We start from the raw sequence: 115,343 nt of genomic DNA, 5'->3' as shown, positions 1-115,343 counted from the left end.
TTAAAATATACAACTCCCTTACCGGTACCAAAGAAATTTTCAAGCCTATCAACGAAGGGCATATCGGAATGTACGTTTGCGGACCAACCGTTTACAGTAATGTTCATTTGGGCAACTGTCGCACGTTCATGTCTTTTGATATGATTTTCCGGTACTTAAAGCACTTAGGTTACAAGGTCAGGTATGTCAGAAATATTACCGATGCCGGACACTTGGTAGACGATGCCGAAGACGGCGAGGATAAGATTGCAAAAAAGGCACGTCTTGAGAAATTGGAACCTATGGAAGTCGTGCAGCGTTACACATTAGACTTTCACAATATTTTAGAAAAATTCAATTTTCTACCTCCCAGTATAGAGCCTACCGCAACAGGCCATATTATCGAACAAATTGAGATCATCAAAGATATTCTGTCAAAAGGGTATGCCTATGAAGCGAATGGATCTGTTTATTTTGATGTAGCCGCATTCAACGAAACGAATGACTACGGTAAATTAAGCGGTAGAAAACTCGAGGATATGATTGCGAATACCCGTGAGTTAACGGCCCAAGACGAAAAGAAAAATCCTCAAGATTTTGCTCTTTGGAAAAAAGCGGAACCCCAGCACATTATGAGATGGCCATCGCCTTGGGGCGATGGTTTCCCAGGCTGGCATCTTGAATGCACGGCAATGAGCACCAAATATTTGGGCGAAACATTCGATATACACGGTGGTGGAATGGACCTAAAATTCCCTCATCACGAATGTGAAATTGCGCAGGCCGAAGCCAGTTACGGACAATCACCCGTTAATTACTGGATGCATGCCAACATGCTGACGATGAACGGAAAGAAGATGGCCAAATCTACTGGAAACAACATCCTTCCCGGAGAAATATTTACGGGTGAGAATAAAATTTTAAGCAAGGCATTTGCTCCATCCGTCGTTCGCTTTTTTATGATGCAAGCGCATTACACCAGCATTCTAGACTTAAGCGACGACGCTTTATTAGCCTCTGAGAAAGGTTTCAACAGGCTCATGGAGGCTTTTGCAACGTTACAGAGCTTAACCCCTGCAGGCAGCAATAGCGATTTTGATGTTACTAACTGGAAAGCTTCTTGCTATGAGGCGATGAACGACGATTTCAACACTCCGATTTTAATAGCCCATATTTTTGAAGCTGTCAAGCACATCAACCTTATCAAAGAAGGCAAGGAGCAAATTTCAGAAGTTGACAAAACCCAATTAGAAGAAACTTTACATGCCTTTATCTTTGATATTTTAGGCTTACAACAAAATACAGGTAACAGTAAGGATACCGAAAAACTTTCCGGAGTTGTTGAACTTTTGATTGAATTAAGAAAAGATGCGAGGGTCAATAAAGATTTTGCCACCTCAGATAGAATTCGTGACCAGCTTGCCGAATTAGGCATTCAACTGAAGGACGGTAAAGAAGGAACGACTTTTAGCATTCAATAAAAAAACTGAAAGACAAGACGAAGACATTTTAGTCACTGCTCAACCAAAGCATAACCGCAATGAAGAAAGTATTGATAGCTCCGTTTGTGTTTTTGGTCCGTTTTTATCAATTGGCAATATCTCCTTATACGCCGGCAACTTGTAGGTACTCCCCCACTTGCTCGCAATACACATTAGAGGCTTTAAAGAAACATGGGCTTTTTAAAGGCGGATGGCTCTCCGTTAAGAGAATTGCCAGTTGCAACCCTTGGGGAGGCAAAGGCTACGACCCCGTACCTTGAACAAAAGTCTTGCTTTCTTTCGAAACAATCTCCATCAATAGAAACCACAAAACTTTACCGAAGGCCAAAACCGAAATGCTTATCTTAGCCATCCTAAACCCAAATACATGCACTTTTTAGGTATTATCTGGAATCCGAACGAAACCCTCTTTACCCTAGGCCCCTTACAGATCAAATATTACAACCTTCTCTGGATAGTTGCTTTTGCAGCTGGTTGGTTCATTATGAAGCGTATTTTTTTAAGGGAGAACAAAACGGTAGAGCAACTAGACTCCCTTTTCATTCATACCGTTTTGGCCACCATGTTGGGTGCTCGACTTGGTCATGTCTTTTTTTACGATTGGCCTTACTACAAAAATCATTTGCTTGAAATTCTGCTTCCCATTAGAGAAAGTGCCAACGGCTCTCTTTTTGGTTTTATAAATGGTTATGAATTTACAGGCTTTACCGGACTTGCCAGTCACGGAGCTATTATAGGCGTACTTATTGGCACGTACCTTTATGCCAGAAAATATCCTGACATGAAACCGCTGTGGTTGTTAGACCGAATGGTAGTGCCGTTTGCGCTAGGTGCATTCTGTGTTCGTCTAGGAAATTTTTTCAACTCTGAAATCAACGGAAAGGTCACAGATGAATCTTTTGTTTTTGCCACTAAATTTATTCGTGATTCCGATGACATGCATCCTTCGCAGGCGATGAGCATCACAAAAGAAAAGACAGTAAGTGCTGCTTACGATGCTATTGAAAACAACCCTCAGTTTTCAGAATATTTGGCTCAAATACCTTACAGACATCCTGCTCAATTATATGAGGGAATCGCCTATATTTTCGTATTCGCCTTGCTGTACTTTTTATACTGGAAAACAGACAAAAGAAATAGCACGGGCTATCTCTTTGGCGTGTTCTTAGTGTTGTTATGGACCATCAGATTCTTTGTTGAATTTGTCAAGAAGAGTCAAGGTGGTTTTGAAGAATCTCTGGGCTTGCTTTCTACAGGTCAATGGCTCAGCATACCTTTTATATTAATCGGTCTTTATTTCATGTTCAAACCGAATATTTCAAAAGCTTAAACCAAGCGCCATGAACATTAAAAGTGCTTTCACCATTTTACTCTTGTCAACCCTCATCTTTTTCTCTTGTAAGGATAAGGCGAATAGAGAGGTAAAAATAGAAGAAGTATCTTTTAAAAAAGAAGGTGAACTTCAAATAATCAAGTCAGAATCAGATTCCGTTTTATTGGAACTGAACATTGAAATTGCAGACAACGAATACGAAACCCAGACCGGCTTGATGTATCGGTCAGGTATGGAAGCCAATCAAGCTATGCTATTTGTTTTTCCGAATGTCGCACCGCATTCATTTTATATGAAAAATACTGAATTTGCCCTTGACCTGTTATTCGTAAAAGAAGATATGACCATTGGCAGTATTACAGAAAACGCCAAACCTTTTGACCAGAGCAGCATACCCTCTCGCCTACCTGTACAATACGTTTTGGAAGTGAATGCAGGATTGGTTTCCGAAAACGGAATTGAAATCGGCAATCGTATTCAGTATACAAAAACACCATAGTTGAACAACTTACTTCTCGAAGGGCAAGAAACATCAAGGCTTTTATTTAGAAAAGTAAAAGAGAGCGATTTTGATGAATGGCTTCCTTTTCACCAAGACGAAAGAAGCTCTGAATTCTGGAACGGAATTCCTTCCGACCCACTTGAGGCCTGCAAACAGCAATTTGACCGAATCTTTGAAAGGTATGAAAAGGAATTAGGAGGTATGAATGCCTTGATTCTAAAAGAAAACAATCTCCTGATCGGTTTGAGCGGCTTGTTGATCCAAGAGGTTGACGGCGAACGTGAACTTGAAGTAGCTTATTCTATACTACCCCGGTTTTGGCGTCAAGGCTTTGCTACAGAGGCCGCATTAAAATGCAAAGCCTACGCTGGGCAACAACAACTCGCTCCATCTTTGATTTCAATAATTCAAGTGAACAACCTACCCTCTCAAAAAGTGGCATATAATATGCAAATGACCATCTCTAAAACGACCGTATACAAAAACAATCCGGTTCACATATATCGAATCAATTTATGACAAAATCACATTGGGCCATATTTACTGACAATAATTCATTGAAGGGCGACTTTATTCACTCCCTACAAAAAGGCGCTAATAATGACTTAAAAGAACTTAAAGACTTGAACGGCGCACTATTTTCTAAAAAGGTATTGGAGCGGTTCATAGATGAGGAAGATCGGCACGATACAAAAGTCATTAATGTCGGGAAAAATCAGTCGGTAAAATCGATGTCAAGTGGCGAACAAAAAAAGGCTTTGCTCAATTACTTATTATCGCTCAATCCAGACTTTTTGATTCTCGACAATCCCTTCGATAATCTTGATGTAGAAAGTCAAGCCGATCTTAAAGTGCGACTCAACCAAGTCAGAATGGATGTAATTATTGTTCAACTCATCAGCAGAAAAGAAGATGTGCTGCCATTTACTGACCGTTTTGCCAAACTAACCGGAAAAGAACTATATTTTTATGATAACTCGGAACAACTGACCCCTATTGAGCTACCTAAATCATTTGATAAAAGCATACCTGAACCACCTTTTCACTATGACTATGACAAAGACATACTCATAGAACTTAAAGGGGTGTCAGTGAAGTATTTGGACAAAGCAATTCTTCAAAACATTCACTGGAGCATAAAAAAAGGAGAGTTTTGGGAACTAAGAGGACGAAACGGTAGCGGAAAGACCACAATTTTATCGATGATTACAGGTGAAAACCCTAAAGGTTATGGTCAAGAGCTTTATATTTTCGATAATAAAAAAGGAAGTGGTGAAAGTGTTTGGGAAATAAAGAAGCGCATAGGCTATTTCACACCATCCATTACCGATAAATTTACAGGTTATCACTCCGTAGAACATATGATAATTTCTGGCCTGACAGATTCCATCGGGCTCTATACAAAACCTTCCGAAATTCAAAAAAGACTTGCGAAACAATGGTTGCAGTTAATTGATATGTGGAGTATAAAAGACCATCTATTTCATGATTTGACCATGGGACAAAGAAGGCTCATTATGTGCGCCAGAGCAATGGTAAAACACCCCCCCCTACTAATACTCGATGAACCAACTGCCGGCTTAGATGACCAAAGCGCCGCCCTCTTTGCTGCTTTAGTGAACAAATTTGCAAAAGCAAGCAACACCACCACTATTTTCGTTTCGCATAGAAAAGAACCTGGCCTTAACCCTGATTTGATTTATCAACTAGAAGTTGATGACCAGGGATCAAAAGGTTATGTTATCAAAAACTGATTATTAAAATTGGAAACTAAAAAAGGGCGCTAAAGGCGCCCTTTTTTAATTATATCGATTTGATTCTTATTCTTTCTCAGTGCTTTCTGCTTTCTTGTTTCCAGAACGCAAAGTCTTACTTAACGTATCGTACATCACAGGTGTAGCAATAAACAACGAAGAGTAGGTACCTACAATAATACCAACAATCATAGCAAACATGAAACCTCTTAACGACTCACCGCCGAATATGAAAATTGCCAACAATACTACCAAAGTGGTCATAGAGGTGTTCAACGTACGGCTCAAAGTACTATTAAGAGCTAGATTGATATTGTCACCACCGCGCCATCCTTTCTCGCCGATAATCTCCCTAATACGGTCGAACACGACCACAGTATCGTTCAAAGAATAACCAATCACCGTTAGAATAGCCGCTATAAAAGCTTGATCAATTTCCATATTGAAAGGCATAACAGTACCGAACAAAGAGAAGATACCTAAAACTATCATCACATCATGGAATACAGCAACAACCGCCCCCAAGGAGAATTGCCATTTACGGAAACGTAAAAGTATGTATAAGAACACTACTGCCAATGAACCTAATATAGCCAAGAAGGCGTTCTTCTTGATATCATCAGCAATCGTCGGACCTACTTTAACAGATTGTAATATTCCTATAGAGTCATCACCACTACCTGCAATAAAATCTTCTTTACTAGTCTCCGATGGAAGGTACTTTTGAAGCGCAGTATACAGCTTATCCTGTATTTCATTATCCACTTCCAAGCCTTCAACATCTACTTTATAAGGCGTAGTAATCTTAATCTGATTTTCTTCACCAAAGGTCTTTACATTGGTTCCGCTACCAAAAACGCCATTAAGTTCAGATGCGATTTCAGATGAGTTAACAGGCTCTTCAAAACGAACCTGGTAAGATCGACCTCCAACAAAATCGACCCCTTCCTGAAGCCCGTTAGTCAATAAGCTAAATACGCCAACACCTACCAAAACTGCCGAAAGTATATAGGCAATTTTACGTTTTGATAAGAAATCAATATTGATATTCTTAAATAGGTTCTTGGTAGCACCCGTGGCAAAATCCAATCTTCTGGTTTTACCTTGTAAATACCAATCAACCAACAAACGGGTAATGAATATGGCCGTAAATAAAGATGTCACAATACCTATAAGTAAGGTGGTTGCAAAACCTTTAATTGGGCCTGATCCAAATATGAAAAGGATTATAGCCGTTAGACCCGTGGTTATGTTCGCATCTAAAATAGATGAAAGTGCATTACTGAAACCATCTGAGACCGCTTGCGCCTTTCCTTTGCCCTTTGCTATCTCTTCTTTGATACGTTCAAAGATAAGTACGTTCGCATCTACCGACATACCAATGGTAAGAACGATACCCGCGATACCAGGCAAGGTAAGAACCGCGCCCAAACTTGTAAGAACACCAAAAATCAAAAGAATGTTCAACAATAAAGCAATATCAGCAAATACACCGGCACGACCGTAATAGATGATCATCCAAACTAAAACGAACACCATGGCAATGAGAAACGACATAAAACCGCTATCGATAGCTTCTTGACCTAATGAAGGACCAACGATGGTAGCTTGAATAATTTCAGCGGAAGCAGGAAGCTTACCAGCCCTCAAAACGTTCGCAATATCCTTAGTTTCGTTTACCGTGAAATCACCGGTAATTTCAGAGCGCCCACCTGAAATAGGTCCGCTAGAAACACCTGGGGCGGTGTACACTTTGTTATCAAGAACAATAGCTATACCTGTTCTGTTATTATAAGCATCACCGGTCAGGGTTTCCCACTCTTTGGCTCCCTTTGTATTCATGGTCATTGAAACGGCAGGCTTTCCACCAAGGTCAAAATCGTCCCTTGCATCGCTCACAACATCGCCACTAATTCTTGGCACACCGTCACGGTTCGATTTTAAGGCAAAAAGTTGAACTACCTCAGCATCCTCAGACGGTCTTTCCCACAAGAACTTTACAAATTGCATGTTAGCAGGCAACAACCTTCTAATTTCCTTCATGCGTAAGTAAGAGCCTATCTCAGCCGTATCTTTAACCGCCGCAACACCTACTGCATAACTAGGAGCACCCAACTGAAACTTTTCAAAAAGAGGGTTTCTTTGATTGGCAAGATCCAACGAATCTTGCGACACATCCGATAAAAGGGAATCTAACTCCGACTCCTCCTTAACAGGTTGTTCTACCTCATCGGTATCAATCAATGACTTTAATTGCTCATTGGCCTGAAAAAAGAAACCTTGAAGTTCTGAATTATTAGGTTGATAAGTTTCCCAAAATTCGAGTTGAGCGGTACTGGACAATAAGTCTTGTGCCCTAGCAATATCACGCGCACCTGGCAATTCGACCAAAATACGACCAGAATTACCTTCTCTCTGAATGTTTGGCTGGGTAACCCCAAAACCATCGATACGCTCACGAAGCACCTCAAAGGCTGATACAATCGACTCATCAATCTTTCTTCTGATGATAGGTTTTACCTCTTCATCACCCATTTGAAAATTGATCTCATCGCTCAAACCTTTATTAGCGAATATATCAGGTGAGGCCAATTTGGTTTCACCACTTATATCGTCCCATGCTTCGAAAAATAATTCTACATAGGTATTATCGCTATTTTTTGATGCCGCATCTGCATCGGCCAACGCTTTATTGAAAATAGGATTTTTACTGTCATTGGCGAGACCTTTAAGAATGTCTTTAACCGAAATTTGAAGGGTTACGTTAATACCTCCTTTAAGGTCAAGACCCTTGTTCAATTCTTTTTTCTTGGCCTCATTATAATTAGTATAGCCTAAAATTGTATTGTCTCCAATAGAATCTAGGTACTGAGCTTCTAAAGCCTCTCTTTTGGCAATATAACCTTCTTCAGACTCCGAAATACGGCTTACAGCAAAGGCTTCAGCATCATCTTCGGCCTTATTGGTGATAAATGTGTAGGATAATTGATAGATACTCACCAGCCCAAACAATAGGGCGAAAAGCTTTATAAGTCCTTTATTTTGCATCGATTACAAGAATTTAATGGGTGCTTTTTCTAATAGCGTGCAAATATATGATTTTCCATTAGGAATTGGCAATATATTTGATAGTTATTCTATGAGATAAAACTCGTCAAAGTTAGGCTTTAAAGCAGAAAACAACGATTATAAACTCGTTTTATTACCAAATCAATAATTTACAACCTGTTTATATGGAAGTTTTTAAGCCACTAAATTGATCAAATTCAATTGATACAAAACAAAAAAATCCGTCCAGTGTTCTGGACGGATTTTTATTTAATAGTCTGGAAGACTTATACTTCTAGAAGACCGTTTGTTTTTCTAACACCTTCTGCACTTTCTTTCATCTTAGCTTTCTCGGCATCACTTAAAGGTACATCTACTATTTTCTCGATACCGTCTTTACCTAATATAACCGGTACCCCGATACAGATATCATCTAAACCGTATTCACCCTCCAAGAAGGTAGAACAAGGAAAGATTTTTTTCTGGTCACAGGCAATGGCTTGTACCAAACCTGATACTGCCGCTCCAGGGGCATACCAAGCACTGGTTCCTAAAAGCTTGGTCAAAGTGGCCCCGCCTACTTTGGTATCTTCAGCAACCTGTTGAAGCCTATCTTCTGAAAGAAATTCAGATACCTTAATACTGTTTCTTGTAGCATGCGACGTTAAAGGCACCATACCCACATCGCTATGACCACCGATTACCATACCATCAACATCAGAAATTGGCGCTTCTAAAGCCTCGGCCAAACGGTATTTGAACCTTGCGCTATCTAGAGCACCACCCATACCTATAATCTTGTTTTTGGGCAGATTGGTAGTTTTATGAACGAGATAAGTCATCGTATCCATTGGGTTACTAACCACAATCATGGTAACGTTGGGTGAGTGTTCAATCAAACTAGAAGCTACCGATTTAACGATACCAGCGTTGATGCCGATTAATTCTTCGCGGGTCATACCTGGTTTTCTTGGTATTCCTGAAGTAATAACCGCTATGTCACTATTGGCGGTTTGAGAATAGTCGTTGGTAACACCGGTTATCTTGGTATCAAATCCGTTCAATGACGCGGTCTGCATCAAATCCATCGCCTTACCTTCGGCATATCCTTCTTTAATATCCAGCAATACAACTTCTGAAGCGAAATTTTTAATGGCAATATATTCGGCACAGCTTGCACCAACTGCCCCAGCCCCTACTACGGTAACTTTCATGTTTACTTTTTTATAGTTTAACAGTATTTATTTGTTCAATTTTCTTTCGAGTAACACAGATGTGATATCAGACAAAATCACCTCGTTTCAAAGTGAAAATTTCATTTCAACAGCCCGTAAATCGAAAGATTTCAAAAATAATGAATCTTAAAGGAATACCGATTTAAAAACATAGCTAATTCTCATATTTCCGATCCGAGGAAAAGCATCGATGAAATGCATTCTTGTTAAAAATTAACACCGTTCAACGAAGATAAAAGCAAAAAGGTACCGTACATCGAATTTTAATAATAGCCGTCGAGAAAGTACCGTTCTAGAATGTATAAACCCCGAATCAAAAAAACCTACATGATGAAAAAGCTTTTTTCATTGCTCGGCATCGTTGCCATCGTTTTGGCAAGTAACTGCTCCCGAATTCCCGAAAACAATGATGAAGTTATTGGCATTTGGACGGATGTGGAAGTAAAAGCAGCCAGTACTACTGCCAAACAACAAACCATTAGACAAGAATGGATCTTCAACGACGCTTATTTAGGTAGGTATCACGAAAAAACAAATGGTTCCATCACGTTCAAAACCGACTTTAAATGGAGTATGGAGGACAATGTGTACACTATAACATACCCTGGTACTGACATGCCCGAAGAACATGTATCAATGCAATCGGTCAGCGGAAGCTCAGTTTTGGCCGACGCCCAAGGAAACACATTTGCCACCAAAGAATAATTTTATACTAGGTTCAAATACGCGAAAAAGCCGCAATCAATTTTCGATGGCGGCTTTTTATTTTAAATAATTTCAGTCAAGTTTACGCGTCTATATTCGCATAAACTGCATTTCGTTCAATAAAGTCTCTACGTGGTGGCACCTCATCGCCCATTAACATAGAGAAAACACGATCGGTTTCCGTCGCATTATCGATGGTAATTTGCCTTAAAGTTCTAAACTCAGGATTCATTGTAGTATCCCACAACTGCTCAGCGTTCATCTCACCCAGACCCTTATAGCGCTGAATGTTCACACCTCCACTATAGCTCTTTGCAATCTCATCACGTTCCTTATCTGACCAAGCATAACGTTTCTTATTGCCCTTTTTCACCAAATACAATGGCGGTGTAGCAATATAGACGTGCCCCCCTTCAATCAATTCTCTCATATAGCGGAAGAAAAAGGTCAAAATAAGGGTTTCGATATGGCTACCATCGACATCGGCATCACACATGATGACTACTTTATGATAGCGTAATTTTTCGAGGTTCAATGCCTTACTATCCTCTTCAGTACCTATGGTAACACCTAAGGCCGTATAGATATTCTTGATTTCCTCATTTTCGAAAACCTTGTGCTGCATGGCCTTCTCAACGTTCAAAATCTTACCTCGTAACGGCAAAATTGCCTGAAAACGACGGTCACGTCCCATTTTGGCCGTACCACCTGCAGAATCACCCTCAACAAGAAAAACTTCACATTGCGCAGGGTCTTGTTCTGAGCAGTCAGATAATTTACCTGGCAAACCACCAATGCTCATGACCGTTTTTCGCTGTACCATTTCCCTAGCCTTGGTAGCGGCATGTCTGGCTTGCGCGGCCAAAATAACCTTCTGAACGATTACCTTGGCATCATCAGGATGCTCCTCTAAATAGTCGGTCAACATTTCAGAAACCGCCTGACTTACTGCGGCAGAAACCTCTCTGTTACCCAATTTAGTCTTCGTCTGGCCCTCAAATTGAGGTTCAGCTACCTTCACCGATACAATTGCGGTAAGACCCTCTCTAAAGTCGTCTCCTTGTACTTCGAACTTTAGTTTATCCAACATACCCGATGAATCGGCATATTTCTTCAGGGTCGTTGTAAGACCCCTTCTAAAGCCTGAAAGGTGTGTACCTCCTTCATGGGTATTGATATTGTTCACGTAGCTATGCAGGTTTTCGGTATAGCTAGTGTTATAAATCATCGCTACTTCAACGGGAATATCGTTTTTCTCCCCTTCCATAGAAATAACGCTTTGAATCAATGGTTCTCTTGTACCATCCAAAAACTTAACGAACTCGCTAAGACCGGCATCCGAATAAAACGTTTCGGAAACAAACTCACCGTTCTCATCTTTGTGGCGCCTATCGGTAATACTAATGGTTACCCCTTTATTCAAAAAGGATAGCTCGCGCATTCTATTTGAAAGCGTTTCATAGCTATATTCGGTTGTTTGCGTAAAGATGGTATCATCAGGTATGAAGGTTACTATCGTACCCGTTTCATTGGTTTCTCCGACACTTTTTACAGGATAAAGTGACTTCCCCCTTTCATATTCCTGCTCCCAAACCTTACCGTCTCTATGGACGGTAGCTTTCAAATGGTTCGAAAGGGCATTAACACAGGAAACCCCCACACCGTGAAGACCACCCGAAACCTTATAGGAATCTTTATCGAACTTACCACCGGCACCAATTTTAGTCATTACGACCTCAAGTGCAGAAATACCTTCTTTCTTATGTAAATCAACAGGAATACCCCTACCGTTATCTTGACAGGTAATGGAGTTGTCTTCGTTGATGATAACGCTTATTTTATCACAATACCCACCCATGGCCTCATCGATAGAGTTATCGACCACTTCATAGACCAAATGGTGAAGACCCCTGACACCAACATCACCAATATACATCGAGGGGCGCATGCGCACGTGCTCCATACCTTCAAGGGCCTGGATACTGTCCGCCGAATATTTTTTCTTGTTTTCGTCTTTGCTATTCGCTTCTTCGCTCATAAAATTAACAGGTTGTTAGACTTAATTTTTGGCAATCTCGCAAATATACGGAATACCCTATAGAATATAGGGTTTTAGCACTTTATTAACCTCTAAGTTATCAACAAATATTGTGGAAAATTACCCTTTTGCAAGTACAAAAAATAAAACCCCGTCAGCAATCGACTGACGGGGCCATATTATAACAAACACATAACTTTTTTATTTGACGTAGGCATCTGTGTGCACTTTGGCCACAGCTCTACCAGACGGGTCGTTCATATTCTTGAACGCTTCATCCCACTCCAGTGCAATTTGTGTGCTACAGGCTACCGACGCTTCTTGCGGAACGCTCAATGCCGCTGCATCTGAAGGAAAGTGAGATTCGAATATCGATCGATAGTAAAACTCTTCTTTTGATGTTGGAGTTTGAATAGGGAAACGATATTTAGCGTTGGACAATTGCTCGTCGCTTACTTCGGCATTTACGATTTCTTTCAAAGTATCGATCCAACTGTAACCAACTCCATCAGAGAATTGCTCTTTCTGTCTCCATGCAACGCTTGCCGGAAGGTAATCTTCGAAAGCTTTACGCACAACCCACTTCTCCATACGCTCTCCGTTGATCATTTTATCTTGAGGATTGATGCTCATCGCTACATCAATAAACTCTTTATCTAAAAACGGAACCCTACCTTCAATACCCCAAGCAGCCAAAGATTTATTGGCTCTCAAGCAGTCGTACATATGCAACTTGCTTAACTTTCTAACCGTTTCCTCATGAAACTCTTGGGCGTTAGGCGCCTTATGAAAGTATAGATAACCACCGAAAAGCTCATCTGCACCTTCACCCGAAAGTACCATTTTGATACCCATCGATTTAATGACACGTGCCATTAGGTACATAGGTGTAGACGCACGAATGGTAGTGATATCATAGGTCTCTAGGTTGTAGATAACATCTTTAATGGCATCTAAACCTTCTTGAATGGTAAATTTAATCTCGTGATGCACCGTACCGATATGGTCGGCCACTTTTTGTGCCGCAGCCAAATCAGGAGAACCTTCTAGACCTACGGAAAATGAATGTAGTTGAGGCCACCAAGCATCGGCCGTGTCCCCTGACTCGATTCTCTTTTGCGCATATTTTTTGGCAATGGCAGAAGTAACCGAAGAATCAAGCCCTCCTGACAATAAAACCCCATAGGGTACATCAGACATTAATTGACGGTGCACTGCCGCCTCTAGGGCTTCCTTTATTTTTTGAATACTGGTCTCATTTTCCTTTACTGCATCATATTCCATCCAGTCACGTGAATACCATCTTTTAAACTCGCCATCATCGCTATGAAGGTAATGACCGGGAGGAAATAGTTCAATCTTTGAACAAGTACCTTCCAGTGCTTTTAACTCAGAAGCAACATAAAAAGTACCGTTCTGATCCCACCCGATATACAGGGGAATAATTCCCATATGGTCACGAGCTATAAAATAAGAATCGTTCTCGGCATCATAAATTGCAAAACCGAAAATACCGTTCATCTCATCTATAAACGAAGCTCCCTTTTCTTGATACAATGCCAAGATAACCTCACAATCAGATTCGGTCTTGAAATTGTATTTACCCTCAAATTGCTTTCGCAACTCTCTATGGTTATATATCTCACCATTGGCCGCTAAAACAAGTTTACCATCTTCACTGAACAAAGGCTGTTTACCCGATGCCGGGTCTACAATGGCCAAACGCTCATGAGCCAAGATAGCTTTCTCATCTGCATAAATACCACTCCAATCCGGTCCACGATGTCTAACTTTTTTAGACATCTCAAGCAACTGTGGCCTTAAGGCTTCTGAACTTTCCTTTAAATCAAAGGCACATACAATTCCGCACATATCATTGTAATTATTAGTAATTTGAAAGCAAAGATGGACTTATAATTTCAATTATAAAACACATTTCTATTTTAGATTACACATAAAAACTTTTTAAGCAATTATATCAACATATTGAAATGGTAAATTAATTATTCTAGTAATAATCGAACTTTTTGTAAGATGAATTAATTTTAACGACTCTTTAGTAAAGTATATATTGTTAACTAACTAGTTTTATTCAAAACATTCTCACGATTATGAAAAACCTATCATTTATTGCAATTCTGGCCTTTGCCATGATTTTTACGGTCGAAGCTACTGCCCAAAAATTTAGTGGTCTTGACAAGAGCCCTATGGACATGGCCTCTTACCCCAACGATTACAAAATATCGAATAAAACGGTCAGGGTCATTTACAGCAGACCCCAACTAAAAGGAAGGTCATTGGCCGAGCTGGCACCAGCAGGTAAAGTATGGCGAACCGGTGCCAATGAAGCTGCCGAAATTCAGTTTTACACCGATGCCACATTTGGAGGGAAAGATATCAAGGCCGGTATTTATTCTTTGTTCACTGTACCAGGAAATGGTGAGTGGACAGTGATTCTAAACAAAAATCTTAACCAATGGGGGGCTTATTCCTATGAGGAAGGAGCTGACGTAGCAAGGGTAAAAGTACCTAGCAAAGCCGATGGTAGTTCTTTAGAAGAATTTTCAATCGCATTTGAAGATGCCGAAGACGGTGCTAACTTAGTAATGGGTTGGGACAAAACAAGAGTTGCCGTACCTATCAGTTTTACCAAAATGTAAATAACAGAATTGGATAATTTTAAAAAACCGAGGCTTCATACCTCGGTTTTTTATTTATTGAAGTTTTCCGCCTATATAGGTTTGCTGGGCTTTTACCGAAGGTATTTCACTTAACGTAATGGTCATCATATCTTTATCATAAATGACAAAATCGGCAAACTTCCCATTCTCTATACTACCCTTTTCATTCTCCTCAAAATTAGAATAGGCCGCCCAGATAGTCATGCCCCTTAGGGCTTCCTCACGGGTCAAGGCATCCTGTTTTTGAAAACCGCCTTCTGGATAGTCTTCTAAGTCTTTTCTCGCAACAGCCGCATAAAAGGTCAGAAACGGACTTACCTGTTCCACGGGAAAATCAGTACCCAATGCGATTATGCCCGCCTTATCCAAGAGTGTTTTATATGCATAAGCACCCTCTATCCGCTGATGCCCCAATCGGTCTTCTGCCCAATACATATCACTTGTAGCATGTGTAGGCTGAACCGAAGGAATTATGCCTTCCTCAAAAAAATTGAAATCAATTTCGTCTATCACCTGTGCATGCTCAATTTTCCATCGCCTGTCCTTTTGATTACCCAGAGCATCTTTGTAAGCCCTCAACACGACAGCGTTGGCCGAATCACCGATGGCATGGGTATTCATTTGAAATTCCGATTTCGCCATCTTTTGGGCCAATTCACCAATCGCATCGACAGGGGTTACCATAGCGCCAAAATGACCTTGCTTATCAGAATATTCTTTTTTTAGGGCTGCTCCTCTTGAGCCTAATGCCCCATCTCCGTATACTTTGACAGATCGAACATTCAACCTTTCTGTTTTTAATGGGCCCTGAGAAATAAAATAATCAACATCATCTTCATTATTGCTGATCATCGCATAAACCCTAATGGAAAGTTCCCCGGCCTGTTGCAAGCTATCGATAAGCTCTATAGTAGAGCGGTCAATACCGGCGTCATTAACGGTTGTCAACCCATAGCCGACACAAATACTTTCTGCATCTTTCAAAGCTTTTATTCTTGTACTAAGGGAATTTTCAGGAATGACCTTTTCGATTAGATTCATAGGGTTATCGATAAGAACGCCCGAAAGACCATTCTTCCCTCTTACAATTTCGCCACCGGTTACTCTTGTGCTCTCATCAATTTTAGCAAGATCCAAAGCTGCTGAATTGACCAAAAGGGCGTGACCGTCTATTCGTCCCAATACCACCGGAGTATCAGGAAAGAGTTCATCAAGCTCCTTCTTGTCAGGAAACTCCTTAACCGGCCAATCATTTTGGTCCCATCCTCTACCAACTATAAATTGTTTCTGGTTCTTAGCTTGAAAATCCTTTACTCTTTGAAGAACCTCCACATAGCTTTTAGTACCGGTCAAATCAACCGTTTGCTGATTAAGGCCCAAAGCATAAAAATGGCAATGGGCATCAATGAGGCCCGGAGTGATTGCTTTGCCTTCGGCATCTACTCTTTTCTCAGACCGGTATTTTTCCTCAATTTCCTCAGAAGTACCTATTTCTATAAATTTTCCATCCTTAACAGCAAATGCCTCTGCAACTGAAAAATCATTATCAACAGTATAGATTTTGGCATTGACGATGATTAAATCGACCACTTCCTTTTCTTGGTTACAAGAAAGAAATAACACAAAAAGAATCAGTACAAATCTATGCATCAAAAAAAGTCGATTATTGTGGTTTAACTCGGGTTCCTGAAATGCCGTACGACCCATCATACGAAAAACTCTCCCCAGAAATAGTATCGCCATCGGCAATCAGTTTTACTGTAAAAACAGTTCCTTCGATATTTAGTTCGAAACTGATTTGGGAACCATCAACATTAACGTTGGAGCCTTGCAAAGTGCCGGCGGGTATTTGAACCTCAACAGCATATGAATCTGTCTCATTCTTGATAACAATTACACCTTTACTGTATTCTGGCGGGGCATTATCGACAGTGTACTGCCAAATACCTACCAGGTCATTGACTATTGTTTGAATATCAGCATAGCCATAAAACATGGTTTTAGAATTATCATTGGCCACAGAAGTAGAGGAACCAAAACCGATACAGCACAAGCCGAAAAGAAGAATTTTAAGCGTTTTACTTTTCATAGGAAAATGTTTTAATATAACTAAAGATAAGAGTTTTATGATATCAATGGTCGCCGAGTAGCCGACAATAGGTTTTATGAGTGATCTTCATTAAGTTTGGATACTCTTCAAACCAAAACTACTATATGAAAACTTCAATTATCATTAAATCGTTTACCCTTTTATTTGCTGTATTATTTTATTCCAACAGCTTAACGGCCCAACAGGCAAAAAGACAGTACTACCAACTCAAGACCTACACCCTTAAAGATGAAGCCCAAGAATCTAGAATGGATGCGTACCTCAAAGATGCCTTTCTACCCGCCCTTAAAAAGGCAGGAATCAAAGATGTAGGGGTCTTTAAATTTAGGCCTAACAACTATCTAATCGCCGATAAAATTTTTGTTTTGATTCCGTTTAATGATTTAGGCGAATTCGAAGGTCTTGATAGTAAATTGGCCAATGATCCAACCTACCAAAAGGCTGGTACCGATTACATCAATGCTGCATTTGACAACCCGCCCTACCAACGAATCAACTCGGTTTTAATGCGTGCTTTTGCCGAAATGCCCAAAATGGAAGCCTCGAAACTGACTGGCCCCAGAAAAGACAGGGTTTACGAACTAAGAAGTTATGAATCGCCAACGGAAGCAACCTATCTGAATAAAGTAGATATGTTCAATGCTGGTGGGGAAGTCGAGTTATTTGAATCATTGGATTTCAACGCCGTTTTTTATGCAGAAGTTATTTCAGGGGATAGTATGCCTAACCTTATGTACATGACTACATTTCCTGATATGAAAACAAGAGATGCCAAATGGGAAGCTTTTTTCGGTTCTGATAAGTGGGGCGTATTGAAAAACGAACCTAAGTATCAGAATAACATGAATAAGGCCGATAAGTTATTATTGTACCCAACTGAATATTCCGATTACTAAAAATCAATTATTTTAATCAGTATCAAAGGGTGGGGCTTCAATTAAGAACTCCACCCTTCTATTTAGCGCCCTACCCTCTTCAGTAAGATTGTCGGCTATCGGATTTTCCGCCCCGTAACCGTACCATTTGATTCGTTTTTTAGAAAGGCCCATATCCGTAAGAAATCGAGCGACGGTTTTGGCCCTTCGAGTCGAAAGGTTTTGATTATGCTTCTTTGAACCTTGGTTATCGGTAAAGCCCCTAATAGTAATAATATATTCTCTATTCTCACGCAAATAATCCGATACAGATTGCAGCTCACCTCTTGCTTCTTTCGATAAGTACGATTCATTAAAAAGAAAAAGAACATTCTGAAAAACTTGGGCTTTACCCAACTGAATGGTTTGATGGGGATTTATATCATTCTTCACGACCAAGTCTCCGTTTCCATTTACATTCGAAGGTGTTACCGAAATCATATCAACATAATAATAAGCTCCCTGCTTGGCATTTTTCTTGGTCTTAAACAGTCTAGTTCTACTATTGCTCTTGAAATTACCTAGTATGAGATAACGCTCAGAACCCTTTGCCTCGAATTGAGTGTGAACCAAGATCCAGTCTTGGGTATCGGAATAAAAATTGCTATAACCTATCTCTAAAGCATTGTACTTATTGTTCGCTTGCTGGTACAATTTTCTTTTTGAAAGTTCTTTGGTAATTTTTGCCCATAACGAGTCTTTAGCAAAAAGAACCCCGAACTCTTTAATAGCAAAATCAGAACGTTCGGCAAGACTCACATAAAAAGACACTTCGTACTTTTTTCCTTTTACGAGAGGGTGCGTCAATTTCACTTGTAAGTACTCTCGATAATCTTCCGGAGCATAAAAATACATACCCGCATACCCTACCCCAAAGTTGGCCGCTTGAGCTCCATTAAAGTTCTCTGGCGTACCCATAGCAGTGCTACACCCATTAAAATAATCAGTCGAACCGCTTGTAGGGGCCGACCAATGGGCCACATCAGAATGAAGATTGCCCAATCGCTCAGGACAACTTTTATATATCTCAAAACTAGGATTGGGTACTAAATTTTGTGAATACACAAACAGTGCTTTCAAACAGAGAAAGCTAAAACTAACAACTAACTTAGGGTGCATGGCTGGCATTTCCGAAAAAAGTACGTGCCCTAAAAATAGAAAATATTGGAATGCTGGCCCTATGGCATGGATTACAGACTATCCATATACTCATGAATAAGGTCTATTCCTTCCGTGTGAATTTCGGTAATACCTATTAGTGGCATCGATGGTCCGTAGGCCGGCAATGTTGACGTTCTGCTCTTGATATCCTCTTCAAAACCACCAAAGGTTGCTCCCCCTGCAGATATTTCGAATCGAAAATCAGGCCGGCCGGTCGTATTCGAATTATGGAGCCCGCCCGGTTGATGACAGTGGGCGCAATTCACATCAATGTAAGCTCTGGCCCGTTCTTCAAGAGAGAAAGAAAGGTCATCCCAAGCAGGTAAAGCATCAATTTCCGATAGCTGTGGGGCACCGGCAAGCAACCCTTTATCAATAAAATATTGCAGTTGGTTTTCTCCCTTGAATACAAAATTCAAGTTTCTAGCTTTCGGTCCGATGGGTATAGATGTATTGCCCACCTCATGACATTGGGTACAGTTAATTGAAAACGGCACCTGATAGTATACCGACTGCGACTGCCCATTGTTATCGATCCAGTTAACTGAAACTACAGGCGCACTATTGGAGAAAGTAGCATCTGTCTGTTCTTCGTTCCAGAGATAGTTACCCATGCTCCATACTCCATTATTTTTTATAAGCAATCGTGTTTCAATCAACTTTCTACCGGCAGACGGATTTCGCTCATCATTTAAATAATAAAAAGTTTTTGTGATTACAGAACCATCGGGAAATTGCAATAATCCATCTCCATTGTAGGTCATCTGACCACCTTCTGGCAAGGAAATAGTTCGGAATTTAAGGGCATAATCAGAATACAGAGGGGTACTCAAACTATATTCATGGGTAGTACTGTGTGGAATTAAATCAGATACGTTACCCCTAAAAATTTGCAGTTCTGACAACTTCGGTAAAAATTCGGCTATCGCAAAAACCGTATCGTCAAGATAGGGATTAGTGCTTGCAGATACTTCATCTCCATTATTTACTCCATCACCATCACAATCTGAATTGGCCCAAGTACTATTACCCGAATTGTAGCCCTCATAATTCTCATTTTGAACCGGGTCGCATGGGTCATTCTTATCGGTACCATCAGCATCTTCTTGAAAGTCGGCAACCCCATCACCATCTGAATCCCTTTGCTCGTTGACAAAAGGATCAGTACCATCGGTAAGCTCTTGTGCATTGGTGACACCATCGGTATCGCAATCGGCCGCCAACCAAACTGTATTGTTCGCATCATAACCCGTATATCCAGAACTTGGTTTGGGGTCACAAGGGTTGTTCTTATTGGTACCGTTCAAAGTCTCCTGCTCATCGCTTATTCCATCACCATCCGAGTCCAAATCACTTGGGGCATCGCTGCCATTATCCGATTTACATGCCGCAACAATGACGAGCAGCATTAGCACCAAAAATTTAAACTTTGAAAAAAATAAGTGAGATGAGAATTTAAGACCAATCATAGCAATAACGGTTACCTAAAGCATAAAAGACGAAAATAGCCAATAACCAAGAATACATAGATTAGAATAGACCACCTTCTGAAATAATCGGTTAAGACCTAAAAATTAAAAATCGAACTTGTAGGTGGCTCCTGCCAAAATTTGCAACCCTTGCACCGGATAGTTGGCCCATCTCAAATAGTTATTGTTCGCAATATTCGCTGCCTTAAGAAAAAACGAAAGCTGATCGTTCCATCGGTAACCTATATGAGCATTAGCATCGAAATAAGAGTCAAGCTCTACAATTTCAAAGTCAAAAGTAGATGGCAGACCTGAAGCATTCGCTATCGATGCTAAATCTTCTCGACTACCCACATAGAATAGGTTCGCACCGGCATACCATTTTTCGCCTATCTGATAGTCCATAAACAAAGACCCTGTCAATTCTGGCAGGTTCCAGGCGGGGTTATCGGTTTCTGTACTGTAATTGAAATATTGAGCGTTTACCCCTAAAGTGAAATTACGATTGACATCAACATTCAATTCTCCGAATACCCCAATAGTTTTTAAATCGTCATAAAAAACTTCAAAAGAATTTCCGTAGAAATAACCTTTCTCGTCATCTCTTGTAGTGTTCTGCGGATTCAGCTTGAACAACGGTTTTCTATTTTCAGCCGTGTACGACGCCTTTACGTTGTAACTCAGATTAGGAAGCAATTGCCCCTTCAGACCCACATAACCATCATATTGTTTATCGGTAGGTTGTATACTCAAAGTTGGTGACACATATGGGTTTTCCTCTACATAGCCGTAATAAGAATTTTGAACAAGCCCACCTTGTACACCACCGTAAACGATGGCTAGCTCATCCATTAAGTTATAGGAAGCAGTCACTGCTGGATAAATGTAAAAATTACTATCGCTATTTTCCAAATCTAGGCCGTATACCAAGTTCACCCCTAAATTGAGAGCAAAATCATCCCCGAGCATTCTCAAGTTCGGACTAATACCTACCTGAAGATTACTATAATCGATACCAGGCTGGCTATCTGCATTGTTCAGGCTTGAGTTTTCAAATTTACCGTTTACAAAATCGACATTGGCTTTTATGGCCAACACCTCATCGGCAACTGGAAAAGCAAAACCTGTGTTGAAGACAGCTCGGTTCTCACCTGATTTAACGGCATCCCAAAAACGGCGGTACTGTAATTTCGCATTTTCAAAATAAGAGTCTTCAGCGCTAATTTGCCCTGACACCCCGGCCATATAATAGTTTTGCCTCTCATCTATCGAATTGACTATAGCTTCTGTAAAAGCTCCGTTTTCGATTCCGTACCAATTGTATAGTTGATGCTGCGCATCAACGTCGACACCCCAATCATAATCTCTGTCTCTTTTTACGTAGGAAGCATCTAGTTTGGTGTTGGAAAAAACATTATCCAAAGCCACACCATCAATATCACCTCTAGAAGAGTTATGGTCCAACCCGATAGTGTATCCGGATTCGCGATCAATAGTGCGACTGGTATAAAACTTTGCCATTACGTTTGCAGGATTACCTCCTCCAGCTGAAGCATACGAATTATACAATACGGGAGGGGGTGTTTTCTGTACTGCCGATGCTTTTCCTTTAGCAGGCGTAAAAGTCGAAGCTACCGGTACCGAAAATATATTGTATTCTATTTTCTTTTTCTGAAGAACAATCGAATCGTTCAAATTAGGTGTCGATTTGATTTTGAAGGCGTCGTTAATCGTTGGGGTATACGCTTTAGTAACAGTAACTGTTTCCGTTCCGATATCATCATCTTCATTTTCATCTTCCTGCGCGAAGGCGAATTGGCCGCAGCCGAAAACCATTGCCCCCAAAAGGCAAATCTTTTTATACATTCTAAATTCTTTCATTAATGTTCTTTTCTCAGTTTTCATGTTCCCGAAAATTCTTTCGATCAAACAATTCATTTTATTGGCCATCGGTTCTAACCGAAGAATTACTTTGCGCTTCTTTGGCTTTGATTATCGACAGTTCGCCCTTGGCCTCTGCAACCACTTCCGGAAACTGACTGAAATTCGATATTACACTGTCTAAAATATAGGTAGCTTGATAGGCATCGCCCAGAGCGTAGAAGTTCTTCGCCATAATCACTAGGCCTTTACCGCCCCACTCTTTATAGCTTGAGTAGTCTTTGGCCAACTTCTGAACAGAGATGTTCGATGACTCAAAGTCTTGCTCTTGGTTCTTAAAGTAAGCATCGTAAAAAAGAGCTTCAGCTGCGGTCGCCCCAGTAGCAATTTTTAATACAGTAGCATAGGCCGACTTGGCTTTGGCCTCATTTCCTGTGGCGATTGCCGATCTGGCAATCATGATATGGGCATCACTCTTAATACGATTGTCAATGTTTGAAGTGGCGAGCACCTTCTCGGCATAGGCCAAGGTGCGGTCATAATTCTTTTGACCATAATACCCCTTCATCAGGTTCGATTGGGCAAAAGTTCTATTCTGTTGAATATCTGCTTGAGCCTCTAATCTTTCAAGATATGGCAGGGCCGAAGTATAGTCATCTTTGCCAATATATATTTCGCAAACCCTTGTCAATGATTGCTCGGCATACTCACTACCCGCTTTATCGGCTACGAACTTGTAATATGGCAGGGCCTTTTCTTTATCTCCTTTAGCAAAATACAACTGCGCTAAGTTAAAATTGGCCTTTACCGAATTTAGACCATTAGGAAATTGTTGAATATACTTTTCGTAACCTCTCATGGCGGCATCCTTCTTGCCTTCCATGTTTTGTTTGTCGGCAGACTCAAAAGTAGCATTGTCAAGTTCGGTATCGGTCACCTCAACAAAATCTACCCCTTTGACCCACTCAGCATATTCATCGACACGGCCCATATCAACGTAAATCAATTTTGCGGTAGATACGGCCTGAATAGCCTCTTGGGTATTGGGGAAGTTATGTACGACCGTTTTGAATTTGCTAAGTGCCTGTTCATTTCTACTGGCGTTGTAATGAACCAACCCTTGTCTCATCATCGCCTGGGGCACCAAAGAACTGCCTTTAAATTCATTGATCATTCTATCATAGGTCTGTAACCCCTGCTGCTCTTGCCCGGCAGACACTAAAGTGTTGGCCAACTCAAAAAGAGCATCATCTTTAAGAGTAGAACGGGAATATTTAGAAACAAAAGACCTTAATTCTTCAATTTTTGAATCTCTTCTATCGACAAAACCATAGCTGATAGCCTTTTGGTAAGCGGCATAGTCTTTTTCAGGACCGGTCAAAGCCAGTGCCTTGTTATATGTTTCAATGGCCGGCCAATACTTACTGGTTACAAAATAGCTATCTCCTAAGCGTAAATAACCATCATAAAGTTTCTGAGTGTCATTGGTTCCAGAACTCGTAAAATCACTAAAGTTGCTGATAGCATTGGTATAGTCTTTCAACTTAAAGTAGGTGTAAGCCAAGTTATAGCTAAGGTCTTTTGACATTTCGGTTGAACTCGAAGAAGGATTTTGTTTAAAACTCAAATAATCTGTCAGAGCGGCATCAAAATTATTCATCAAATACTCAGATTCGGCCTTCCAATAACTGGCACGGGCTTTAAATAAAGAGTTTTCAGCATTATCCAACGACTTCTTAAAATTATCGGCGGCAGCCGCGTACTCGTCATTCATGAAAAGTTCTATCCCTCTATAATATGCCACCTTTTGATAGGTTTCTTTACTGGCATAGTTTCTGTTTTTTTCCAACAATTCCATCGCCCCTTCAAAGTTTTTTGAAGTAATGTAAGAGTCTACCAGAAGATTTTGCATCTCTTCGGTATGGCTGTCATTGGTGTATTTAGACAAATAGTCCGTAATCACCTTGGGCACTGGTTCGTAAGCATTGCCTATTTCATAGCTCAAACGCGCGTAGTTAAGGTTGGCGTCTTTTTGAATTTCTTGCGAAAAATTCATCTGAGAGGCATTTCTAAAGGCGTTTAACGCTTCCTGTTTTTTATCAAGTTTTAAATAGCATTCCGCTAGGTGGTAGTATGCATTTTGCGATACGCTATTGGTGCCATCGATTATCTTGTTGAACTGTTGAACGGCATTGGCATAATCACCTTGCTTGTAATAAGAATATCCTAATAGGTAGTAGTCCGTATTGCTCCATTTACCTCCCTTGCCTTGGTAATCTTCTAGATATGGAATGGCATTGGCATATTGACCCAAGTTAAAGTAACTCTCACCGATGATTTTGCTCAGTTCCGATTTCTCCCTACGGTCTCCTTTGGCCATTTGTCGTTTGGCCAATGCGATGGCATCTTCGAACTTGCCCAGCTTGAAATTCATATCTGCTTGATAGTAATCCATCTTTTCTTCTAGAATTTCAGGATCCTTAATTTCATCAAAACGCTGATTGGCCGTTTCATAATCATCTTGCTGATAGGCGATATAGCCCTGATAATACTTAGCCTGAGAACCATAAACTTGCGAATTCTCTACCTTTTGCAGATAACGCTGGGCTTCTTTTTGCTTGCCCGAAGAGAATAAAGAATACCCATAATTAAAATTGAACTTGTCCATTTCCTTTCTGGATAGAGCCCCTTGATCTACCTTGTTGTACCATTTAAGGGCATAGGGGTACTTACCAGTCTCAAAATAGTATTCGGCCACATCGGCAAAAGCAGAATTTCGTTTGGTCGAAGTGGGGTAGTTCTCTACAAAATCTTCCATTAAACGGTCGGCACCCAACTGATTCAAACGCACAGCTGCATTTGCCTCATAATAGGCACTATTGGCCTTCGTCTCTAAATCTTTGGTGTTATCCTTGACCTTTGAAAAAATAGATTGAGCAGCTTGATACTGCTCATTGTGGTAAAGCGCTAAGGCGTCTTGATATTCTTTTTGATCGTGTGTATAGATTTTAGTCTCTTGGGATAACCCCATAGCGACCGTTCCCATAAGTATGGGAACCATAGCGGTGATTTTTTTCAGCATAGTGTTCTACTAACCTTATTATTAATTTTAATAACGTCGAATATTGTACCAAAGTATATTTCGACTATTAAATAATACCTAACAAAAGAAAAAGTTTTTTGCTAGACTGCCTATCGGTTTCGCCTTGAACTTATTACTTTTATATCAACAAAATTAGCGCTTAAATTACTTGCCCCTGTTATGTCAGAAACCATTTTAGAGCTTAAAGAGGCTTCCATTTTTCAGAAAGACAGCCTAGTACTCAGCGAAGTAAACCTTGATGTTCAAAAAGGCGAATTCGTTTATTTGATAGGTAAGACAGGTAGCGGCAAAAGCAGCTTTATGAAAACCTTGTACGGCGACCTGCCCTTACAAAAGGGCACTGGAAGCATTGTTGGCTTCAACTTGAAGAAATTGAGGGAAAAAGACATTCCGTACCTAAGAAGAAAAATTGGTATCGTGTTTCAAGACTTCAAGCTGTTGCCCGACCGAAACATCAACAACAATCTTTATTTTGTATTAAAGGCTACTGGGTGGAAGGACAAACCCCAAATACAGCAAAAAATTGAACAGGTGTTGGATAAAGTAGGGATGAAAACCAAAGGGTTTAAATTTCCACATGAACTATCAGGGGGCGAGCAGCAACGGGTAGCCATTGCAAGAGCCCTTCTAAATGACCCAGAACTTATTTTAGCCGATGAGCCCACCGGCAACCTAGACCCACAAACCAGTGTCGAGGTTATGAAAGTGCTTCAAGAAATTCACAAATCGGGCCGTTCGATATTGATGGCCACCCATGATTACGCTCTAATTTTAAAGTACCCCTCAAAGACCTTAAAATGTGACGGCAACAAAATTTTTGAAGTAGTTCAGCGAGCCGTCTAGTTCTAACCATGATTTTAAAAAAACGAACCTATACCACCGACAAAAAGGTCAACCCGTTTATCGGGGCACTGCTCTTTTTGATTGCTATTGTTTTGATAGTCATCACCGGGCCACTAGGGTTTGTTTACGGCATCCTCCATTCACTTTTTAAAAAAGGATTTAAAGGTGTTGGCGAATTTCTCCTTAAAATTGCCATCTCGGTCGACCAGCTTGGCAATGTTCTCATGCAGTATCTTTTAAATACTTTATGGATGCAGCCCGGAGGGTATAAATTTGGAAATCGCGATGAAACCATTTCGAGTGCCTTGGGAAGAAACAAAAAACTGGGCACCTTGACCTGGCAAGGCAAGCTTATCGATAAAATCTTAGATATAATAGACCCCAACCACTCATTGAATTCCATTGACTATTATATCGAACCTACGGCCAATATCATCGACAAATTGGCATGGATACACATCGTTGACGGAAAAATTCTGGTCACTAGAACCAAAGGCCGCAAAAAGTTTTACCTCCCAGGCGGCAAGCGCCAAAAAGGTGAGTCGGATGCCCAAACCCTATTCCGAGAAATAGAGGAAGAACTTAGCGTACAGATTGAACTACCTAGTATGCAATTCGTTGGCATTTTTGAAGCTCAGGCCGACGGACAAAAACCAGGTATTTTGGTCAGAATGACTTGCTATTCGGCAACTTACTTGGGCGTTTTGGCGCCAGCATCAGAGATTGAAGAAATGCAGTGGTTTACCTATGAAGACCGCGAAAAAGTATCTGAAGTGGACACACTAATTTTTGATATTCTTAAAGAAAACGGAGACCTAGTGTAGGTAAGAGCATTTTTAACTACCTTTTGTAATTTGAAACAAAAGCGAGTTGCATGCAAGAAAAGCCCCTATTCCTGTTCTGTTTGATATTTCTTTTTGCCATCAATAGTTATGGCCAAAAAGAACCACGTAGACCCAACATTCTTTTTATAGCCGTTGATGATCTACGAAATGAACTCGGGGCCTATGAGGGTTCGCAGGCTATCACTCCGCACCTCGATTCATTAGCTGGCGCTGGTTCTCTTTTCACCCATCATTTTGTTCAAGTGCCCACATGCGGAGCATCGCGACATGCCATACTAACAGGAAGAAGGCCGTACAAACCCATTCACCTAAGCAATAGAGCTATAGAAGTTGAACTATCGAATAAGCCGAAAGGTACTACACCGGAGAGTTTTATCCATCAATTTAAGATGTCTGGGTATCACACCGTCGGAATTGGAAAAATCGCCCACTCTGCCGATGGATTGGTATATGGTTACGAAGAAGAACCTTCTGCAAAAAAAGAGCTTCCGCACAGTTGGAGCGAACTGATATTCGATGCCGGCAAGTGGAAAACGGGTTGGAATGCCTTTTTCGCCTATGCGAACGGAGAAAATCGACAGAGTCTTAACAAGCAGGTGAAGCCCTATGAAGCAGGGAATACCGATGATAATGGATATCCCGACGGCCTCACTACGCAACTGGCAATTTCAAAACTGAAAGAACTTAAAGAATCAAACAAACCTTTCTTGATGGGGGTCGGTTTTTTTAAACCGCACCTACCTTTTAATTCCCCAAAAAAGTATTGGGATTTGTATGACAGGGATAGCATTAAAATTTCCGACAACCCTAATTTGCCAGAAAACGTTAGCAAAGAAAGTCTTAACTCGAATGGAGAGTTCAACCAATATGCCTTGGGCGATGAAAAAGCCACTGTTGAAAAATCCGTTTCAGACAACTATGCCAAAAAACTGAGGCATGCATACCTAGCTGCCGTTAGCTATATAGATGCACAGGTTGGCAAACTCTTGCAGCACCTCAAAGAAACCGGCCTTGATAAAAATACCATCATTGTCGTTTGGGGCGACCACGGCTGGCACTTGGGAGACCAACGCATGTGGGGTAAACACACCCTTTTTGATAATGCGCTTAAAAGCACCTTAATCATAAAATCGCCACTGATTGACCACCAGCAAAGAGAAATTAGCACCCTAGTTGAAAGTGTCGATATTTACCCGACATTGTTAGAAATGGCCAATATCGAAACCTCATCTAAACTAGACGGAAAAAGTCTTGTTCCATTATTGAATTCCCAGCCTATGTCAAAACCTGAGGTGGCTTACAGCTATTTCAAAGGAGGCATAAGCATGCGAACACCTCATTATCGACTCACCAAATTTTTCAGCGACGAGCAACCTGTAATAGAACTGTACGACCATACCGAAAGTTCTGAGGAAAGAAGAAACGTCGCAGCTCAAAATCCCAAGCTTGTGCAACGCCTGATGCCCCTTTGGGAAAAAGGAAACACAGGGCTCTACTCTCAACCTGAATAGCTTGGCTTTACTCGAAATGGAATACATTCTATCAAAAGATTTCGTTACTTTGCCAACCAAAACCAGAAAACTAAATAATGGAAGTACTTGGCATTGATGTAGGCGGTTCAGGAATCAAAGGCGGAATCGTAAATATAGAATCCGGTGAACTTGTAACCGAGCGTTTCAGAATCCCTACACCTCCTTCACGTACTCCAGAAGACATGGCCGATGTAATCGCCCAAATTGTGGCACACTTCGATTACAAAGGAAAAGTCGGTTGCGGATTTCCTACCGTTATTAAAAAGGGGGTTTGTAAATCACCCGGAAACCTTGACCCTAGTTGGCTTGGGGTAAACATAGAAAGCTTGTTCGAACAAAAAACAGGTCTTGATTTTACCGTGGTCAACGATGCCGATATTGCCGGTTATGCGTGCATGACCTATGGTATCGGTAAAGGCGCGGAAGGTTTGGTGATCATGATTACCATAGGCACAGGCCTTGGTAGTGGCGCATTTTTAGATGGTAGGCTGATACCCAATTTTGAATTGGGCCAAATACCTTATAAAAAATACAAGAAAATTGAAACTTGGGCCGCTGGTTCGGCGAAAGACAGAGAAGGACTTTCGTATAAAAAGTGGGGTAAGCGTTTCAATAAATTTTTGAAATATGTGGAGTTGATTGTTGCACCAGACCTTATTCTATTAGGAGGTGGAGCATCAAAAGATTTTGACGAGTTTAAAAAGTACATCAAAATAGAAACTCCCGTAATACCTGCCGAGCTACAGAACCATGCAGGCATCATAGGTGCAGCCGCTGCCGCAATGCATTAAATACCGGTAGACTAGGCTATCAAAGTACTTTTGCCTCCCTGGGCATTTCAAAATAATTTTCTGGCAGGTTCTTTTCGAAACTGATTTCAGTGATATCAATTTTGGTAATGTATTCACCCGGTTGGCCATCTTTGGTCCAATAGGTCTTTAAACTGGTAGGAAGCAGAACTCCTCCCACCTTTGTCAATTGGCCTACCTCCATGAACTTTTCAGGATTATGCCCTCCATCTTTGAAATACTCCGGATAGGAAACAATATATCGTGTGGCCGTTATCAAGTGCGATTGAGCATCAAACTGAAGAATATAGTAGTCGTCGGGCGCATCGCCTGTACCGGCCTTAAAAGTAACTTTGACCACATCATTGGTCTTGCCCTGATATTCTACCTGAGGAAGCAATTCTAACTGAACACCTTCGCCATCGATTACAAAAGGATGCCCCATTAAATACAAAGGGGTCAGGGCCCAAAACTTGGTATCAAAAGTGAATGAGGTGCTATCTTTTGCCTTTAGCCACGCTTTCTCGCCCGTCCAACCAAATTGGTCGGTGCTATCCACGACACTTATGTGCCGGGCACGATTACGCCAAACATCAATAGTTTGATAACTATCCCTACCCGCCTTTCCGTCTAAAGGTTGGTAATTAAATCGAAAGGATAATGCACCACTACCGAACCAGTTCTGTAATCCCCCGTGAGCTTCCATGGCTTGCCAGATTACAGCGCCTGCTTTAGTTGCCGATAATCTTTCTTTGGCATTATTAACCCTTCGCTCTATCCAATCATGAGGAATTTCAAGCGAGCTGGAAGGTACGTGTTCTTGCTTCTCTACTACTTTTGGGGTCTTGCTTTTTTGATCTTGGTTGCAACCGATAAATATGAATGAACCGATTAAAAAGAGTAGCTGTATCTGTCTTTGCATTAAAATATTGTTTGCGTCAAGACCCCATTAGAAGTTGTGAATATTACATCGCCTTATGATAAAGACTAGCTTCTTTTCGTTCTTCGTAGCTTTTGGCAATTTTGGCATCGAACTTCTCGGGGGACTCAAAATTCAGTTTACTGTCGTTAAGTCGTTCCTCTCCTCCAAAAATTACATGCAATTTTTTCTGCACCATAGCTTGAATAGACCTTTCGGCCACAAATTCGGGAGAATCCATATCAGTTGCCTTTGAAGTCGTCATCATGTCGGTATTTGTTGCGGTAGGATATACACAGGTAACCGATATAGAATCAGGTTCAAGTTCTCTTCTTATCGCATCGGAAAATTGACGAATTGCAGCTTTTGTACTGGCATAAACTGAGTAGAACGGCATACCTATCAAACCCAATCCGGAAGAAACATTTAAGATGGCTCCTTCCTGGGAATGTCTTAAAAGAGGAATGCAATATTTGGTAAGGACCATAACGGCCGTTAAGTTGACCGAAACTTGATCATAAATATCCTCATCGGAAAGATCTTCTAAAGGGCCAGCAGAAACGATACCGGCATTGTTGATGAGAATATCTAAAGAACCCCATTCATCTTCAATTTTTGAAGTAACATCGCGAAGCACGTTCAAATCACCGACATCTCCCCTGACCAATATAAAATTTACCGATTCAAATGTAGTGCGCAATGCCTTTAGGTTTTCTTTATCTCTACCGATAACCGCAATATCTTGAACCCCCTGTTTGACCAGTTCGTCGATCATGCATTTTCCGATACCTCTTGAACCTCCGGTAATGAGTACTTTCTTGTCTTTAAGCTGCATAGAATTAATAATTTGAGTTTAGAGTTGACAGCTTTAAGATATAGATATTCCTACGCAAGTGGAACTAAAAAAAAGGGGCAGATTTAAGAATTATCAAAGCATCAAATATTGAACTTTGATTTTGAGAATTTACTAAGTATTTAACGGTTTTATAAAAAGAAAAAGCCCTGATAAAATCAGGGCTTTCGCTACTTTAAGATATTTTGTTTCGCTTTCGGTCAACCTCTTTTAAATATATCTTCCTTAAACGAAGGTGGTTAGGGGTCACCTCAACGTACTCATCTTTCTGAATATATTCTAAAGCTTCTTCTAGAGAGAACTTGATGGCCGGTACTATTTTGGCCTTATCATCGGCACCTGCCGAACGCACGTTAGACAACTTTTTGGTCTTTGTTACGTTTACTGTCATATCATCTTGACGAGAGTTTTCACCAATTACCTGACCTTCATAGATATCCTCTCCTGGATCGATAAAAAACTTTCCGCGCTCTTGCAGCTTATCGATAGAGTAAGGTATTGCCGTACCCGTTTCCATAGAAACTAAAGAACCATTGATCCTGCCAGAAATATCCCCTTTTAAGGGTTGATATTCAATAAATCGGTGAGACATGATGGCTTCACCAGCGGTTGCAGTCAGCAACTGGTTTCTCAGACCGATAATACCTCTTGAAGGTATGATGAACTCACAGATCATTCGGGTACCTTTAGTCTCCATACTAACCATTTCACCCTTTCTGATAGAAACCATTTCTACGGCCCTACCCGAAACTTCTTCAGGTAAGTCAATAGTCAATTGCTCAACAGGCTCACATTTGACACCATCAATTTCTTTGATGATTACCTGTGGTTGCCCAATTTGAAGCTCGTAACCCTCTCTTCTCATGGTCTCGATCAGGACAGATAAATGCAAAACGCCACGGCCGAAGACCAAGAACTTATCGGCACTGTCAGTCTCCTGTACACGTAGCGCCAAGTTCTTTTCCAATTCTTTCTCTAAACGTTCTTTGATATGCCTTGAAGTAACAAACTTACCGTCTTTACCAAAGAAAGGACTATCATTGATGGTAAACAGCATACTCATAGTAGGCTCATCGATAGCAATGGTCTGTAATTGCTCCGGAGTCTCGATATCGGCAACGGTATCACCAATCTCAAAACCGTCCATACCAACAATAGCACAAATATCACCTACCTCAACAGAATCTACTTTCTTTCGCCCAAGGCCTTCAAAAACAAAAAGCTCTTTTATTTTTGATTTAACGACTTTTCCGTTTCGCTTCACCAATGAAACTTGCTGACCTTCTTTTAAATGACCTCTTTGAAGTCTACCGATAGCAATTCTACCTGTAAACGAAGAAAAATCCAATGAAGTAATCAACATTTGAGTCGTACCTTCTTTTGGTTGAAAAGTAGGTATGTGCTCTATAACCATGTCTAACAAAGGCTCAATATTCTCGGTTTGCTTTTGCCAGTCTTCACTCATCCAGTTATTCTTTGCAGAACCGTAAACTACCGGAAAATCAAGTTGCCATTCTTCAGCACCCAGTTCGAACATTAAGTCGAACACTTTTTCATGCACCTCTTCAGGGGTACAGTTTTCCTTATCCACTTTATTAATGACCACACAGGGCTTTAAACCCATATCGATGGCCTTTTGTAGCACGAAACGTGTTTGTGGCATAGGCCCTTCAAAAGCATCTACCAACAATAAAACACCATCGGCCATATTAAGCACACGCTCAACCTCACCACCGAAATCGGCGTGACCAGGAGTATCGATAATGTTGATTTTAGTGTCTTTGTACACTACGGAAACGTTCTTAGAAGTAATGGTAATACCTCTTTCCCTTTCCAAATCATTATTATCCAAGATAAGATCGCCCGTATTTTCGTTTTCACGAAACAATTGGCAGTGGTACATGATTTTGTCTACCAAGGTAGTCTTACCGTGGTCAACGTGCGCGATAATCGCAATATTCTTTGTTGTAGACATAATATAATATTAAAAGGGTACAGCCCTCTTTTGAGCGCGCAAAGATACTGCTAATTTTCTAGTCTTCAACGAAGTTGATGTTATTTTTATGTGATTGATTTTGAGGGAATTATTTTACCGAATTTTTTTCACCACCCAACCCAATTTGACGTCTATCATAATGGCACCTCCGGCATCAGATTCTGAAATAGCTACACCGGGACCAAAAGATACGTTCCAATAAAAGCCTTTAGGCCTAGTACGCTGGATTCCATAGGTGATGGCCACAATATGATTATAGGTGTTATCTAAATAGTAAGTACCTACCAAAGGGTTTCCTATGAGGATTTGATTGTTCAAGGCCCAATAGTTACCTGAATTGCCCTCAATATTTTTTCCTTTGGACAATCGCCTATTAAAATTGGCAAAATATCTAAACTCAGCTTGCGCACCTATAAAAAGGCCAAACCTTGAGTTACCGTAATAATCAGTTCCGCCACCCGGTACAAGGGCAACATCAAAATTAAATGTAGTATTTCTGCCCGCCCCCAACTCATAAGAAGCTCCTGGCAGTAGAGCATTAACCTTTAACAGCCCTTTTTCTACCTGCTTATCAGATTGCGCAAGGGAATTAAAAAAGGCTGCTATAAAAAGTAACAGTAGTAAGGTTTTCTTCATAAAAAATCAATATTTAAAATCGTAAATCGCACAATCAAAAATTGAGCCATCGAACATTTTAGAGTGAATAAAATTTACAATCTGCAAAGGGATATTAATTAGTAAGCATAAGTACTATCTTTGTAAAAATTTTTACGCTATGCGCCTTCAGAACATTCCCCAAATAAGCCATGCCGACAGCAATAATTTCTTTCTACTTTCCGGGCCTTGTGCCATTGAGGGAGAAGATATGGCCATGAGGATTGCCGAAGTAATCGTAAAGGTTACCGACGAGCTTAAAATACCTTATGTTTTCAAAGGAAGTTTCAAAAAGGCGAATAGAAGTCGGGCCGATTCGTTTACGGGTATCGGCGATGAAAAAGCGTTGAAAATTCTAAGAAAGGTTTCGGAAACCTTTAAAGTTCCTACCATTACAGATATTCACGAAGTTTCTGACGCTGACATGGCCGCTGAATATGTTGATGTGCTTCAAATACCTGCTTTTTTGGTAAGACAGACCGATTTGGTCGTCGCCGCGGCCGAGACCGGAAAAACCGTTAATCTCAAAAAAGGACAGTTCATGTCTCCCGAGAGCATGAAACACGCCGTTAACAAAGTGAAGGAATCTGACAATGAAAATGTTTGGATAACCGACAGGGGTACTATGTTCGGCTACCAAGATATGATTGTCGATTTTAGAGGCGTGCCGACCATGAAACAATACGCACCTGTAGTTTTAGATGTGACCCACTCATTACAACAGCCCAACCAAGCTTCAGGGGTTACCGGGGGAAGACCGGAACTTATCAATACCATGGCCCGGGCCGGAATCGCTGCAGGGGTTGACGGTATTTTTATGGAAACACATTTTGATCCTGCCAATGCCAAAAGTGATGGTGCGAACATGTTAGACCTTAAAATGCTGCCTCAGCTTTTAAAAAATTTGACTGCCCTTAGACAGACCATCAATAGCTTACCCTCTTTAGTAAACAATTGATACAGAAGCGCTTCTTAACTTTTATTTATAATTATTCTAAATAAATTTTATTATTTGCCTTTAAACTCTACATTTGCACCGTTTTTATTTAGACTTAAACCAAATAAACTTAGTGCAATATATGAGAAAGCTTATTTTCATACCCTTATTTTTATTGATGTTCGGTCTTGCGAATGCTCAAGACGGTACGATCAAAGGTAAAGTAGTAGATAGTGAAAATGCCCCACTGCCCTACGTAACCGTTTTAATACAGAACACCACTTTTGGAACCACATCCGACGAAGAAGGTAACTATACTTTCTCTGGAGTTAACAAAAAGTCGGTTACCCTAATCTTCTCATCGGTAGGTATGTCTAGCGAGAATAGAACCATTAATCTCACCTCAGGCGCAACGACCAACGTACCCGTGGTTGTTTTGACCGAAAAACAAGAACAGTTGAATGAGGTGGTTGTTGAAGGACACCAAAACAAGTACTTGCAAAGAGAGCCCTCGCAATCATTGAGATTAAAGACCGAATTAGTCAAATTACCGCAGAACATTCAGGTAATCGGTGAAAATCTACTTCAAGACCAACAAGTAACCACGATTATGGACGGTCTTACCAGAAACGTTAGTGGTGTGACCATGCTGGAACATTGGGGCAATTTTGCCAGAATCAATATGAGAGGTTTTAGGTTACCCGCTTTTAGAAATGGCGTTAATGTTCAAGATACCTGGGGTCCGTTGGCGGAAGATATGAATACGGTCGAACGTATCGAATTCGTTAAAGGTCCTGCAGGTTTTATGATGGCAGCTGGTGAGCCAGGTGGCTTCTACAATGTGGTGACCAAAAAACCTACTGAAGAATTTATAGCGAATGCTTCCTTTTCGGCCGGTAGTTTCGATTTTTACAGAGGTACAGTAGATGTAGGCGGAAAATTAACCGAGAACGGTAAATTACTAGGCCGTTTTAATGCTATGTTGCAAACTTCCGATTCACATCGTGGCAACGAAGATGCAACAAGATATGGCGTGGCCCCGTCATTGACCTACAAATTCTCTGACAGAACATCCATCACTACAGAAATGAACCTTCAACAAGCGGAGTCATATCTCGGTTCTGCCTATGTGTTTGCCCCTGCGAGTGCCGGCTATGCTAGTCTACCAAGAGATTTCAAATTCACCAATAACGATTACCCTGTTACCGATATTCAAGAGGTCACTTTCTTCATGAATTTTGATCATGAATTTTCAGATAATTGGAGCATTCACGCGCAATTGGCCTCCTTACGTTACGATCAAGAAGGTAATTCGACTTGGTTGATATCAATGGCCGATAACGGTGATGCCATCAGGTACGTATCTGAATGGGATGCCCTTTCAAGAGGTAAATATGCCCAACTTTATGTAAACGGCCAGTTCAACACCTTGGGTGTTACTCACAAGATTATGGGTGGTTTCGATTACAGTGATAAGAGCTATTGGGCCGATTGGACCGATTTATCGATAGTGGATACCACTGCACCTTTCAACGTATTTAATCCGGTATACGGAGATAGCCCAGCGACCAATTTCGATAGAAGCGTTCCCGTACAATACCGCAACGGAGGAACACCTTATGGCGCCAGTATTCTACGCTCGTATTATGCACAAGATGAACTCGGCTTCTTAAACGAAAAAATTAGGGTTACCGTAGCCGGTAGGTATTCAAACCTATACACACTAGGGCAGACAGAAACTGACGATGTGGTAACTCCAAGGGTCGGTATAAGTGCCGATATCATTCCGTCATTGACTTTCTACGCCCTTTACGATGAGTCATTTTTACCTCAAAGCGGTGTCAGCGCCTCAGGAGACATTTTAAATGACCCTGTGAACGGTAAAGATATTGAAGGGGGTCTAAAAGGTAACTTCTTCGATGGTAGGCTAAGAACTTCTTTAGGAGTCTATAAAATCAATAAGAATAAAATATTGGTGGGCGACCCCGCTTACCCTAATGACAACTTCTCTATCTACTCAGGTGAAATAGAGTCGAAAGGTATCGAGTTCGATATGCAAGGTGAAATTACCGACGGTCTTAATGTGATTCTTAATTACGCCAATACCAATGTAGAGGATAAATCAGGAAACCTAGTGGCCGGCCATGCCAAACATGTCTCAAACGGATGGGTGAACTACAGCTTCGGGCAGTACAGCAAATTGAACGGATTCGGAGCATCGCTAGGATATCAATATCAAGCCGATCGTTCAACTTGGGCATGGGCGGCAGATAATCAGTCAGATCTTCCCAACTATTTTAGAATGGATGGCGCCCTATCATGGCATAACGATAAATTCAGGGTTCAGGTCAATGTGAACAACATTCTTGACGAATACCTTTATGCAGGTGCCAATTATGGCAGCTACATCTACTGGCAATCAGAGCCAGGTATCAACGGAAGAATAACCGTAGCCTACTCCTTTTAATTCCCCACTTAACAACAACCGCCCCTGAATACCTTCAGGGGCCTTTTTTAAAAACTATTATTATGAAAAAATTATTTATAGCCTTTGTATTAATGATAACAACCTCTAGCAGCTTTGCCCATTATCTATGGGTAGATACTGCCGGAAAAGGAACCATTGGTAAAGCTCAAGAAGTGAAAGTTCACTTTGGCGAGTACACCTACGGTGTTATCGAAGAAGTGAAGGGCGAAGCCTTCAACAACGTTTCAAAATTTAAACTTTGGTTGATACACCCAGACGGAAAGAAAGAAGAATTGAAAACCGTAGCCAAAGAGAAATTTTATCTGGCCAGTTTTACACCCGAGAAGAAAGGAATCTACACCCTTGCCCTAAACAATAATGAAATCGGGGTCATCGATTATACGCAATACGACTTCGGTATTTTCAAAACCCACTACCATGCCACTGCGAAAGTGAACGTCGGAGATGTTGAAAAGCAAACAGAAACTGTAAATCCTGATGGGATAGCCATTAAAGAACTTCCGGCTAACAAAGGAGAATTAAAACTTCAAGTGAGTTATAAAGGTCAACCGCTCGCAAAAAATGAAGTCACCATTTTTATCTCAGACCTATGGTCAAAAGCGTTGGAAACGGATGGAGATGGAATCGTGACTTTAGAATTACCTTGGAATACAAAGTATTTGGTAGAAACAACCATGAAAGAAGAAGTTCCTGGCACGTACCAAGGTAAAGATTACGAGTTCATTTGGCATTGCGGTACCTATTGCGTTAATAAGGGGTAAAGTTATGTGGAGTCTAAAAATTGTATTGATTTTTAGTGGCTTCTACCTCAACTATTGTTCCTCGAACAAGGTCAATCCCAAAAATAATTTTGGAGTTGAAACTTGGATCAAAGAAAAAGGTAGAACATTCAAATACATTGGCCTTGGCATTCTGGTTTTGGCACTGATTATCTCTATAAATTTTCTTGGTTTAGGCTCCGGCATTTTTATCTATTCTATCCTATTGATGACAATCGGCAGCCTAGTTATTTTACTAGCTCCGCTACATATGATTACACCTATTAGGTTGGGTCTCTTTTTAGCTTTATTAGTCACTTTTGAAAACCTTTATTCTTAGTGCCGGCCAACAATAAATACCTGAATCCGAGACTGGGCCATCGAACGGCCACTATTACCGCTGCCATAGTGGGTGGGCTTTTGGTAACGATTTCGGTTCATTTGGCCTTGGCCGTTTGGTTCGATAAAGTGACTGTTATTATCACCAGTACTTTTAGCGCCTTTATTCTATGGGCCATTTTAATGATGATTGCTTTTATGGCGAAAAACGGATTAAAAATCTGGGGAATTTACCTTTTGGCAAGCTCCTTTTTTGGGCTCATTACTTATTGGGGCCTTTAACCTTATTGTGAAATGAAAAGAAGAATCTATAACATCATGTTCCATACACATACCGTTAGTGGTATAGTCATTAGTGTGGCGCTGTATGTTATTTTCTTTGCCGGTTCTTTTTCTTTTTTTCGGGATGAGATTGCCAATTGGGAAAGAGGCGAACATGTAGAAGTGTTAGACCAACTGCCCGGCGACATCGATTCTTACATAAGCCATATTAAAGAAGACCATAATCTTCAAGGCCGCGAAATATCACTTTCGCATTACTACAACGAACGTAATCTCAATGTTTATGTAAGTGCATCTAAAGATTCGGCCCTTAATAAAAAAGAAGAAACGGCCAGTTTCTATTTAGATACAAAGAATCTCGAACACTCAACCTATCAAGAAAATTATGGTCTTGGAGAATTTTTATATCGACTTCACTTTTTAGACCAGATACCTTACCCGTACGGCAGGTATCTATCCGGTTTTGTAGCGCTTTTCTTTCTATTTGCCATTTTTACGGGAATATACGTCCATTGGGATAAGATTATCAGCAACTTCTATGTGTTCAGACCATGGGCGAAACTAAAAACGTTATGGACCGATACCCACACGGCCTTAGGCCTTATCGGGTTTCCTTTTCAGTTTGTCTACGCCGTTACCGGAGCATTCTTTTTACTGAAAGGAATTCTAATTTTACCTACCGTGATGACGCTCTATGGTGGTGATCAAAACGCGCTGTTCGAAGATTTAGAATATTCACATCCTGAATTCGAGTACACCTACAAACCTTTGAATGGGACGCCAAGCATTAATCAACTGATTGATCAGACTCTGGCAGATTGGCCCAACTATAACCTAAGTGAAGTACATATTTTTAATTACGGCGATGCCAATATGCACGTTGCCTTAAGTGGTCAACTCGATTACAAGGATAAGTTCAGTGGTTACGGTTACCGTATTTATAGACTTGAAGACGAAAAGATAGTTGATGAGAGAATTCCTAAAGAAAATAATCGGTACCTAGATGGGGTCAAGAACGTTCTTTTCAGGCTACACTTGAGCAATTATGGCGGTTTTGGACTCAGGTTGGTTTCTTTTTGGCTCGGCATTGTCTCATGCATCGTAATCCTATCAGGTATCATGATTTGGTTAGTGGCCAGGGATAAAAAACACATTCCCGAGAAAAGGAGAAAATTCAATGCTGCGGTTGCCAACATCTATATGGCCATTTGCTTAAGCATGCTTCCGGTTACCGCTTTTACTTTTATTGTCGTAAAGATTTATGGCGCTGATAAAGGTCCGATATTCAAAAGCTACTTCTTGAGCTGGCTGGTTCTAACCTGCTTTTTCATATTTAGAAAAAATATCGCTTACACCAATAAGTGGTGTTTGGCATCTGGCGGTATTTTATCTTTATTTATTCCTCTAACCAATGGTCTCATGTCGGGCTACTGGCCGTGGGTCAGCTATGCCAAAGGCTATCATGAAATTTTGATAGTTGACCTGTTGTTCTTTACTATCGGACTCCTGTCGTTGTGGGTATTCTTTTTTAAACTAGATAGCAAAGAAAACCAGCGGGAGTCGCTAACATAAAAAAGCGTTGGAACAAAATAGCTCTAAAAAACTCAATCTTCAATGACCAAAGCCATCTGAATATTACTTCGAGAATAAGGTGTTGGCCTATGTGCCACCTTTTGAAAGCCTAACTTTTGATATAAGCTAATGGCCGGCTTTAACACTGTGTTGCTTTCTAAATACAATTTTTTGGCTCCCAATTTCTTTGCCTCCTCCAAAACGGACTTCCCCAATAAATACCCAATACTTTTACCCTGCGCTTTTGGAGAAACGCCCATCTTCGCCAACTCAAAATCATACTCCGGGTCTTTCATTTTTATAAGGGCACAAACTCCCACAGGTTCATTATCGTATAATGCTACCTTGATTTTGCCTCCTGGTTCCAAGATGTATTCCTGAGGATGGTCCAAAGCCTTGTAATCTTCCTTTTCCATTATAAAATACTTTGAAATCCACTCTTCATTTAGATTTTTAAAGGCTTCTTTATACTCAGGACTGTATTCCACAATTTTCACCTTTTGGCTCTCACGCAACTTTCGTTGTTCATTGACCCGGTGAAAAAGAGATTTCTGATCCAATAAAAACTCCCATTCGGCCAACGCTTCCCATAAATTATGATTTGCCTGAGCCAGCAATGCATCTACGGCCGCATCTACATCTTTGCATTGAACATCAATAATATGCTGGGCAGCTGCCATTCCCTTTTCGGTCAAAGCTACCATATTTCGACGTTTGTCTTGAGCGTAGGGATGCTTCGCTATTAGTGCTGATTTGGTCATCTCTTTCACAATTTTAGTGACTGATGGTTGAGAATGACCAATCTCTTCGGCAATTTCAGTAATCGTTTTCGCTCCGTCTTGAGATAGAATAAACAAGACCGGAAACCAATTGGGCGAAAGCTCCAATTCGTACATTCTGTAGATTTTGGTTGCATCGTCTGTCATTCGTGACGATAACAGACGAAGTCTGCTACCTAGTGCAATCTTTCCGGTACGTTCAAATAAGTTCATATATTAATATTTATATAACTAGTTATGCAAATATAAGAATGATTTGAAATCATGAGCCTTTTCATCCAAAAAAAATACTAAGCTTAGAAGAGGGAAGCCTATAACCTAGGAATTTCCATCAGGCAATCCTCTTTCCAAATCGCATTTTGAGTTGCATTATCAACATTGCCTCCCGTTAAAACAACCATGACCTTTCTTTTGGTCTTTTGGGTTTTTAGCCATTGGCAGACACCGTCCATACTCATGGCACTGGTCGGTTCTAGATGAAGCTTTAATAAATGGGTCAGCCATTGTGACCAGTAGATGATTCTATTTTCTTCTACCTCATAAATACCGTCTAACTTTTTCAGATGTTCAAAAGTAATATCACCCACTGCCATCGTCATTACCCCATCAGCGAGTGTGTCGGGAATACTTTTTAATCTCTGAATAGAATTTTTACGAAGGGATTCTGCGGCATCGTTGGCATTCAAAGGCTCAACCCCAAAAACTTTGGTTTGAGGAGAAAGACCCCTAGTGGCGACCATCGTACCTGAAACCAAGCCGCCGCCGCCGCAAGGTGCAAATACAGCATCTACATCTTTAATTTCATTGAGTGCTTCGAACATTGCGGTACCCTGCCCGGCAATCACCTGTTCGTGGTTGAACGGAGGTATCCAATACGTAAACTTTTCAGCGGCCGCAGCTTTAACCTTGGCATCGGCTATATCCCTAGTCTCGCAAAGCACCACTTCTGCCCCGTAAGATTTGGTGGCCCTTATCTTTACTTTACTGGAATAAGAAGGCATAAAAATAGTTGCCGGAATATTAAATTGTTTAGAGGCCCATGCAATCGCCTGAGCGTGGTTACCACTACTATTGGCTACTATTTTAGCGGGTTTTTGGCCGTTTTCTACGAGCCATGAAACGGTATTACAACCCCCTCGGGCTTTAAAAGCGCCAATTTTTTGCAGGCATTCTGCCTTAAAAAATATTTCATGGCCCAGCCAATCGTTCAACAATTTAGAACTTACGATTGGGGTCTTTTTTATAAACCCTTCAATTCGGCTTTTGGCCGTTTCTATATCTCTCAAGGTAACCAAGCTCATTCTTTCAAAAGTTTAATTGCAAAGTACCTTTTTTACTTTTGAGACTAATGTAAATCGGTGAAAAATTAAGCTGATCGATTACCCCTACCCTCAAGGTTCTTCTAATTTTAACTCTATTTGATAAAATGTTGATTGATTTTTCGTACTTTAATAAAACACAAAGCTTAATTGCTTAGCTTTCCCAAACCAACCTTCACGATTTTAGTTAATGCGACACTGTTGTTCCGTAATACGGAATATTAGTTATACCATACGTTACTGCCCTTTCCCTGAACAGCTCTTATTTATAGAAAGCCCCGCAAGGGGCTTTTTAATTTGTTTTAATGAGTGCAGACCGTATGACAATAATAATTTAGGTAATTTAACCGACTCAAGACCAACCCTTCCAAACCTATGAACCTAAATATTCCCTTTCTCTTGCTGTCTGTTTTTCTTTTTATCAGTTGTAAACAGCACTCAAAAATTTCAGAAAAGAAAAATCGCCCGAATATTGTTTTTATTATGTCTGATGACCATGCGTACCAAGCCATCAGCGCGTACAATAAAGAATTGACCAAAACCCCAAACATTGATAGAATTGCCAATGAGGGCATGCTTTTCACCAATGCAACCGTCACCAATTCTATTTGTGCACCCTCAAGGGCAGTTATTTTAACGGGCAAGCATTCACATCTTAATGGAAAAATTGATAATCGCATGCCATTCGACACGACGAATGTCACTTTTCCTCAACTTTTACAGAAAGCAGGTTACCAAACAGCGATGTTCGGAAAATTACATTTTGGCAATAATCCTAAAGGTTTCGATGAGTTTAAAATCTTGCCTGGCCAAGGGGATTACTACAATCCTAAATTTATAACCCAAAACGGAGATACGGTTATCACGGGCTATGTAACCGATATCATTACTGATTTGACGTTGGATTGGATGGAGAAACGTCGCGATACGGCGAAGCCATTTTTATTAATGTACTTGCATAAATCGCCTCACCGTACCTGGATGCCTGCCGAACGGCATTATCCTGAGTTTACCAACAAGTCTTTTCCCGTGCCGGAAACTTTTTTTGATGATTACGCCACTCGAGGCGAAGCTTCGAAAACTGCAGAAATGGGTATTTTAAAACATATGCTGTTACAGTATGATCTGAAAATACCAAAGGAAACCTTAGATTCTTTAGGTATCGATGAACGTCTTGGAGCCGGCGGAGTCAACCAACTAAACGAAGAACAAAAACTGAAGTGGGATGCAGTTTATAATCCGATTGCTTCTGAATTTCTACAAAAATATGGTTCACTGAACGATTCGACATTGGCATTGTGGAAATACCAACGATACATGCAAGACTATTTGGGTACCATTGCCGCCGTTGACGAAAATGTGGGCAGACTTCTCAACTATCTGGATGATTCAAATTTGTCGGACAACACCGTGGTGGTCTATACTTCTGACCAAGGGTTTTATTTGGGTGAACACGGCTGGTTCGACAAGAGGTTTATGTACAACGAATCATTCAAAACACCTCTATTGATCAGGTGGCCCCATGTGATTACACCGAATATTACCGAAGATGAAATGGTACAAAACCTTGATTTCGCACAAACATTTCTTGAGATAGCCGGAGTATCGGCTCCACAAGATATGCAAGGTAAAAGCTTGCTACCTCTTTTAAGGGGAGAAAAGAACACTTGGGACCGAGACGCAGTTTATTACCATTATTATGAATACCCTGGTGAACACGCCGTAAAGAGGCACTACGGTATATCGACCAAAGAATTTAAGCTCATTCATTTCTATTACGATGTAGACGAATGGGAACTGTATGACCGAATCAAAGACCCCAGTGAGATTCAAAATGTTTACAGCGAAACAGAATACAAACAGGTGATAGCCCAATTAAAACAAAAATTGGAAGACCTACGCAAGCAGTACAAAGATTCAGATGAGCTGAGTGATAGTTATATAGACCTTTACAAAGAAAATGGGTGGATTGAGTAGGTAACCATCCATCTCCCCTTTCAAGAATTGGCCGGGCATCACGATTTTTTATAAAATCCGTTTCCTCTAAGTTCGTAGGCTTCGGCGATTACTTCTTGTAGTACAAGGTCGTCAATTTCCTCTAAGGAGGTATAGCGTAAAGATTTGACCACCTTTCGTTTTTCGGTGTTCATTTTATCCAAATGTTTGGTCAAATAGGCTGAGTTCCAAAATGCGATATCTACAAACTTGTTTTTGTGAGAGGCATTTAGATAACAAATGGGGCTTTTACCCAAATAAAAACAGGGAATACGCCATTTGTATTTCATCTCTACCTCTGGTAAAACGCGCTGAATGGTCATCTGTAAATGGAGTAATACACTTTTGTATGGTTCCGGTTGGTTGAGGATATATTCTTCGGCTGGGTTCAAGATGCGATATTAAAGTTATCCTAAACAGGTGCTTTTCAATTAACAAGGTATGGCAAATGTATATTTTTGCCCGAAAAGTCAAAAATTGAAAGCAATCAATTACCGAGTTATTCTGACTACTTTAATCTCAATCTTTTGTTACCTAACAGGCACAGAAAAAGTACGGGCGCAAGATAATGTTGACCAAGATTGGATTTTCAAGAACAGTAAAACCCTCTCCGAACTTTGGGAGCTTGATGAAGAACATCATCGAGGCACCTTTCTTATTACATCGTATAAGCCCATTTATTTTTCTCTGGGCAAATTTTCTACAAACACCAATAAAAATCCGCAAAGCGAACAAAGAGATAATTCACTTCCGCAGCCTATTGATCTAAATGTTTTCGAAACGAAATTTCAATTAAGCATGAAGACCAAAGTCTTCTATAAGGTCTTATGGGGAAAAGCAGATGTATGGGCGGCCTATTCGCAAAAAGCATATTGGCAAATTTACAACAAGGAATTATCAAGACCTTTTAGGGAGACCAACTATGAGCCGGAAATTATTCTAAACTTTCCCATGAACTTTACAGTCTTAGGTTTTAAGGGAAGAATGTTGGGCGCAGCCTTCGTTCATGAGTCGAACGGCCGTAGCGATCCCCTTTCCAGAAGTTGGAACCGCCTAAGTTTTCACGCAGGTTTCGATAAGGGACCGTGGCAGCTCATTGTCAAAAATTGGTTTCGCTTGGGCGGCAGCAACGATGATAACCCAGAAATCAGTGATTATATAGGACGGGGAGAGGCCCAGCTCATCTATGATTGGGGCAGGCAACGCCTTTCGGCCATCGGGCGACATTCGCTACGTTTGGGCGAAAAGAACCGAGGCAGTCTTCAATTGAACTACACCTTTCCTATCATCAAAAATTTTAGTGGGCATGTTCAAGTGTTCAATGGTTATGGCGAAAGCCTCATAGACTACAATCACAGGCAAACAACCTTTGGCCTTGGGGTATCATTGATCAATTAACCATTACTTAACCTTACGCACCTGATCAGGTCAAATCGAATTACTTGTTTTGTTTACATTTGAACAAAACCGGAACCATGCGAAACCAAACCCTTCTACTCGTTCTTTCATTAATGTTTTTTTCCCTTCAGGCTCAAGAGCATTCCCACATGGGCGCTCAACCCCTCTCCTATCCCGATGTGGATGGATATAAAACCCTAAAGGTCGATTTACATATGCATACGGTATTTTCAGATGGTAATGTGTGGCCGACCATTCGGGTACACGAGGCACTTCGCGAAAACTTGGATGCCATCTCGCTAACGGAACATCTCGAATACCAACCGCATGCAGAAGATATTCCGCATCCTGATAGAAATCGTTCTTATGAGCTGGTGACCGCTATGAAAGAGGCAGAAGAACATGGTTTACTGATTGTACATGGCTCTGAAATAACGCGTTCGGCCCCTATTGGGCACAACAATGCCGTATTTATCGAAGATGCTAACAAATTGGTTCAAGAAAAAGCTGAAAAGGCCTTTTCAGAAGCAAAAAAACAGAAGGCCTTCGTTTTCTGGAACCACCCTGCATGGTATGCCCAAATGCCTCAGGGCAACCCTGTTTTAAGTGACTTTCAGAAAGAGCGAATCAAAAATGATGAGCTGCACGGCATTGAGGTAATCAATACGGGTGATTATGCCGAGGAGTCTTTGGCTTTGGCACTTGAAAACAATCTGACCATTATGGGTACCAGTGATATTCATGGTCTAATTGATTGGGATTATACCGAAAAAGGTCATCACCGCCCCATTACTTTGGTTTTCGCAAAAGAAAAGAGTAAAGAGAGTCTTCAAGAAGCACTTTTTGAAGGAAGAACAGTTGCCGTTTACAATGATTTGCTTGTAGGCCGTGAGCCATATTTGACACCCCTTTTAAAGGCCAGCATAGAAATTTCAGGTGTTAAGTATATTGATAAAACACAGATATTAGAAGTAGAACTTACCAATGTGAGCAGTAGCGACCTGCTCTTTGAAAACCAAATGAACTATACCTTCTATAGCAGCTCACCTGTTTTTGAAATTAAGGCGGGAGAAACAAAAAAATTGATGATAAAGACTCTAGAAGCCAAGCAAAATATTACACTTAAACTAAAGGCTTTAGGGTGCTACATAGCACCGAAGGTACACCCCATCATCGAATGGAACTTAAATGTGAGATAGTAAGCTTTAAATCTTACTAAAATCTAATATTTTCTTTGGAAATTCGGCCTCTATAAGAGTGTAATATTGTTTGGGCGTTTCTTTCGATAATTGAATTTTTCTTCCGACCACATCAATATCGAAGTGGAAACATGAAAAATCAAAACAGCAATCGGGGTCTATTCTGCTAATTAGAAATTTGATGATTTTTGGCCTTAGTCGATACTCGAGTTCTACGCAATACTGATGTAGGGTCTCATCACCATTGGTATTGATAATCCAGTTGATTTTCATCAGGGGAATTTTTTGTCAGCTCTGCAAGATAACAAAAAATTAACATTGAGTTAACAATAAATCGACATACGCATAATTAATCAAGAGCTAAGACACATAGTCTTTCAAATATTGGTACCTCTTGGTCAACTTACCGTTTTGGGTCATTCGTGCCCGTTCGAGAACTCCGTTTTTATCCCCATTAAAAAAGGCGGGAATCACGTTCTTAACAAAGGCGTCGCCAAACCCCTCGCTAGCATCCCTAGGTAATTCACAGGGTAGGTTGTCGACCGCCATAACGGCAATAGCATTTTCGTTTTTAAAATCGTTCTCCTTTTCCGAAATGGGGTCATAGCCATAGATAGGGTCAGCAATGGTCGACGGTTTGATAGTAGTTGCCACAGGACCATCGATATCGCAACTGACATCGGCCACAACTTTAATTTTAAATTTGGGATGCTTGGCATCTTCCCTAGTATATAAATACGGAGCCCCCTGGCCATAAAAATGCCCGGCGATATAGAAATCGGTTACCTCGGCAAAGCGAAAAAAGTTGCTCTTATATTCTTCCGGGTGGGCAAAAAAATCGGCTTTATTGCCGCGCACTCCATCTTTGCGTTTGTTGTATTCGGAAGCATCGATTTGGCAGTATACCGGTTCGTTAAAATCATCTTTTAGGTATTCGGCCACATTTATTTTCTTAAGGCCCATACCATCAAGCATTTCTTTTGAGCCATTTCCTACCCTACCCTTTCCGGTCAGCAATATTTTTATATTGGGAAGATTTATTTTTCTCAGTTCGGTAATTAAGGCCTGTTTGTCGGGTAATTCTTCGGCTTTTGGTAAATGAAAGGTACCGTACTTGAGTCCGAATGCGCGAAACCCATTATATGCCCCGACAATGCCGGCATACCTGCCAAAAGCAACCAGACGCTGTTCGTTTTCATTGGTAATGACCTCATGGTCATAAAGCTCTATATTTTTATCCAGAATGGCCCTTAACAAATTTCTATTGTACGGCTGCTTTTTAATCGTGTGCGAAAAGAAGAAATACTTTTTATTGGGAATCAGGTTTTTAATGGGCACTTCTTTTACCCCTAAAAGTACATCACATTCATCCATTTTAGAGGCCACTAGTAGACCCGCCTTTTCGTAAACCTCATCGGAATAGGCCCTAATCGGTGAGGGCTCTACAATTATTTCAGCTTTTGAGAATTTGGAAACGACTTTTTGACAGGCTGACGGAGACAAGACTACGCGCCTATCAGGTGGATTTTTTCGTTCTCTTATGATTCCGAATTTCATAAATTGTGATGGTTAATATTAAAAGTTGGCGAATAACCGTGATTCGAGCGCGCTCATTTTTGTCAACACCCAGTTTTTGATGTCAAAACCCGGTTTTCTTATTTATGGTCAACTAGTTTCAAATGTAGCGGAAGCGCATACACTGTCAAAACTTTTTTTTGGAATACTTTTTGGGGTATATTTGCCGCCCGTATTTGTTAAGGACAACTAGTGTGGCAATCGGGCAGGGATAGAGGCAAGTACCCCGCCAGAACGTACCGTTAGGTACGGGCAGGTGTGTACAGCCGATAGCCCGACCACTTGAACCTTGGTACAAGTGGGCCCGCTAAAAAAACATAGCCTTGGGCTATATGGTTCTTTGGTAATACGGAAATTGATTTCTTATGGGGCCGACCGGTTTTGACAGCGAGACCAATGGCAATGTAAGCATGCCGAGCGCTGGGGTACAGCTCGTTAATATCATACTTCACACTTTTAATTGGCGAATCTAATTACGCTCTTGCCGCGTAACCCGAATTATAGTAAGGTTATGCCTCGTTCCGACAAGGTCGGAAAGCGAGATGTCTCTGAACAGCCCTTGTTGACGGCGGTTTATTAAGAGGCACCATAAAAGTCAACACAAGGGTAGCGTAGCTTCGGCGTTGCCTCTAAAACCTTAAGAAGCTAAGTGTTCGTTAGGTCGTTTCCGGCCGGACGTTCATCGAAAATTAAGCGGAAACTAAGCATGTAGAAAGCTTTGACGTTGCTTGTTTGGACGAGGGTTCGAATCCCTCCGGCTCCACTTTTTAAATACCTTTTCACAACAAAAAACCTGTAGATTATTGATTTACAGGTTTTTTCATTTTTTTTTCTGCTTTATCTTAAAGGCGCAGCCTACCAAATCGGTGATTCCCCCATAACCTCTTCAGCAAGCTGGCCTATAAACACTATATTTTCTAAGACTTTTACACTTTTGGTAAGTAGTAGTGTTGATAGAGCAAACTTCGATTACATTTTGAATCAAAGTCCCTCATGAAGTATGGCAATTCTGACAGCAGTATCTGCATCCATTACTTTGGGCATAAATATACTTTGCCTTACTTACGGCCGAATGACAATTGCTATGATAACCCAAAAGAGTTGTTTTTTTGGCAACTTTCAACCACCTGCAATCTTCAGCATGTACTTCATGGTCACCGTTCAACTGTGGGGTATCATTAACGTAATAGTTCACCATACTCAAATAAATAATTGTCTAGATTAAACTGAAAACCAAAATCAATCGGTAAAAAAGAAAATACCCGAAACTGGTCTTCCGGTTATTTACATTAGCTGGTCAAAGCTATTTCTAGAAAAGACAAATCCCTTACAGATTTCCGTAAGGGAGAATAAAAGAAGTGGAACGGAAATCTTAAATTTTACCTTCGCGAACAAGTTTGGCTATCAAGTGATGTGTATTTCTGGCCCCGAATTCATCAAAGAGCTTACTCACCTTTTTATCAATGGTACTTTCGCTATTCGGAGTGATATTCTGTAGTTTTAAATTTTCAGAAATTTCTTTTTTGGTCAACCCATTGGCTAAATCCTTTAATATTCTCATATCAAAATCATCTAGTTCAAAAACATTTTCCCCATTTTGAAATTCAATTTGTGGTGAAACAAAATTTTGCCCCTTTTGTATTGCTTCAATTGCCATTAAAAGCTCTTTTAGGCCATGGCGGCCCTTACATACGTAGGCGTTAATTTTTTCTTCGTCAAAAAGAGATTTGATTGTTTTCGGATTATCTTCCATTGAGTTGACAATGATTTTAATCTCGCCATGAAGTTTTTTGGCGGCATGAATCAGCTCTATACCAGAAGTTAGCTTACGTTCGACATGGTCTTGTTTAAAGAACAAATCGGTGATTAACAGTGAAAAAGGTTCGTTTTGACCTTGGGCTACTTTCAACCGATTGAAAGCCCTGTCGCAATAGAGTTCTTCCTGTATTTCCATTTCCGGATATTGACGACCAAGCGTACCAACAATACCCAAGTTGGTATCTTGAAAATCTTCCGCAACAAGTACTTTTTTAAACATTTCGCCTTCTATTTCATCGGAATCAGCATCTCAACCCTGAAACCATGGTTCTTCTTTGAATCAAAAGTAATGTTTCCCTGAATGGCCAGAATACGCTTTTCTGTATTCCGAAGTCCATTTTTTGATTCAAGTTCTTCTTTACTTGCTCCAACACCATCATCTTCGTAGTTTATTTTCAAAGTTTTATCGATGGTCTGAAAAGTAATGGCCAAAATTGTAGCATTGCTATGCTTTCCAAGATTGATCATCAATTCTTGAAGAATTTTGAACAATACCGTTTTTGAAGTATTGCCCATTGAAGACCACGAGACGTCCTTTCCTCCACTGAGAAAAAGTTTGACACTTTTCGGGGTTCTAAATGTTAACATTGCCAACAATCCGTTCCAGTAATTCGGCCCTGTATCTACATCGTTGATTTCCCTTGCCAGGTCTCGACTATGATTATAGAGCAATTCAAGACTGTCTAATACATGAGATTTACTGGCATCATTCTGAACCATAATCATGGTTTGATTTAATCGGGCACCATGTTCATCATGAATCTTTCTTGAAAGCTCGGATTCCGTTTCATAAATAGCCTCGAGCCGTGATAATTTATGTGCCTGCCTTAAATTTTTGGTACGCTGCATAAAACTTAAATACAAAAAAACAAGTATAACCATCAATAAAAGTGCTGCTATCAAATATATCAACTTATAAGCCCGCTGTCGACTAGCCTCCTTTTCTCTTTCTAATTTTTCAAGTTCCAGATTGATAATCGAAGCTTGTTTAATGTTGTTGTCATATTTGTACTTCGCAAACTGAGTTTTCACCTTAAGTTCGTTCGCATACAAACTATCATTTAATGCCACGTAACGATTTCTTACCGCCAAGTTTTTTGGTAGTAAATCCATCATAAACTTCAAGGCGTCTTGCTCAGCCTTTGGCATTTTCAACACCTTTGACAATTGAATGACGGAATCAAAGTAACGACCGGCAATAGTCGTATTCCTCTCCGAATAGAATTCCCCTAGATGGGTGTAACTTGCTATTAGACCTCTTCGATCGTTTACAGAATGTCTCTGCTGCAGGGTTTTTTGAAAATCTTGAACCACAGCGTTCTTGCCAGCCTTCCATCTAGCATACGCCAAATTGTCAAGCACTCTTGCTTGTTCTTTTTGATTCTCAATGATAGAAGAATCCGTAGCAATCCCTTTCAATAAATTAATTGCTTGATCAAATTCACCATTATCAATATGGGCAACAGCCAGGTTGTTAGTGAACAAAACCTGATCTCTTTTCGATTCGGCCGTTTTAATGGCCAGGTTGTAATATTCAATTGCATCGGGCAGGTTCAAAAGTTTTCTATGATCGGTGGCCAACGTATTATAGCATTGTGAAATAAGGCTGTTACCCTCCCCTTCTTCAAAATACTTTAGCGCCTCCACCAAGGTTTCTTTACTGCCAAAGAAATCGTTGTGGTTTTTTTGAATGGTACCCAGGTTTAGAAGGGTTTTGGCGATACCCAAGCTATCTTTTTCCCGTTCGAAATAGTTCTTTGATTGCGTATAGAGTTCAAAAGCCTTGAAATGCTTTTGGCGAATTTGAGATTCTAAGTATCCCATCAAATAATACTCTTCAGCAAGAAGTGAATCTCTCGTTATCGATGGGTCTAAACGGATGAACTCATTGTGATAATCCTGTAAGCTATCATATTCTTGTTTGGTAAAATGTATCAGGTTCTTTTGGTAGAGAATGTAGGGATAGAGAGTATCCTCATGCTTATTTCGATAATACAGATATGCCTTGTTGATTGCACTATCTCTTATGGTTAAAGGATTGGTTCTATCCTTTGCCAAAGCATAATTTTGCCTTACCTGAGAAGTTTTACCCTGAATGGTTAAGTTTTGATTTTCGTGCTTGGAAGGGCTACAACTGAATAGACATAATAGCACAAAATAAATAAGTCTGTTCAATGATATTAGGTATTAAGATAAAATGGACCATTCAAAAGATGACTCATGTCAAAGTAGTGAAATTTATCAGAATTTAATTGCTTTTACAAATATGAGGTAACTAATAGATTGTAGTCATTCCGCTAGGGCATTAGCTAACTCCTGTAGACCAAGTTCTTTGCTCCGATCAAAAGTTTTGCTATTTATTTTTCCTTTTATGTGGTTCTCCGAAGGAAAATATTTCCCGGCCATATCGAACAAATAACTACCTTAGCCCGAATATCCTAACTCCCGAAGGTATGTACACCCTAACTTATGAATCGCAGGCCATTGCCGAACTCACCAACCGTGATATCGAGGTAATTCTTGAGACCGCTCAAACCTTTAACTCTCAAAACGGAATTACCGGTTGTCTCATCTTCTATATGGGCAAGTTCATTCAAATATTGGAAGGCCCTAAAGAAACCGTTCAAGAACTGTACGCAGGCATTCAAAAAGATGAAAGGCATACCAAAGTAAAAATGTTCTCGGAAGATGATATTACAGAGCGTAATTTTCCCGATTGGGGTATGGCTTATTACCCCATTGATGAAGACGCTATGGGGTTTGCAGAATTTGAGCAGTTCAAAAGAAATCTCATGTTATTGGCAGACCTCAGCAAGCCTACCAACGTGACCGCTATACTGTTTTGGAAAAAGATGAAACTTCTTCTATCCCTTCCACCAGATAAAGTATAATACTACGTATTTGAAAATCAAACCATTTCGCTTTTGGGCTAATTCTATGTTCAAATGCGCAATCAGGTTGTGTACAATAACCGCAACTTAGTAACATCATAAGTAGGTAAATTGTTTGTGGGGAACAATTTAAATTCTTTAAAGAGGATGGTGTGGGGCCATCCTCTTTTTATTTTATCATTTAACTAGGAAATAAATCTCCTAAGAATCCAATTTGAAAATACGCTTCATTTGTACCCATTTCTCACTTGAGGAAGCGTCGGGGTCAGAAGCTTGGTACTTACTCATAAATTCTTCCCACTCGGCCTGACGAGGTAATCCCGCCAATTTTCCCATTTGTTTCTCAAAATCAAAATCTGCCGGTACGGTCAATATCATCACCAACAGAGTGCCATGCCTATAAATTTCCGAATCGATAACCCCTACTTTTTTCAATCCAGCGGTGATTTCTTTCCAAATATTCTCAGAGCGATGCCATTTCTCATATTCGTCAATAAGTTCAGGGTCATCTTTTAGTTGTAAAGTTTGGCAATATCTTTTTACAGGTGCAGGTTGGGCTTTTTGAACATAGCCATACGAATCTCCTGAATCTTGCGCACAAGTTACATATGGGGTTAAACTCGTTAAAAATATGGCCAGTAGTAAATTTTTAAGTTGCATTGAAATGGAATTTAAGTTGATAATTGATTTTACAAATTAGTCGATTTCGGTCAAACGGCACCAATCATATTTTAAATAGATGTCATGAAACAAAAAAATCCGGTTTGCATAACAAACCGGATTTTAAAATAACCCTCAATAAAACTAATTCCAACCGCCGCCGAGGGCTTTGTATAAATTCACCCTGGCAATCAGTTGTTCTTTCTTGGTTTCCACCAATTCCATCTTAGAATCCAAAGCTTCCCGTTGCGCCAATAAAACTTCTATGTACTCTGCACGAGCCGACCTAAACAATCGGGTTGAGTAATCAATGGTTTCGTTAAGCGCATCCACTTGTTTGGATTTCAAATCATAACTTTTCTTCAAATTGTCTTGTTTAGACAGTTGGTTGACCACCTCAACATAACCCTGCAGAACGGCCTTTTCATATTCAAAAACGGCCTGAACCTGGCGTTCGCTGGCGTTATTGTAATGAGCTTTGATTGCCCTACGGTTAATCAATGGGCCCACAACATCGCCTACTACCGAATATATCAACGATTCGGGGGTAGAGGTCAGAAATTGGGTATCGAACGCTTGAAGTCCTACCCCTGCATTCAGTTCAAGGGAGGGAAAGAAATTTGCCCTCGCCTCTTTTATACTCAATTCGGCAGCGGCAAGTTCGTATTCGGCTTTTATAATATCAGGCCTATTCTGAAGTAGTTGCGAAGGCACACCGGCATATGATGTGTCGATTTGCCTTTGTAGCAAATCACTCGAATTACGCTGAATGGGCTCTGGAATTCTACCTACCAATAAATTGATTTCATTCTCGACCTCTATAATACGCTGTTTGACTTCAAACCGATGGCTTCGGTTCTTAAGAACCTCCGCTTCAAATCGACGTACGGCCAATTCAGTGGTTCGTGCGGCCTGCTTTTGAAGTCGCACCATTTTTAGGGCATTATCTTGAATTTCTAAGTTCTGGTCGATAAGGTCTAATTGATTGTCTAAGGCCAAAAGTTCAAAATAACTTTCCGCTATCTCTGAAATCAATTGGGTGACCATAAAGTTTTTACCTTCAACGGTTGCCAAATATTCGAATACCGCAGCCTTTTTTGCATTGCGAAGTTTTTTCCAGATATCCAGTTCCCAAGTCGCAAAAAGACCTACTGAATAATCGGTTAAGGGTTCGGGAAATTCTTCACCCTCCCTAATATCCAAATTCTTCTCGACCGCTCCAGAGCGAGTAAATTCTCCCACTTTTTCAACTTCGACACCAGCCCTAACGCCAACAAACGGTAGGTACTCACCTTTTCTCTCTGAAATCTCATTATTCGCAATATTGATTTGGCGCATCAATATGTTCAATTCCTGGTTTTTAGCCAATGCGCTATCTATCAATGAAATCAGTTGAGGATCTGAAAAATAGTCGCGCCATTCTAATCGGGCACTGTTTACGGTATCGCTTTCCAGCTCGGTAAAGCTTTCCGGCAACTGCACCTTGCTTTCGGCCAAGGGTTTACTAGGTACGCACGAAAAAATCATTAAGAGAAAACAAGTACCCCCTAAAATGTATTTCGTCATACGGGTGTTATCGGTTAAATTAATTTTCATCGTCTTTTCTTTTGGTTAATTTTTTCAAGAGTTTCTTCATTTCCCTAAGGGCAGCTTTGGTCTTGCTCTCCGATTCGCTCAACCGGATAAATTCTTCGGATACCGGCTCGTTTGATTCACCTTTAATTAGGCTACGACCGTCTGCCATTTTAGCGAAAATGTAGTACAGGCCTGGTATGACAAGAACCCCAAATAAAGTACCCATTAACATACCGCCCATGGCCGAACCTCCAATGGTACGGTTACCAATGGCACCTGCTCCATGAGCTATTACCAAAGGAATAAGCCCCGCGATAAATGCAAAAGACGTCATGAGAATAGGCCTGAACCTTACTTTGGCCCCTTCGATGGCGGCCTCAAGAATAGTGCTGCCCTGTCTTCTTTTTTGAACGGCGAACTCAACGATCAACACGGCATTTTTACCGAGAAGACCTACCAACATGATAAGACCTATCTGAGCGTATACATCATTGGCCAGCCCCATCCCCTTAAGCATTACGAAGGATCCAAAAATACCTACAGGAAGAGAAAGCAAAATTGCAAAGGGCAACAGGAAACTTTCGTATTGTGCAGCGAGCACGAAGTAAACGAATATCAATACCACAATAAATACGTACAGCGATTCATTCCCTCGTTTGGCTTCGTCATACGACAAACCTTCCCAATCAACATCATACCCTCGTGGAAGGGTTTTTTCTGCCACCTCATTAATGGCCTGAATAGCATCACCACTTGTGAAGCCTTTAGCGGGTAGCCCCCTAATAGATGCGGAATTATAAAGATTGTAACGGGTAATCTCGTTGGGGCCCAAACGCTTTTCCATAGTCATGAAAGCGGAATAAGGCACCATTTCTCCTTCTTCGTTCTTCACGAACAATTTCTCCAAATCGGATGGTAAGGCCCTATACTCGGGCGCGGCTTGGGTGTATACTTTAAAGAATCTACCAAAGCGGATGAATCCCTGCTCGTAGGTACTACCGATCAATATATTCAGGTTCTCCATGGCCTTGTCAATACTGACACCCTTCTGCATGGCAATCTTATTATTGATTTTCAATTCGTATTGCGGATAATTGGCTGAGTAGAAGGTAAACAGACCCGTAATTTCCTCACGCTTTGAAAGCTCATCCATAAAATTGTTGTTGATGCGTTCAAACTCGTGATAATCGGTTCCGTCGGTTTTATCCAACAAACGAAGGGAAAAACCTCCTGAAGAACCAAAACCAGGTACTGCAGGTGGTTCAAAATATTCGATAACGGCACCAAGGTCTTTGGTTTCCTCTTCCAATTCTTCCATGATTTCATGTACGGAATGATGCCTTTCGGACCAAGGTTTCAGGTTGATCAAACAAGTACCGGCATTGGAACCTCGACCTTCGGTCATAATCTCATATCCAGCCAAAGAGGATACCGATTCAACCCCTTCTGTCTCCTCACATATTTGTTGCAACTTTCGGGCAACATCATTGGTACGTTCAAGCGTTGATCCTGGAGGTGTTTGTATAATCGCGTAAATCATACCTTGATCCTCATTGGGTATAAATCCGGCAGGCAAGGTTTCGTTTGTAAAAACGATACCGGCACAAAAAGCGATAAGTATTCCAAAAGTCAAAAGACGTCGGGCAACGATTCGGTCAAGCACTCTACCGTATCTACCCGTCAACTTTTCAAAACCGCGGTTAAACCAATCGATGAATTTATCCAAAGGGGACTTCTTTCTCTCTTTGCCGTGATTATTCTTTAAAATCATGGCACACAGAACCGGCGTTAACGTAAGGGCCACGACCGCAGATATAACAATGGAACCTGCCATCGTGATGGAGAATTGACGGTAGAAAACCCCCACAGGACCGGTCATGAACGCAATTGGTATAAATACCGAAACCATTACCAAGGTAATGGCGATAATTGCCCCACCAATTTCATTGACAACCACTTTAACGGCATCGAAGGGGCCAATATGTTTTTCTTCCATTTTGGCATGTACCGCCTCTACTACTACGATGGCATCATCGACCACAATACCGATGGCCAATACCAATGCGAAGAGGGTTATCAAATTGATGGAAAGACCAAAAATCTGCATGACAAAAAAGGCGCCTATCAACGATACGGGTACTGCTATAATCGGTATTAAAGTGGAACGCCAATCACCTAGGAATAGGAACACCACAATAGCCACCAAAATAAAGGCATCTCTAAGCGTATGAAGCACTTGTTCAATGGAAGCATCCAAGAAATTAGATACATCATAACTGATTTTATAATCAAGACCAGAGGGAAGGTCTTCTTCCAGCTCCGCTAATTTATCCTTCACGGCATCGATGACGTCACTCGCATTACTGCCAAAAGTTTGTTTTAATACTATCGAAGCCGATGGCTTACCATCGAGGTTCGAATAAATATCGAAGAATTCACTACCCAGCTCCACCTCGGCCAAATCTCCAAGTTTCAATAACTCTCCATCTTCATTGGCCTTAATGATGATGTCTTTATACTGTTGGGGCTCATCGTACCTATCTTGGTACATTAAAACATACTCAAGGGATTGGGAAGTTTTACCTGAACTTTGGCCAATTCTACCGGGCCTAGCCAGAATACTTTGTTCCTCCATAGCCTCTAATATCTCTTCTGCCGAAACATTATAGGCCCTCATTCGGTCCGGTTTCAACCACACTCGCATCGCGTATTTACGGCTGCCCAATATTTGTGCGCTAGCGATTCCGTTGATTCTCTGAATTTCAGGAATCATTTTGGTGTAGGCATAATTGTAAAGAAAAAGCTCGTGGTCATCAGCATTGTCGCTGTACAGGTTTACGTACATGAGCATACTCGGCTGTACCGGGGTGATAATGACCCCTTCACGCTGAACCAATTCAGGTAAAAGTGGCATTACTTGATCCACCCTTGTCTTGACCCTGACGACCGCTTGGTTGGGATCCGTACCAGGTTCAAAAATAATACGCAAGGTACCCTCCCCTGCACTGGTGGCATCTGAGGCGATATACCTCATTCCCTGAACACCGTTAATGGCCGTTTCGAGAGGAATAAGAGTCGATTTAACCAAAACGTCTGCACTCGACCCCGGATAGGCGATGAAGATATTGACCGTGGTAGGCGCAATTTCGGGGAACTGTGAAATAGGAAGTTGCTTAATGGAAAGCAACCCCACAAATACTATTATTACCGATATGACAATAGCCAAGACCGGTCTCTTGATAAACTTACTGAACATAATATCTTGAATTAATTCTTATTATTCGGCGTATACGGCCAACTTGGGAATAACTTCATTTGGCTCTGCAAATTCAGTTTGGATCTTTTCCTGGTTTTTGACCATTCGTATACCGTCCAGTAATATTTTATCTTCGGGTTTTAGCCCGTTGCTTATAACGAACAAGTGGGGAAGTTCGGCAGCGACCGAAACCTCGGTCTGCTGTACCACATTGTCTTTATCTATGACGAAGACATATTTTTTATCGAGAATTTCAAAAGTGGCTTTCTGAGGAATAATGAGTGCATCTTTAAACGGTATGGTCATAAGAATGCTTCCCGTTTCGCCATGACGCAGTATTTTATCAGGATTAGGAAAAGTGGCCCTAAAAGCAATATTTCCCGTTTCATTATTAAATTCACCCTCAATGGTCTGAACAATACCTTTTTGGTTAAAAGGCTTGTTGTTAGCAAGCAGAAGACCGACCGATTTCTTCTCGTCTTTGTCTTTGCTCATAATATAATCTAGATACTCTGCTTCCGGCACATTAAAGTAAACCCACATTTGCGAGTTATCGGAAAGCGTGGTTAAAAGCTCGCCTTCATCTAAAAGGCTACCCTCCCTCACATGAAGATGGTCCATAATACCATCAAAAGGAGCCCTCACATCGGTGAAACCCAAGTGGGTTTTGGCAAGGCTAACTTCAGCCTTGGCCTTTTCTAAAGTAGCTTTGGCCATTGAAAGCTCGTTGGTTGAAACGACATTGCCGTCTGCCAAAAGCTGAGTGTTATTAAGTTCAATTTCTGCAATTTTTGCTTCGGCCTCCGCTTTCTGCAAATCGGCCTGGTAAACATTGGGCATTATATTGAACATCTTTTGCCCTTTTTGAACATATTGACCTTCATCTACATGAATTTCTTTGAGGTAGCCTTTTTCAAGTGCCCTCAACTCGATATGCCGAATTGAATGTATTTGAGCCACATAATCTTTGGTGATAGAAGTGTCTTTCTGAATTGGGCTGGTCACTAAAAATTTGGTGTCGTGGTGTTTGGCTTCTTCTTTTGATTTACAGCCAATTTGTGCCAAGAGTGCGCACAAAATGATGAATACAGGGATATTCTTCATAGTTTAAACGTTATTAATATTGGTTTGTGTGGATTAATGTGATGAGCACCAATGGCAAAGCCATTGAGCTTATCAGTATTTTAGCGTATTGTTGAAAAACTTAGGCCCCGTGTGGAGTGGAGCCGAAAGTGTGTAGAAAGGGTATTATATTCTAAATACCTGAAACCTTTTGTAAAGATCTACAGAGGGCACAAGGGTAGGCTGTGCCTCGTAATCGTTAAGCTCTTTCTGACCGTTAAGGTAGAGCTGAACGCAAATTTGTGCATAGATAAAAGCAGCCGAAAAGACATTCAGACCATCTTTCGAATCTTGAACTTTAGATTCTTCTTCCTCAATTTCTTCTTCAACATCTGAAACTTCGGCGAAAAACTTGGTCCAAGGTGATTCTTGATTGACTCCCCTTACTTCTTGATTTACTTGAAGTTCTTGGTTTGATGTTATAAGAACTTCACAAACATTATCGGGTAATACAACAAATGATGAGGCCTGGGCTTGCGAGAAAAAACCCAAGAAGATTAAAAAGGTAAGAACCAAATGTTTATTAAAAACTCCTCTCATTCGGGTGCCAAAAGTAGAGTACGGTCGAATAGTGTACAACGTATCGGTGTTAAATTTAGTTAAAACCCTATTTCGAATCTATAACCGGTGCTGTAGTCTAGACCAAATGCATTCCGTATATGCACCAATATGGCATTTTCACAGATGAAATTCTCAAAATAATATTATAGTATTTATGGACTCCCAAATCAATCAAGTCAACCTTTAAGTTTTTATTAATACTTAATTAACACGAAATCGGCTATTTTAGAAGGTATTGAATTGACCAGTTCAGCCTACCAAACCTAAAAGCCAAAGAAAATGTACCAATCCCTCCATTATAAATATTACCAAAAGTTAATAATGAGAGGGGCTAAGGTAGCTTTGCTGTTTTTTTTGGTAGGATGCGCTCCCAAGATTTCCAACGTTGATTTACCCATTGAAAACGTTACTCCCTTCTCCGAGAACGGGCAAGAAGTTATTCCTGACAAATGGTGGACGGTTTTTGAAGATGATCAACTCAATCGTGCAATCGATAGCGCCTTGACATCAAACTTTAATCTAGCGGCTACATGGCAACAATTTATAGCTGCCAAAGCTACAGTCATAAGAGAGGCTGCCGATAAATGGCCACAAGTAGATGCATCTGCCCAAACGGCCATTAACCTTCCCGAGCCGGATTTTGTCGGGGGAGAAAACACACAATTGGGGTTGTCGGCCAGTTATGAGGTCGATTTATGGGGCCGGATTCGAACAGCGGTGCAAGCCGAAAAGTTTCGCGCCGAGGCCAGCCTTTTCGATTACAAATCGGCAGCCATTTCTCTATCCGCTGAAATTGCCTCTACTTGGTACGAACTTCAAGCTGCCAAAAAACAACTACAAATAACCCAAAGTCAGATTGCCACCAATGAAGACATTATTCGATTGATTCGCTCACGATTTGTCGGTGGTCAGATTAGGGCCGTTGATATTCTTAGGCAAGCGCAGTTATTGGAAAGCACCAAAGAACAGCAGATTATATTTGAAACCAATATCAGTTTGCTTGAAAACCAACTATCGGTGCTGTTGGGGCGGCAGCCAAAGGGCGATAATTTATTTACCGCAACGGAGCTTCCTGAAATAAACGAACTTCCTCAAACAGGTTTGCCTTTAGAGTTGGTCAGAAGAAGGCCTGATATTCAGCAGGCATACACCCAACTTTTGGCCGCAGATCGTGATATGGCCTCGGCCGTTAGAAATAAATACCCAAGATTGTCGGTCGGGGCCAGGGGTCAGTTACGTTCCAATAATTTTGACAATCTTTTCGACAACTGGGCCTACTCGTTGGCCGGAAATATTTTGGCCCCCTTGTTCTATGGGCGCCGGTTGAATGCAGAAGCTAAACGTACCGAAGCCATTAAGCAACAACGACTTTATGAATATGGACAAACCACGTTGATAGCCTTTCAGGAGGTTGAAAATGGTATGGTTCAAGATATTAGACAAGAAGAAAGGGTCGAAAACATCACGAGACAACTACAATTGGCCGAAAAAAGCAATAAGCAACTAAGGGTTGAATTTTTAAATGGCTTTAGTCCTTACCTCGATGTTTTGTTAGGGCTCGATCAAGAACAACAATTGCGAAGAGATCTGGTCAATGCACAATTAAGAAGGGTCCAAATTAGAATCGGGCTATATCGCGCCCTTGCCGGAGGCTTTGAAACAGAAAGAGAACTGAACAACTAAGAACGGAATACCATATGAGCAATAAAAAAATTCTATACATCTGCCTGGCCATTCTCGGAGGAGGAATTTTACTAACCACCTTGATTTTTTTCACCGAGCCGGAAGCTGAACGCGAAGGCGCTTCGGTAGAAACGGCTATGTTGGTAGATGTACTCAATGTCGAAAAAGGCACTTACGAACCGGTAATTGTGGCCACAGGAACGGTTCAACCGGTCGAAGATGTCACTCTGAGCCCATTGGTTCCAGGACAAGTTACAAGAAGAGATCCAGCTTTCACCCCTGGTGGATATGTAAAAAAGAACCAAGTTTTATTACAAATCGACCCCGCAGATTATAGAAATACGCTGGAACTACGCAAAAGTGAGCTCATGCAAGCACAAACTTCGTTGACCACCGAAATGGGGCGACAGCAGATAGCCGAGCAAGACCTTCAACTGATATCGAACGATTCACTTTTTGGATCGAGTCCTTTATCTGAAGAAGAAATGCAATTGGTGCTTCGAAAGCCCCAGCTCAATGCGGTGAAGGCCAACATTGGGGCCGCCAAAGCCGCTGTTGGCCAAGCCGAATTAAATCTTGCGAGAACCACGATCAGGGCTCCTTTCGATGCCCATATATTGAACCAAAATGTAACGAATGGTTCTCAAGTGGCGCCCGGCGATGACTTAGGCCGAATAGTTGGAACGGATTTTTATTGGGTAACCGCAACCGTTCCCGTCAATAAACTACAATGGCTCAGTTTTAACGATGGCTCTTCAGAAAAAGGTGCCCAAGTTAGAATTACGAACCCTACGGCGTGGACAGCCGATGCAGAAAGACAAGGTTTTCTTGATAGGCAAATAGGTGCTCTGGACGGCCAGACCCGGTTAGCCAGGGTATTGGTGAAAGTGCCTGATCCATTGGCCACACAATCGGAAAACAAAGACCTACCGAAAATGATGATAGGCACCTTTGTCGAAGTTAATATTCAGGCCAAACCCATTGAGAACGTAATTCGGTTGGATAGGGATTTCATTCGTAGCAACGAAACCGTTTGGGTGATGAAAGATGAAAAACTGGAAATAAGAAAAGTAGAAATCGTATTGAACGACGATGAATATGCCTATATCAGTGAAGGACTGGCCGCGGGTGACCAAGTAGTGATCACAGACCTGAGCACGGTAACCAATGGCATAGGTTTACGCACTTCGTCAGAAGGTGAAGAACAGTAATTGCACGATTTAAAGAACAGCTATGGAAAACGAGAATAAAGAACCGAGAAAAGAAGGAGCCATCTCCTATATGGCGCGAAATTCCATCGCCACCAATCTACTGATGATCGTTCTTTTAGGTGGGGGTCTTTTTACCATGTACCATATTCAAAAAGAGGTATTTCCCGAGTTTCAGTTAGACTTTGTAGAAGTATCGGTAGTGTACCCCGGTGCGAGCCCGGCCGAAGTCGAACAAGGAGTGCTACAGCCCGTAGAAGAGGCGGTTCGGGCGGTTCAGGGCATCAAGGAAATCGTATCAGAAGCCAGGGAAGGTTCGGCTGAAATTAGTATTGAGTTGGTAGCCGGCACCGAACGCATGAAAGCATTTCAGGATATTGATCAGGCCATTAACCGCATACGTACTTTTCCCGACGATATCGAAAGACCCGAAGTTCGACTGCAATCGCGACAGCGCGATGTATTACAAATAGGGCTTTACGGACAAACTGATATTTGGACTCTCAGACAACTGGCCGAACGATTGCGTACCATCCTTTTGAACAACCCTAAAATTACCCAGGTCGAATTAGGAAACGTACCCGATTACGAAACCCATATTGAAATCCCTAGAAGCAACCTTCAAAAATACAATCTTACACTAGGCCAAGTGGCCGATATTATAAGGCAAAGCAGCAACGATGTTCCCGCTGGGGCGGTGCAGACCCGAGGTGGTGAGATTTTGTTAAGAATGCAGGAAAGAAAACAATGGGCCAAAGAGTATGGTAATATTACCGTTGTTTCTTCCGATGCAGGAGCTAAAGTGGCCCTGAAAGACATTGCTACCATTACCGATGGTTTTGAAGAAATTGGTTTTCATGGTCAGTTCAACCAAGAGAACTATGTAGAACTTCGAATTTTTAGAATTGGAGACCAGTCCCCTCTTGAAATTGCCGATGCCGTAGAAAACCTTTTAAAAGACTACCAACTACCCCCAGGGGTAAAATACAGAACCGATAGCAACAGGGCGGCCGATTACCGGGAACGACTTTCACTATTGACCGAAAATGGGGTTCTGGCCATAATCATTGTATTGGTCATTCTTACCCTATTTCTAGAATACAGGTTAGCGTTTTGGGTTATGATGGGTATGACCGTTTCTTTCATTGGTGGTATGATTCTACTGCCTTTAATCGGCATCAGTGTGAACATGATTTCCATGTTCGGATTTCTAGTGGTGTTAGGTATAGTGGTTGATGATGCGATTGTAGTGGGGGAAAATGTGTATGAATATCGGCAGAAGGGACTCAGTCCCATGAAAGCTGCCATAGCCGGAACCAAAGATGTGGCCTCGCCCGTACTGTTCAGTATTGTTACGACCATTATCGCCTTTGTACCCCTGCTTTTTATGCCTGGGGAAACCGGTAAATTTTGGCAACCGCTGCCGGCTGTGGTCATTGTTATTTTGGCCGTCTCTTTACTGGAAGCTTTGTTCATTCTCCCCTCCCACTTGGCCCATTTAAAAAAAGAAGAAAACAAGAACAAGTATGTCAAAAAGTTGGAAGGTTGGCAACGCTCTTTCGCGAACAGATTCGATAGCTTCGTTGAAAATAAGTATCGCCCGTTTCTCGATTTATGTCTTAAATACAGGTACATAACTCTTTGTGCCGCCTTGGCCCTTCTATTGGTAGTCGGCGGTTTTGGTTACAGCGGGCACATGGGTCTTATTATGATGCCCGAAGTAGCGGCCGATGAAATAGAGGCGGGTGTTAGGTTGCCCGTTGGCACTACCCCCGACCAAGCTGCCAAAGTGGCTCATGATATTTCACAAGCTACCCAGCGAATGTTCGAAGAACATAATTTATATGAGGTTGCCGAAGGAATCAAAACCAATGTTAGGGGACAAAACTTTATTGACGTTGAAATTGTCATGCTGCCCCCCGATCAGAGAGATATAACAGCCCGCGAAGTAATTGCGCTTTGGCGCGACAATATCGGTGATATTGAAGGGGTCGACCAGATTACTTTTGAAGCCGAAAGGGGGCCAGGCGGTGCCCGGCAAGCCATCAGTGTCGACCTGAGCCACTCTAATATAGAAGTATTGGAAAAGGCCAGTGCCGCTTTCGTTGAGCGTATGAAAAGTTTTAGCAATACCCGTGACGTAACCGACAATTACAATAAGGGGAAGTTACAATACGATTTTAAGCTCTTACCACAAGGTAGAAACCTTGGGCTTACGTCCGATGAAGTAGGGCGACAGGTCAGGGATGCCTTTTTTGGTGCTTTGGCGATGCGTCAGTTACGGGGAATGAACGAAATAGAAGTGCGGGTCAAACTGCCTTTAGAAGAACGGAAGGACATTAAAAATCTGGAAAATTTTCTAATCCGAACTCCTAGTGGAATCGAAGTCCCGTTAATGGATGTGGTCGAGGTTGAACAAAGAGAGGCCTTTACCAGTATCAACCGAAGAGACGGTAGAAGGGTGGTTAATGTGGGTATGGATGTGGAGCCTGCCAATACCGTTGGTAGGGTCATCGAATCGGTGCAAAATGAGACCTTACCTCAGCTGAGAGCCGATTTTCCCGGATTAACCTGGAGCTTTGAAGGAAGCCAGGCCGATATGCGAGAGAGCACCAATACGCTGAAGGCCGGCTTCGCCATTGCCATGCTATTGATATATGCCCTATTGGCCATTGCCTTTAGTAGTTACATACAACCACTGATTGTGATGACCGCGATACCCTTTGGCATCGTGGGCGCTGTTATTGGCCATATACTTTTAGGGTACGATTTATCGCTTGTGAGTCTTATGGGGGTCATCGCTCTTTCAGGGGTGGTTGTTAACGACTCCCTTATCATGATCGATTATGCCAATAAAAGGCGAAAAGAAGGTGATGCCATCTACAAATCGATTCATGAAGCGGGGCTAAGAAGGTTCAGGCCTATTATGCTGACCACCATGACCACTTTTGGGGGTCTTGCACCAATTATTTTAGAAACCAGCAGTCAAGCATTTCACTTGATACCCATGGCAATCTCGTTAGGTTTCGGGATAGTTTTTGCGACAGCGATTATCTTGGTGATCGTACCTTGCCTCTATCTCACTCTAGAGGATGCTCGATTAATGATTCAAAAAGGGCGTACCGTTAGGCAGGTAGATGTTCTAGGACAATAAAAAACCGGGCCAAGAAGGCCCGGTTTTACTTTTTACCAAATGATGGGTAGCCCTATTTATTAACGACAATGGAACCACCAAAAGTTTTATCCTGTTCAATTTGATCAGGATTACCAAATATCTCTATGGAACCGCCAGCAGTTACATTGGCCTCAACATATTCCTTTGAATTAACGAAAGCCTTTCCTCCTGCGAAAACCGTTACTTCCGTTTGATTGGCTTCTAGCTCTTTGGCATGATATTCACCTCCCGAACGAATGGATGCCTCTTGGTTAGGCGCTTTTCCCGTAACCCATATTTTTCCACCAGAAATAGCTTTGGCATCTAAATTTCTAGTATTTACAGAAGCTCTTACTTGACCTCCTTCTTGGGTTCTCAACTTGATAAATCTATTTCCTAAAATACCTTCGGAAACTATTTTGGCACCTTCATTGGCATCAACCAAACCAAGTTCTTCGGTATAATGCAGTTCGACATTCGTTTCGTTTCCATCTAAAAAATCCTGAACTTCCATTCTAATTTTCAAAAGTCCGTTATCATTACTAATACTCACATCATCGGCATCGTCACCTGTAATAATGGCCCTGTTTACTTCTGATTTAATCAATGTTACATTAATTCGATCATAAGCTTTGAGTTCAACAAATTTTTCTAAATCAATAGTAGTCTTTTGAGCCACGACTGTTGAAATGGTCAATAGACTCAACACAAGATATATACTTAACCTTTTCATATTGTTCGGTGTTAGATTATTATGCTTCTGGAGAACCAAAGAATACGGCCGATACAATTATACCTACAATCAAGAGTATCAGAAATGCCGCTATAATGTAAATACCGGTTTTGGTTTTAGTATTCTTCTGTAGAATGTATTGATCATGGGTATCACCCTCTTCTTTTATAAATTCTGTTTTTTCATGACCTTGTTTCATAGCCTTTTCATCTTTTAAAATTTCCATGTCGCAAAATACCTTCTTTACACCACAGGCCTTGGTGCTTTTGAAAAAATTAGTGGTCTTTTTGATGTGTAAGCTAACACAGTTTTTAGGCCTTTTCCCAGACCTATATAATTAAGGTATCTTAGTTATTCACTTGTAGAAATTATACAGTCAACCAATTTTCTGATTGAGCAAAAACGGAGCGCCGTTCTTATCTACTTTTGACATGTAGTTAGTTAGAAAAAAACATTTACAAATAGTTTGGTTGGTTGTTAGAGAATGGTTTCGGCGCACTTCAATTGTCGGGACCATTTTCAGTATCATATCATTTTAAAATCTGGAACCATGAATATTTTTGAAGCACTTAGACAAGACCACGACATTCAAAGAACCCTATTAGAGCAACTAGTCGACACTTCTGGCGACACCAAGGTGAGAGATGAAATCTTCAAAAAATTGAAAACAGAATTAGAAGTACATGCCGATGCTGAAGAACGATACTTCTATAAACCTTTAATAGATGTTGACAACACTCAAGATTTGGCCAGACATGGTATTGCCGAACACCACGAAATCGATGAGCTAATTGAGCAGTTAGAAGAAACCGATTACTCGTCTTCAGCTTGGTTGAAAATTGCAAAAGACCTGCAACACAAAGTAGAACACCATTTGGAAGACGAAGAGCATCAATTTTTTCAAGTTGCCGGAAAAGTATTCTCTACCCGCAACAAGACCGATTTGGCCAAAGATTATCAGAGTCACATGGAAGAAAATAGGTAATTACAGTTCGATGGCCGTTAAATCAGTTGACAGAAAGCTGCTTCAGCAATTGATCGAGACCCCCGAAACGGCTATCGAACATATCGACTTGGTGTACGTTACCGAAAAACACCTTTCAATTACCAGACAAAAGCAGCAGAAAGATTTCGTTTACCTCTCATCGAAGGGGCCATTGACCCAAAAAGAACAATTAGAACGCATTCAAAAATTGGTGATTCCGCCCGCTTGGCAAGATGTTCGAATCACTCACTTGGCAAATGGTCACTTGCAAGCCATTGGCACAGACGAAAAGCAAAGAAAGCAATATCGTTACCATGACCTATGGACCAAGGTCAGAAATCAGACCAAGTTTTATAGAATGGCATTTTTTGCCAAATCGCTTCCGGGCATCAGAAAGCAGATTGAAAAAGACTTAAGGCAACGAGGGTGGCCGCAAAGTAAGATGATGGCCTTAATCATCAAACTGATGGAAGAGACCCATATTCGAATCGGTAACGAGCAATATGCCCGTAGAAATAAATCATATGGTCTTACAACCTTGCGAAAAAAGCATGTGGAAGTTTATAAAGATGGCATTAGGTTTCATTTTATGGGAAAAAAAGGGAAAGAGCACAAAATCACCCTTAAGAACAAAAGGCTCATAAAGCTCATCAACAAATGCGAAGAAATACCTGGCTGGGAACTTTTTAAATACTTTGACGATAATGGAGAGCGGCAGACGGTAGACAGCGAAATGGTCAATAGCTATATAAAAGATATTAGCGGTTATTCTTTTTCTGCTAAGGATTTTAGAACATGGGCAGCCTCCGTCGTATTTTTTGACACCCTAATGCATCTCGAGCTACCGGAAAATGAAAAGGAAATTCATAAAAATGTACTTACAGGTTTTGATGCAGCAGCGGACGCCTTGGGCAACACCAGAAATGTATGTAGAAAGTACTATGTGCATCCCTTATTGGTAAGCGATTATGAAAATGGCCTGCTACAAGATAGTTTTAAGCGCGCCGATAGATGTCGCAGCTCACAATATTTTTCAGCATCCGAGAAGGCCATTCTCAAAAGAATCGAACAATTTGATCCGTTATCGGGTTTCAAAGATTAATCAGCCCTTTTCACTTCACTTTCGCTCTTAAGCACATAGTCACCATCATCCTGTTTAATATACAATGCTTTATTACCCTCTTCACCCTTGCGGGTAACTTTGTTCCCTTTGATGGTCTTGGTAATTTCCTTTGAATAGGTTTCTTCTACTTTACCTTTGGCAGTACCGTTACCCCACTTCCATTCTACTTCTGTTCCTTTCTGTATCATCTTTACTTTTTTCATGAAAATCGTACTTAACCCTCTCGAAAATGTGCGTTAACAACTTCATTTTTAACGCTTATCGCTTTGCATTCGATGGCATCAATTCTTAGGGCAATAAAACAAAGAATCTAAGCAATCATGCTATAATTTAGAGGTATAATTGAGGATGGGATGCGGTAAAACATCCCTAAAAAGACTCTTACCGCTAATTAAAATTATAATCAAATGAGTACCTATACAGAAGAAGTTGGAAGTAAATTGAACGACCTATTAGAAAGAACATATGATGCAGAAAAAGGTTTCATCAAAGCCGCAGATAATGTAGAGAACTCCAATCTAAAAGGTTATTTTAAAAGAAAAGCACAAGAACGTTATGATTTCGGACATGCTTTAAAAACCGAGATTAGACAGTACGGACAAAAAGTCGATAAGGGAGATAGTTTTGCTTCTAAAGCGCATAGATCTTGGATGGACATTAAAAATTTCTTTTCCGCAGATAACGAAGAGGCCATGTTAGAAGAAGCCATTAAAGGTGAAAAGGCCGCGGTAAATACGTACGAGGAGGTATTGGAAGATACTAACTTACCGCCTAGTACTGAAACTCTGCTGACACAACAAAAAAACCAAATTGTCAGCGGACTTAATAATATCAAGCGCTTGGAGGACATAGCATAATATTTCCTTAAATTTTAAAAGAAAGGGCACTCATTTGAGTGTCCTTTTTTTATTCCACTCTAATAATTTACCTAAGAACGATTCTTTAAAAAATATCTTACGTATTTGATTTTCAGATATTTAAAATTCCAATTCAATTTCAAAAAATAGATGTACACAACTTTAGATGAATCAATTTTGAATTGGATAAGGCTAATAGGAACTGGTTGATTTTCGGAATTTTACACCATACCAATAAGGAAATCGCCTTGCTGGTATTTTAAATTATTAATTAACCCAAAAACAGATAAATTATGTTACGTTGGACAGTTATATTCGTTATTCTAGCTATTGTTGCCGCTATTTTCGGTTTCGGTGGAATCGCTGCTGGTGCAGCCAGTATTGCTAAAATTTTATTCTTCATATTTCTAGTTCTTTTTGTTATCTCCCTATTTATGGGCAGACGAAGAATTTAGATTAAAAGACTAACAGAGAACCTAATTATATAATCAATAAAAGTAGAAAAATGAGAAAGTCAGTATATTATTTTATGACCCTTTGTGCATTGGTATTTTCTTTAAGTGCTTTCAATAGCTGTAGAGAAGAGAAATCGACCGGTGAGAAAATCGAAGATACTATGGATGAAGTAGGTGACGATATCGAAGAAGGTGCAGAAGATGTTCAAGATGAAGTTGAAGATGCTGTGGATGACAACTAGTCACTGCCCCTTAATTAAGGCAAAACACTAACGTACAAAACGGATATTTCTCTTCGAAAAATCCGTTTTGTCTTTTTTATAAAACTCTAAATCAAGAATCATGGAAAATTATGCGAAACACGAGCAAGATTTGATTCGAAAGTTCGAAGCCAAGGGCTATTCAAAAAATTTCAGATACGCAGCGGGCAAATTAATCGAAACCGAATCTAAAAAAGAATACGCACCGAAGGATATTCATGTGGTTGAAGAGCATAGATATGAGGGTATGAGTAACCCGTCAGATATGTCAATTCTATATGTTATTGAAACCAATGATCATCTAAAAGGCGTCTTTTTAATGGCCTACGGCCCCAGTGCCGATACCGATACGGCTGAATTCTTTAAAGAAATACCTGAAGAGAATTTTGCCGAAAATGAATAGGTAAGACCATCATTTTATTGTCAAATTTTGACAAAACTAAGGGCGGGAAGCTGTAGCTTCCCGCCCTTAGTTTTTTAATTACTTCCTTCTTTCAATTGTTTCTCAATGCCGAAATCAGTTCTTTCTTCGTCATTTTAGAGCGTCCTTCAATCCCTACTTTTTTTGCCTGCTCGTACAAGTCTTCTTTCGTACGTTCTTCATAGGGCTTAGCCTTACCTCCTTTTACACCTGAATCTTCGGTATTGGCAATGCGTGCAGCCTTTTGTTGACTGTACCCTTTCTCGCGTAAAGCTTCATATTGTTCTTCATTTTTTATACTAGGCCTATCCATAATTAACATTTTTAGTTATAATAAAGATAAATGGGCCGAGAGATAACAGATAGCTTTTATCAAACGATTGTTGACCTAAACAGATTGCTAAAGAGCACGTTGGTCATGCGATGAGACCAAAAAGTTTTGTGGTTAACCGTACTGTCAAGATTTAAGTACTGCCAAAAGGCGTTAAATGTTAAATTTAACACTTACTTTATTTCTATCTTTGCAGCTACAGGTCTTTGATAGGCGCCAATCAATGAAATTTCGACTACACTACATACCAACTGAATTAAGTCAAAAGGTAGTAATGACCGAATTGCAAAAATTAGGGATAGAATTTTCATTTAACAATACGGGACATTTGGTTTTAAGCAGGGAAATTTCTCAAGAGAAACGCCATCAAATCACCCAGGCATTATCCAGTTTCGGTATCAGTTTGACCAATGCCGGAAAAAATAATATTGTAGGCGATATTAAAAAGGCTCTTGAAGAGCTTATATACTCGAGCGATATGCGAAAAACAACGGTATCTGCTTATCTTTCAGAGAAATTGGGCTATTCATATTCGTATCTGTCAAACCTGTTTTCGGAAGAAACATATACCTCAATCGAGAATTTCATTATATTGCGCAAAATCGAGTTTGCCAAGAGATTGATTTTAGAAGGTGATATGAGCTTGACCGAAATCGCCTATAGATTAGATTATAGTAGTGTAGCCCACTTATCAGGCCAATTTAAAAAAGTGACCGGCCTCACACCGACCGCTTTTTTGAGAATACTTGAAAAAAGAAAAACCAATAATACTTAATTAAAGAATACCCATTATGAGTACAAAGCCCATGAAGGTTGTGCTTGTAGACGACGATGAAGACGACAGAATGTTTTTTGCCGATGCGTTACAGGAAATTGATTTAAAAACAGACCTCACAGAATTTCACAACGGACAAGAATTATTGGATTATTTAACCGGATCTTGTACCGAATTCCCACAATTGATATTCTTAGATTTGAATATGCCTGTTATGGATGGGTTTGAATGTCTTAAAAAAATTCGAAGCAATCCTAAATTTGAAGATTTGGTGGTAGCCATCTACTCTACTTCCTCTTCTGAAAGAGATATTGAGGAAACTTTTGTTAACGGTGCCAATATCTATATCAACAAACCCAATAAGTTTGAAGAGCTGAAGAAAACCATAGCTCAAGTAGTGAAACGAAATTGGCAGTACGAAGAAAATGAAATGGACAAAGGCAATTTCTTGTTCAGAATATAATCTAGTGAATGGCAGACTTAGGCAACGTTGGTAAAACCAAAACGGGCATTTTGCCCTATCTTTTGCTTTTACTACTTGCCGTAATTGTACTTTTTTACATTTCGTACACCTCATTTCAACAAAATACGGCGCTACGAAAGTCTACCGAACTCGTATCACGTACCCAAAATACAATCAATGAGATCAACATGCTGTTTGCGAACTACTCCAGTTCGCAAGCAGATGGAGTGCAGTTTCTGATAACGAACGACAGCACTCTTCTACCTCCTATTAAAGAGTATAGAACCTTAAGTTCGCAAAGTCTTAATAAGCTAAGGCTCTTGATGAGCGATAACCAAGACCAATTGAATCGCTTAAAACAAGTGCCCAAATTTAGCGAAGAGCTTTTTACAGAGCTAGGCACTTTGAATACCGAATCGGCAAGACTCATTCTTCAGTCAAGAGCCCTTCGTAACAAAGTCTATCGCATCGAAAGCCAATTAGATAGCCTCATCGGTATTCAAGAGGCGATGATCGATGCCGAGCGTACGTTATTGCGAGAACGCAGGCAAGAATATGAGTCGAACGTAACCCTTACCCCAACACATATTCTTTATTCAGCGCTTTTTGCTTTGGGTATTCTAATGTTCGCTTTCACCAAAATAAATATGGATCGAAAGCAAATGGACACGACCGGTGCTTTTCTTAGAAATATACTTGACAATACCGATAACATTGTCAATTTCTATGAACCGATCAAAAACAGTTCAAATAAAATAACCGATTTCATTATAGGCTACACCAATGCCCAAGGCCGTAAAGATATCAATGTAGTACCCGATGAAGCCATTGGTAAAAGGCTATCCGAGGTTTTTCCGTTTTTGACCCAAAAAGAACATGTCGCCTTCTTGGCCGAAGCCATAGAAGAAGACCGTACCGTTGTCAAAGAAATGGAATATACCATCGACGGCAAGAGCGTTTGGTTTCATACAACTGCTTCACCATTGGAAAATGGTGTAAGCACCACTGTTCGAAACACCACTCTTGAAAAAGAAGCCGAACAGATATTGATGGCTCTAAACGAAAAGTTAGAACAGCAAAATAGAGAGCTGGCACAGACGTCAGGTTTCCTTCAGAATCTGGTATCTTCTTTCCAATATATCATTAGCTACTTTAAGGCTATAAGAGATGAAAATAATGAGATTGTAGATTTCAGGGTCTTATATACCAATGAAAAAATCGTGGATCTTATGGGCCGTACTTCTGATCAAATCGAGGGAGGGCTCATATCGGAAGAGTATCCTTTTGTATTCGAGAATGGAGATTTTGAGGTTTACAAAAAAGTGATTGCCACAGGAGAGCCTGAAGAAGTTGAACGTAAATATGTTTTGCCCAAAGGGGAATTTATCTTTTGTAATGAAATCTCACAATTAGATGATGGGGTTACCATTCTATCACAAGACATCACCTTTAGAAAAAAAGCCGAAGAAGAACTGAAGCAATCAAAAGACACGCTTGAGGTTCAAAATACCATTTTGAACGATGCCGAACGTATAGCGGGCATTGGCAGTTATAATCTCGACCTTGATAATGGCACAATGAAGTATTCCGATAATGCCTACCGCCTATTCGGATATAAGCCAGGTGATTTTGAGCCTTCTTTTGAGCGGTTTTTATCGTTTTTGAATCCCTCTGATGCCAAGCGGCTACGAAATAAAAATGTAAAGGCCATCAAAGAGAAAAAGCGAACAAAAAGTAAGTATAAAGTCAAAACCCGTGACGGTAAGACGAAGTACATGTCATCAATGGCGCATTTTCTAGAAAAAGACGGGCATTCTTATATGGTGGGTGTTATTAGGGATATTACGGCCAAAACTCTCAACGAACAAAACCTAAAACTTAAGAACCGGGCCCTGAAACGAACCAATGCCGAACTGGAATCATTCAACAGGGTAGCAAGTCACGATTTACAAGAGCCGTTGCGTAAAATTCAGATGTTTATCAGCAGGCTTTCTGATTTTGATCGTGATAACCTTTCTGATAGAGGACGGCGTTATTTGGATAAAATCGAGGATTCGGCCAATAGAATGCAACTTCTAATACGCAATCTTCTTTCATACTCAAGAATTACCGACGAGGTAATCAATGAGCCGATTCGAGTGAACTTAAACGGGGTCTTTGAAAAGGTTCTTGAAGACTTCTCGGAAAGAATTAACGAAACTGAAGCGGTCATTACCGTACCCGATTTACCTTCTATACACGGCACTGGCTTTCAACTTGAACAGTTGTTCAGCAACCTGGTTTCAAATTCGCTGAAATACAAGAAACATGATCAAGTACCTATAATAAATGTGGCTTACGAGATTGTAGACGCCAAAAAACTAGACCCAGAGTTGAACATGCCCAAGGGCAAATACTTATTAATTTCCTTGAGTGATAATGGTATTGGTTTTGAGCAAGAACAGAGTCTTAAGATTTTTGAGCTTTTCGAAAGGCTTCACGAAAAACATGCCTATACTGGCACAGGACTCGGTCTGGCCATCTGTAAAAAAATTGTCGAGAACCATCGTGGTCATATTCAGGCCAATAGTGTACCTGGTGAGGGTACAACCTTTGAAATTTACCTTCCCTATACAGAAACTCAATAATTTTGAGTTCACTTCGATCAGTAACTTTAGATTACTACTTCCCTATTCTATTTTGTAAGTTAATCCATACAAAATAGCATTTCATCACTCTTTTTACATAATTATATAATGATATCTAATAATTCTATAAGATATCGGAGCCCTTCTACCCTCATATTTGTATCAAACAATTAGGGGCATGTTTTTACAGAAATTACTTGGCTTAGATTTAAAGTCAAAATCCGAAGAATCAGACACATCAAGCGACAACGTTATAGAAAATTTCATTTTTGGGTCAACTACCCATAAGCCTATTGAAGAAGGTTCGAAATTTTAATATAACGCAAAGCTTCTACATATTTTATTTAACAACTATAACAACACAGCCATGAGAACACTATCATTACAATCATTATCACTTGAAAAAAGTTTAAACGCTACCAATCTAATTTTGGGTGGCTCGGTTACAGACTCAGGAAATGAAAGAATTCTAGAATTTGACAATGAGTACGGTACCGGAACTATCAAAGGTATCACTCTTGAGGGAGGCCTTTCATATTTGCAATACGATGTTTGCTTTCGTGACGACTTCAAAATTTCTACAGACCCAACCCCTGCCAAGCCATTATATTTCATGTACTGCTTGAAAGGTCATTTGTACCAGTGCTTTCAGAATTATAAGGATAGACTTCTTCTTGATGAATTTCAAACGGCCATTATGGGCGGTACCAGTCACGTCAATGAAATCGTTTTCCCGAGCAATCAAAGGGTAAAACTGTGTATCATTAGAGCTGTTGACCGTACAACTGGTGAAGATAGTAACCTACCGTCTAGTTTGAAGGAAACGATGGTACAACTGTTCAGCCATGGTAAAGAGCAAGATAAGCCAATAAGATATTTTGGTACTTATAACCTAAGAATTGGCGAGCAATTGGCGCAACTAGAGAAAATTAAGCAAGTAGGTCTAGTGAAAAAATTACTGATTGAGGGTATTCTGAACTTGACTTTGGCCATGGAAATAGAACATCTAAGGTCAGATTTAGAGAACGAACAAAACCCCACTGGTTCATTGACCCAATACGAATTGAAATGCATCAAAGAGGTTTCTAGAAAAATTGAAGAGCATCCAGAAATACAATATTCCATAAAATCTCTGTGTCTTGATTGTGGCCTTTCCGCCAGTAAACTTCAAGAAGGGTTTAAACTTCTTCACGGTAAGACCGTTTCAGATTTTATTCGCAATGAGCGGTTGAACACTGCCGAAAGATTGATATCGACTACCGATATGAATATATCTGAGATTGTATATACCGTAGGGCTTTCAAGTAGAAGTTATTTCTCGAAAATATTTAAGAGAAGATACAATTGCAGCCCAAAAATGTATCAAGACAATAAAAAATCGTTGGCCGCAACGGCTTAAACGTATAGTGCTATGAAAAGGAAGAAAGCCCCGTTTTACGGGGCTTTTTCTTTTACTCTAAATTTCTCAATCCTCCTTTTTACCTTTTCCCACCATGGTGTTGACCATACCGTCTTTCACATTCAACCATAAGTAATTAAAAAAAGATTTGGTCGGATCCCGCTCCACCTCAATATCACCATATCGAAAACCGTCTTTATCAGATTTCGAACCATCATTAATAAACAGGTTACCTAAAAAAGTCAGCAGCTTATTCACCCCGAGGCGATTTTTCTTGAGAACGGAGAATTCAAAATCTTCATAACTCATTTTTATATCTCCAGAAGAATTAAACGAATTGCCGCCAATTGTGAAATAAAGCCGATTGATGGTGCCCTTGGCCTTTGCTCTTAAGCTTGATTCTAAAAAGCTGTTGAGCGTATTCGATTTAAAATTCTTGATTTCTCCTGAAGCAATAAAATTATCCGACGGCGTATTTACCTGAAATGACCAATCGAGATGAATAGGTGCATGATCCATTAAGAGGGCATCTGCTGAGATTTTAGTATCGGCCTTATTCTCGACCCTATTACTGATGTTTGTTATTTGGGCATTCAATTGATTGAAGGAAACAGAGCCTGGCGCCACTCCCTGTTCAATTTTTTCTCCATATTGCAATTGGGCGTTTTCAATCTCAATACTCGGTACGGTGATGTAGATAGGTAGGTTTCGAAGCATTCCGCTATACATCTTTTTAGAACGGGTGTCATCTGTCACCAATTTGTCTCTATAAATCTCCGCAACAGGCTTTATAATTTTACCATTTCCGGTAGTAATGTTCAAGGTGTCTTTGACAAAACTGACTTCAATAGACTCCAGGGTTATTTCAGGCACCTTTAAATCAACATAATCTCGCTCTACCTTCAAATGTTTTGAAAGCTCTGATTTACCATATTTGGTTTGAAGACTAGAACCTAGCACCTTGACCGTTCCATCATGAAACTGCAACTCATCGACATTTAATTTTTCATAAGAGCCCAAATCCACAAATACATCGGCCACCAATAAATCGTACTTACCATAAGTTACAGGTATCTTTTTTCTAATTTGCTTTGGTCCTGTTTTAATTTCAAAAACTTCAAAATCGATTGTTTTTGAGTGAAAAGCGAGACTATCCTTATCATTAAGAGTTAGCTCTCCTCCTTCTACTTTAAGTCTTTCAACCTCGATTTCCTTTAATAAGGTAACTACCCCCCTACGTTCTTTGCCAACTCTTTTATGCACCTTATACAAATCATGAACTACCTGTGGGCGGTCGATTTTCAAGTCAGAGACTACAATACGGTCCTTCATGAAGAACTGAGAATATTCTAACCCATTCAAAGCGATCGATTTCATTTGAGCCTCAGTATGTGTGGCGACCGAATCTCTGTTGGATAGTTTTAGAAATACCCCGTTCAGGGCAATGCTACCCGTAAAAATGTTAGTTTCCATTGAATCATATTTCAATTCAACATGCGGCGGAAGCTTTCTATCAAGAAATTGCTTGACCCAAGTATTGGCCATAACCTGTGCCGTAATAGCACCCAAAACAAGAATGGTGACCACTATAATCGATATAGTGAAAATTTTTCTACGGAATTTGCTAGCGGGCATGGTCTTTGGGTTGTTAGTATGTAATATACAATTACCATCATTACCACCAGCAATCGGAACGTTTTCCGATTTATGTTTAACCTTAACAAGTTGAATAGTTTTAAAAGAAGTTTATTTTTTTATATTACCCGTAAGCCCAAGTATTATCTTAAAAAATCACCTTACATACTGGTCGATCCCGAAGCGCTACCTAAGCTTTATTTTCATTATGACTTTAATTTCCCTGAACGCACAGCATCAAGCCCCAAAGTCAATAAAGGCTGAGGCCGAAAAGGCACTTTCGTATTACCCAGAGCTCAACCAAACATCGGTAAATTTTAAGTTCAAACCGAACATACCAAAATCTACCATGAGAGCCCAACCTACCTTTTGGTCGCTATTCAGGTCTCGAAAAAAAAGAAAATATGTAGTTCTGATTAGTAAGCGTGTCAAAATTTCAGATAGAATATTCTTGACCGAAGATATACCTGAAGAAATAATGGTCGGGTGGTTGGGCCACGAACTTGGGCATATCATGGATTACAAAAACAGAAGTAGTTGGAACCTGATTTGGTTCGGTATTAAATACAGCTTCTCCGGAGCTTATATTAGAGAAGCCGAACGTGCTGCCGATACTTATGCCGTTAGCCACGGCATGGCCGATTATATTTTAAAGACGAAAAGTTTTATCTTGGATAATGCCGAGATTGAAGAAAGCTACAAAGAACGCATTCGCAAGTATTACCTATCCCCCAAGGAAATTCTAAAACTAGTAAACGAAAAAGAGGAGGCAGAAAGAAAAGAGGAATAAAACATAAAATTCCTACAACACCCCTAATAACTCAACCATCACTTTCTCTATCACCCTTTAAGGCCTACTTCCCATAAATAATAGGAACAGGCACGCTTTGTAATTGATATACATGGGCATTTTCCTATCAATTAAAGTTTTTTAAACTTCTTTAAAATATTTAGGAATATTCCTACGTTATTTAAAGAAAATAAATATATTTATCCCCCGATTTAGTAGATTAGACAGACAGCCTAACCCCAAAAACGATGTCTTAATATTATGAGTTTAATTGAGCAAATCTTAGCAAAACTTAAGGAATGCCAAAAAGACTACTATAGTCGGCAGAATGCAGTAGAAGCATATCAGACATTGAGCAATAATATGCCCGATATAAAATTTAATTCGGAAAAATCATTTATTGTATTTGAAGAAAATCTGGCCAAACTGAAGCAGTCGATGTCAATAGCAGATCAAGATTTGTTCGCCCAAAACTTCGCTAGTGCTTGTCTCAACCTTACATTGGCACTTCGTATTGCCCACAGTACCAGTCAAACTTATTAGTAAAATCAGTTAATAGCCGTTTTCTTTAACGAAGGTCTGCCATTGAGCGAATTTTTCTTCGTTCATGACCTTTTCCATTTTTACTTGGCCACCCTTTTTCTTGTTTTCACCATTCCATTCATGAAAAGCATCAGGCTTCACAACAGTTACCTTGACCCCTTTTAAGGCTTTTGATCGTGCTACCTTATAATTTTTATTGGCTTGTTTTAAATGTTCATCCAAAGCATCGGCCAATGTTGACCCATCTTTCGCATCTTCTGAACCCAAGTACCAGCAGTGATAGAATTCTTCATCAATTCTATTAGCACAAAGGGTATATTCAGGAATTTTCATTGAAAACTTTTCTTCCAAGTGCTGAACCGCATCATCTAACTTATTAACCGACAGCTGAGAACCTACCGTATTTAAAAAGAACTTGGTTCGACCCGTAATCTTAATTTCAGCTCGTTCAACATCGGTGAACTCGATAGTATCACCTATAATATAACGCCATGCACCTGATACCGTAGAAATAATCAAGACATAGTCTTGACCTTTTTGAACCTCGCCCAAGGTTATTGAAGGAGCGTCATCGACCAATGAACCATCTTGATTAATGTATTCGGGTTTAAAGGGAACAAACTCAAAATAAATTCCGCCATCGGTGACCAATTGCATTGCGTCGGTTTCAGGCCGGGCCTGAAAGGCAACAAAACCTTCAGAAGCCAAATAGGTGTCAATTATGGTAATCGGGTGACCCAGCAATGCATTAAAGCTCTTTTCATATGGACCGAAAGCTACCCCACCTGAGGTATAAACCTGAAGATTAGGCCATAGTTCATGAATATTCTTTAGGTTGTGATGCTCAATGACCTTTTCAAGCATAAGCTCAATCCAAGAAGGTATTCCACTAAGTGCACCCACGTCCCAAGTTTCCGCTTTTTCAGCTATTTTGGCTACACGCTCGTCCCAGTCGTCAATCTCTGCGATATCTTCACCCGGCTTATAATAACCCCTGAACCAATTGGGAATATTACTGGCACTTATTCCACTAATTTCTCCTTCTTCATGATCATCTACCTTTTCTAAATCGGTAGAACTGCCGAGCATTAATATGTCTTTTTCAAAAAAATCTGCCGGCAGGTCAAAATTGCTTAGTGCATAAACTTGTTGTATCCCGGCGTTTCTGATAGCAGAAACCATTTCATCAGTGACCGGAATTCGTTTACTCGTATTGCCGGTGGTACCCGAACTAAGAGCGAAATAATGAGGTTTACCCGGCCAAGTCACATCGGTTTTTCCCTCGTGCAATTGATGCCACCATTCATCATTGATCTTATTATAGTCATGAAATGGTATCTTTTTAGAATAAGCCTTTGCTATATCTTCAGATTCTAAAATATCATCAAAATCGTAATGCTCACCGAAAGCGGTCTCGTTAGCTTCGGTCAAAAGTTTTTTCAGCACTTGTTTTTGCTCGTCTATCGGGTTTCTTTCTCCGGAAAGTTTATCTCTAACTTCTATGAACCCTTTTATGATGTTTCCTATGATAGGCATGGTTGTTTTTCTACAAAAATAAACCTAGGGGGCAACTGCTGAGTGCTACATAAAGCGGGAGTTTAACTCATTAATAGTAAAGTTCATTCAATTTGAACTGTATCAAGAACTTCTTCGGGATAAGGCACTATGGTACCATTATCTTTATAAAAAGGCATTTGGGCATCAACATCTTTCAGGTAGGTAGACAAATCGACTGCCAACTCTTTCGTCTTCTCTCTGTTGTCCGCAACTAAATTATTAGTCTCCCCGATATCCTCCTTTAAGTTAAAAAGCTCCATTTGTTGATTGGCATGGTAGTAAATCAACTTAAAGTCTCCTTTTCTTATAGCACTGGCCGCTCCAATTCCAGGCCCGCTTGGCCCCCACTCATTGGGGTAATGCCATACCATTTTGCGCACTCCGTCATACTCCTTTTCACCTACCAATACAGGCAAAAAGCTTTGCCCATCAATTTTTTGTACGGTATTTAAGCTATCAATACCAGCAATTTCTAATATCGTCGGATAGAAATCTTCGATTATCACTTGGTATTGCGATACCGATGCGGGAGCTATCTTATCAGGCCATTTGGCCAACATGGGTTCTCTAATACCGCCTTCACGCATTGAGCCTTTACCGCTAGATAACGGTAAATTATGGGTGTGGGGTTCACCCCCTCTGGCGTGGGCACTCAGCCCGCCATTGTCTGACATGAAGAGAACAACGGTATTATCGGCCAGATTTTTTTCATCAAGATATTTCATGATATCACCTAAGCTCTTATCCATACCCTCGATCATGGAGGCGTATCTTGCTTCTATCGAGTCGAGGCCTTTTTCCAAATATTTCCTTACAAATCGCTTATCGCCCATGATGGGGGTGTGAACCGCATAATGTGACATATACAGGAAAAATGGCTGTTCTGTTGAGACCACCGAATCCAATGAGTGCAGTGCTTCTCTGGTGATAGCTTCAGTCAAAAAAATATCCTCTCCGTGATATTTCTCTAGGCCTGGCACGGCCCACACTTCTTTTCCTTCCTTTCCATTGCCAAAATTTTCAAGCCCCAAGTAACTTTCTGGTGCACCGGCAGCGTGGCCCGCAATGTTCACATGAAAACCTAAGTTTAATGGGCTTTCACCCGGAGTACCCATTGCCCCCAAGTGGGCTTTGCCCGCATGTACCGTATAATAACCAATATCGTTCAAGGCTTGGGCCAAAGGCATAGCATGTACACTTCTAGGATCGCCATCAACGGGACTCATACCGTTCACATTCCATTTTGGGAATACTAACGAATCATGGTTTTTCTCCATCGGCTGTAGTGAATCTCGATGAAGTGTCCAATTAGTAACTCTATGGCGGGCAGCGTTCATACCCGTCATAAGGCTGACTCTGGTAGGCGAGCAGACCGGGGTGGCGTATGCCTGAACGAATTTCATTCCCTCAGCCGCCAAACGCTCCATATTAGGGGTGTGATATCTTTCATTGAATGCCGTTTTTTCGGTATGAAAGGGTACCGAGGTGTCTTGCCAGCCCATATCGTCAACTAAAAAAAGTACAATATTAGGCCGTCTTTCATCTACCTCATCGGATTCGCACGAACAGAGCCCGACCGTCATCAAAATAACCAAAACAAATAGCCTATTCATTATTCTTTAATTGGGGATTATTGTTTTCAACTGCTGCCATTCTTCACCCTTTAAATTGACCATACTATTTTCTTGATCTGTCCCTGGGGTACTTCTACCCTTCTTTATGTATGATACCATTAAATCGGTCAATTCTTTTACTTTTTCCGGTTTTTCACCATACAGATTTTGCTGTTCGGAAGGGTCTTTTACCAAATCAAACAATTGCATCGGTGGCAAACTATCAATATTAGAAGAATTCGGCTTGGGGTCGCTCCATCCTCCTGAACCAGGGCAAAAAACCAATTTATAGTCGCCTTTTCTAATGGCGAAACTACCATTTATCGAGTGGTGAACGATAGCTTCACGACCATACCCATCAACACTCCTAAATAAAGGGAGCATCGAAAAGCTGTCTTCAGCCTCGTCTTCACTGAGATTTTTATTGGCAATTTCGGCACAAGTGGCCATTAAATCGGTAGTACAAATGGTTTGGTTCTGCACGCTTCCCAATTTTATGACCGCAGGCCAAGAGGCTATAAAAGGTACGCGATGCCCTCCTTCGTAAATATCGGCTTTATGGCCACGATACGCACCACTGGGTTGATGGCCCTTGCTCGCTAACAATTTAAAATCGGCCTGCGGCGAGCAACCGTTATCACTCGTAAAAATGACAAGTGTGTTTTCGGTAATACCAGCCTCATCTATTACCTTCATCAGCTGACCCATGTAGTCATCAATTTGCATTACAAAATCGGCGTATGGGTTCAAGCCACTCTTGTCGAGCCACTCATCGGTAGGCAGAATAGGAGTATGCGGCGATGGTAGAGCCAAGTATAAAAAGAACGGATTCGATTTGTTCGACCGATCTTTGACAAAATCCATCGACTTTCTAAAAAAATTAGGAGTTACATCATCATGGTCAAAATCACTGGCCGTAGGGCCTTCACGCCACCACGTATATTTTCCTTTATCAACGGTAACAGTGTCAACTTCAGCAGTAACTATTCCGTTTTCTACATATACGTACGGTGCCATATCCAAAGAACCGGAATGACCGTAAGAATAGTCAAATCCTAAATCTTGTGGTCCGTTCTTAATTGGCTTTTTAAAATCGATGTTTTCAAAATCTTCAGGATTCCACCCTTCTCCGGATATCTTTAGTGAGTCTTTTTGTGCCCAATCCCAACCCAAATGCCATTTTCCTATAAATGCCGTGTGGTAACCCGACTTTTTTAAAATTGAAGCCACCGTACTTCTTTCAGTGGGAATCAACGCCTTTGACCTTCCTGTTAATACCCCACTTTTTAGCGGACTTCGCCAGTTATATCGACCCGTTAGAATACCATATCTGGTAGGTGTGCAAACAGCCGAGGAAGTATGTGCATCGGTAAATTTCATTCCGTTTGATGCCAGACGGTCAATATTAGGTGTCTTAATCTTGCCTTTCGTATTGAACGAATGAATGTCACCGTAGCCCAGATCATCGGCCAGCACATAAATTATGTTGGGCAACTTAGTTGCCTCTTTTGTAGACTTGTTTTCTTTTTTATCGGAACAGGATAGAACCAAAAAATGGAAAACTGATAGTATTAAGTAAAAGGCCGGTTTTTTCATCGATCAGAGGTTGGTGTTTAAAAATACGCAAACCTTGGGTTACCAAAACTCTTTGACGCCGACTATTTTTGAAAAGGCAAAAGTTTAGGCTACCTTTAATTGTTCTTCAAAAGCCATCACCAGTTTGTATTGTATAGTTGATATAGAAACTACCGGAAACAGTATCAAGGGAAACAAGATAACCGAGATATCGATATTTAAATTCGATGGTCATGAGGTAGTCGATGAGTTTACTACTTTGGTCAATCCGCAAGCTGAAATTCCCTACTTCATTACACGACTGACGGGTATCGATAATGATATGGTACGCAATGCCCCTACCATGAAAGAAATTGCCGATAGGGTGATTGAAATTACTTCTGATTGCATATTTGTGGCACACAGTGTCAATTTTGATTACAACATTATCAAAAACGAGCTGAAGCTATTGGGGCGTGAATTTGCTCGAAAAAAACTTTGTACCGTTAGACTTTCGCGAAAATTGATTCCCGGATATCATTCTTATAGCCTTGGAAAACTGTGTAGTGCCCTGAGCATTCCGCTGACCGACAGACATCGGGCCAGAGGTGATGCTCATGCTACGGTACTGTTATTTCATCAACTGTTAAGGGCAGAAGGTGCTTCGGAAGTTTTCAAGTCATTTTTGAACGCCCGTTCTCAAGAAGCGACCCTACCCTCTTCATTGCCACGTGAAGTTTTTGATTCTTTGCCGAACCAACCCGGAGTCTATTATTTTAAGGACCAGAAAGGGAAAATAATATATGTGGGTAAAGCCATCAATATCAAGAAAAGAGTCTTAGGCCATTTCTACGATAAGTCTGCACGCGAGGTTCAACTCTGCAAAGAAACGTTTCACATCGATTTTGAACTATCAGGTAGTGAACTTTTGGCACTTTTAATGGAGTCTTCAGCTATAAAACACCATTACCCCATTCACAATAGAGCCCAGAAAAGAAAGATACAGCCTTATGGTATTTTTAGTTATGAGGACAGAAATGGGGTCAAACACCTTGCTTTCAACAAGCTAAAGATGGCACCTAATGCCTTTCATATACTTTACAGCCCGACCGCCTGCCGGCTTTATCTTGAAGAAGTCTGTAAAGCGTACAGTCTATGCCCCAAATATTGCCACTTACAGGAAAATGTAGAAACCTGCTCACATTATAGATTGAACGAATGCGAGGGTATTTGCAGAGGTACCGAAGATATCTCAAATTATAATTCAAAGGTGATGGCCGCCATGAATGAACTAGGTTCGCAGCGTGCGAGTTTTGTCATCAAAGAAAAAGGCCGCCATTCAAAAGAAGAAAGTTTTGTAATAGTCAAGAACAACAGTTATGTTGGCTACGGCTTTTTTGACAAAGAGGCAATCATCAACACCAATGAAGACTTAGAAGCTTACCTCATATCGCAGCAAAGTACATTGGAAACTGAAAGCATTATTAAATCTTATATAGGTAAGCACCAGAACAAGGTTATTCCTTTTGAGGATGAAATGATCGAGTTGTTAAAAATAGGATAGCTCAGCCCTTATTTTTCATCTTTCTGTACATCCGAATGACCAGCATCGTCCAGACCATCACGATGAGGACAACAAATATCGAATATAGCAGGATGAAATCCATCTCTTTTCAATGTTAAGACCGTTAGAAGATTAATTGAATCTAATGATGGAAAGTGAGTTTTTGAACTACCTTACCACCAACATCCGTATTAATTTTCTTACTTAAGTTAGGTAAAATTATTTAGAAAACTTAACTTTTGCTTTAGTTTTCTTTAACAATTTCGAAATTCCTAAAAAACACTTCCTTTCGATGATTCAAATGCAAAAAAAAGTAGCTTATAAGCTACTTTTTAGTTATTCAAACTACTTAAGAATCAAATACTTAAAATCATCTTTATAAATAAGATGGGAAACTAAGGATGAAACGTCCTAGACTGACCGCTTTATTAAGCAAATTTCACTGGCTAAAATCGTTATAGTGTGCTCGGGCAAACATATTCAGAAACCTTAACACCCGAATTTTTAAGTGCCCCAAAACCACTGTCAATATCTATCAAGTTATGTATTCCCCTACTTTTAAGAATAGAAGAGGCAATGACCGAACGGTAGCCACCAGCGCAGTGCACAAAAAATTGTTTGTCCTCTGGAAAATCGCCCATATAGTCGTTGATAAAGTCTAAAGGCGTGTTCGTAGCGTCTACCACATGTTCCGATTGATATTCACCGGGCTTTCGAACATCGTATACAGGAGTACCTTCTGAGTTTATTTGTTTCTTGGCTTCCTCAGCAGAAACAGATTGAATGGTATCAACATCCTTTCCCGATTGTTTCCAAGCATCAAAACCTCCTTTTAAATATCCGATCGTGCCATCAAATCCGACCCTAGAAAGTCGCGTGACCGCTTCCTCCTCCTTACCAACTGGGCAGACAAGTAAAAGAGGTTGTTTCGTATCTGCAATCAAGGCACCCACCCAAGGGGCAAAATCACCGTTCAATCCAATAAAAATTGAACGAGGTATATGTCCTTCAACAAACTCGTTTTGATGGCGAACATCTAAAACTATAGCTCCTGTATCGTTAGCCGCCTTTTCAAAATCGTCAGGGTTCAAAGCAGTGGTACCACGATCCAAGACTTCTGAAATATCTTCATACCCTTCTTTGTTCATCTTCACATTAAGAGGAAAGTATTTGGGCGGTGGCAGCAAACCATCAGTTACTTCTGCAATAAACTCCTCTTTTGACATATCCGCTCTTAAAGCGTAGTTCATTTTTTTCTGGTTGCCCAAGGTGTCGACCGTCTCTTTCATCATATTCTTACCACATGCCGAACCTGCCCCGTGCGCAGGATAAATAATAACCTCATCAGCTAAGGGCATTATCTTTTTCCTTAAGCTTTCGAATAACATACCTGCTAATTCTTCTTGCGTCATATGTGCGGCCTTTTGTGCCAAATCAGGTCTACCTACATCACCCAAAAACAAGGTATCACCAGAAAATATGGCATGGTCTTTACCGCTGGCGTCACGTAACAAATAAGTTGTACTTTCCATGGTATGACCTGGGGTATGCAATACATGGATCGTTACATCACCTAACTTGAAAACCTGACCGTCTTCAGCGATGATAGCATCAAAAGAAGGGTTCGCATTCGGCCCATAAACGATAGGGGCTCCGGTTTCTTTAGAAAGCGTCACGTGACCACTCACAAAATCAGCGTGAAAATGGGTCTCAAAAATATATTTGATATGAGCATTGTCGGCCTTGGCCCTTTTTATATATGGCTCTACTTCCCTAAGAGGGTCGATAATTGCAACTTCACCCTTACTTTCAACATAGTAGGCCCCTTGTGCTAGACATCCGGTATATATTTGTTCGATTTTCATGATATGATTTTTTATCGTCGAGAATAACGTTTAGTACTATCTTTCTACAAAAGTAAACCAACACTTTGTACTAGATTGTAACTTAGGTTACCGTTGCCGAAGGCTTTGGTAAGCGATTTTGGCGCTAATTTTTGATGGAGAGACCGCCTTGTCAAAGTAATCGACCGCCTCTTTGGTCTGAACAAACAAGCACTCTTTTGAAAGTTCATCTATGATACCACTACTAAAAATTATATCTCTAGCAGGCCCTATAGCACCTGCTATATAAAATTTCAGGTCGCGCTCGTGTAAATCTTGAATGACCCGAATCAACATTTGAGCGGCACTGGAGTCAATGTAGTTAATAGCTTCGGCATTAAGAATGATTCCGTTTAAATCTGGGCCCTTGGCATCAATGCATTTGTACAACTGTTGCTTAAAGAAATTTTTATTCCCGAAGTATAATTGGGAGTCAAATCGTACAATCAATAAATCATTGCGCACCTCAATATCTTCACCAAAACGGTCAATGTTCTTGTAATAATCAGAACCCTCAATCTTACCCAGTACGGCAAAATGGGGCTTTGAGCTTTTATAAACCATTAGAAGCAACGAAATCATGACACCGAACAAAATACCCTGCGTAATTCCGATAAATAAGGTGGTCAAAAATGTCAATAATAAGATTACCAGTTCATCTTTGCGATAGGCCCACAAGCTTCGTGGGTAACCAATATCGATTAAACCTACTACCGATACCATAATGATACTTGCCAAAATTGCATTAGGAAGGTAATAGAATAGCGGAGTAAAAAACAGCAGCACTACAACCACCATGAAAGTACAAATGATTAAAGAAACGGTGGTCTTAGCACCTGAAGAACCGTTGATTGCCGAACGGGAAAAACTACCCGTAACAGGATACGACTGAAAAAGGGAACCAAAAAAATTGGAGGCCCCGATTGCAATCAACTCTTGGTTTGCATTTACGGTTTCTTCACCGTTCATTTCTTCTAAGGATTTACCTATGGAAATAGCCTCTAAATAGCCGATAAGGGCCAATGTTAAGGCAATTGGGGCGAGTTCTAAAAGATTGGCGCCAGTTATTACGGGCACATGAAAACTAGGCAACCCGGTGGGAATAGAACCTACTATTTTCACCCCGTAGGATTGTAAGCCGAAAAGATATACCACAAGAATACCCAATACCACCACTATCAATACACCTGGTATTTTCCGGTTCCATCGTTTAAAAAGAACTATAAGAACTATCCCCAATAATCCAATAGTAAAATCGACCCAATTGATTTCCGGAACCTTTATAGCAGCATTATAGAGCACCTCGTGAAAACGATTGCTGCGCTCGACCGCCGTACCCAATAAATGTTTCAGCTGGCTTATAATTATAATCAAGGCAGCAGCAGAAGTAAAACCGCTGATGACAGGTTTTGATAAGAAATTGACCAAAAAACCCATGCGTAACAAGCCCAAAATAATCTGTATGCCACCGACCATCATGGCCAAGAGAAGGGCCATAGCAACATAGTTTTCGCCTCCTGTAGTTGCAAAAGGTGCAAGTGCAGCAGCCACCAAAAGCGAATCCATAGCCACAGGCCCCACAGCCATTTGTCTTGAAGTACCCAACAGCGCATAAATTACTACAGGCACCAAAGAAGCATATAGCCCATAAACTGGAGGTAGACCGGCAATCATCGCATAAGCCATACCCTGAGGGATCAGCACAATGCCCAAGGTTAGACCGGCTACAGCATCTTTGCCCAGCCAGCGCTTGTTGTAACTTGGCAACCACTGTAAAAAAGGAAAGACGCTTCGCATATCGCAAAGTTAATCGTTAAACAAATGACTGAACGACCCAATCGGATCAAAAGAATCGCTTGATTAATTGCAGTAACCTATAATTTATAACTCAACAACTCTTATTTGATTGCGGTACATTTCGATTTTGCCCTCTTTTTCAAGTTTTTTCAGAAGCCTGGAAATAACCACCCGAGAAGTATTGAGGTCGTATGCGATGTCTTGATGTGTCGTATGAATGCTATCGTTGTGGTTCACCTTGGCCTTGTCTTGCAAATGCTTGAGCAACCTTTCGTCCATACGTAAAAAAGCCAATGTGTCGACCGTTTCCAGAAGTTCCATCATACGGGTATGGTAACTATCTAGAATAAACTTTCGCCATGTCTGGTATTTGGCCATCCAAATTTCCATCTGCTGCACGGGAATCATCAATAGCTCGGTATCGCTTTCGGCAATCGCACGTATTTCACTTTTATGCTGGCCCATACAGCAAGACAAGGTCATTGCGCAAGTGTCGCCCTGCTCTAAAAAATACAGCAAAAGCTCGTCACCGTTTTCATCTTCACGAATTATTTTGATAGCACCCTCTAGAAGCAAAGGCATATGTGTTATCGTTTGACCAATATCCATAATAATCGTTCCCTGCGAAATCGATTTTAGAAGACCTAGTTTATCAATCTCTTTAAAAAGTTCTTCCTCAAAAAGATACCCGTAGAATTTTTTCAGCTTATCGTTCATAATCAATCAATCGGAGTAATCAGAACTTTGAATAACTCATCTTTATCTTTCAAAAATTGAAAGCCTTCGTGCAAGTTTTTTTGTTCGACCGCATAGGGGTAAAAAGTAATCGGCTCGATACAGAGCATGTTTTCAACTTCCGTCCATAACATAAAATTGTCAAAGCCTTCGGTTTCAATTCGTACAGCCTTTTGATCACTTAAGACGATCTCAGTACAATTTGGCACTTGCAAGGCCCTACTCCCTACCGAAATGATATCGTTCAAGGTAATGGTTTTGCCATTAGCCTCCACAGTAGCATCCTTCGTATAGATTTTGAATGCCGGATGATAGCCCAACATAAAAGGCGTGTCGCGTTCTCCTGCTATGGTAAAAGTAATTTCTAAACCTTCGGGCAACAGCCTATATTTTTTTACGAAATTGAAACTATAGGTATAAAACAGATATTGTCTGGTTGATTTTTCGGGAAATTTGCTGTTCACTACCGGTGTTCGCTCTTTATATGTCTTGTGAAACTCGGCATGGGTATCTGAACTGTCTACAAGTTCATATTTGAGTTCTCGAAGCAAACCGTGTTGATCCTGTACTGCCAAATCTCTAGGAGTCTGCACCATAAAACCTGCATCAGCAGTAGGACCTATAATAGGAAACATCTCGGTGTCTGAATTCCTCCACCCGGGACTCCCCTTTTGGTGAATAATTTCATACCCATCTAGTTCATAACCTACCAACTCTCCAGCATCGATACGAACTGTTTGGTTATCCAATTTAAGTTTTACCATAGCATCAATTCATTTATTTAAAACCTTGTTCCTTCATCCAATCTTCGTTGAACATCTTACCAACATAACGACTACCGTGGTCGTGAAACAAAACCACTACTATGTCTTCTTTGTTGAAATGATTCTCTAACTGCAACACCCCTTTAATAGCAGCACCTGCCGAATTGCCCAAGAACATAGCCTCTTCTTGAGCCAGCTTTTGGGTATAGACAGCGGCATCTTGATCGGTGACCTTGGTAAAGCCATCAATCAAACTAAAATCTACATTTTTAGGAAGTATATCTTCGCCAATACCCTCAGTAACGTAGGGGTAAATCTCGTTTTCATCAAAAATACCTGTTTCGTGATACTTCTTAAAGACCGAACCATAGGTATCAACACCCCAAATCTTAATATTAGGGTTCTTCTCCTTTAAAAATTTACCAACACCTGATATGGTGCCTCCGGTACCTACGCCCACCACAAAATGCGTAATCTTGCCATCGGTTTGTTCCCAAATTTCAGGACCGGTGCTCAGGTAATGCGCCTTTGAGTTCGACGGATTGTCATATTGATTAACGTACCAGGCATCATCGATTTCGGCGGCCAACCTTCTCGCAGTCGAATAATAACTCTCAGGGTCATCGGGAGAGACATTACTGGGACATACATGTACTTCGCTACCCATAGCTCTTAGAATATCTACCTTCTCTTTTGACTGCTTGTCACTTATAACACATATAAGTCGATAACCTTTGACGGTTGCTGCCAGTGCCAGACCCATGCCCGTATTACCAGAAGTGGCTTCTATAATGGTTCCGCCCGGTTGAAGAAGACCTTCGTTTTCGGCATCTTCTATCATTTGCAGAGCCATACGGTCTTTCACCGAATTTCCGGGATTGAAAGTTTCGTATTTGGCCAAGACAAGACAGGGCAAATTGGCCGTTAACTTATTAAGTTTAACTAACGGGGTATTGCCAATAGTACCGAGAATGTCATCTTTATAGTCCATAGCTATATATTATAAAAATAGCCGTTTCAATCACCCTTCTTTTTTAATCTACTCAAATTGAATTGCCTTTACAGGTGTAATCTTGGTTATAATATAAGAGGGCACTAAAAGCATCAGCATACACAGTAGAAGCACCGCTACATTTAACAGAACCACAGTCGGTACATCAATATATACAGGAATATAGTCAATATAATATTCCTCAGGATTAGGGAACTTCAGCACTCTAAATTCACTTTGCAGATAAATGGCTCCGAGACCTATAAGATTACCCCAGAACAAACCTATACCGATAAGATAAGAAGCGTTGTACAAGAATACTTTTCGTATACTCCAATTAGCAGATCCCAAAGCTTTCAAAATTCCGATCATCGGAGTACGCTCTAAAATGAGCACTAACAGCGCCGTAATCATATTAAAGCCGCTCACGATGATAACAATCCCGATTATCAAAAAAATGTTGAAATCGAATAACCCTATCCACTCGAAAATTTTATAGTATTTATCGACGATGGTCTGTGTATCTAAAGTTGATAGCGTTTTACCATAAATCTCATTACTTTTCTCTTGTAAATCATCAAAGCTGTTCAAAAAAACCTCAAAATTGCCAATCTGATCTTCACCCCATTTGTTCATTCTCTGAACATGCCTGATATCGGTAAAAAGATATACCCCATCAAACTCTTCAAAACCGCTGTCATACAAACCGGTAATGGTGAACTTTCGTTGGTTGGGCAGTTTCGAGGGGTCGTCGTCCTTAAGAAAAAAAGCATAAAAACTGTCGCCCGTACCTAATTTCAAACGGTTGGCCATTAAGCTTGACATGAGTACCTGTGAATTAAGTTCTCCACTATAATCCGGCAAATTTCCATCTACCAAATATTCCTCGAAAGCCCCCCAATTGTAATCTTTGCCCACGCCTTTGGCCAAAATACCCTCAAAGGTATCTTCGGTTCTGATAATACCGCCCTTACTGGCCACCGCCTGTATATGATCTATGCCCTCAACATTATCGAACCGTGGGTAAAAGTCTTGATTTATAGACAGTGGCACCACCGAAACATCAGAGGCATTATTATCGTAATTAGAAATTTGTATGTGTCCGTTGAAGGCAGCAACTTTTTCACGTATTTTGTACTTCAAACCAACCCCCGAAGCAATGGCAACCAGCATCATGACCAAACCTAATGCTATAGCCGCAATAGCTATTTTTATTATAGGGGCGGAAATACTAATTTTATGCGCCTCGCCTTTGATAAGCCTCTTGGCCAAAAAATATTCAAAATTCAATTTATGGCATTTTTATCCTCCTTCAAAAGTACATTTTTCATTTGGTTTTTAGTCTTTAGCTCTTGCGCAAACCATGAGAAAACAAAGGATGATGTAGCCCAAACAAAGGTACAGGCCAAAGATTCGGTCGTTCAAAAACCGGTAAAGGTCGCTAGTAACCGAACGGAATTATATGTGAACGATTTAATCGGAAAAAATGTCGGTGTCGTTGCCAATCAAACCAGTGTAATTTTTAAAGCGGCTACAAGTGACAAAGAAGCCATATCGGATAGTGTTGCCTACACCCATTTGGTTGATTCACTTCTTGCTCTGAACATTAAAATAAAAAGCGTATTCGCCCCAGAACATGGTTTTAGGGGAGCCGCCGATGCTGGGGAGAAAGTAAACGATGGCACCGACCCGAAAACGGGGTTGCCTTTAATTTCGCTCTACGGAAAAAACAGGAAGCCAACTACAGAACAGCTTAAAAATTTAGACGTAGTTCTATTCGATATTCAAGATGTGGGCGTTCGCTTTTATACTTATATAGCGACCTTGCAGTTAGTGATGGAAGCCTGTGCCGAAAACGGAAAACCCATAATAGTTCTTGATAGGCCCAACCCCAATGGGCACTATGTTGATGGGCCTACAATGGAAAAAGAGAATACCAGTTTCTTAGGAATGACCCCAATACCATTAGTTTATGGAATGACGATTGGGGAATATGCAACCATGATCAATGAAGAAGGCTGGCTTGCCGGTTCTAAAAAAGCTAACCTTAAAGTCATACCATTGGAAAACTGGACACATGAAACCGAGTATTCATTGCCTATTAGACCTTCACCCAACTTGCCCAATGATAAATCTATCAATCTGTACCCGTGCCTTGGCTTGTTTGAAGGCACCAACATTAATGCCGGTAGGGGAACAGAGTTTCAGTTTCAACGCTATGGGGCCTCGTTTCTTGACAGCACCCAGTACAACTTCAGCTATGTGCCTATGCCCAACTTCGGTTCAAAGCATCCAAAAGAAGAAGGCAAAAAATGCTTTGGTAAAGACTTATCTCAAATACCCAGAAAAACCGAAGTCTCGCTACAATGGATAATCGATTCTTATATGAATGCCAATGATAAAAGCCTGGTATTTAATACTAGTGGGTTTACCAAACATGCGGGAACCGCACTACTTCAAAAGCAAATTGAAAAAGGACTCACCGAGGAAGAAATAAAAGCAACTTGGCAGCCGCAATTGGAAGAATTCAAAAAAATAAGGGCCAAGTATCTAATTTATTAGGCCAACTTAAGGTTCAACATAACCTTACGGACATTGAGCCAGAACATATTGACCGTAGTCGACAGTCGATCAGAGAATTCGGCCAACATCAATAAGTTACGTTCAAAATTTTCTATATCAGACTTGCTGAGCCCCTCTAAAGAGGTATCAAAGTAAGCCATGTTCCAATTAGAAAAGCTTCGTTTTTTATCGTACTCTTCACTGACCAACCTCACATTGGCATGTCTTGGATCTTTCTCTATCGACTTGAACAATTTGTGAACCTCTTCCTTCTCTCCTTCCAGAATCTGTACAAATGCCCCGTTATGATATACAAGGCAACCTGTAATATTCAATATTTTATTGTGGTCTCTAGCACTCGCAAGAATAGCATCTACCCCTAGTTTCTCAAAAGGCACACAGGCATCCGATTCATAGGTCAACTTATAGATCATTAAGTATTCAAAATTTATTCCCCCTTGACCAACCGGTCATTACAGGTTAATTATTAGTTGTTGACACCTTCTCATAAGAAGTGGGTTTTCGATATTTATGAAAAGGCTGTTTCAATAAGCCTGCAATACTAGCATTTTCTAACTCATCAGGAAAGGTATCGACCCCGTAAACAATAGATTCTCGATCAAATTTTCTATAAGTACCGAAAAGACGGTCCCATATAGAAAAAATGTTTCCGTAATTCGAATCGGTATATGGCAGTTTGTAATGATGATGTACCTTATGCATATCGGGCGACACGATGATATAGCTCAATGCCTCATCTATTTTTTTAGGTAGCTTAATATTGGCATGCCCAAATTGAGAGGCTATCAATGATAGCGACTGATAAAGCATAACCACCCCGATGGGAGTGCCGACCAAAAACACCCCCACCAATGTAAATGTAAATCGAACCATACTTTCTAAAGGATGATGCCTGTTTGCAGTGGTAGTATCTACATTATGATCGGTATGGTGTACCAGGTGTACCATCCAAAGGGGTTTTACCTTGTGCTCGACCAAATGGGCAAGGTAGGCCCCGATTAAATCTAAAAGCATGACACCTAAAACTACGTACAGCCATAAGGGCATTTCGGGCAACCAATTGATAATTCCAAATTCTGATGCGACCGTCCAATCAGCTGTTTTGAGCAACAAAAACGCCAATAGAAAATTTACTACGACCGTAGTAATCGTGAAGAAGAAATTCGGAAGGGCATGACGCCATTTTCGATAAGAAAATTTCACAAGCGGAACCGCACCCTCAAGCAACCAAAAAAGGGTGATTCCACCAACCAGAATTAATGATCGGTGCGCTGAAGGTATCGTTTCAAAATATGTGATAATCGATTCCATCGGTTTGTAGGTGGCCCTGCTGAGCCTAGATGACGGTTTTCATAAACAACTAAATATACAAAACCTAAAGAAAACCTCTACCGTGCAACCTCCCATAATCGGCAAATATCACTTGAACAAAAGCAAAAGGCCGTAACTTTGTATCAATTAATCGCACCTATTTTTAAGTAATACAATGAACTGGTTCTTATTGATAATCGCAGGTCTATTTGAAGTGGCTTTCGCAGCTTGTTTAGGAAAAGCGAAGCATGCATCGGAAAACGAAAGTATTTACTGGTATGTTGGTTTTTTGGTCTGCCTATCTATAAGCATGGTGTTGCTGGTAAAAGCCACTCAAGAATTGCCCATTGGTACCGCCTATGCCGTTTGGACCGGAATCGGTGCCGTTGGCACCGTGCTTATTGGCATATTTGTTTTCAAAGAACCGGCCACCTTTTGGCGAATATTCTTTCTCACCACTCTGATATCTTCCATAATAGGGCTCAAAGTAGTATCGCACTAAAATTTCAGTCAACTACTCTATTTTTTTCGGTTTAATAGGAATCCATATTTCCTCCTCCGAATCAGGATGATTATTCTTGTATTTACTACCCAATAGCTCGAAATGCGGTCTATCATCCAAGATGTAGTCTGATTTTGGAAGCCACTCCCCAAAAATGAATTGAAAAGATTTGGGAAAATCTGAAGGCAATCCCTTATGAAGAAAAACGGCATAATGCCCTTCAGGAAGAACCATAGTTTCAAAGTCAGTCTCATTTGAACCGAATTCGCTCACTTCCACGGCCGCCCATTTGACGAAATCAGTAGTTGGTTTAAATGCTTTCGGATCGAACACCTTATCATAGATTTGGAGTGAATAAAAATTTGAATCAATCTTATTTTCAACCAAATCGCGCTGCGGCATGAAACTGCTCCAAAGTTGATAGGTTCTATTTTTGGCCAAGCTCATTTCCATAGAAATACCGACTAATTTCTTTTCGGGTAAAAATTCGACTCTTGCTTGCATGGCTATCTTAAGTTGATTTTTGCTTTCATAGCCTCAACTATATTAAAAGCAGCTGGGCAAATCGCTACATTCTTAAGAGTCAAGTTAGATATCTGTTGAAATTTTTTCCGGTCGGTATGCGGAAATTCTCTACAGGCTTTTGGTCTCACATCATAGATAGAACAGTAATTATCAGCTCCTAAAAATGGGCATGGCAGCGATTGCAAAACATAGTCGTTCTCTTCATCAATTCTAAGGTAATCATCTATAAAAGCCTGAGGTTTTTGTCTGAAGAATTTTGAGATACGCTCTATATCGGCCTTGGTAAATAAAGGCCCTGTCGTTTTACAGCAATTGGCACATTCTAAACAATCGGTACGCTCAAACTCTTCATGATGAAGCTCTTGCATGAGGTAGTCAAGGTTTTTCGGGGGCCTCTTTTTCAGCTTACCAAAAAACTTCTTGTTTTCCGCATGCTTCTCCTTTGCCATTTGCGGCAGTTGCTCCAAGATTTTATCCATCTACCTAAAAATTGACCCAAAACTAAAGAAGAATTATCTAAATAGTCCATTTTTGCAAAACAAACCCTAGGCTTTATCGATGAACGATATATTTGGTCGAGCACTTTTAGATTATCAGAATAACGACTATACCGAAGATATAGTAACAAAATCGTCTTTAGACGAAGAAGATATATTACCGCTGCCCTATCTGTTTCGCATTTTTGACGAAATGCCACCAATAGAGCAAAAGGCGCTTCAATTATGTAAAGGAAAAGTTCTTGACATTGGCGCCGGCGCTGGTAGCCATAGTCTCTATTTACAAAATAAAGGTTTTGATGTAACCGCCTTAGATAGTTCAAAGGGTTCTACCGATGTATGCAAGTTAAGGGGGATTAAAAAAGCGGTTCATGGTTCGTTGCTTAATTATGCCGACTCCTCTTTTGATACCCTCTTGATGTTGATGAACGGAATCGGTCTGGTGGGCGAAATAGGAAGTTTGACCGATTACTTCTCCCATTTGAAGAGTTTACTAAAACCGAAAGGACAAATTTTATTAGATTCAAGTGATATCATCTATATGTTCGAAGAAGATGAAGATGGTGGCATCTGGGTTCCTGACCAAAATTATTATGGCGAAGTTGAGTTCACCATGCTCTACAAAGGCAAAAGTGGGCTACCTTTCAAGTGGCTATATCTTGATTTTCAGACTTTAACAAATGCTGCCGAAGCTTCAGGGCTCAACTGCGAACTGGTGCTCGAGGGAGAACACTACGATTATTTGGCACGGTTATGGCGGAAGTAGGACATATTTATTTTTTGAAGTATTTTAAAGGTAATATCATGAAGAAATTTTCTTTTGTACTATCGGTTGTAGCACTGCTATATGGTCTTAACAGTTGTAGCGACGACAGTCTTGATGTTACCGATAATAACGAAGAGCCGAAAGCGGTTGATAAGACCGCCAATCTACAGGGCACGGGCGATTCGGCCAACGACCTACTTTCTAACGATCGTTTTAACAAACTAAAAATCGAGATTGCTTATGTAGAGGGCTTTCAGCCTACGCAGGAAGCGATAGATGGATTTGTAGATTATTTAAAAAAACGAACCTTTAAGGAGGATATCGAACTTGTTTATCAACAATTATCGTCACCAGATGAAGATAGTCTTACCCTAGAAGAAATCACGGATCTTGAAAGTAAGAACCGAACGGTTTACAATGAAGGCTCAACATTGGGCATTTATATCTATTTCTCCGATTCGCCTGCCGAGGGCGACGACCTTGATGAAGGTTTGGTAACCTTGGGTGCCGTATACAGAAATACCTCTATGATCATTCACGAGGTAACCGTTCGCAAACTTGCCAAACAAAGTTTTTTCATTTCAGATCCCGATGTAGAGCTAACTACTTTGAACCATGAATTCGGTCATTTGTTCGGTCTGGTTAATCTGGGTACCGATATGGTGAATGACCATGAAGATGATTTGGTCGATGAAAATGGTGAACCAGAGGTCGATAGTAATGGAAATACAAAAGGCAATAACCATTGCGCTATTGAAGGTTGCCTCATGCGCGCTGAACTACAGTTCGGCGGCCCTTCAAACAAAGGTCAATCATTGTTCGCGAAGAACCCTAATAGCTTAAAAGTACCGTGTCGCTTAAACGGGTTGAGTGTGTTGAAAATGCTGGAAAGCCGAACGGCAAGAGGCTTGGCCGAACCTCCTAGTTTGGATGCTCAGTGCCTTTTAGACCTCGCCGGAAATGGGGGTAGACAATAATAGTCTTTAAGGTATATTCAAATACTTATGTGTCTGTAGAGAAACCTTCCATTTCGGGTTCTTCATCACATAGTCCACTATTAAAGGAACCACCTTGTCTCTAACGCTCCATTCAGGTTGCAGGTATAAGATGCATTCTCCATTAACCTTTGCCGCTTGTTCTTCTGCAAAAATCAAATCGTGTTTGTTATAAACGATGACCTTTAACTCATGGGCCACATCATAAATACGCTCTTCTGGCAGCTTGTTTTTCTTGGGTGAAAGGCAGATCCAATCCCAAATTCCGGTGAGGGGGTAGGCCCCTGATGTTTCGATGTGGGTTGTAAGGTTATTGGCTTTTAGAGCGTTTGTTAACGGCTCCATGTTCCAAGTAAGAGGTTCTCCCCCAGTTACCACAATGGTATTCGAGTACTTTGCAGCGTTTTCAACAATGCTTTCAATAGCGGTCGGTGGGTGTGTTCCGGCATTCCAGCTCTCTTTCACATCGCACCAATGGCAGCCGACATCGCAGCCCCCTACCCTTATAAAATACGCAGCAGTTCCTTTATGAAAACCTTCCCCCTGAATGGTATAAAATTCTTCCATCAGTGGCAATAAAGTGCCTTTGTCAACCTCCCTTAAAACATCTTCTTGTAGCATCGGGCAAAGATAGTGCTTGTTATCAGCAAAACCCAAAAAATAGAAATAGCAATTATTCTGGGCACCTTGAAGTTAGCATAACGATGAGGCAAAATATAGGCGGTGGTGAATCGAAACAGCCAAAATTCTTTTATTTTTACCTCAAAAACAGACCATATGGGCAAGAAAGAAGAGTTTTTTGAGCATATAACCACCGGTTATGCACCTAAAGGTGACCACATTATCATGGGGGCCGCTATGTTAGATGGCGAAGCAATAACCAATGCCCATGTCAAAGTTCCTTTAAAAACTATGAACCGCCATGGCCTTATCGCAGGAGCCACGGGAACTGGTAAGACCAAAACACTTCAGGTAATTGCCGAAAACCTTTCCGATAAGGGGGTTCCGGTTTTGTTGATGGATTTAAAAGGTGATTTAAGTGGTATTGCGCAACCTAGCCCTGGACATGCCAAAATAGATGAAAGGCATGAGAAAATCGGTCTGCCTTTTGAAGCAAACGCATTTCCGGTAGAAATACTTTCGTTGTCGGAGCAAGACGGGGTAAAACTTAGGGCCACCGTTTCTGAATTCGGCCCTGTTCTTCTTTCTAGAATACTTGACCTAACCGTTACCCAAGAAGGTATCGTTGCCGTGGTTTTCAAATATTGTGATGACCATAAACTGCCCTTGCTCGATTTAAAAGACTTTAAAAAAGTCTTGCAATACGCAACCGGGGAAGGAAAAGCCGAATTCACAAAAAATTACGGCAGAATTTCAACCAGTTCTACCGGTACCATTTTGCGTAAAATAATCGAGCTCGAACAACAAGGGGCAGAACTATTCTTTGGAGAAAAATCTTTTGAGGTAGATGATTTGACCCGAATTGATGAAAATGGCCGTGGCTATATCAATATTATCCGCCTTACGGATATTCAAGACCGACCTAAATTATTCTCGACTTTCATGCTCAGCCTTTTAGCGGAAATCTACGGTACATTTCCTGAACAAGGCGATAGTGAACGGCCAGAACTTATCATGTTCATTGATGAAGCCCACCTCATTTTCAATGAGGCCTCAAAAGCACTGCTAGAGCAAATTGAAAGCATTGTGAAACTTATTCGTTCTAAAGGTATAGGCCTATACTTTGTTACACAAAACCCGACCGATGTGCCTGATGCCGTTCTTTCACAATTAGGACTAAAGGTTCAGCACGCACTCAGGGCCTTTACCGCTAAAGATAGAAAGGCCATCAAATTAACCGCCGAGAACTACCCTGATTCAGAATACTATGACACTAAAGATGTATTGACCGCTTTAGGAATTGGCGAAGCACTTGTTTCGGCTTTAGACGAAAAAGGAAGACCAACCCCACTGGCAGCTACCTTATTACGTGCGCCAATGAGCCGTATGGATGTTCTTACCGAGCAAGAACTTAAGACGCTGATTTCAAAGTCCGACTTGGTGCGTAAGTATGGTGAGACGATAGACCGTGAAAGCGCCTATGAAATACTGAACAAAAAAATAGAAAAAGCGGAAGCTGAAGCTGAAAAAGAAAAGATTGCCCCAAGATCAACTAGCAGAAGACGAACTAGTACCAGGCAAAACCCAGTTATAAAAGTATTGACAAGCGCCACTTTTATTAGAGGAGTACTGGGAGTGCTAAAAAAAGTAATTAGATAGACCGCTAGAATTCTCAAATCGACCACAAACTGAATACATGAAAAATATATTAGCCCTTGCATTTCTTGCCTTATCCATTATAGGTTGTAGCGACGAAAAAGACACTACATTTTTGATTACCAAAGATTCTGTAGGCAAACTTGATAGAATTAGTTTGGCCAGGGATATCGAGATTATATACGAAAACGATTCGATTGTGAAAGATTCGACCGTAATCAACACCTCGAACAATAGTAAAAAAATCAAAATTTTTGAAAAAGGTGGCAAGCAACTTCTAACCTTGACACCAAGTTCTGACAGTATACCTACCATCGAAAACATTCGTATTGAAGACGGTCGCTACTTGACCGATAAGGGCATAGGCCTTACAAGTACTTTCAAAGACATTAAAGATAACTACACGATAAGAAAAGTAATTACTTCAATGAACAATGTGGTTATTTTACTGAAAGACAGTGATGTTTATTTTACCATAAGTAAAGAGGAATTGCCTTCGAGCCTAAGGTATGCCTCAAGTGTGAATATTGAAGCCGTACAAATACCTGATGATGCAAAAATCAAGTATATGATGGTTGCTTGGGAATAGTCGGTTTTGAGAACCGCTATTTTTTGAAATTTTCCCGATTGTTGATGACGTAATTTTTATGATTTTCTGCCCATTCGGTCAATTCAATCAACTTTTGAAGATATGAATGTCCGAAATCGGTCAGGTTATATTCTACCCGAATAGGTACTTCGGGATATACCGTTCGTTGAACGTAACCGTCACCTTCTAGTTGCTTTAGCCGTTCGCTCAATACCTTATTGCTCACGCCAAAAACCTTCTTTTTGAGCTCGTTAAAGCGTAGAACAGGAAAATATCCTAAATGTAATATGATCAAAGTGCTCCACTTATCGGAAACGAAGGCCATAACATCTCTTATGGGGCAATGGGGCATATTCGTATAATCAATACCGCCGAACATTTTTTTCAACTTTCTTGCTGCGTTAACCCTCTGTTTTTCAGTAACAGTTTCTATTTGCATACTTAGTTATATTTTTGCCACCTCTTTCATAAAGCTTAAAGAAGTCATACTTTAGTATTCCCAATACACTAAGTTACTTTATGTAACCTAATTAACAAAGAATGAAAAATCTTTTCAAAAAACTGATATTGAATTCATACGGAAGGTATTTCAATACTTTAGTTCTTTTCTCGAAGAGAAAGTCGGCAATTACCACCTTTCAAGTTTTCAGTAAAGTGAGAAAAGGCCGAGTTTTACCTAGTCAAAAAAAATATTTGGATGCCGTAAAAGATACCACCTTACGCATCGAAGACCACGACATTCAAACCTATAAATGGAACGGTACAAAAGACCGTATTCTGTTGGTTCATGGATGGGAAAGCAACACGTTTCGTTGGCGAAATCTAGTCGAAAAACTTACAGCCGAAAATTATGAGGTGATAGCTTTTGACGCTCCGGGGCATGGCTATTCATCGGGCTCCAATCTTCATCTTCCCCTATATACCGAGTGCATTCAAAAAATAATAGAGACCTATTCGCCAAAGCATATCATAGCCCATTCTTTCGGTGGAATGGCCATTCTCTTTAACGATTACCTGTACCAAAATGACGGTATCGAAAAGATGGTAACTATCGGTTCTCCTTCTGAATTTAGAGAACTACTCGACCATTACCAAAAGCTCATCGGCTTTAATAATAGGGTATTGAAAGCTTTTGAGAATTATGTATATGAGCGTTTTCAGAAGAACGTCGACGATTTTTCATCCTCAAAATTTGTTCTCTCCAACCAAAAGGAGGGGTTGTTATTACATGACCAACTTGATGTTCTAGCCCCCTTTCATGCTTCCGAAAAGGTGCATGCCGATTGGAAAAACAGTAAATTCATTAAAACGAAAGGTTTTGGCCACTCAATGCATCAACCTGAACTGAACGATCAGATTATTGCTTTTTTAAAAAGCGAGCCCATCAAAACCGACTTTACGTAATGCTATCCACTACATTTTTTCGATGTTCCAAACCCCATTCTACCATAGCATCCATAACCGAATAAATTCGCTTACCTGATTCTGTCAATCGATATTCTATCTTAACAGGGGTCGAATCATATACTTTACGAACTACTACCCCATTCAACTCAAGTTCTTTAAGTTCTTTAGAGAGCATTCTTGGTGTAATCTTCTCAATATTTTCCTGTAGGTCCTTAAACCTGTTCTTTCCATAGAGTAATGAGGCTATAATGGGCATTTTCCATTTACCACTTATTACATTTAACGTGTCGTTTACCGCAAGTACATACTGTATTGGGCATTTCTTCACTTCCAGAAAATCTTTTAAATCACTCATATCGAACCAATATTGAATTTACTATACAAAAGTATACTACTATTACATAATAAGCAACTATACAAAGTATATCAAAAGTGGTAATTTTGCTTTGTATTAATTAAAAAAAGAATAAAATGATATTAATAACTGGTGCTACCGGACCTTTTGGATCTCACGTTATAACTTCACTTTTACAGCTGGGTACTGATGTAACAGAAATTTCGGCATTAGTCAGAGACAAGAAAAAAGCTTCTCATGTGCTTCCTCCCGAAATAGAATTAAAGCAAAGTAACTACGACGATATTGATAGTCTCAAAAATGCCTTTAGAGGTGTTGACAAACTTATGTTCGTATCCGGCAACGAGATTGGCAAGAGAGATAGCCAGCATAAAAATGTAGTAGATGCTGCCAAAGATTCCGGTGTTAAACACATTATCTATACCTCTTTTATTAGAAAAGAAATTTCTCAACCTTCCGGTATCGCCTTTTTACAGGACACTCATATCAAAACCGAAAACTGGATCAAAGAAAGTGGTTTGACCTATACCATATTACAGAATGCACTCTATCTAGATTCGGTACCAATGTTCTTGGGTGAGAATGTTTTACAAGAAGGCATAATTTACCAGCCCGCAGCAGAGGGCAAAATGACTCCGGTACTTCGTTCTGAATTGGCAGAGGCTGCCGCTCGCATTCTCTCTACAGAAGGGCACGAGAATAAAGTGTATCCTTTAAGCAATGGCGATAGTGTTTCATATGATGATATTGCACAGATACTTTCTGAGAAATCAGGTAAGCAGATCGTTTACAGGTCTCCCAGCGTAAGCGAATTTAAAGAGGCCTTACAAAAGAAGAACGTTCCTGCCGAATACATCGATTTATTCGTTGGCTTTAGCACAGCACAATACCAAGGAGAGCTTGAACTACCTGATAACACTCTTGAATCTATATTAGGTAGAAAACCCAGTTCTGTAAAGAAATCATTAGATGCCATCTATGCCTGATTTTAAAAAGATATTTTTATAATCGCTTGCACTTACTTTTAGAAATAAACTATTATGGCAACATTGAACCACCTTGAGCAACTTTCTAAGTCTTTCGATAACAGCAGTAGAATGCCAGTTCTTTTTCTTGGGCACGGCTCTCCTATGAATGCCATCGAAGACAATGAATTTGTTCGTGAGTTTAAAGCCTTGGGAGAACGCCTCGATCAGCCCAATGCTATCGTAGTAGTTTCTGCTCATTGGGAAACTACCGGAACCTTGGTGACCGCCATGAACCAACCTAGAACGATTCACGACTTTGGTGGTTTCCCTCAAGCGCTATACGAAGTACAATACCCTGCACCTGGCCATCCTGAACTGGCCAATGATATTGCAAAAATGGTCGAACCAGAAAATACCATAGCGCTTGATGAACGTTGGGGCCTTGATCACGGATCGTGGACGGTTGTAAGGCATCTCTTTCCGAAAGCCAACGTTCCCGTAATTCAATTAAGTTTAGACCGAACCAAACCTGCAAATTACCATTATGAACTGGCTCAACAATTAAAAAAATTAAGGGACAAAGGTGTACTTGTAATAGGTAGTGGTAATATTATTCACAATCTAAGGCGAGTAGCCTGGGATAAGCTCAATGAAAATTATGCTTACGACTGGGCATTAAAAGCTAGTCAAGACATTAATAATTGGATATTGGAAGGCAACCACGAAAACCTCATCAATTTTAGAAAACATGGTGCCGAGTTCGATTTGTCCATTCCTACCCCTGAACATTATTTACCTTTATTATACACTATGGCACTTCAAGATTCGAAAGATGATGTCTCTCTCTTTAACGATCAACCTTTAGGTGGCTCTTTGACCATGACCTCGGTCCAAATCTCTGCCAACTGAAAAAGAGTGTAAAATATGCTGCCCAAATAGATGAATGATTTAACTTATCATCGAAAATTTATTATGGACATCGAATGACTAAAATTGTTAGGGCCTCTACACAACATATTGACGAACTTCTAACTCTGGCGCCTAAATCTTTCATTGACTCACACGGCCATAGTGCCTCGGCGAGCGACATTGACTACTACATTGAGCGTAACTTTAACGAGACAATTTTTAGAAATGAGCTTCTTGATAAACAAATTGCCTATTTTCTTATTTATAACGATGAGCAGTTGGCCGGTTACTCAAAACTGACCTTAAACGCAACCAATTCATGTGTTACTACACAATCAGTAACTAAATTGGACAGGCTATACCTGCTAAAAGCTTTTTATGGTAGAGACTTAGGCAAAGAACTGATGCTTTTCAATTTGAATTTCTCTAAACAGAACCATCAACAGGGTATGTGGCTGTTCGTATGGAAAGAGAACCCAAGGGCCATCGCCTTTTATCAAAAAAATGGTTTTAAAATTGTGGGTGAAGGAGACTTTAAGATTTCTGAATCACATTCTAACCCAAACCACATCATGTATCTTGATTATCAGGTTTAACCTGCACCTGCAGGATGGTTGATAACGACATAATACTTACCTTCTACTCCAATTCATATTCGAACGATTTTTAGTATTAGGCATGTCGAAATCAGCTTTATTATCAACTCTACTTTTTTTGATTAGTCTTTGTTGTTACTCCCAAATAATCAAAAAACCACTGCCTGAAAAAACGGTAGTTTTGACCTTTGACGACGCCCCTGCCAGTCAATATTCAGAAGTAGCACCTCTTCTAAAAAAATTTAAGTTTGGTTCTACTTTTTATGTTTGCGAGTTTCCTCCCAATTATGCAGATAGCACCCTTTACATGACATGGTCTCAAATCAAGCAATTGGATGATATGGGTTTCGAAATCGGAAATCACACGCATACGCATGCAAATGTCGCAAAAACCGACCCGAAACAATTTGATCAAGAGTTGGGTTACATTGAGAGAAAATGCGATAGTCTAGGTATACCTCTCCCAGATAATTTTGCTTACCCCGGATATGGATTAAACCAGAAAGCCTTACACCTATTATCCGACAGAAAATACAAAATGGCCCGCGCCGGAGGAAGTAGAGCATACAACCCTACTATAGACCACCCTTACTTGATACCGAGTTGGGCACCTGATTCTGAAAACGAAACTGAAATTTGGAAAGCTATCAAGTCGGCCGAAAAAGGTAAAATAATCGTTTTAACCTTTCATGGTGTTCCTGATATCGAGCATCCGTGGGTTTCCGTACCCGTCAACTTGTTTGAAAAATACCTCGACTATCTTTCAGAAAATGATTATACCGTTCTGTCCATGAGAGACTTGAAAGAGTATATCGACTTTGATAATGCCCTGAAAACTATTGAACCCGACCTTACTCGAAACTTAAGAAATTAAACTTATAAAAGTGGATTAAAATGAACCAAGTAAGCCCCTTTCACATTGCCATTCCAGTACACAATCTGGCTGAGTGCCGACAATTCTACAACGAAGTTCTAAATTGTGAAGAAGGCCGCAGTAGCGAGCACTGGGTAGACTTTAACCTGTTCGGTCATCAGCTTGTAATTCATTACAAACCTAAAGACAAATCTGATTCTTTGCATCACAACCCTGTCGACGGGCATCAGGTACCTGTACCCCATTATGGGGTAGTTTTGCCATGGGATGTTTTTCAGGAATTTGCCCAAAGGCTAAAAGAAAAAAAGGTTCAATTTGTCATTGAACCTTATATTCGTTTTGAGGGTCAAGTGGGCGAGCAAGCTACCATGTTCTTTTTAGACCCAGCGGGTAATGCACTTGAGTTCAAATCATTTAAAGACATGGGGCAGCTTTTCGCCAAATAATTTACTGTGACCAAGATGTTGGTGTTCTATCCCAACGATGTTGCTTCAATTCCTCAAGAAGTTCTTTAGAAAGACCTTTTCCATCACTAGTAGCCGTATTCGCAAGAACATTTCGCTGTTTGCGCATACCCGGTATGGTCGTACTCACATTCTTGTTCTCTAAAATAAATCGAAGAGCCATCTCGGCCATATTCATACCCTCAGGTATCAAAGGCCGAAGTGCATCGGCATGATCTACACTGCTATTTAGGTTTTCGGGAACAAAATAAGTACCTCTCCAATCTCCTTCAGGAAATACCGTGTCTTTCGTTAGATTACCCGTTAAAGTTCCCTCATCAAAGGGCACCCTGGCAATCACGGCAATATCCATTTCTTCGCAAAGAGGAAACAATCGGTCTTCGGGGTTCTGATCAAAGATGTTATAAATGACCTGCACGGCATCAATCAATCCGGTTTTAATGGCCTCTATCCCGTTTTCAGGCTCCCATCGATTAACGCTGATACCCATAGCGCCGATTTTCCCCTGTTTTTTTAAGTCTTCAATCGCCCTTTGCCATTCTTCTCGTTTCGACCAACCGTCGTCCCACGTGTGAAACTGCATCAGGTCGATGCGTTCCATACCCAAATTGGTCAGTGTTTTATCGGTATATTCGATGATATGGTTGACAGGATACGACTCTTCGTAAGTATACTCAGGTTTAGCTGGCCACTGAAAATTTTTCGGTGGAATTTTACTAGCTGTATAAAGCTTCTCTTTCGGATGCCTTCTAACTAATTCCCCTAAAAGTTCTTCACTATGTCCTTCACCATACCCCCATGCGGTATCAAAAAAGTTTACCCCGTTTTCTACGGCCAAATCCAAAGACTTTGATGATTGTATATCATCAGACTCCTTCCATCCGGCCATACCCCACATTCCGTATCCAATTTCACTTACCTGCCAATCTGTTCTACCGAACCTTCTATATTTCATTGAGTTAATCGTATTAAGAACCTACCGGTTCTAAGTGTTAAGTTGTTTATAAAAAGACAAAACCCGTAACGGTTTTGTTCTGAGTGTAATTTACGACTTTTGAATTTCAATTACTCCGACTCGAAATCGGATTATTAGAACTTTCAAAAATCGTGAACCAATTGGTTCCCTTACAAAAAACTCGTTACGGGTTCTAGTTGACTTATTTATTGATTTCTATTTAGAAATCTCTGTAATCGGCATCAAGATATTGGTTAGCCTCCTCTTCGGCAAATTTGGCAGCCTCGGCATCCCAATGCAATGTCTGATTAGGGAATCTTCCGGCAATGACACCAAGAAGAATAGTCTCGGTTAACCTAGAGGCATATGAAAACGGGGCCGTAGTTTCGCCGTTACCCAAACAGGCATCAACAAACTGGTGGTAATGTTTTGGCCCTTCAGACTCATAATTTCTGATAGGATCACCCAAATTATGTTCTTTTGAAACCTTCTCAATTTCAGAAGAGATGTCAACATATTTACCTTTTACTATTTTCTTCGGAAGCTGCATAAAGTGAGGCAACAACAAACGACCTTTTTTACCTATGAACATCGCTCCTTGATCCGGAAGTTGACCTTCACCGGCAACACCTGCATCAAGCGATATCTTATCTTCCATACTTTCGCCTTCTTTTTTGTCGCTCGATTTGGCTTTTGCCCCAGGCAAGATCAAATCTTCATGCTCAGGTGGCATTCCTGGTCCGTCGTACCAAACCCATTTTAATGTTTTTGTGGTAAAATCGGTACCCGGAAATTCATAGGTTACCGTATTGTTCTCGGGATACCCAAAACCATTAGGCTCACGACATTCGTTCTTGATTGTCAAAGGAACGTCAAGATTCAAGGCATTGTAAGGGGTATCGAAAATATGAACACCCATATCACCAAGAGTACCACAACCGTAATCTAAAAGTTTACGCCAGTTACCTGGGTGGTAATACCCTTCTTTATAAGGGCGCTCTTTTGCCGTACCCAACCAAAGATTCCAGTCTAACTGCGCCGGAACGGGGTCTTCACCTTGTGGTGCTGAACCATTGTAGCCCCAAGATTTTGGTGACCAAGCCCTTACCGTATGTACTTTTCCGATGATACCTGACTGTATCAAAAGGGTTGCCAATTTATAATCGTAGAAAGAGTGTACCTGAATACCCATTTGGGTTACAAGGTTCTTTTCTTTCGCCATTTTGTTCATTCGTCGAGACTCTTCAACATAGTGCGTTAAAGGTTTTTGACAGTATACTGGCTTATTCATTTCCATAGCCATCATCGAGGCCGGGGCATGTGTATGGTCAGGTGTAGAAACGATAACGGCATCGATTTCATCTCCCATTTCTTTTAACATTGACCTATAGTCAAAGAAAACACGGGCACCGGGGTGCAATTTATGTGCTTTGGCAAGATTGATAGAGTCGACATCGCAGAGGGCCACTACATCTACCGATTTGTGAGAGGCTATGGCCTTTAGGTCTTCACCCCCCATGTTTCCTACACCTATATGTGCAGTTCTTAATCTTTTACCTTGTGAAAAGGCCCAGGCACCGTTCGGCAATAAAGCCATGGTCGATACGGCGGCGGCGCTTTTTAAAAATTCCCTTTTGTTCATTCTAGAGCAGTTTGTTTGGATTTATAATCTCTTGATCTTGATATTTTTTAGCCATAGCGGACTGTCATGGTCTTGAAACCCGATATAGCCAGTCTTAAAAGTACCGTATTTTGGCGAATCTTTCCATTTTCCTTCACTTTTACGCTTCTCCCAATCTTCGCTCCATGGCACAAAAGACAACAGTTTTTTACCATTTAACCAATGTTCAACCTTTTCTGGAGTAAAAATCACCCTTGAGGTATTCCACTCGCCAGCAGGTTTGGTTATCTTTTGGGAGACATCAGGAACGTACATGGCATAATCAGCACCTGTCTTTTGCCATTCTTCAAGTTTGGCATTATTTATTTCTTCCCATTTAAGGTCATCTAACATTTGGTATTCAGGTGATGTTTCGGGCATACCCCAATCACCTTCTTTAATATGGTATAACATGCCACTGTTACCGCCTTCCGGTATTTTCCATTCCCAAGCAAGTTCGAAATTATCAAATTCCTCTGCGGCATAAATAATATCGTTGCCCCCTTTTTTGTTGGCCTCTGTTCTCTTCTCGGTATCGAAAGTGAGCACATCATCTTCAATAACCCATTGAGGAGGCAGTGCTTCGCCATTATACGAACGCCAACCTTCGGTGGTCGACCCATCAAAAAGATAAATCCATTCGTTTTCTTCAGAGGCAGCCGTTTCTTGGGTCGCTTCAGGTTTTGTTTCTTCCTTTTTGGTTTCTGATTTACATGCCATCAACATAACGGCAATGGATAAAAGAGCATAGGTTCTTTTCATACGTACTAGTTATTTTGGTTTATTGGTAACAATACAAGTTTCTTATGAGGCTTTCTTTGGTAATTTTCACAAGTTTATACAGTGGGATAGTTAAGTCGTTCATTTAAGGATGGTGAGCAACCTACTTCGCTTCTATATTCTTGTAACCCTTAAGAATCATGTAAGGGTGTAAGATAGACAGGAAATATATCGTACTCCACACATATTTTTGCCCATATCTATACAATTTTGTCTTCCTGTCTTAGAGAATGGTGCAAACCCCATTAAATTCTAAATATAGCGCATTATTGCGGATTGTTGGCCCTAAGTGAAGCTATAGCCAGAAACGCCAAATATACGATACCCAACCACCCCATAAGACGATAAGAACGAAAGGTGGAAAAACAAAGGCTAAAAATGGAGGGAGCCAAAGCACTACCCAGAATAAGAAAAGACATGACCTTACCCGTGATGGCGCCCAAATGGTTTCTACCAAAAAAACGCGGCCATACAATGGCATTGAGCACTGCAAAGAAGCCTCCTAAAATTCCAAAGCCACCAATTAGTAGAGGCACCCCAAATGTGGTGGATAAAAGCAAAAATCCAACGGATGCCATAAGCCCTCCTAAAATCATAAGATACAGATAGAGCTTGAGATGTAAATAATCACTCAGAAAATTAAATATGGTTGAAATGGTTACGGCAACAACTGAGGCAGGCAAAAAAATGGATATAGCATCTTCTTTTGGAAAACCTTCGCTCGCAAATACCGATACAACATGAAAAGTCAACCCTGTAATAAAGAAACTATTAAATGCCAACATTAAGGCGTACATCCAAAAAGCCCTGGTAGCCTGTGCTTCTTTGAGGGTAAACTGTTTGGCTGCCACGACCTGCTTTTCTTCATTTTCATCTTTTGTTATAATTCCATCAGGATGCAAACCGTGTTCTTCAGGTTTGTTCTTATAAAACTGTAGAACAATCAGTGAGAAAATCAAGAGGCCTACGGCCAAAAACTGCCAAGCCATTTGCCAACTAAAATTTTCAATCAGCGCATTTACCCAAAGAGGAGAAGAAGAAAAACCAAATGAAATGGCAACACTACTGATGGCATTTACTTTTCCTCGATTCTTATCGAACCAAATCATGATTACGTTTCTCGAGGCCATCGTCAAAACACCTTGACCGGAAAAACGAAGAACAAAAAAGAGAACGGTCATCAACAAAAACGGAATCAACCATGTATCAATATCGGCCACCTCTTTCACAAATTGGCTCATCTGTACCGAAAACGAACAGAGCACTAGAGCCACAGAAAGAGTAAGGGCAGCAAAGAATGCCACATACCTTGCGCCATATAGATCAAACCATTTTCCGGCACGCCCAATCACCAAAGAACTGCATATGGTACCTATCATATATGCATTGCTAAACTGATTTCTGGAAAGTCCCAGAGCGTCTTTTACCGGATCAGTAAAAACGGAAACACCAATAGTCTGCCCCGGAATGCTACAATAGATCCCCAAAGTGCCTACTAGCAAAATGATATAGCCATAAAAAATAGGGCTTTTAGCAGGGTCAATTACTGATAAACGATTGGTGACGGCCATTGATGTTGTTGTAATTAAAGCTGAGCTCTTTTCAAGTACCTCATTAACGCTACGTAGATACTGAAAAGCAAAGTATTTCGTTGTTTTAAAAGAAATTCTAAACCACTTATCATGAAACGGTTATACTTGTTTGTTTTTGTTCTCATTACTATGACATCAACATTTAGTTGCAGCACTGACGACAGTAATGATATCGACCTTATTAAACCTGGTGACACCGTTATAACTGGAGCGGCCATTAAAATGGAAAAAACACTCAAAAGGCTCGACCATCAATAAAAAAAGGGGCCTTTAGCCCCCTTTTCTTTATTACTTTTTACTTCTATGCCGTGCTCTTGCCAATAATGTATTTTTCAATAGCATGGCGATGGTCATCGGACCAACACCCCCAGGAACCGGTGTTATGAAAGAAGCCTTGGGTGATACGGCCTCAAAATCAACATCTCCGGTAATGTAATACCCCTTTGGCTTTGAATCATCGGGTACCCTTGTGATGCCCACGTCGATTATAACGGTTCCTTCTTTGACCATATCGGCCTTTAAAAACTTAGGAACACCTAGAGCCGATACAATGATATCGGCCTGTAAGGTCAATTCTTTGATGTCTTTCGTTCTACTATGTGTTAACGTAACGGTGCAATTGGCCGCTTCGCCTTTTTGGCTCATTAGTATGCTGATCGGTCTACCTACGATATGACTTCTACCGATAACAACCACATGTTTGCCCTCAGTATCGACTTTGTAACGCTTCAGAATTTCCATAATTCCGAAAGGAGTGGCCGGAATAAAGGCTTCCATATCCAAAGCCATTTTACCAAAGTTTACAGGGTGAAAACCATCAACATCCTTATCCGGGTCAACCGCCATTAAAACTTTCTGCTCATCGATATGTTTCGGCAACGGCAATTGAACTATGTAACCATCTATTTCTGGGTTTTCATTAAGTTCTTCAACCTTTGACAGAAGACTTTCTTCAGATGTGTCTTCCGGCAAATGAATCAATGTAGATTCAAAACCGATTTTCTCACATGACCTCACCTTACTACCAACGTAAGTCAAGCTTGCACCATCGTTACCCACCAAAACGGCGGCTAAATGGGGCACCTTCTCACCTCTTTCCTTCATTTGAGATACCTCAACGGCAATCTCTTCCTTTATGTCGTTTGATACTTTTTTTCCGTCTAATATTTTCATACTGTGATTGACAGGTAAATAAATTTGTTTTTAAATCAAAAGGTTGAAACTACTGGCGGCCGAGAGCACCGCCCATCATTTGCATCATCTTTTTACCGCCACCGCCTTGCATCATTTTCATCATCTTGCTCATTTGGTCGAACTGCTTTAAAAGTTGATTTACTTCTTGCACCTCTCTACCGCTACCTTTAGCAATTCGTTTTTTTCTACTGTGGTTGAGTTTTGAAGGGTTTGCTCTTTCGTCCGGTGTCATGGAATGAATGATGGCCTCAATGTGCTTAAAGGCATCATCGTCGATATCGATACCTTTAAGGGCCTTGCCCATTCCGGGAATCATGGCCATAAGATCCTTCATATTACCCATTTTCTTTATCTGTTGAATTTGGGAAAGGAAATCATCAAAACCGAACTTGTTCTTCGCAATCTTCTTTTGAATCTTTCTAGCCTCCTCTTCATCAAATTGCTCTTGCGCCCTTTCAACTAAAGAGACCACATCGCCCATACCCAGAATACGGTCGGCCATTCGCGAAGGATAGAAGATATCGATTGCTTCCATTTTCTCACCCGTACCGATGAACTTAATAGGTTTATCGACCACCGATTTAATCGAAATAGCCGCACCACCACGTGTATCACCATCGAGCTTGGTCAAGATAACACCATCAAAATTCAGCACATCGTTAAATGCCTTTGCCGTATTGACAGCATCCTGTCCCGTCATTGAATCAACAACAAAGAGCGTCTCCTGTGGTTGAATGGCAGAATGTATGTTCGAAATTTCGGTCATCATGGCCTCATCTACCGCCAAACGACCTGCCGTATCTATAATCACTACATTAAAGCCCTCTTGTTTGGCTTTTGCAATACCCGCTTGTGCTATGGCGACCGGGTCATTGTTCTCACGGTCAGAGTATACCTCAACATCGATTTGTTCTCCGACCACATGCAACTGATCGATAGCCGCAGGGCGATAGACATCACAAGCGACCAGCAATGGCTTTTTGGTCTTCTTTGTTTTAAGAAAATTGGCAAGTTTACCGGAAAAAGTGGTTTTACCCGAACCTTGAAGCCCCGACATAAGTATAACCGAAGGGTTACCCGATAGATTTATACCTTCACTTTCACCCCCCATCAACTCGGTCAGCTCGTCTTTGACAATCTTGACCATTAATTGACCGGGCTGCAATGTGGTCAATACATCTTGACCCAATGCTTTTTCTTTTACCCTATTGGTAAACTCTTTGGCTATTTTAAAGTTGACATCGGCATCCAGCAAGGCCCTGCGTACTTCCTTTG

General features: G+C 40.6%; 104 protein-coding genes and 1 other RNA gene (2 of these 105 running past the window's edge). 52 read left to right on the top strand and 53 right to left on the bottom strand.

Going from position 1 to position 115,343, the window contains the following annotated elements; translation table 11 throughout:
* The 6 genes from cysS to IL356_RS08540 form a co-directional block, all read left to right on the top strand.
* On the top strand, nucleotides 1–1,460 hold the 3' portion of the coding sequence (gene cysS / locus IL356_RS08565; RefSeq protein ID WP_121849869.1) for a cysteine--tRNA ligase. It extends 25 nt beyond the left edge of the window; the window shows 1,460 of its 1,485 coding nt (coding positions 26–1,485); its start codon lies off the left edge, out of view; it ends in the stop codon at nucleotides 1,458–1,460.
* Nucleotides 1,461–1,519: 59 nt separating this feature from the next.
* Complete coding sequence (yidD, locus tag IL356_RS08560; protein WP_121849870.1) at nucleotides 1,520–1,741, top strand: membrane protein insertion efficiency factor YidD; 222 nt, start codon at nucleotides 1,520–1,522, stop codon at nucleotides 1,739–1,741.
* A 107-nt stretch (nucleotides 1,742–1,848) separates the two neighbouring features.
* A complete protein-coding gene (lgt, locus tag IL356_RS08555) occupies nucleotides 1,849–2,811 on the top strand; it encodes a prolipoprotein diacylglyceryl transferase (RefSeq protein ID WP_121849871.1) in 963 nt (320 codons plus the stop codon).
* 10 nt (nucleotides 2,812–2,821) lie between these two features.
* Nucleotides 2,822–3,313: a DUF192 domain-containing protein gene (locus IL356_RS08550; protein ID WP_121849872.1), complete on the top strand. Its 492-nt coding sequence runs from the start codon at nucleotides 2,822–2,824 to the stop codon at nucleotides 3,311–3,313.
* Nucleotides 3,314–3,835 carry a GNAT family N-acetyltransferase gene (locus IL356_RS08545; protein WP_121849873.1) on the top strand — a complete coding sequence of 174 codons (522 nt, stop codon included), beginning with the start codon at nucleotides 3,314–3,316 and terminating at the stop codon, nucleotides 3,833–3,835. It abuts the gene before it with no gap.
* Complete coding sequence (locus tag IL356_RS08540; RefSeq protein ID WP_121849874.1) at nucleotides 3,832–5,070, top strand: ATP-binding cassette domain-containing protein; 1,239 nt, start codon at nucleotides 3,832–3,834, stop codon at nucleotides 5,068–5,070. The genes IL356_RS08545 and IL356_RS08540 overlap by 4 nt, the downstream gene beginning before the upstream one ends.
* A 66-nt stretch (nucleotides 5,071–5,136) precedes the next feature.
* Here IL356_RS08540 and secDF read toward each other — a convergent pair whose 3' ends face one another.
* Together secDF and mdh are read right to left on the bottom strand one after the other, a co-directional pair.
* Nucleotides 5,137–8,118, bottom strand: coding sequence for a protein translocase subunit SecDF (secDF, locus tag IL356_RS08535; protein WP_121849875.1), 2,982 nt, complete (start codon nucleotides 8,116–8,118; stop codon nucleotides 5,137–5,139).
* A gap of 287 nt (nucleotides 8,119–8,405) precedes the next feature.
* Nucleotides 8,406–9,332, bottom strand: coding sequence for a malate dehydrogenase (mdh, locus tag IL356_RS08530; protein ID WP_121849876.1), 927 nt, complete (start codon nucleotides 9,330–9,332; stop codon nucleotides 8,406–8,408).
* Nucleotides 9,333–9,680: 348 nt separating this feature from the next.
* Between mdh and IL356_RS08525 the strand changes: the two genes are divergently transcribed.
* Nucleotides 9,681–10,058 carry a hypothetical protein gene (locus IL356_RS08525; protein ID WP_225621417.1) on the top strand — a complete coding sequence of 126 codons (378 nt, stop codon included), beginning with the start codon at nucleotides 9,681–9,683 and terminating at the stop codon, nucleotides 10,056–10,058.
* Between the two features lie 82 nt (nucleotides 10,059–10,140).
* Here IL356_RS08525 and gyrB read toward each other — a convergent pair whose 3' ends face one another.
* Both gyrB and asnB read right to left on the bottom strand, forming a co-directional pair.
* On the bottom strand, nucleotides 10,141–12,096 hold the full coding sequence (gene gyrB, locus IL356_RS08520) for a DNA topoisomerase (ATP-hydrolyzing) subunit B (RefSeq protein WP_121849877.1): 1,956 nt from the start codon (nucleotides 12,094–12,096) through the stop codon (nucleotides 10,141–10,143).
* 201 nt (nucleotides 12,097–12,297) lie between these two features.
* Nucleotides 12,298–13,968: an asparagine synthase B gene (gene asnB, locus IL356_RS08515; protein WP_121849878.1), complete on the bottom strand. Its 1,671-nt coding sequence runs from the start codon at nucleotides 13,966–13,968 to the stop codon at nucleotides 12,298–12,300.
* A gap of 239 nt (nucleotides 13,969–14,207) precedes the next feature.
* Between asnB and IL356_RS08510 the strand changes: the two genes are divergently transcribed.
* Nucleotides 14,208–14,756 (top strand): DUF2911 domain-containing protein, encoded by a 549-nt coding sequence (locus IL356_RS08510; protein WP_121849879.1) that lies wholly within the window; start codon nucleotides 14,208–14,210, stop codon nucleotides 14,754–14,756.
* A 54-nt stretch (nucleotides 14,757–14,810) separates the two neighbouring features.
* Here IL356_RS08510 and IL356_RS08505 read toward each other — a convergent pair whose 3' ends face one another.
* Entirely contained in the window at nucleotides 14,811–16,427 is a 1,617-nt protein-coding gene (locus IL356_RS08505; protein WP_121849880.1) for an amidohydrolase, read from the bottom strand.
* Nucleotides 16,428–16,440: 13 nt separating this feature from the next.
* On the bottom strand, nucleotides 16,441–16,866 hold the full coding sequence (locus tag IL356_RS08500; protein ID WP_121849881.1) for a DOMON domain-containing protein: 426 nt from the start codon (nucleotides 16,864–16,866) through the stop codon (nucleotides 16,441–16,443).
* 125 nt (nucleotides 16,867–16,991) lie between these two features.
* On the opposite strand from IL356_RS08500, the gene IL356_RS08495 reads away from it, so the two are divergent.
* Nucleotides 16,992–17,783: an NIPSNAP family protein gene (locus tag IL356_RS08495; RefSeq protein ID WP_121849882.1), complete on the top strand. Its 792-nt coding sequence runs from the start codon at nucleotides 16,992–16,994 to the stop codon at nucleotides 17,781–17,783.
* Nucleotides 17,784–17,795: 12 nt separating this feature from the next.
* Here the strand turns inward: IL356_RS08495 and IL356_RS08490 are convergent, their stop codons facing one another.
* The 4 genes from IL356_RS08490 to IL356_RS08475 form a co-directional block, all read right to left on the bottom strand.
* On the bottom strand, nucleotides 17,796–18,866 hold the full coding sequence (locus tag IL356_RS08490; protein ID WP_317173274.1) for an OmpA family protein: 1,071 nt from the start codon (nucleotides 18,864–18,866) through the stop codon (nucleotides 17,796–17,798).
* A 125-nt stretch (nucleotides 18,867–18,991) separates the two neighbouring features.
* The gene (locus IL356_RS08485) at nucleotides 18,992–20,371 is read right to left on the bottom strand and encodes a hypothetical protein (RefSeq protein ID WP_162987934.1); all 1,380 of its coding nucleotides are present in this window, start codon (nucleotides 20,369–20,371) and stop codon (nucleotides 18,992–18,994) included.
* Between the two features lie 165 nt (nucleotides 20,372–20,536).
* Nucleotides 20,537–22,336 (bottom strand): TonB-dependent receptor, encoded by a 1,800-nt coding sequence (locus IL356_RS08480; RefSeq protein ID WP_225621415.1) that lies wholly within the window; start codon nucleotides 22,334–22,336, stop codon nucleotides 20,537–20,539.
* Between the two features lie 34 nt (nucleotides 22,337–22,370).
* Entirely contained in the window at nucleotides 22,371–25,394 is a 3,024-nt protein-coding gene (locus IL356_RS08475) for a tetratricopeptide repeat protein (protein WP_121849884.1), read from the bottom strand.
* 180 nt (nucleotides 25,395–25,574) lie between these two features.
* Here IL356_RS08475 and IL356_RS08470 point away from each other — a divergent pair, with 180 nt between their 5' ends.
* The 4 genes from IL356_RS08470 (at nucleotide 25,575) to ppgK (ending at nucleotide 29,426) form a co-directional block, all read left to right on the top strand.
* A complete protein-coding gene (locus tag IL356_RS08470) occupies nucleotides 25,575–26,258 on the top strand; it encodes a cell division ATP-binding protein FtsE (RefSeq protein WP_121849885.1) in 684 nt (227 codons plus the stop codon).
* Nucleotides 26,259–26,266: 8 nt separating this feature from the next.
* Nucleotides 26,267–27,082: an NUDIX hydrolase gene (locus tag IL356_RS20295; RefSeq protein WP_192466539.1), complete on the top strand. Its 816-nt coding sequence runs from the start codon at nucleotides 26,267–26,269 to the stop codon at nucleotides 27,080–27,082.
* A 50-nt stretch (nucleotides 27,083–27,132) separates the two neighbouring features.
* On the top strand, nucleotides 27,133–28,614 hold the full coding sequence (locus tag IL356_RS08460) for a sulfatase (protein WP_121849886.1): 1,482 nt from the start codon (nucleotides 27,133–27,135) through the stop codon (nucleotides 28,612–28,614).
* Nucleotides 28,615–28,691: 77 nt separating this feature from the next.
* Nucleotides 28,692–29,426 carry a polyphosphate--glucose phosphotransferase gene (ppgK, locus tag IL356_RS08455; RefSeq protein WP_121849887.1) on the top strand — a complete coding sequence of 245 codons (735 nt, stop codon included), beginning with the start codon at nucleotides 28,692–28,694 and terminating at the stop codon, nucleotides 29,424–29,426.
* Nucleotides 29,427–29,445: 19 nt separating this feature from the next.
* Here the strand turns inward: ppgK and IL356_RS08450 are convergent, their stop codons facing one another.
* From IL356_RS08450 to IL356_RS08435, 4 genes are all read right to left on the bottom strand, one after another.
* A complete protein-coding gene (locus tag IL356_RS08450) occupies nucleotides 29,446–30,345 on the bottom strand; it encodes a LolA-like protein (RefSeq protein WP_121849888.1) in 900 nt (299 codons plus the stop codon).
* 43 nt (nucleotides 30,346–30,388) lie between these two features.
* Nucleotides 30,389–31,177 carry an SDR family NAD(P)-dependent oxidoreductase gene (locus IL356_RS08445; protein ID WP_121849889.1) on the bottom strand — a complete coding sequence of 263 codons (789 nt, stop codon included), beginning with the start codon at nucleotides 31,175–31,177 and terminating at the stop codon, nucleotides 30,389–30,391.
* Nucleotides 31,178–31,370: 193 nt separating this feature from the next.
* A complete protein-coding gene (gene typA, locus IL356_RS08440) occupies nucleotides 31,371–33,170 on the bottom strand; it encodes a translational GTPase TypA (RefSeq protein WP_192466538.1) in 1,800 nt (599 codons plus the stop codon).
* Nucleotides 33,171–33,284: 114 nt separating this feature from the next.
* Complete coding sequence (locus IL356_RS08435) at nucleotides 33,285–33,827, bottom strand: hypothetical protein (protein ID WP_121849891.1); 543 nt, start codon at nucleotides 33,825–33,827, stop codon at nucleotides 33,285–33,287.
* 139 nt (nucleotides 33,828–33,966) lie between these two features.
* Between IL356_RS08435 and kdsA the strand changes: the two genes are divergently transcribed.
* The 5 genes from kdsA (at nucleotide 33,967) to IL356_RS08410 (ending at nucleotide 40,221) form a co-directional block, all read left to right on the top strand.
* On the top strand, nucleotides 33,967–34,803 hold the full coding sequence (gene kdsA, locus IL356_RS08430) for a 3-deoxy-8-phosphooctulonate synthase (protein ID WP_121849892.1): 837 nt from the start codon (nucleotides 33,967–33,969) through the stop codon (nucleotides 34,801–34,803).
* A gap of 121 nt (nucleotides 34,804–34,924) precedes the next feature.
* The gene (locus IL356_RS08425; RefSeq protein WP_121849893.1) at nucleotides 34,925–37,249 is read left to right on the top strand and encodes a TonB-dependent siderophore receptor; all 2,325 of its coding nucleotides are present in this window, start codon (nucleotides 34,925–34,927) and stop codon (nucleotides 37,247–37,249) included.
* A 62-nt stretch (nucleotides 37,250–37,311) separates the two neighbouring features.
* On the top strand, nucleotides 37,312–38,031 hold the full coding sequence (locus IL356_RS08420; protein ID WP_121849894.1) for a DUF4198 domain-containing protein: 720 nt from the start codon (nucleotides 37,312–37,314) through the stop codon (nucleotides 38,029–38,031).
* Between the two features lie 336 nt (nucleotides 38,032–38,367).
* Nucleotides 38,368–38,649: a hypothetical protein gene (locus IL356_RS08415; RefSeq protein WP_121849896.1), complete on the top strand. Its 282-nt coding sequence runs from the start codon at nucleotides 38,368–38,370 to the stop codon at nucleotides 38,647–38,649.
* Nucleotides 38,650–38,661: 12 nt separating this feature from the next.
* Complete coding sequence (locus IL356_RS08410) at nucleotides 38,662–40,221, top strand: PepSY-associated TM helix domain-containing protein (protein ID WP_121849897.1); 1,560 nt, start codon at nucleotides 38,662–38,664, stop codon at nucleotides 40,219–40,221.
* 32 nt (nucleotides 40,222–40,253) lie between these two features.
* Here the strand turns inward: IL356_RS08410 and IL356_RS08405 are convergent, their stop codons facing one another.
* Together IL356_RS08405 and IL356_RS08400 are read right to left on the bottom strand one after the other, a co-directional pair.
* Entirely contained in the window at nucleotides 40,254–41,213 is a 960-nt protein-coding gene (locus IL356_RS08405; RefSeq protein WP_121849898.1) for a bifunctional helix-turn-helix transcriptional regulator/GNAT family N-acetyltransferase, read from the bottom strand.
* A 98-nt stretch (nucleotides 41,214–41,311) separates the two neighbouring features.
* Nucleotides 41,312–42,301, bottom strand: coding sequence for a serine/threonine dehydratase (locus IL356_RS08400; RefSeq protein ID WP_121849899.1), 990 nt, complete (start codon nucleotides 42,299–42,301; stop codon nucleotides 41,312–41,314).
* 393 nt (nucleotides 42,302–42,694) lie between these two features.
* On the opposite strand from IL356_RS08400, the gene IL356_RS08395 reads away from it, so the two are divergent.
* The gene (locus tag IL356_RS08395) at nucleotides 42,695–44,296 is read left to right on the top strand and encodes a sulfatase family protein (RefSeq protein ID WP_121849900.1); all 1,602 of its coding nucleotides are present in this window, start codon (nucleotides 42,695–42,697) and stop codon (nucleotides 44,294–44,296) included.
* Between the two features lie 38 nt (nucleotides 44,297–44,334).
* On the opposite strand, the gene IL356_RS08390 is transcribed toward IL356_RS08395, so the two are convergent.
* Nucleotides 44,335–44,706, bottom strand: a complete 372-nt coding sequence (locus tag IL356_RS08390; protein WP_121849901.1) for a DUF1801 domain-containing protein — start codon at nucleotides 44,704–44,706, stop codon at nucleotides 44,335–44,337.
* Between the two features lie 85 nt (nucleotides 44,707–44,791).
* Here IL356_RS08390 and IL356_RS08385 point away from each other — a divergent pair, with 85 nt between their 5' ends.
* Nucleotides 44,792–45,712 carry a phospholipase A gene (locus IL356_RS08385; RefSeq protein WP_225621414.1) on the top strand — a complete coding sequence of 307 codons (921 nt, stop codon included), beginning with the start codon at nucleotides 44,792–44,794 and terminating at the stop codon, nucleotides 45,710–45,712.
* A gap of 77 nt (nucleotides 45,713–45,789) precedes the next feature.
* On the top strand, nucleotides 45,790–46,911 hold the full coding sequence (locus tag IL356_RS08380) for an Sb-PDE family phosphodiesterase (protein ID WP_121849903.1): 1,122 nt from the start codon (nucleotides 45,790–45,792) through the stop codon (nucleotides 46,909–46,911).
* Nucleotides 46,912–46,917: 6 nt separating this feature from the next.
* Here IL356_RS08380 and IL356_RS08375 read toward each other — a convergent pair whose 3' ends face one another.
* Nucleotides 46,918–47,184, bottom strand: a complete 267-nt coding sequence (locus IL356_RS08375; protein WP_121849904.1) for a hypothetical protein — start codon at nucleotides 47,182–47,184, stop codon at nucleotides 46,918–46,920.
* Nucleotides 47,185–47,271: 87 nt separating this feature from the next.
* Nucleotides 47,272–48,468, bottom strand: coding sequence for an NAD(P)-dependent oxidoreductase (locus IL356_RS08370; protein WP_121849905.1), 1,197 nt, complete (start codon nucleotides 48,466–48,468; stop codon nucleotides 47,272–47,274).
* 385 nt (nucleotides 48,469–48,853) lie between these two features.
* Between IL356_RS08370 and ssrA the strand changes: the two genes are divergently transcribed.
* Nucleotides 48,854–49,252: a transfer-messenger RNA gene (ssrA, locus tag IL356_RS08365) on the top strand.
* A gap of 606 nt (nucleotides 49,253–49,858) precedes the next feature.
* On the opposite strand, the gene IL356_RS08360 is transcribed toward ssrA, so the two are convergent.
* Entirely contained in the window at nucleotides 49,859–50,524 is a 666-nt protein-coding gene (locus tag IL356_RS08360; RefSeq protein ID WP_121849907.1) for a helix-turn-helix domain-containing protein, read from the bottom strand.
* A gap of 8 nt (nucleotides 50,525–50,532) precedes the next feature.
* Nucleotides 50,533–52,479: a tetratricopeptide repeat-containing sensor histidine kinase gene (locus tag IL356_RS08355; protein ID WP_121849908.1), complete on the bottom strand. Its 1,947-nt coding sequence runs from the start codon at nucleotides 52,477–52,479 to the stop codon at nucleotides 50,533–50,535.
* 278 nt (nucleotides 52,480–52,757) lie between these two features.
* On the opposite strand from IL356_RS08355, the gene IL356_RS08350 reads away from it, so the two are divergent.
* Entirely contained in the window at nucleotides 52,758–53,195 is a 438-nt protein-coding gene (locus tag IL356_RS08350; RefSeq protein WP_121849909.1) for a BLUF domain-containing protein, read from the top strand.
* 201 nt (nucleotides 53,196–53,396) lie between these two features.
* Here the strand turns inward: IL356_RS08350 and IL356_RS08345 are convergent, their stop codons facing one another.
* The 5 genes from IL356_RS08345 to IL356_RS08325 form a co-directional block, all read right to left on the bottom strand.
* Nucleotides 53,397–53,855 (bottom strand): L-rhamnose mutarotase, encoded by a 459-nt coding sequence (locus IL356_RS08345; protein WP_121849910.1) that lies wholly within the window; start codon nucleotides 53,853–53,855, stop codon nucleotides 53,397–53,399.
* 144 nt (nucleotides 53,856–53,999) lie between these two features.
* The gene (locus tag IL356_RS08340) at nucleotides 54,000–55,451 is read right to left on the bottom strand and encodes a TolC family protein (protein WP_205601255.1); all 1,452 of its coding nucleotides are present in this window, start codon (nucleotides 55,449–55,451) and stop codon (nucleotides 54,000–54,002) included.
* A complete protein-coding gene (locus IL356_RS08335; RefSeq protein ID WP_121849911.1) occupies nucleotides 55,441–58,686 on the bottom strand; it encodes an efflux RND transporter permease subunit in 3,246 nt (1,081 codons plus the stop codon). Before IL356_RS08335 ends, IL356_RS08340 begins: the two co-directional genes overlap by 11 nt.
* A gap of 21 nt (nucleotides 58,687–58,707) precedes the next feature.
* Nucleotides 58,708–59,790, bottom strand: coding sequence for an efflux RND transporter periplasmic adaptor subunit (locus tag IL356_RS08330; RefSeq protein ID WP_121849912.1), 1,083 nt, complete (start codon nucleotides 59,788–59,790; stop codon nucleotides 58,708–58,710).
* A gap of 144 nt (nucleotides 59,791–59,934) precedes the next feature.
* A complete protein-coding gene (locus IL356_RS08325) occupies nucleotides 59,935–60,348 on the bottom strand; it encodes a hypothetical protein (RefSeq protein ID WP_121849913.1) in 414 nt (137 codons plus the stop codon).
* A gap of 342 nt (nucleotides 60,349–60,690) precedes the next feature.
* On the opposite strand from IL356_RS08325, the gene IL356_RS08320 reads away from it, so the two are divergent.
* The 3 genes from IL356_RS08320 to IL356_RS08310 are packed head-to-tail and all read left to right on the top strand — an operon-like array spanning nucleotide 60,691 to nucleotide 66,414.
* The gene (locus tag IL356_RS08320) at nucleotides 60,691–62,052 is read left to right on the top strand and encodes an efflux transporter outer membrane subunit (RefSeq protein WP_225621413.1); all 1,362 of its coding nucleotides are present in this window, start codon (nucleotides 60,691–60,693) and stop codon (nucleotides 62,050–62,052) included.
* A 14-nt stretch (nucleotides 62,053–62,066) separates the two neighbouring features.
* Nucleotides 62,067–63,263 (top strand): efflux RND transporter periplasmic adaptor subunit, encoded by a 1,197-nt coding sequence (locus IL356_RS08315; RefSeq protein WP_121849915.1) that lies wholly within the window; start codon nucleotides 62,067–62,069, stop codon nucleotides 63,261–63,263.
* 22 nt (nucleotides 63,264–63,285) lie between these two features.
* Nucleotides 63,286–66,414 carry an efflux RND transporter permease subunit gene (locus IL356_RS08310; protein WP_121849916.1) on the top strand — a complete coding sequence of 1,043 codons (3,129 nt, stop codon included), beginning with the start codon at nucleotides 63,286–63,288 and terminating at the stop codon, nucleotides 66,412–66,414.
* A gap of 52 nt (nucleotides 66,415–66,466) precedes the next feature.
* On the opposite strand, the gene IL356_RS08305 is transcribed toward IL356_RS08310, so the two are convergent.
* Together IL356_RS08305 and IL356_RS08300 are read right to left on the bottom strand one after the other, a co-directional pair.
* Nucleotides 66,467–67,147: a head GIN domain-containing protein gene (locus IL356_RS08305; protein ID WP_121849917.1), complete on the bottom strand. Its 681-nt coding sequence runs from the start codon at nucleotides 67,145–67,147 to the stop codon at nucleotides 66,467–66,469.
* 19 nt (nucleotides 67,148–67,166) lie between these two features.
* Nucleotides 67,167–67,373 carry a hypothetical protein gene (locus tag IL356_RS08300; protein ID WP_121849918.1) on the bottom strand — a complete coding sequence of 69 codons (207 nt, stop codon included), beginning with the start codon at nucleotides 67,371–67,373 and terminating at the stop codon, nucleotides 67,167–67,169.
* A gap of 324 nt (nucleotides 67,374–67,697) precedes the next feature.
* Here IL356_RS08300 and IL356_RS08295 point away from each other — a divergent pair, with 324 nt between their 5' ends.
* Both IL356_RS08295 and IL356_RS08290 read left to right on the top strand, forming a co-directional pair.
* Complete coding sequence (locus tag IL356_RS08295; RefSeq protein ID WP_121850777.1) at nucleotides 67,698–68,132, top strand: hemerythrin domain-containing protein; 435 nt, start codon at nucleotides 67,698–67,700, stop codon at nucleotides 68,130–68,132.
* Nucleotides 68,133–68,142: 10 nt separating this feature from the next.
* Complete coding sequence (locus IL356_RS08290; protein WP_121849919.1) at nucleotides 68,143–69,234, top strand: DNA topoisomerase IB; 1,092 nt, start codon at nucleotides 68,143–68,145, stop codon at nucleotides 69,232–69,234.
* On the opposite strand, the gene IL356_RS08285 is transcribed toward IL356_RS08290, so the two are convergent.
* A complete protein-coding gene (locus IL356_RS08285; RefSeq protein ID WP_121850778.1) occupies nucleotides 69,231–69,443 on the bottom strand; it encodes a hypervirulence associated TUDOR domain-containing protein in 213 nt (70 codons plus the stop codon). The two genes, IL356_RS08290 and IL356_RS08285, sit on opposite strands and share 4 nt — an antisense overlap.
* Before the next feature lie 219 nt (nucleotides 69,444–69,662).
* On the opposite strand from IL356_RS08285, the gene IL356_RS08280 reads away from it, so the two are divergent.
* The 4 genes from IL356_RS08280 (at nucleotide 69,663) to IL356_RS08265 (ending at nucleotide 71,230) form a co-directional block, all read left to right on the top strand.
* Nucleotides 69,663–70,112, top strand: a complete 450-nt coding sequence (locus IL356_RS08280; protein WP_121849920.1) for a ferritin-like domain-containing protein — start codon at nucleotides 69,663–69,665, stop codon at nucleotides 70,110–70,112.
* 293 nt (nucleotides 70,113–70,405) lie between these two features.
* On the top strand, nucleotides 70,406–70,567 hold the full coding sequence (locus IL356_RS08275; protein ID WP_121849921.1) for a DUF1328 family protein: 162 nt from the start codon (nucleotides 70,406–70,408) through the stop codon (nucleotides 70,565–70,567).
* 50 nt (nucleotides 70,568–70,617) lie between these two features.
* Nucleotides 70,618–70,809: a hypothetical protein gene (locus tag IL356_RS08270; RefSeq protein ID WP_121849922.1), complete on the top strand. Its 192-nt coding sequence runs from the start codon at nucleotides 70,618–70,620 to the stop codon at nucleotides 70,807–70,809.
* Between the two features lie 100 nt (nucleotides 70,810–70,909).
* Nucleotides 70,910–71,230, top strand: coding sequence for a hypothetical protein (locus IL356_RS08265; protein WP_121849923.1), 321 nt, complete (start codon nucleotides 70,910–70,912; stop codon nucleotides 71,228–71,230).
* 91 nt (nucleotides 71,231–71,321) lie between these two features.
* Here the strand turns inward: IL356_RS08265 and IL356_RS08260 are convergent, their stop codons facing one another.
* Entirely contained in the window at nucleotides 71,322–71,561 is a 240-nt protein-coding gene (locus IL356_RS08260) for a DUF7218 family protein (protein WP_121849924.1), read from the bottom strand.
* 241 nt (nucleotides 71,562–71,802) lie between these two features.
* Between IL356_RS08260 and IL356_RS08255 the strand changes: the two genes are divergently transcribed.
* The 4 genes from IL356_RS08255 (at nucleotide 71,803) to IL356_RS08240 (ending at nucleotide 76,843) form a co-directional block, all read left to right on the top strand.
* Nucleotides 71,803–72,354, top strand: a complete 552-nt coding sequence (locus IL356_RS08255; RefSeq protein ID WP_162987935.1) for a helix-turn-helix domain-containing protein — start codon at nucleotides 71,803–71,805, stop codon at nucleotides 72,352–72,354.
* 16 nt (nucleotides 72,355–72,370) lie between these two features.
* Nucleotides 72,371–72,817 carry a response regulator gene (locus IL356_RS08250; protein ID WP_121849926.1) on the top strand — a complete coding sequence of 149 codons (447 nt, stop codon included), beginning with the start codon at nucleotides 72,371–72,373 and terminating at the stop codon, nucleotides 72,815–72,817.
* An 8-nt stretch (nucleotides 72,818–72,825) separates the two neighbouring features.
* Nucleotides 72,826–75,444 (top strand): ATP-binding protein, encoded by a 2,619-nt coding sequence (locus tag IL356_RS08245; RefSeq protein ID WP_121849927.1) that lies wholly within the window; start codon nucleotides 72,826–72,828, stop codon nucleotides 75,442–75,444.
* A gap of 367 nt (nucleotides 75,445–75,811) precedes the next feature.
* Complete coding sequence (locus tag IL356_RS08240) at nucleotides 75,812–76,843, top strand: helix-turn-helix domain-containing protein (protein WP_121849928.1); 1,032 nt, start codon at nucleotides 75,812–75,814, stop codon at nucleotides 76,841–76,843.
* Nucleotides 76,844–76,909: 66 nt separating this feature from the next.
* On the opposite strand, the gene IL356_RS08235 is transcribed toward IL356_RS08240, so the two are convergent.
* Nucleotides 76,910–78,478 (bottom strand): AsmA family protein, encoded by a 1,569-nt coding sequence (locus IL356_RS08235; protein WP_121849929.1) that lies wholly within the window; start codon nucleotides 78,476–78,478, stop codon nucleotides 76,910–76,912.
* 208 nt (nucleotides 78,479–78,686) lie between these two features.
* On the opposite strand from IL356_RS08235, the gene IL356_RS08230 reads away from it, so the two are divergent.
* Nucleotides 78,687–79,268: a M48 family metalloprotease gene (locus IL356_RS08230; protein ID WP_121849930.1), complete on the top strand. Its 582-nt coding sequence runs from the start codon at nucleotides 78,687–78,689 to the stop codon at nucleotides 79,266–79,268.
* Between the two features lie 261 nt (nucleotides 79,269–79,529).
* The gene (locus IL356_RS08225; protein WP_121849931.1) at nucleotides 79,530–79,811 is read left to right on the top strand and encodes a hypothetical protein; all 282 of its coding nucleotides are present in this window, start codon (nucleotides 79,530–79,532) and stop codon (nucleotides 79,809–79,811) included.
* Between the two features lie 9 nt (nucleotides 79,812–79,820).
* Here IL356_RS08225 and IL356_RS08220 read toward each other — a convergent pair whose 3' ends face one another.
* From IL356_RS08220 to IL356_RS08210, 3 genes are all read right to left on the bottom strand, one after another.
* On the bottom strand, nucleotides 79,821–81,347 hold the full coding sequence (locus tag IL356_RS08220; RefSeq protein ID WP_121849932.1) for a GH3 family domain-containing protein: 1,527 nt from the start codon (nucleotides 81,345–81,347) through the stop codon (nucleotides 79,821–79,823).
* A gap of 83 nt (nucleotides 81,348–81,430) precedes the next feature.
* On the bottom strand, nucleotides 81,431–82,981 hold the full coding sequence (locus IL356_RS08215; protein ID WP_121849933.1) for a sulfatase: 1,551 nt from the start codon (nucleotides 82,979–82,981) through the stop codon (nucleotides 81,431–81,433).
* Nucleotides 82,982–82,987: 6 nt separating this feature from the next.
* Entirely contained in the window at nucleotides 82,988–84,577 is a 1,590-nt protein-coding gene (locus IL356_RS08210) for a sulfatase family protein (RefSeq protein ID WP_121849934.1), read from the bottom strand.
* A gap of 124 nt (nucleotides 84,578–84,701) precedes the next feature.
* Between IL356_RS08210 and IL356_RS08205 the strand changes: the two genes are divergently transcribed.
* On the top strand, nucleotides 84,702–86,099 hold the full coding sequence (locus IL356_RS08205; RefSeq protein WP_121849935.1) for an exonuclease domain-containing protein: 1,398 nt from the start codon (nucleotides 84,702–84,704) through the stop codon (nucleotides 86,097–86,099).
* 455 nt (nucleotides 86,100–86,554) lie between these two features.
* On the opposite strand, the gene IL356_RS08200 is transcribed toward IL356_RS08205, so the two are convergent.
* From IL356_RS08200 to IL356_RS08175, 6 genes are all read right to left on the bottom strand, one after another.
* Nucleotides 86,555–87,964 carry an MBL fold metallo-hydrolase gene (locus IL356_RS08200; RefSeq protein WP_121849936.1) on the bottom strand — a complete coding sequence of 470 codons (1,410 nt, stop codon included), beginning with the start codon at nucleotides 87,962–87,964 and terminating at the stop codon, nucleotides 86,555–86,557.
* Nucleotides 87,965–88,051: 87 nt separating this feature from the next.
* On the bottom strand, nucleotides 88,052–89,779 hold the full coding sequence (locus IL356_RS08195) for a SulP family inorganic anion transporter (protein WP_121849937.1): 1,728 nt from the start codon (nucleotides 89,777–89,779) through the stop codon (nucleotides 88,052–88,054).
* A gap of 84 nt (nucleotides 89,780–89,863) precedes the next feature.
* A complete protein-coding gene (locus IL356_RS08190; RefSeq protein WP_121849938.1) occupies nucleotides 89,864–90,496 on the bottom strand; it encodes a Crp/Fnr family transcriptional regulator in 633 nt (210 codons plus the stop codon).
* Between the two features lie 2 nt (nucleotides 90,497–90,498).
* Complete coding sequence (locus IL356_RS08185) at nucleotides 90,499–91,278, bottom strand: aldose epimerase family protein (protein WP_121849939.1); 780 nt, start codon at nucleotides 91,276–91,278, stop codon at nucleotides 90,499–90,501.
* 13 nt (nucleotides 91,279–91,291) lie between these two features.
* Entirely contained in the window at nucleotides 91,292–92,269 is a 978-nt protein-coding gene (locus tag IL356_RS08180; RefSeq protein WP_121849940.1) for a PLP-dependent cysteine synthase family protein, read from the bottom strand.
* Between the two features lie 48 nt (nucleotides 92,270–92,317).
* Nucleotides 92,318–93,559 carry an ABC transporter permease gene (locus tag IL356_RS08175; RefSeq protein WP_121849941.1) on the bottom strand — a complete coding sequence of 414 codons (1,242 nt, stop codon included), beginning with the start codon at nucleotides 93,557–93,559 and terminating at the stop codon, nucleotides 92,318–92,320.
* A 3-nt stretch (nucleotides 93,560–93,562) separates the two neighbouring features.
* Between IL356_RS08175 and IL356_RS08170 the strand changes: the two genes are divergently transcribed.
* Nucleotides 93,563–94,831 carry an exo-beta-N-acetylmuramidase NamZ family protein gene (locus IL356_RS08170; protein ID WP_121850779.1) on the top strand — a complete coding sequence of 423 codons (1,269 nt, stop codon included), beginning with the start codon at nucleotides 93,563–93,565 and terminating at the stop codon, nucleotides 94,829–94,831.
* Here IL356_RS08170 and IL356_RS08165 read toward each other — a convergent pair.
* Together IL356_RS08165 and IL356_RS08160 are read right to left on the bottom strand one after the other, a co-directional pair.
* Nucleotides 94,828–95,265, bottom strand: a complete 438-nt coding sequence (locus IL356_RS08165; RefSeq protein ID WP_121849942.1) for a BLUF domain-containing protein — start codon at nucleotides 95,263–95,265, stop codon at nucleotides 94,828–94,830. The genes IL356_RS08170 and IL356_RS08165 overlap by 4 nt on opposite strands.
* Nucleotides 95,266–95,311: 46 nt before the next feature.
* Complete coding sequence (locus IL356_RS08160) at nucleotides 95,312–96,163, bottom strand: sterol desaturase family protein (protein WP_121849943.1); 852 nt, start codon at nucleotides 96,161–96,163, stop codon at nucleotides 95,312–95,314.
* A gap of 175 nt (nucleotides 96,164–96,338) precedes the next feature.
* Between IL356_RS08160 and IL356_RS08155 the strand changes: the two genes are divergently transcribed.
* Nucleotides 96,339–96,665, top strand: a complete 327-nt coding sequence (locus tag IL356_RS08155; protein WP_121849944.1) for a DMT family transporter — start codon at nucleotides 96,339–96,341, stop codon at nucleotides 96,663–96,665.
* A gap of 12 nt (nucleotides 96,666–96,677) precedes the next feature.
* Here the strand turns inward: IL356_RS08155 and IL356_RS08150 are convergent, their stop codons facing one another.
* Both IL356_RS08150 and IL356_RS08145 read right to left on the bottom strand, forming a co-directional pair.
* Nucleotides 96,678–97,169, bottom strand: a complete 492-nt coding sequence (locus tag IL356_RS08150) for a GyrI-like domain-containing protein (protein ID WP_121849945.1) — start codon at nucleotides 97,167–97,169, stop codon at nucleotides 96,678–96,680.
* Nucleotides 97,170–97,171: 2 nt separating this feature from the next.
* On the bottom strand, nucleotides 97,172–97,669 hold the full coding sequence (locus tag IL356_RS08145) for a YkgJ family cysteine cluster protein (protein ID WP_121849946.1): 498 nt from the start codon (nucleotides 97,667–97,669) through the stop codon (nucleotides 97,172–97,174).
* 79 nt (nucleotides 97,670–97,748) lie between these two features.
* Here IL356_RS08145 and IL356_RS08140 point away from each other — a divergent pair, with 79 nt between their 5' ends.
* Both IL356_RS08140 and IL356_RS08135 read left to right on the top strand, forming a co-directional pair.
* Nucleotides 97,749–98,453: a class I SAM-dependent methyltransferase gene (locus tag IL356_RS08140; RefSeq protein ID WP_121849947.1), complete on the top strand. Its 705-nt coding sequence runs from the start codon at nucleotides 97,749–97,751 to the stop codon at nucleotides 98,451–98,453.
* Between the two features lie 38 nt (nucleotides 98,454–98,491).
* Nucleotides 98,492–99,430 (top strand): hypothetical protein, encoded by a 939-nt coding sequence (locus IL356_RS08135; protein ID WP_121850780.1) that lies wholly within the window; start codon nucleotides 98,492–98,494, stop codon nucleotides 99,428–99,430.
* A 6-nt stretch (nucleotides 99,431–99,436) separates the two neighbouring features.
* On the opposite strand, the gene IL356_RS08130 is transcribed toward IL356_RS08135, so the two are convergent.
* Nucleotides 99,437–100,069 carry a 7-carboxy-7-deazaguanine synthase QueE gene (locus IL356_RS08130; RefSeq protein WP_121849948.1) on the bottom strand — a complete coding sequence of 211 codons (633 nt, stop codon included), beginning with the start codon at nucleotides 100,067–100,069 and terminating at the stop codon, nucleotides 99,437–99,439.
* 156 nt (nucleotides 100,070–100,225) lie between these two features.
* On the opposite strand from IL356_RS08130, the gene IL356_RS08125 reads away from it, so the two are divergent.
* Both IL356_RS08125 and IL356_RS08120 read left to right on the top strand, forming a co-directional pair.
* Nucleotides 100,226–101,728 (top strand): helicase HerA-like domain-containing protein, encoded by a 1,503-nt coding sequence (locus IL356_RS08125; protein ID WP_121849949.1) that lies wholly within the window; start codon nucleotides 100,226–100,228, stop codon nucleotides 101,726–101,728.
* Between the two features lie 37 nt (nucleotides 101,729–101,765).
* Nucleotides 101,766–102,314: a hypothetical protein gene (locus IL356_RS08120; RefSeq protein ID WP_121849950.1), complete on the top strand. Its 549-nt coding sequence runs from the start codon at nucleotides 101,766–101,768 to the stop codon at nucleotides 102,312–102,314.
* A 16-nt stretch (nucleotides 102,315–102,330) separates the two neighbouring features.
* Here the strand turns inward: IL356_RS08120 and IL356_RS08115 are convergent, their stop codons facing one another.
* On the bottom strand, nucleotides 102,331–102,753 hold the full coding sequence (locus tag IL356_RS08115) for a winged helix-turn-helix transcriptional regulator (protein WP_121849951.1): 423 nt from the start codon (nucleotides 102,751–102,753) through the stop codon (nucleotides 102,331–102,333).
* A gap of 101 nt (nucleotides 102,754–102,854) precedes the next feature.
* On the opposite strand from IL356_RS08115, the gene IL356_RS08110 reads away from it, so the two are divergent.
* Nucleotides 102,855–103,718 (top strand): alpha/beta fold hydrolase, encoded by an 864-nt coding sequence (locus IL356_RS08110; RefSeq protein WP_121849952.1) that lies wholly within the window; start codon nucleotides 102,855–102,857, stop codon nucleotides 103,716–103,718.
* On the opposite strand, the gene IL356_RS08105 is transcribed toward IL356_RS08110, so the two are convergent.
* On the bottom strand, nucleotides 103,711–104,076 hold the full coding sequence (locus IL356_RS08105) for a winged helix-turn-helix transcriptional regulator (RefSeq protein WP_121849953.1): 366 nt from the start codon (nucleotides 104,074–104,076) through the stop codon (nucleotides 103,711–103,713). The two genes, IL356_RS08110 and IL356_RS08105, sit on opposite strands and share 8 nt — an antisense overlap.
* A gap of 116 nt (nucleotides 104,077–104,192) precedes the next feature.
* Here IL356_RS08105 and IL356_RS08100 point away from each other — a divergent pair, with 116 nt between their 5' ends.
* The 5 genes from IL356_RS08100 (at nucleotide 104,193) to IL356_RS08080 (ending at nucleotide 107,869) form a co-directional block, all read left to right on the top strand.
* A complete protein-coding gene (locus IL356_RS08100; RefSeq protein ID WP_121849954.1) occupies nucleotides 104,193–105,062 on the top strand; it encodes an SDR family oxidoreductase in 870 nt (289 codons plus the stop codon).
* 54 nt (nucleotides 105,063–105,116) lie between these two features.
* Nucleotides 105,117–105,953, top strand: coding sequence for a 4,5-DOPA-extradiol-dioxygenase (gene ygiD / locus IL356_RS08095; RefSeq protein ID WP_121849955.1), 837 nt, complete (start codon nucleotides 105,117–105,119; stop codon nucleotides 105,951–105,953).
* Nucleotides 105,954–106,027: 74 nt separating this feature from the next.
* Nucleotides 106,028–106,549: a GNAT family N-acetyltransferase gene (locus IL356_RS08090; protein WP_121849956.1), complete on the top strand. Its 522-nt coding sequence runs from the start codon at nucleotides 106,028–106,030 to the stop codon at nucleotides 106,547–106,549.
* Nucleotides 106,550–106,631: 82 nt separating this feature from the next.
* On the top strand, nucleotides 106,632–107,423 hold the full coding sequence (locus IL356_RS08085; RefSeq protein ID WP_121849957.1) for a polysaccharide deacetylase family protein: 792 nt from the start codon (nucleotides 106,632–106,634) through the stop codon (nucleotides 107,421–107,423).
* A gap of 20 nt (nucleotides 107,424–107,443) precedes the next feature.
* On the top strand, nucleotides 107,444–107,869 hold the full coding sequence (locus IL356_RS08080) for a VOC family protein (protein WP_121849958.1): 426 nt from the start codon (nucleotides 107,444–107,446) through the stop codon (nucleotides 107,867–107,869).
* Between the two features lies 1 nt (nucleotide 107,870).
* On the opposite strand, the gene IL356_RS08075 is transcribed toward IL356_RS08080, so the two are convergent.
* The 4 genes from IL356_RS08075 to IL356_RS08060 form a co-directional block, all read right to left on the bottom strand.
* Nucleotides 107,871–108,842 carry an aldo/keto reductase gene (locus IL356_RS08075; RefSeq protein WP_121849959.1) on the bottom strand — a complete coding sequence of 324 codons (972 nt, stop codon included), beginning with the start codon at nucleotides 108,840–108,842 and terminating at the stop codon, nucleotides 107,871–107,873.
* Between the two features lie 220 nt (nucleotides 108,843–109,062).
* The gene (locus tag IL356_RS08070) at nucleotides 109,063–110,484 is read right to left on the bottom strand and encodes a Gfo/Idh/MocA family protein (RefSeq protein WP_121849960.1); all 1,422 of its coding nucleotides are present in this window, start codon (nucleotides 110,482–110,484) and stop codon (nucleotides 109,063–109,065) included.
* Between the two features lie 21 nt (nucleotides 110,485–110,505).
* Nucleotides 110,506–111,264 carry a 3-keto-disaccharide hydrolase gene (locus IL356_RS08065; RefSeq protein ID WP_121849961.1) on the bottom strand — a complete coding sequence of 253 codons (759 nt, stop codon included), beginning with the start codon at nucleotides 111,262–111,264 and terminating at the stop codon, nucleotides 110,506–110,508.
* Between the two features lie 284 nt (nucleotides 111,265–111,548).
* Nucleotides 111,549–112,853, bottom strand: coding sequence for an MFS transporter (locus IL356_RS08060; RefSeq protein ID WP_121849962.1), 1,305 nt, complete (start codon nucleotides 112,851–112,853; stop codon nucleotides 111,549–111,551).
* Between the two features lie 111 nt (nucleotides 112,854–112,964).
* Between IL356_RS08060 and IL356_RS08055 the strand changes: the two genes are divergently transcribed.
* Nucleotides 112,965–113,132, top strand: a complete 168-nt coding sequence (locus tag IL356_RS08055) for a hypothetical protein (protein WP_162987936.1) — start codon at nucleotides 112,965–112,967, stop codon at nucleotides 113,130–113,132.
* A gap of 30 nt (nucleotides 113,133–113,162) precedes the next feature.
* On the opposite strand, the gene folD is transcribed toward IL356_RS08055, so the two are convergent.
* Nucleotides 113,163–114,047, bottom strand: coding sequence for a bifunctional methylenetetrahydrofolate dehydrogenase/methenyltetrahydrofolate cyclohydrolase FolD (folD, locus tag IL356_RS08050; protein WP_121849963.1), 885 nt, complete (start codon nucleotides 114,045–114,047; stop codon nucleotides 113,163–113,165).
* Between the two features lie 49 nt (nucleotides 114,048–114,096).
* Nucleotides 114,097–115,343, bottom strand: partial view of a signal recognition particle protein gene (gene ffh, locus IL356_RS08045; RefSeq protein ID WP_121849964.1) — the 3' portion only. 91 nt of this gene lie beyond the right edge of the window; only the last 1,247 of its 1,338 coding nucleotides appear in the window; the start codon falls outside the window, past its right edge; it ends in the stop codon at nucleotides 114,097–114,099.

The sequence above is a fragment of the Euzebyella marina genome (assembly GCF_014855515.1).
Lineage (GTDB): Bacteria > Bacteroidota > Bacteroidia > Flavobacteriales > Flavobacteriaceae > Euzebyella > Euzebyella marina.
The sequence above is the reverse complement of the archived record's forward strand: the minus strand, read 5'-3'. Positions and strand labels throughout refer to the sequence as shown.

Excerpts from the sequence above, each read along its gene's own strand:
- gyrB (WP_121849877.1), bottom strand. The coding sequence starts at position 12,096 with ATGAGCGAAGAAGCGAATAGCAAAGACGAAAACAAGAAAAAATATTCG.
- IL356_RS08510 (WP_121849879.1), top strand. The coding sequence starts at position 14,208 with ATGAAAAACCTATCATTTATTGCAATTCTGGCCTTTGCCATGATTTTT.
- IL356_RS08110 (WP_121849952.1), top strand. The coding sequence starts at position 102,855 with ATGAAAAATCTTTTCAAAAAACTGATATTGAATTCATACGGAAGGTAT.
- IL356_RS08485 (WP_162987934.1), bottom strand. The coding sequence starts at position 20,371 with ATGCTGCTCGTCATTGTTGCGGCATGTAAATCGGATAATGGCAGCGAT.
- IL356_RS20295 (WP_192466539.1), top strand. The coding sequence starts at position 26,267 with ATGATTTTAAAAAAACGAACCTATACCACCGACAAAAAGGTCAACCCG.
- IL356_RS08235 (WP_121849929.1), bottom strand. The coding sequence starts at position 78,478 with ATGCCCGCTAGCAAATTCCGTAGAAAAATTTTCACTATATCGATTATA.
- IL356_RS08290 (WP_121849919.1), top strand. The coding sequence starts at position 68,143 with ATGGCCGTTAAATCAGTTGACAGAAAGCTGCTTCAGCAATTGATCGAG.
- IL356_RS08325 (WP_121849913.1), bottom strand. The coding sequence starts at position 60,348 with ATGAGAGGAGTTTTTAATAAACATTTGGTTCTTACCTTTTTAATCTTC.
- IL356_RS08245 (WP_121849927.1), top strand. The coding sequence starts at position 72,826 with ATGGCAGACTTAGGCAACGTTGGTAAAACCAAAACGGGCATTTTGCCC.
- IL356_RS08425 (WP_121849893.1), top strand. The coding sequence starts at position 34,925 with ATGAGAAAGCTTATTTTCATACCCTTATTTTTATTGATGTTCGGTCTT.
- IL356_RS08330 (WP_121849912.1), bottom strand. The coding sequence starts at position 59,790 with ATGAAGAATATCCCTGTATTCATCATTTTGTGCGCACTCTTGGCACAA.
- IL356_RS08160 (WP_121849943.1), bottom strand. The coding sequence starts at position 96,163 with ATGGAATCGATTATCACATATTTTGAAACGATACCTTCAGCGCACCGA.
- IL356_RS08180 (WP_121849940.1), bottom strand. The coding sequence starts at position 92,269 with ATGGACTATAAAGATGACATTCTCGGTACTATTGGCAATACCCCGTTA.
- IL356_RS08190 (WP_121849938.1), bottom strand. The coding sequence starts at position 90,496 with ATGAACGATAAGCTGAAAAAATTCTACGGGTATCTTTTTGAGGAAGAA.
- asnB (WP_121849878.1), bottom strand. The coding sequence starts at position 13,968 with ATGTGCGGAATTGTATGTGCCTTTGATTTAAAGGAAAGTTCAGAAGCC.
- IL356_RS08550 (WP_121849872.1), top strand. The coding sequence starts at position 2,822 with ATGAACATTAAAAGTGCTTTCACCATTTTACTCTTGTCAACCCTCATC.
- IL356_RS08060 (WP_121849962.1), bottom strand. The coding sequence starts at position 112,853 with ATGGCCGTCACCAATCGTTTATCAGTAATTGACCCTGCTAAAAGCCCT.
- IL356_RS08140 (WP_121849947.1), top strand. The coding sequence starts at position 97,749 with ATGAACGATATATTTGGTCGAGCACTTTTAGATTATCAGAATAACGAC.
- IL356_RS08230 (WP_121849930.1), top strand. The coding sequence starts at position 78,687 with ATGACTTTAATTTCCCTGAACGCACAGCATCAAGCCCCAAAGTCAATA.
- IL356_RS08100 (WP_121849954.1), top strand. The coding sequence starts at position 104,193 with ATGATATTAATAACTGGTGCTACCGGACCTTTTGGATCTCACGTTATA.
- IL356_RS08080 (WP_121849958.1), top strand. The coding sequence starts at position 107,444 with ATGAACCAAGTAAGCCCCTTTCACATTGCCATTCCAGTACACAATCTG.
- IL356_RS08310 (WP_121849916.1), top strand. The coding sequence starts at position 63,286 with ATGGAAAACGAGAATAAAGAACCGAGAAAAGAAGGAGCCATCTCCTAT.
- IL356_RS08360 (WP_121849907.1), bottom strand. The coding sequence starts at position 50,524 with ATGTTTAAAAAAGTACTTGTTGCGGAAGATTTTCAAGATACCAACTTG.
- IL356_RS08085 (WP_121849957.1), top strand. The coding sequence starts at position 106,632 with ATGTCGAAATCAGCTTTATTATCAACTCTACTTTTTTTGATTAGTCTT.
- IL356_RS08125 (WP_121849949.1), top strand. The coding sequence starts at position 100,226 with ATGGGCAAGAAAGAAGAGTTTTTTGAGCATATAACCACCGGTTATGCA.
- IL356_RS08420 (WP_121849894.1), top strand. The coding sequence starts at position 37,312 with ATGAAAAAATTATTTATAGCCTTTGTATTAATGATAACAACCTCTAGC.
- IL356_RS08320 (WP_225621413.1), top strand. The coding sequence starts at position 60,691 with ATGAGAGGGGCTAAGGTAGCTTTGCTGTTTTTTTTGGTAGGATGCGCT.
- IL356_RS08375 (WP_121849904.1), bottom strand. The coding sequence starts at position 47,184 with ATGAAAATCAACTGGATTATCAATACCAATGGTGATGAGACCCTACAT.
- IL356_RS08170 (WP_121850779.1), top strand. The coding sequence starts at position 93,563 with ATGGCATTTTTATCCTCCTTCAAAAGTACATTTTTCATTTGGTTTTTA.
- IL356_RS08540 (WP_121849874.1), top strand. The coding sequence starts at position 3,832 with ATGACAAAATCACATTGGGCCATATTTACTGACAATAATTCATTGAAG.
- IL356_RS08260 (WP_121849924.1), bottom strand. The coding sequence starts at position 71,561 with ATGGATAGGCCTAGTATAAAAAATGAAGAACAATATGAAGCTTTACGC.
- IL356_RS08120 (WP_121849950.1), top strand. The coding sequence starts at position 101,766 with ATGAAAAATATATTAGCCCTTGCATTTCTTGCCTTATCCATTATAGGT.
- IL356_RS08405 (WP_121849898.1), bottom strand. The coding sequence starts at position 41,213 with ATGAACTTATTTGAACGTACCGGAAAGATTGCACTAGGTAGCAGACTT.
- IL356_RS08475 (WP_121849884.1), bottom strand. The coding sequence starts at position 25,394 with ATGCTGAAAAAAATCACCGCTATGGTTCCCATACTTATGGGAACGGTC.
- IL356_RS08445 (WP_121849889.1), bottom strand. The coding sequence starts at position 31,177 with ATGCAGCTTAAAGACAAGAAAGTACTCATTACCGGAGGTTCAAGAGGT.
- IL356_RS08220 (WP_121849932.1), bottom strand. The coding sequence starts at position 81,347 with ATGCCTATCATAGGAAACATCATAAAAGGGTTCATAGAAGTTAGAGAT.
- kdsA (WP_121849892.1), top strand. The coding sequence starts at position 33,967 with ATGCGCCTTCAGAACATTCCCCAAATAAGCCATGCCGACAGCAATAAT.
- IL356_RS08250 (WP_121849926.1), top strand. The coding sequence starts at position 72,371 with ATGAGTACAAAGCCCATGAAGGTTGTGCTTGTAGACGACGATGAAGAC.
- IL356_RS08525 (WP_225621417.1), top strand. The coding sequence starts at position 9,681 with ATGATGAAAAAGCTTTTTTCATTGCTCGGCATCGTTGCCATCGTTTTG.
- IL356_RS08380 (WP_121849903.1), top strand. The coding sequence starts at position 45,790 with ATGCGAAACCAAACCCTTCTACTCGTTCTTTCATTAATGTTTTTTTCC.
- IL356_RS08315 (WP_121849915.1), top strand. The coding sequence starts at position 62,067 with ATGAGCAATAAAAAAATTCTATACATCTGCCTGGCCATTCTCGGAGGA.
- IL356_RS08135 (WP_121850780.1), top strand. The coding sequence starts at position 98,492 with ATGAAGAAATTTTCTTTTGTACTATCGGTTGTAGCACTGCTATATGGT.
- IL356_RS08105 (WP_121849953.1), bottom strand. The coding sequence starts at position 104,076 with ATGAGTGATTTAAAAGATTTTCTGGAAGTGAAGAAATGCCCAATACAG.
- ppgK (WP_121849887.1), top strand. The coding sequence starts at position 28,692 with ATGGAAGTACTTGGCATTGATGTAGGCGGTTCAGGAATCAAAGGCGGA.
- IL356_RS08065 (WP_121849961.1), bottom strand. The coding sequence starts at position 111,264 with ATGAAAAGAACCTATGCTCTTTTATCCATTGCCGTTATGTTGATGGCA.
- IL356_RS08435 (WP_121849891.1), bottom strand. The coding sequence starts at position 33,827 with ATGAAGAAAACCTTACTACTGTTACTTTTTATAGCAGCCTTTTTTAAT.
- IL356_RS08115 (WP_121849951.1), bottom strand. The coding sequence starts at position 102,753 with ATGCAAATAGAAACTGTTACTGAAAAACAGAGGGTTAACGCAGCAAGA.
- yidD (WP_121849870.1), top strand. The coding sequence starts at position 1,520 with ATGAAGAAAGTATTGATAGCTCCGTTTGTGTTTTTGGTCCGTTTTTAT.
- IL356_RS08280 (WP_121849920.1), top strand. The coding sequence starts at position 69,663 with ATGAGTACCTATACAGAAGAAGTTGGAAGTAAATTGAACGACCTATTA.
- IL356_RS08300 (WP_121849918.1), bottom strand. The coding sequence starts at position 67,373 with ATGGAAATTTTAAAAGATGAAAAGGCTATGAAACAAGGTCATGAAAAA.
- IL356_RS08305 (WP_121849917.1), bottom strand. The coding sequence starts at position 67,147 with ATGAAAAGGTTAAGTATATATCTTGTGTTGAGTCTATTGACCATTTCA.
- IL356_RS08070 (WP_121849960.1), bottom strand. The coding sequence starts at position 110,484 with ATGAACAAAAGGGAATTTTTAAAAAGCGCCGCCGCCGTATCGACCATG.
- IL356_RS08255 (WP_162987935.1), top strand. The coding sequence starts at position 71,803 with ATGAAATTTCGACTACACTACATACCAACTGAATTAAGTCAAAAGGTA.
- IL356_RS08350 (WP_121849909.1), top strand. The coding sequence starts at position 52,758 with ATGTACACCCTAACTTATGAATCGCAGGCCATTGCCGAACTCACCAAC.
- IL356_RS08345 (WP_121849910.1), bottom strand. The coding sequence starts at position 53,855 with ATGCAACTTAAAAATTTACTACTGGCCATATTTTTAACGAGTTTAACC.
- IL356_RS08210 (WP_121849934.1), bottom strand. The coding sequence starts at position 84,577 with ATGAAAAAACCGGCCTTTTACTTAATACTATCAGTTTTCCATTTTTTG.
- IL356_RS08195 (WP_121849937.1), bottom strand. The coding sequence starts at position 89,779 with ATGCGAAGCGTCTTTCCTTTTTTACAGTGGTTGCCAAGTTACAACAAG.
- IL356_RS08500 (WP_121849881.1), bottom strand. The coding sequence starts at position 16,866 with ATGAAAAGTAAAACGCTTAAAATTCTTCTTTTCGGCTTGTGCTGTATC.
- IL356_RS08090 (WP_121849956.1), top strand. The coding sequence starts at position 106,028 with ATGACTAAAATTGTTAGGGCCTCTACACAACATATTGACGAACTTCTA.
- IL356_RS08370 (WP_121849905.1), bottom strand. The coding sequence starts at position 48,468 with ATGAAATTCGGAATCATAAGAGAACGAAAAAATCCACCTGATAGGCGC.
- typA (WP_192466538.1), bottom strand. The coding sequence starts at position 33,170 with ATGTCTACAACAAAGAATATTGCGATTATCGCGCACGTTGACCACGGT.
- folD (WP_121849963.1), bottom strand. The coding sequence starts at position 114,047 with ATGAAAATATTAGACGGAAAAAAAGTATCAAACGACATAAAGGAAGAG.
- IL356_RS08200 (WP_121849936.1), bottom strand. The coding sequence starts at position 87,964 with ATGAAAATCGAACAAATATATACCGGATGTCTAGCACAAGGGGCCTAC.
- IL356_RS08155 (WP_121849944.1), top strand. The coding sequence starts at position 96,339 with ATGAACTGGTTCTTATTGATAATCGCAGGTCTATTTGAAGTGGCTTTC.
- IL356_RS08145 (WP_121849946.1), bottom strand. The coding sequence starts at position 97,669 with ATGGATAAAATCTTGGAGCAACTGCCGCAAATGGCAAAGGAGAAGCAT.
- IL356_RS08470 (WP_121849885.1), top strand. The coding sequence starts at position 25,575 with ATGTCAGAAACCATTTTAGAGCTTAAAGAGGCTTCCATTTTTCAGAAA.
- IL356_RS08480 (WP_225621415.1), bottom strand. The coding sequence starts at position 22,336 with ATGAAAACTGAGAAAAGAACATTAATGAAAGAATTTAGAATGTATAAA.
- IL356_RS08225 (WP_121849931.1), top strand. The coding sequence starts at position 79,530 with ATGAGTTTAATTGAGCAAATCTTAGCAAAACTTAAGGAATGCCAAAAA.
- IL356_RS08335 (WP_121849911.1), bottom strand. The coding sequence starts at position 58,686 with ATGTTCAGTAAGTTTATCAAGAGACCGGTCTTGGCTATTGTCATATCG.
- IL356_RS08410 (WP_121849897.1), top strand. The coding sequence starts at position 38,662 with ATGAAAAGAAGAATCTATAACATCATGTTCCATACACATACCGTTAGT.
- IL356_RS08130 (WP_121849948.1), bottom strand. The coding sequence starts at position 100,069 with ATGCTACAAGAAGATGTTTTAAGGGAGGTTGACAAAGGCACTTTATTG.
- IL356_RS08075 (WP_121849959.1), bottom strand. The coding sequence starts at position 108,842 with ATGAAATATAGAAGGTTCGGTAGAACAGATTGGCAGGTAAGTGAAATT.
- mdh (WP_121849876.1), bottom strand. The coding sequence starts at position 9,332 with ATGAAAGTTACCGTAGTAGGGGCTGGGGCAGTTGGTGCAAGCTGTGCC.
- secDF (WP_121849875.1), bottom strand. The coding sequence starts at position 8,118 with ATGCAAAATAAAGGACTTATAAAGCTTTTCGCCCTATTGTTTGGGCTG.
- IL356_RS08165 (WP_121849942.1), bottom strand. The coding sequence starts at position 95,265 with ATGATCTATAAGTTGACCTATGAATCGGATGCCTGTGTGCCTTTTGAG.
- IL356_RS08150 (WP_121849945.1), bottom strand. The coding sequence starts at position 97,169 with ATGCAAGCAAGAGTCGAATTTTTACCCGAAAAGAAATTAGTCGGTATT.
- IL356_RS08265 (WP_121849923.1), top strand. The coding sequence starts at position 70,910 with ATGGAAAATTATGCGAAACACGAGCAAGATTTGATTCGAAAGTTCGAA.
- IL356_RS08450 (WP_121849888.1), bottom strand. The coding sequence starts at position 30,345 with ATGCAAAGACAGATACAGCTACTCTTTTTAATCGGTTCATTCATATTT.
- IL356_RS08285 (WP_121850778.1), bottom strand. The coding sequence starts at position 69,443 with ATGATACAGAAAGGAACAGAAGTAGAATGGAAGTGGGGTAACGGTACT.
- IL356_RS08340 (WP_205601255.1), bottom strand. The coding sequence starts at position 55,451 with ATGAAAATTAATTTAACCGATAACACCCGTATGACGAAATACATTTTA.
- lgt (WP_121849871.1), top strand. The coding sequence starts at position 1,849 with ATGCACTTTTTAGGTATTATCTGGAATCCGAACGAAACCCTCTTTACC.
- IL356_RS08460 (WP_121849886.1), top strand. The coding sequence starts at position 27,133 with ATGCAAGAAAAGCCCCTATTCCTGTTCTGTTTGATATTTCTTTTTGCC.
- IL356_RS08505 (WP_121849880.1), bottom strand. The coding sequence starts at position 16,427 with ATGCATAGATTTGTACTGATTCTTTTTGTGTTATTTCTTTCTTGTAAC.
- IL356_RS08240 (WP_121849928.1), top strand. The coding sequence starts at position 75,812 with ATGAGAACACTATCATTACAATCATTATCACTTGAAAAAAGTTTAAAC.
- IL356_RS08295 (WP_121850777.1), top strand. The coding sequence starts at position 67,698 with ATGAATATTTTTGAAGCACTTAGACAAGACCACGACATTCAAAGAACC.
- IL356_RS08270 (WP_121849922.1), top strand. The coding sequence starts at position 70,618 with ATGAGAAAGTCAGTATATTATTTTATGACCCTTTGTGCATTGGTATTT.
- IL356_RS08400 (WP_121849899.1), bottom strand. The coding sequence starts at position 42,301 with ATGAGCTTGGTTACCTTGAGAGATATAGAAACGGCCAAAAGCCGAATT.
- IL356_RS08055 (WP_162987936.1), top strand. The coding sequence starts at position 112,965 with ATGAAACGGTTATACTTGTTTGTTTTTGTTCTCATTACTATGACATCA.
- IL356_RS08275 (WP_121849921.1), top strand. The coding sequence starts at position 70,406 with ATGTTACGTTGGACAGTTATATTCGTTATTCTAGCTATTGTTGCCGCT.
- IL356_RS08395 (WP_121849900.1), top strand. The coding sequence starts at position 42,695 with ATGAACCTAAATATTCCCTTTCTCTTGCTGTCTGTTTTTCTTTTTATC.
- IL356_RS08185 (WP_121849939.1), bottom strand. The coding sequence starts at position 91,278 with ATGGTAAAACTTAAATTGGATAACCAAACAGTTCGTATCGATGCTGGA.
- IL356_RS08215 (WP_121849933.1), bottom strand. The coding sequence starts at position 82,981 with ATGAATAGGCTATTTGTTTTGGTTATTTTGATGACGGTCGGGCTCTGT.
- IL356_RS08495 (WP_121849882.1), top strand. The coding sequence starts at position 16,992 with ATGAAAACTTCAATTATCATTAAATCGTTTACCCTTTTATTTGCTGTA.
- ygiD (WP_121849955.1), top strand. The coding sequence starts at position 105,117 with ATGGCAACATTGAACCACCTTGAGCAACTTTCTAAGTCTTTCGATAAC.